This is a genomic window from Pyxidicoccus xibeiensis, assembly GCF_024198175.1.
In the GTDB taxonomy this organism is placed as follows: Bacteria; Myxococcota; Myxococcia; order Myxococcales; family Myxococcaceae; genus Myxococcus; species Myxococcus xibeiensis.
The window spans coordinates 1-113,195 of record NZ_JAJVKV010000013.1 but is presented as its reverse complement, the minus strand read 5'-3'; the positions used below and the strand labels follow the sequence as shown (position 1 = coordinate 113,195).

Sequence of the window (113,195 nt, the reverse complement as noted above, 5' to 3'; positions counted from 1 at the left end):
GGTTGAGGTAGCGCAGGACATTGCGCTGGTCCTCGAAGCCGTGGCCCCGGGCCGTCTGGATGGAGCGGCGGATGCGTGCCTTCAGGACGTCATCGCCGAGCCGTGCTGTCGAACGGGGCCAGCACCGGCGCAGCCGCGTCGCCGCATCCTCGACGAACCGCTCGAGGAGGGGCTGCTGCAACAGGGCCAGTTGCTCATGTCGGATTGTCAGCACGGGGGCCGTCATCGAACCAGGAATGTCCGGCGCACCGCAATGCCCGTCTCGGCGTGTGCGTGGCGCCACCGTCAGGGCTGCCCCAGCGCCTCCTCGATGCCCCTCAGGGCCTCCAGCGCCTTGAGGGGGAGGCTGATGCCGCCCCTGGGCACCTGGGGCTCGCGGACGTTGATGCGGATGAGCGGTCCGCCGGAATCCGCGGCGGCGAACTCGCAGAAGTGGCGCACGGAGGGGATGGCCGTGCCGGCGCCGCACTCGACGACGGCCACCTTGCCAGGGCGCACGGCCTCCAACCAGCGGTTGAGCCGCTGGTACTGGGCCTCGGAGCGTGCGCCATCCCAGCCGCCGTCTCCGAACATGAGGATGTTGGGGCGCAGCAGCGAGCCGCACGTGGGGCAGGCAGGCAGGGGCGGCCGGGCGCGGAAGGTCTCCGGGTCCACCTCCACGGAGTACGGCGTGGCGGGGGTGATGTCCGGGCAGGAGCCCAGACACTGGACGAAGTGGATGGAGCCATGCACCTCGAACATGCGCTCCTCGCGGAAGCCGGCCTTCTGGAACTGGCCGTCCACGTTGGAGGTGAAGACGAAGGCCCCGTGGCGCATGCGTGAGGCCCAGGTGCGCAGCAGGTCGAACCCGGGATGCGGCGCCGTGTCCCGGTACAGGCCGAGCCGGTGCCCGTAGAAGCCCCAGGCGAACTCGGGGTCTCTCGCGAACCACACGGGGTTTGCCATCGAGGCGAAGTCGAGACCGAGCTTCGCGTACGGGGGGTAGGCCTTCCAGAAGCCCTCACTGCCACGGAAGTCGGGCAGGCCCGAATCCACCCCCATGCCCGCCCCTGCACCGATGACGAGCGCATCCGCGGAGCGGATGACCTCCGCGGCACGGCGAAGCTCCGACTGAGACATGTGAACCGACCTTCTGCCCGGAGGGCGTCTGTGAGCGCCGGGCCGAGCATAGGAAAAAATCGTGGCGCGCTCAGGTCCAGGCGGCCGGCTGCCGTTGGCCCGCGTCTTGCGAAGGAGCCTCCGCCGGACGGAGGGATGGATGGGCATACGCGCAGGTGCAGTGGTGGCGGGACTCGCGGTCATCTCATTGTTGTCAGTGGGTTGCGGTGGCAAGAGCCCGACAGTCGACCCGCGGGAGGAGCCGCTGCCCGAGGCGCCCGAGGGAAATGAAGTTCCCTCGGAGCCCCCACCCGGTTCCTCCGAGGATGCCGGCACGCTCCCACAGGGGGAAGATGCGGGGACCCTGCCCGATGCTGGCGAGCCGGCCGATGCGGGGACGCAACCCGACGCCGGCACGCCGTCCGACGCCGGCACGCCTCCCAATGCAGGGCCGTGGCCGGTGGACCCGGTGCTCGACTACACGCGGGCGTTCGGCGCCGGCACCCCGCAGAGCGTGGGCATCGATGAGGGGCTGAACCTCTGGCTCCTGGACGGCCGCCGCATCGGCGTGCTGCGTCCTGGCGACAAGGCTCCGACGTGGACCACGGGCGTCGGTCAGGCGCGCCAGCCGTTCGGCGGGGACTCGCTCGCGACCGGCTCCACGGTCATCTGCGGTGGCGAGGCCGGGCGCGCGTACGTGGGCTACAGCGCCAATGAGATGAAGCGCGCGCCGGGAATCGAGCAGCGCACGTACATCCCCGGGCCGGGCGAGCCGTACTACACGCCCGAGCGCTACGCCGAGTACCAGAAGGGAGACCTCGATGCGGTCCGCGTCCAGCCGGATGGGAGCGTCGTGCTCGAGGAGCACCTGTGGCGCACCGTCAAGTCGTCGAACAAGGACAAGCAGATTGGCATCCACAACACGAACGACTTCCACTACGAGGAGGACCGCTCCGTCCTGAACTGCGCGCGCGTGACGCGCGGCCCGTATCGCGGCGACCTCTACATCACCACGAACCACGGCGTGACGCGCATCCAGGGGCTCGTCTACAACAGCCACCGTCACCCGGGCTGGTACCTCTACGAGAACGGCTCGGAGTGGGGCTCGCTGCAATGTCCCTACATGCATGGGCTGGGCATCGCACCGAACGGCAACGTCCTCGTCGCCAACGAGCAGATGGTCGGCGTGCTCGTGCCGAGCGGGAAGCTCGAGGAGTGGGACCGTGAGAACACCTGGGACGGGCCCACGCCCTGGATCTTCAAGAGCTTCAACGAGGTGCTCAACGGGCAGGCCTCGGATGACTACTGGCGCGCCTTCGAGCAGGTCGCCTCGGGTCGCTACTACCTGGGGAGCAAGGAGTACGGCGTCTGGGCCGTGACGCCCAAGTCCCGCTCGGCGGGAAACTGGTCGAAGCTCGCCGGGCTGCCGACGAATGGCGTCCTCGCGCTCAAGGCCACGGACGACGGTGCGCTCTACATCGGCACGGCAGACGCGGGCCTCTGGCGGCTGGAGGCGGACGGCACGACGCTGAATCAGGTGCGTGAGGTGGCCGGACGACGCGTCGTGCAGCTCGTCTACGAGCCCACCGTGACGCCGAGCATGCTGGTGGTCGTCACCGACCAGGGAGTGACGGTCCTCCGCGGGCCGTAGGTGGCCCGGTCCCCGCCGCCCAGGCGCAGCGGCCTGGGCGCGGGAGGCTGCTCGCTCGCGTGAGGACTACATCGCGATACAGCCGTAGACCTTCTGGTAGTAGCTCGTCTGGGTCCCGGTCAGGACCCGCTCCGGCGTGCTGCAGCCGCACTGAAGCTCGCCCACCTTGGTCTGCTTCGACGCATCCGAGTAGTACGTGATGACGTAGTCCCGGCCGGTGATGTCGCGACAGGGAATCGCTTCACTCCGCGTCTCGAGCTCGGAGGGCCCCTCCTCGTCGACGTTGGCCCCACCACAGCCCGCCATCAGCCCGGCCACCAGCAGTCCGCCCCACATTGCCGCTCGCATGTGCACTCCTTGATTTCAGTGGATGTACGGCAGCGCGAGGATAGCGGGTCTTGAGAGTCAATCGTATTCCCACTCCAGCAGCGCGTTCTCATCAGGACACGGAGTGAGGGAAGCGCGGGCTACGTCCCTCACGTTGCGCTGATGGTCTCAGGAACGCGGCGCGACCCAGATGGCGCTGTGGGCCTCCGGCGCGTCCGGGGACGCCTCCGCCGTATAGAAGTAGGCGGCAACCGCGGCGCGTCCCCGGCCCTCGGGACACGCCAGCGCGGCGGGATGGCCATGCCAGTGGTCGTCGCCGTGCGCCATCACCACCAGCCGGTCGAGGAGCGGAGCGATTCGGGCCTCGCACCGGGAGAGGTCGGCATTCCACAGCTCGAGGTCCCCGCCCCACGCGGGCTCCCAGCCGGGGTTCAGGTAGTAGAGGACGGTGAGCCTTCGCGAGAGCGCACGGAAGCGGTCGCGATTGAAGTCCGCGTGGAGCGCCAGGTGGCCCCCGCGGAGCGTGAGGTGCAGCCCGGCGCCCCGGAAGTGCGGGTCCGGAATGAGCCCCTGGACGCCGGTGAGCGTCTCCAGGAAGTCGAGGAACGACATGCCCGAGAGTTCCGCGAGCAGGTGCCGGAGCGCGCCGTGCACGCCTTCGAACGCCTTGCGCTGAAGCTGTCCCAGGCGCGCTGCCTGCTCCTGGTGGTCTCTGCGCTTCCAGTGCGCGTCGGAGGGGCCCGGGAAGACCTCGGCGAGGCCGGACGCCAGCCGCTCACCCAGGAACCCGTCGATGACGATGTGGGGATGGGGCCGTGCGGCGCCGTAGGCGTCACGCTGGGCCACCGCGAGGGAGCGGAGCGCCGTACGCGAGAGGAAGAAGCTCGGCCCCAGCAGCGGGCCATCTTCGAGGGTTGCGACGCTCACCGGACCTCTTCCGCCTGGGGTTGCCGAGCGCCGATGATGCCACAAGCAGAACAGCCGGTGCGCCTCGGAGGCGTGGGAGCTGGCACCCCGGGTACTGCCCCCACGCGCCCCCCCGTGCTCAGCGCGGGCCGCCGAGGGCATGCACGACGCTGTTGAACCCTTCCTGCTCGTGCCCACCGTCGATGCGCTGTCGGAGGGCCTCCGCGATGCGCCGCAGGTTCCCGACCTCCAGGCTCGCCCCCTGGCGGACCCGGCTTGGCGGCCTTCTCCAGCCTGCCCCACGCCCACTCGTTACCGAATTGCTCATCAATGATGAGCGAGCGGCCCGCGCCCGCAGCGACGGCCCTGGCACGCGGCAGCCCCGCCACCTGCTCGGCTGCGGGCGTCGCCAACGCCACCTGGAAGTACTGGTACTGGTGGAACGGCTGCGCGACGCGCTTCACCGTGCGTTGACCTCGAAGCCGGGCGGCTCCGGGACCTGTCCTGGAGCCGCCGCAGGGGCGAACTCACTACCCGCAGGCCCGCTCCGCGGCGGCCACGCAGTCGTTGGTGTTCTGGCAGCTCGAGCAGCGCAGCTTCGTGTTGTTGTGCTTGTAGTAGCAGCTGATGGGCTCGGAGCGGGCGTCACGCACCTCACAGAACACAATGGTTCCGGTGGAGCAGAGCGGCTCGCCCACTGGCTCGCCGCAGCAGCCTTCACCGTCGAAGTTCGGCCGCAGCTCCGTGGTGCACTTCGCCCCGGGCCCGTCGGGCCCTTCGCCGTCTTCGGACTCCGTCCCGGTGCACGCAACGAGGGAGAGCGCCAGGAGCCAGCACCACGGTCTGAAGGTCACGCGTTGTTCCTGTCTTGGGCGCTGGGGCTGCGGCAACGGTGCCGAGCTCGGCGCAGGGAAAGACCGCTAATGCTATTCGGGCCTGCTCGTCGGGCAAGAGGGTTCGGAGCAACTCGTCAAGGTCGAGTGAGCACCAGGCAGGGTCGGCCAGGTGAAGCGCCAGTCCGTACCACCCGTCCGCGCGCTACCGGCTACACTCGGGGCCCCTCGCCTTCCGGACGGCCCCATGTTCCTCCTGCGCTCCGCCCTGTCCCTCTCCCTGTGCACCGCGCTCGGACTCGCCCCGGTGCTGGCCCACGCCCAGCCTGCCCGCGAGGACGCCGCTCGCCTGGAGCGCGCCCGCAAGCTGCTGCGCGAGGTGCCCCTCATCGATGGCCACAACGACCTGCCCTGGCAGTTCCGCGAGCGCGTGGGCAACCGGCTCGGCGCGCTCGACCTCGCCCGGGACGGCCGCAAGCTCGACCCGCCGCTGCACACCGACCTGCCCCGCCTGCGCGAGGGCGGCGTGGGCGGCGTCTTCTGGAGCGTCTACGTCCCGGCGGACCTCGACAGCGGCGCCGCACTCCAGGCCACCCTCGAGCAGATCGACGTGGTGCACCGGCTCGTGGAGCGCTACCCCAAGCAGCTCGAGCTCGCACTGACGGCGGACGACGTGGAGCGCGCCCACCGCGCGGGCCGGGTCGCCTCGCTCATCGGCATGGAGGGCGGCCACTCCATCGCCGGCTCGCTCGGGGTGCTCCGCCAGCTCCACCGCGCCGGCGCCCGCTACCTCACCCTCACCCACTCCAAGAACGTGCCCTGGGCCGAGTCCGCCACCGACGCGCCCATGCCCACGCCCCTCACCGAGCAGGGCCGCGCCGTGGTGCGCGAGATGAACCGCCTGGGCATGCTGGTGGACCTCTCCCACGTCTCCGCCCGCGCGATGAACGCGGTGCTGGACGTCACCCAGGCGCCCGTCATCTTCTCCCACTCCTCGGCCTTCGCCCTGGACCCGCACCCGCGCAATGTCCCCGACGACGTGCTGCGGCGGCTGCCGAAGAATGGCGGCCTCGTCATGGTGACCTTCGTCCCCGGCTTCATCTCCGATGAGGTCCGCAAGCACTACGCCGAGGAGAGCGCCGCCGCCGAGCGCTTCAAGGCACTGAACCCGGGCAACCCCGAGGCGGGCAAGGCCGCCTTCGAGGCGTGGAAGAAGGCGAACCCCGCCCCCCGCGCGACGCTGGCCCAGGTGGCGGACCACATCGACCACGTGCGCAAGGTCGCCGGCATCGACGCAGTGGGACTCGGCTCGGACTTCGACGGCATCGGCACCACCATCCAGGGCCTCGAGGGCGTGGAGACCTACCCTGCCCTGCTCGCGGAGCTGCTGCGCCGCGGCTACTCGGACGAGGACGTGCGCAAGGTGGCCGGGAAGAACCTGCTGCGCGCCATGCGCCAGGCGGAGGCCACGTCGAAGCGCCTGCAGAAGGAGCGCCTCGCGGAGGACCCTCCCGCCGAGCCGGAGAAGCCCGTGGCCGGCGCCATCAAGTAGCGCCGGCTCAGAAGGCGACGCCGACGGCGACGCGGTAGTTCGCGGAGAGCCCCAGCTTCGGCCGGGGCATGAAGGACGGAATCTCGAGCCCGCGCGCATCCAAGAACCGCTGCATGTCCCGGGACGTCGCGGCGGTGTACTCCGCGCCCACCCCCAGCGACACGGCGAGCCGCTGCCAGAAGAGCAGCGTGTAGCCCGCCTCCAGTCCTGGATGCAGCGTGAGGAACGTCTCCGCCACGTCACTGGAGCGGGTGTCGCCCGCCTCGATGTCCAGCACACTGAAGCCCAGCTTCGCTCCGACGAAGAGTCCCTCGGGGGCATTCCGCATGAGGTGGTAGCGGGCCCCCACATCGAGCCCCGTCACCAGGATGCTCAGCACGCCGCGCTCGCTCCACACCACGGGCTCCAGCGAGAGCGCCCAGGAAGGCGAGAGCGCCTGCGTGTACTCCACCTGGAGCAGCACCTCGAGCGCGAGCGACAGCGGCCTCACCGTCACCAGCCGGTGCGGCGTCTCCAGCGCCCAGGCCGGGGAGACACCAGCCCCCTTGGACGCGATGGACGCGAAGCTCGCCGGCACCAGGTGCGCCTCGTCGAGGAGGAGCGACTGCTCGGCCTGGACGTTGAACTCGCGCACGGCCGGGCTGTCCGGGTCCTTGCGGACCAGCAGGTAGCGCCCCGGGCGCAGGGCCACCTTCACCTGCCGCTCCCCCTCGGGCACCTCCAGGACGCTCCGGCCCGTGGAGGTGAGCACGACCTGCAGCGGGCCCCGCCGCTGGCGCAGCATGACGATGCTGCCGCCCGTCTCCACGCGGGTGAGGGCCAGGTCGTCCCGCCCCCTCAGGTTCATGTCGAAGCTGGGGTGCTGCAGCCGGTCCGCGAACACCGCCGTGTCGCGGATGGTGAGCTGCTTCGCATAGGTGAAGGCCTCGACGAGCGACACCTCACCGTCTCCGGCGATGTCGGCCGCGCCCCGCAGCCCCGCCACGAGGTGGTGGGTGAAGAACGAGCCCTCCAGGGCCTCCGTCTCGTGCGCATTCTCCAGCCCGGAGCTGGAGGCGATGAGCACCGAGCCCGTGCTCTGCACGTTGAGGGGCACCTCGAGCGCGAACGGCGCCTCCGCATGGAGTCCCTTCGCTTGAGTCCACCCACCGCCCCGGCACGCGTCGATGATGCCCAGCCGCACCGTGGCATCGGGGCTCTCGATGCGCTGCTTCAGCGCGGCGAGCTCGAGCGGTGCCCCCTGGGGATACAGGGCCTGCTGGTCCGCATGGCCCGAGTAGAAGAACAGCAGCAGCGTCTGCCCGGGCGTCGCGCGCAGGCGCTCCAGCTGCTGGTCGAGCGCCGCCAGGACCTTCCCGGGCGAGGGGTCCAGCAGCAGCTCGACATCGCCGGGCTGGAACTCGCCCACCTGGACGAGGACCTCCGCCACGCGCCGGGCATCGTCGTGCGCATAGCGCAGGGCGGCCCGGCCCAGCACCGCCGAGTTGGAGCCCACCACGACCGCCACCCGCTTCGAGGCAGGCGGGACGGCACGCACCTCCCCTGCCCGGGCCGTGGCGACACCCAGCCACGAGAGCAGGACGAGCAGGCAGGTGCGTGCGAGGCCAGTCATGGAGCGGGAGTCTTGGGGAGGCGGACCTCGGTGGTCCAGAGCTTCTCAGTCCTGGGCGCCTCGGAGAAGAGCTCGACGGCCCGGGCCCCGGGCAGCGGCTCCACGCTGAAGATGATGCGCAGGCGCTCCTCCCCGGGAGCGGCATCCACCCGCCAGCTCTCCGGCAACACCGTCTCCGGCTCGTCGGAGGAGAGCGGGCCCGCGAAGAGCAGACTCCACTCCTCGCCCCCGTCGGACGACCGCGCGGCGACGGTGACGTAGCGGTGCTCCCCGGAGGCCACGCTCAGCCGGAGGCGGTCTTCCGGCGCGATGGGGGCCCGGCCATCCCAGAGGAAGACCTGCTCCCCGCGCTTGATGTGGACCGCCACGGCGGGGGCGTCCTTGGAGGCGACGTAGCCCGGCGCCTCCCCCGTGGGTGGGCCCGGGACGAGCACGAACACGAGCACCCCGCAGGCCAGCGCGGCGGTGGCCAGCACGGGCCAGGTCCAGCGCCTCCAGCCCGACGGCTCACGCACAGGGGTGTCCGTTCCGAGCGCCCGTGCCCAGGTGGGAAGGGGCTCGGCCTGGGTCACCCGGCCCAGGTAGACGCCGCACTCCACACACGTCTTCAGGTGTTGTTCGAGCGACGCGCTCCGGACACCGAGCGCCGCGCGGTCCAGCTCGAGGAAGGAAGGGTGTTGCGAGGGAGCGGTCATGTTCCGAGCGTCCTCCTCAGGTGTTCCACCTGGGCATCGAGCTTCTGGAGGAGCCGGCGGACGGTGCGCTCGGAGACCTGGAGCACCTCGGCGACCTCCTGCTGCGTCAGGCCATCCAGCCGGCTCATCAAGGCCGCCTCCAGGGCATCCGCGGGAAGGTGCCGGGCATACGCCGCCAGCTCCTGCTGCCGCTGCAGCGTGGCCTCCGCGCTGCTCCCGGCTGGGAGCGCCTCCGCCAGCCCCGCTCCGGCCCGTGGGGGCGCGCTCCGACGCTGGCGGAGCCTGTCCACGGCGAGGTTGGTGCTGGTCCGGTAGATCCACGCGGTTGCCTGGCGCGGGTCACTCGTCTGGAGCCCCGACCTCCACAAGCGGATGAAGGTCTCCTGCGCGACGTCCTGCGCCTCGTCGGAGTCTCCCAGCATCCGGCGACACTTCTCCCGGATGAGCGGGAAGTAGCGCTGGTAGGCGCTCTGGAGGTCGGTGGCCAATGCGGGGGGAAGCTCCGGAGGGATTCTCGGGGGTAAACGAACGGGGGGCAGAAAACCGGACAGGAAATCGCGAGGCGTTTTTTCGGGAGGCCCGCTGGCCGGTTGGGCGGACCGGAACCGTTCTTCCTGCCGACCTGACCGGAGCGTTTCATGTCTCGACTGCCGTTTCACCTCGCCGGGTGGAGCCTCGCGCTGTGCTGTCTGTTCGCGTCCCACCCCGTCCTGGCACAGGAGGACGGAGGCGTGTCCGAGCTCGTTCCCCCCACCCTCGTCGCGGACTCCCCGGCGCTCCACCCCGCCGGGCTCGAGGACACGACGGGCACCGTCACCCTCGAGCTGCTCGTGGACGAGCAGGGCGCGGTGGCCGAGGTGGCGGTGACCGCGAGCGAGCATCCTCGCTTCACGGAGGCAGCCGTCGAAGCCGCGCGGGGACTGCGCTTCGCCCCCGCCACACTGGAGGGCCGCCCCCAGCCGGTGCGCATGCCGTTCGTCTACCTCTTCCAGGGCCGGGCCGGAGCGCCCCGCGTGGCCAAGGTGTACGGCAGCGTGCGAGCCAGGGGCACGCGCCGGCCCCTGGCGGACGCCGCCATCCTCGTCTCGGGACAAGCGGCTCCCGTGCATCCCGATGAGGAGGGCCACTTCCTGCTCCAGCTGCCCGAAGGCACCCACACCCTGGAGGTGCGCGCCCCCGGCTACAGACCCGCCACGTTCGAGGAGACCCTCACCGCGGGACAGCAGCTCGAGGTCATCTACCGCCTGGAGCCCCTCCAGCTGAAGCCCTACGAGACGGTGGTGAGGGACGAGCGACCTCGCACCGAGGTCACCCGCATCAGCCTGCATGAGCAGGAGCTCCGGGAGGTGCCCGGGACGCAGGGCGACCCCTTCCGCGTCGTCATGCTGATGCCGGGCGTGGGCAGCCTGGCTTCCGGCCTCGGCTACCCCGTCGTGCGGGGAGGTCAGCCGGCGGCCACGGGCTTCTTCATCGACGGGGTCCGCGTCCCGATGCTCTACCACCTGCTGCTCGGCCCGGCCGTCGTGCAGCCGGAGTTCATCGACACCCTCGACTTCTTTCCCGGCACGCCGCCCGTCCAGTACGGGCGCCTGCTCGGTGGCGCCGTCGAGGGCCGCGTCTCGCGCCCGCGCGAGGACCGGCTCCACGCCACGGCCTCCCTGGACTTCATCAACAGCGGCGTCTTCCTGGAGGCGCCCATCCACGCCACGGGCACCCACGTCAGCGTGGCCGGCCGGATGAGCTACACGGGGCTGCTGGCGTCCCTGGTGACTGACGCCCTCTCCTCCGCGGGCTCCAGCAGCATCGAGGCGGAGTTCTGGGACTACCAGGCCCGCGTCGAGCAGCCGGTGGGCCGGGGGCGCCTGCGCCTGCTGGCGCTCGGCAGCTCCGATGTCCTGGCGGAGCGCGCACCCGAGGAGCCGGGCCAGCTCCCGGATGGCACACCCCTGGGTGCCTCGAACGGCGCGGGCATCGTCACCCGCTTCCACCGGGTGGACCTGCGCGGCACGCACCCGCTCGCGGGCGGTGAGCTGGAGCTGGGCGTCACGGCGGGCGTCGACACGCTGAGCCTCACCTCCGAGCGGGGCCCTCCGCGCGTCGTGCTCGGGGAGTACACGCTGCGGGAGCAGAGCCTCGCGGGACGCTTCCGCTGGACACGGGCCCTGGGCCAGACGCTCCAGCTCACCGCGGGCGGAGACGTGGAGCACCGACGGGCCACGGTGGTGGCCACCGGCACGGGAGCCCCCGCCGGCTCCCGGTACTTCTCCGATGACGACCCCCTCACCCGCCCCACGTCGAACGCGCGCCTGAGCGGCGCCTACGCCGAGCTGCGGTGGCAACCCACTCCTCGCTGGATGGTCGTCCCCGGGCTGCGCGCGGATGCCTACCAGCTGCTCCAGGAGGTGACGCACACGACGCTGGAGCCCCGGCTGACGGTGCGCCACGCCCTCACGCAGTCGCTCGTGCTGAAGGGCGGCGCGGGCCTCTTCCACCAGGCGCCCACCGTGCTCCTGCACCTTCCCGTGATGGACGCGTCAGGCCTTCGCTACGGCCTGCAGGAGGGAATGCAGCTCGACGTGGGCGCCGAGTGGAAGCCCCATGAGCAGTGGGAGCTGAGCGCGGACGTCTTCTACAATCCCCTGCACCGCACGGTGGAGCTCGACCTCCGGCAGGTCCTGGAGAACCGGCGCCGGGGAGGCCTCGGCGCAGACGACCCGGCCGCCAGCGGCGAGGCGTATGGCTTCGAGCTGATGGCCCGTCACCCGCTCGGGAACGACTGGTTCGGCTGGGCGTCCTACAGCTTCCTCCAGAGCCGCCGGCGGCTGCCCGTCCACCGCTACGACGACCGGAATCAGCACGTGGGCATCGAGGTGACCCGCGTGCCCTTCGCCTTCGAGCAGGAGCATGTCTTCAACGCGGCCATCAGCCGCAAGCTCGGCCGGGGCTACACCGTGGGGGCCGTGCTGCACTTCAACACGGGCCGCCCGGAGACCGGCGAGCTGACTCCCCAGCCCATGCGCCCCGGGGAGGACAGCGCGGGCAATCCCCGCTGGGTGCGTCAGGACCGGGACGCCGCCTCACGCATGCCCGCGTTCTGGCGCGTGGACCTGCGCGCCTCCAAGGCCTGGGCCCTGGATGACCTCATGCTCGAGCTCTCCCTCGACCTGCTGAACGCCTCCCTCCAGCAGGAAGTCCTCTTCTACGAATACACCTCCGAGCGGAGCGCCGCGGACACCTCCGCCACCCTTCGCCGCAAGGAGCAGGGCTTCCCCGTCGTCCTCCCCATGCTGGGGCTGAAAGGAACCTACTGACATGCGCCCTGCCCTCCGCTCCACGCTCCTCGTGGCGAGCCTCCTCACCGCGAGCTGCGAGCCCTTTCCCGACTCCTCCCTCTTCATCTACGGCCTGGCCCTCCGGGGGGACGGCTCGCCCTTCGCGCAGACGGAGCTGCCGCTGGAAGGCGGCCGTCCCCGCCCGCCGCCGGCCCGCTTCGATGAGCTCGACTTCACGCGCTATGGAACGACGACGACCCACGACAACGGAGCCTTCGCGCTGGAGATCCTCGCGGGGGACATCCTGTCGCCAATGGAGGGAGAGGACACCCGGCTGCGGCCCACGTTCCGTGAGCGCTTCCGGGTCGCGACTCCCATGGAGAACAACCGGGCCGCGTTCATTTCGTTCACCCTCGTGAACGGCGGAGGAGATTCCGAGCTCCCGGTGATGCGCAGCTGGGAGGCGAGCCTGGCCTGGAGCGAGGCGCCCACCGGGCCGGTGCTGACCTTCGCCCCTCCGCCGCCCCCGCCGGAACTCCCCCCCGGCACGGTGGCCGAGACGGACGACGCGGAGGACCTCCTCATTCCCCTGCCGAGGCTCCAGGTCCATGGACGGGAAGGCCTGGTCTGGCAGGAGGACGCAGTCTCCTCCCCGAAGACGCTGTCGCCATGGCTCGTCGAGGACTACGGCCCCACGGAGGCCCAGGTGCGGGTGGTGAGCGCGGGCAGCTGGAACCGCGCCCCGCTGACGAGCCCCGAGGCATGGCTCCGCTTCCGCCTCGAGTGGCGCAGCGAGCGGCTCGCCCTCCCCGCGGGCACGCTGCGTCCCCTGAGCCGGGGGGCCGGGTGTCATCCGGCGCTCGACGCGCCGTGCCCCTTCACGGATGGCGTGCTCCGTGGCAGCAGGCCTTCCGAGCTGTGGCCCCGGGAGGTGTCCTCCGAGCCGCTGCGCATCGGCGTCCGCCTCGACGCCCCCGCGCGCATCTCGCGTGTGGTCCTCCGGGGCCTGGAGACGCCCGGGCATGAGCTGGTCGTCGAGGGCAGCGAGGACGGGGAGCAGTGGACCGAGCTCGCTCGTCGGACCCTCACCACGGAGGCCGGGCAGACGGGGAGCAACCGTGCCTTCCGGAGTCTCAGCGATGCGGACAGCCCCTGGGACCCACCCTTCCCGAGGGAGCCTCACTACTTCCTCGACCTCCCCCTGAGCGCCCCCGGTCCGGTGCGGTACGTCCGGCTGGTGCCCCGCTGGCAGGGCACGTCGGTGGTGGCCGTGAGCTCGCTCGCGGAGCTGTCCCTCTTCGAATGAAGGCCGGGAGGTACAGGGGGGCTACCGGCGGCCCTATGCAGCCCGGCCCTCGATGAAGGTCAGCAGGTCCTTGTTGATGACGTCCTTGTTGATGGAGCACAGGCCGTGGCTGAAGCCCGGATAGAGCTTCAGCTTCGCGCCCTTCACCAGATTGATGGTGAGCTTCGCCGCGGCGTCGACCGGGACGATCTGGTCGTCTTCGCCATGCATCACCAGGGTCGGCACGTCGAACCGGGCGAGGTCGTCACGGAAGTCCGTCTCCGAGAAGGCCTTGATGCAGTCGTACTCGGCCTTCAGCCCGCCCATCATGCCCTGCATCCAGAAGCTCTCGCGCAGGCCCTCCGAGACCTTCACGCCCGGACGGTTGAAGCCGTAGAACGCCACGCTCAGCTCCCTGAAGAAGGTGGAGCGGTCGTTGAGCACCCCGGCGCGGATGCCGTCGAAGACGTTCATGGGCAGCCCGTTCGGGTGCCAGTCCGTCTTCACCATGATGGGCGGCACGGCGCCGATGAGCACCGCCTTGGCGACGCGCGCGGTGCCGTGCCGACCGATGTAGCGGGCGACTTCGCCGCCACCCGTCGAATGCCCGACATGGACGGCCTTCTTCAGGTCGAGGGCGGCGGTCAGCTGGGCCAGGTCATCAGCGTAGGTGTTCATCTCGTGACCGTCCCACGGCTGCGACGAGCGCCCATGACCGCGGCGATCATGCGCGATGGTGCGATAGCCCCGCTCCGACAGGAACAGCATCTGGTCTTCCCAGGCGTCAGCACTCAGGGGCCAGCCATGTGAGAAGACGATGGGCTGGCCGTCCTTCGGGCCCCAGTCCTTGAAGTAGAGCTGCGTGCCATCCCGGGTGGTGAGGTAGCTGCCATTGAGCTTCCCGGCCTGCGCGGGAGGAGGACGGCTCTGGGTGTCCATGGGCGATGCCTTTCGGTGCACGGGGGATGAAGCGCCGCGACATTGCCCGCCACGATACCGACCCGCCATCGTACCGGGGATGGGCAGCTCTATCCCCTGGAGGTTGACTTCCCCCCCGCCGTGCCTGAGGACTGGCGCATGATCTCCCTCCCCGAAGGCGCGTCCATGAAGGACTACCAACGCTACATCCACGAGCTCGAGGCCCTCCACGGCTGGCTCAAGCTGGACCTCGTCCACAACTGCTTCCTCATGGGAGAGGAGGTGGGAGAGGTCTTCAAAGCCGTACGTCGCCACGAGAAAATTTATGACGAAGGGCGTGGCACTCCCACGGAGCAGGCCCGCGCCCAGGTCGGCGAGGAGCTGGTGGACGTCTTCAACTACCTGCTGGCCATTGCCAACCGCGTCGGCGTGGACCTGGAGCAGGCCTTCCGGGAGAAGAACGCGCGCAACCAGCAGCGCACCTGGACCTGAAACCTGCTCATCGCGCTCGAATTCCTGTCGCTGGCATGGGACGCTTTCCCAGGGGCCGGAACACAGACACGGAGGAAGGCGCATGAAAGCAATCGAATCGCGGGAGGCCGGCTTCGACCCGGCCCGCCTGCAGCGGGTAGTGGAAGCGCTTCGCAAGGACATCCACGCGGAGCGCTACGACGGCGCGGCGCTCCATGTAGGCCGGCGCGGGCGGACGGTGCTGCAGGCGGTGGAGGGCTTCGCGAACCGCGCGGCCCAGAAGCCCCTGACGGAGGACACCGTCTTCATCTCCATGTCCATCGGCAAGCAGTTCATGAACGCGCTCGTCCTCAGCTTCGTCGAGCGCGGCCTGCTGGGCCTGCACACGCCCGTGCAGGACGTGCTGCCGGGCTTCGGCGTGCGCGGCAAGGGCGGCATCACCCTGTGGCACCTGCTCACCCACACCAGCGGCATCATGTCCGCGGTGCCCGCGCTCCCCGTCGAGGTCCTCACGAGCGTGGAGAAGATGGCCGCCTTCGCCGCGGGCTCGCTGCCCGAATCCCTGCCGGGAGAGCGCGTCAACTACTCCATCATCCTGGGCCACTCCATCATGGCGGCCATGCTGCTCAAGGTGGACGGGGGCAAGCGGAGCCTCACGCAGCTGCTCGACGCGGAGGTCTTCCAGCCGCTGGGGATGCGCGACACCAGCCTGGGCGTCCGTCCCGACCTGCGCGCCCGCCTGGCGCCCATCGCCGTGCGCTACAAGGAGCCCGGCCTCTTCACCCCCGAGGAGATGGAGGGCCTCGGCGCGCTCGTGCAGGTGGAAGGCGCGGAGATTCCCGCGGGCGGCTACACGACGACGATTGCCGACCTGGCGCGCTTCACGGCGATGCTGCAGGGCCGTGGCGAGCTCGACGGCTACCGGCTCCTGTCCCCCGCCACGCTGAAGCTGGCCGCGCGCAACTGGACGGGCCAGCTGCCCAACAACATCATGTCGTACTCGATGGGCATGCGCGGCTGGGCGCCGTGGCCCGCGTCCATCGGCCTGGGCTTCTTCGTGCGGGGTGAGGGCCTCACGCCCGGCCCCATCGGAAACCTCGCCAGCCCGAATACGTTCGGTGGCTGGGGCGCGGGCTCCACCTGCTTCTGGGTGGACCCCGAGCGCGAGCTGACGTTCTCGTTCCTGTCCACCGGGCTCATGGAGGACAGCCACCACATCGAGCGCCTCAGCCGCCTGTCGGACCTGGTGCTCTCGGCGATGACGCACTGACGTGCCCGGTGAGGCCGCGGAAGCTCGCCGCGGCCTCACCCCTGCGTGCTACTGCCGGACGAGGGTGATCGAGTCGACAGCGACGTTGTAACCGCTGCTGGCGGCGTTGCGGCCCACGACGGTGAAGGTGAACGTCTTCGGCTCGAGGTCCGAGAAGGTCACCGTCCCCAGGTTCGCCTCCGAGAACACCGCCGAGCTGGAGTACTCGTCCTGCACGGGGCCCTGGTTCACCCCGTTGATGTCCAGCTGGTACTGCCCCCGGGTGTTGAGCTTCTTCGTGCGCACCCGCACGCTGAACGTCCCCAGCGTCCGCGGGTAGAGGGCGTAGGAGACGGCGTCTCCCACGGCGCTCCCGTTGTGGTACCGGATGCTCCCGTTGTCGGCGGACGCCTCGGTATTCGTCGAGGAGCGCTGCCCCGCGTTCGTCGGCTTGAGGTTCTCCGCCTGGTACACCAGCACGTGGCCGTCATGCTCCACGGTGCTCCCCAGCCGCCGCTTGAGCTGGTCGACGTAGAGCGACTGGGGCACCAGCTGCTCGCCCGGGGAGGCCGTCTCCGCGAAGTCCGTCGGCGCCGTCTTCGCCGTGTTGCCCAGCTCCACCCCCGTGGCACTCCCGCGCACTCCAATCACATAGCCCTCGCCGTACTGCTGGGAGCGGATGATGGCGCTGGAGCCCGAGCGGTACTTCGCCCCGTGCGTGTTCCAGAACACGCTCTGCGTGGTGGTGACGCCGTGGCTGACCGTCCCGTAGGGAGAGCGGTCCGCCGCCTCGAGCTTCTCCTGGTACAGGGTGAGGTTGTCCAGCAGGTTGGCCGCGCTCAGGTGCATGTGGAAGTCAGACACCAGCGTGCCGTCCGAGGCGCGGTTGCTGAACAGCACGTTGCCCGTCGCATACATGGAGCGGAAGTTGAAGTTGTGCCGCCCCTGGTAGGCCGCGCTGTCCTTGATGAGGCTGTCGCTTCCCCGGATGGAGAACAGGTAGCCATTGCCGCCACCGCCCTTGTACTGGGGCCTGCCCAGCTCGCAGGCGTCCACGGTGACGTTGCGCGAGTAGAGCAGGTCGATGCCGTTGGACAGCAGGTGGACGTCACGCGTGTTGGAGGGCGGGCGGTAGGAGCTGACATTGACAAGCCAGCCATCCACGACGTGGTTCATGGAGATGGCGAAGGAGTCGTGCATCTCGTACGCCCCCGTGCCGGCGACGGTGTAGTCCTCGTCGCCGGTGCCCGGCGTCGCGTTCTCCCGCATGCCGATGGCGAGGTTCTCCACGCCGACCTCGGACACGTGGGCGGGAATCTTGTGCACCCGCGCGTTGTCCCGCGTCTTCAGGCCCAGCCGGAGCGGGATGTCGACGGTGAGCGTCTTCGCGACGGAGTCCACCTCGGTGACCCGCCGGTAGAAGGTCGGGCCGGTCACCCCGGTCCACACGGTGCCCATGTTGAGCTCCTCGCTCAGCGCCGCCGTCACGTCCGAGCGCACCACCACCCAGTTGCCCACCGCGTAGCCCGTCACGCTGGACACGGGGATGCGCGTCGCCAGCACGGGCACGTCCGCGGTGACGGAGACGGTGGCGGTGGCGCCCGACGTCCAGCTCACCGTCGTGCCCTGCGGGGAGACGCGGATGACGCTCTTGCCGCGCATGTTCGTCGCCGAGTTGTAGAGGAACGTGCTGGTGGGGCCCTGCCCCCGGAGCACGACGTTGCTCTTGTTCAGGAGCAGCGCGTACGCCTTGCCCGAGGGCGGCGACACCCGGTACGTGCCCGACGGCAGCAGCACCACCCCGCCCCCGGCCACGGCCCCCGCGTCATCGATGGCCTGCTGGAGGATGGCCGTGACGTCCGATGCCCCCGTGTTGTCCGCGAAGTACGGAGCCGCCGTCACGGTGAGGACGCGGTCCGTCCGGACGGGTGGCTCCACCTGCCGTTGGCGATAGCCCGCGTACGAGAAGTCATGCAGGAACTGGGCGGAGTTGCCCGGGTTCCGGTAGCCCGGCGTCCAGGTGGAGGGATACAGCACGCTCCTCCAGGCCGCATGCGCGCTCCCCGCGCTTCCACTCCCCAGCAGCACTCCCAGCCAAGCACACAACGAACGCACGCTCCTGCTCACAGCCACGGTGGACACCTCCGGGGAAATCGGAACAACCAACTTAACCCGAGAGTCACTCCACCGTGGAACCGTGACGTGGGGCCCCACTTGCGTCGTCCGAAAGGACAATGCCGCCCGGAGGGCGTCAGGCCGGGCTGTGCGCGGCCCCGGCGTCGCGGCCGAGCATCGCGTCCAGGTCCCCCCGCGCGTCCAGTGCGTCCAGGTCATCCGCGCCGCCCACGTGGCGGCCACCGATGAAGACCTGGGGAACGGTCGTTCCCCCACCCGACCGCTCTACCATCTCCGAGAAGCGCTGCTCGTCCTCCGTCACGTCGATGTCGTCGAAGTCCATGCCCTTGGAGCGCATCAGCTCGCGGGCATGCTTCGAGTGGGGGCAGTACGTCTTCGTGTACATCGTGACCTGGGCCATGGGGTCCTTCCCGGAAGGCGGTGGCGTGTCCCTCCAAGCTAGGCACGTCCCGCCCGATGCCAGCCCCGCATGGCTGCCTGCTCACCCCGCACGTGAGCCTCAGCCTCCGCTGAGCTCGAGCCTGTCGGTCCTTCCATCCGGGAACAGCGCCGTCAGCCCCTTCACCCTGCCCGCCGCATCCTTCTCGACGCGGAAGCGGAAGACGTCCATGCCGTCATCCAGCATGAAGAGGTCCGCGGACAGCGGGATGACCTGGGAGCGGGGCAGCTCCTGCCGCCACTGGCACCAGAGCGAGCCGTCCTCGTAGCTCAGCCGGAAGTCTCCATACGTCCCGGCGAGCCCCTTCAGCACCTCCGGTGACAGCGTCACCGGAGCAGCCAGTGCCTCCACCCGCTGGAGGGCCCAGGTGAGCCGGGCCTTCCGCGCATCGTCGCTGGCCCGCGCTCGCAGCGTCTTCAGCGCCTCCACGTGCGCAGCGTCGAGCGCCCTGTCCGCGGCGACCTGGAGGTCCGGCGTCACGCCGGTGCCCTCCCAGTTCGTCCCGGTGATGGGGTTCACCGCGCGGCCGAAGGGAATGAACGCGAGCACGCGCACGTCCGCGAGGAACCGGGTCTCGATGGGGTGCGCTCCACCCCCGGTCGTCTCTCCGACGAGGGTGGCCCGCTTCAGGTGCTTCAGGTTGTAGGCGAACTCCTCCGCGGCGGAGAAGGTGCGCGGGCTGGTGAGGACGTAGAGGGGAACGTCGGTCATCCGCTTGCCGGGCACATGGGCGGAGGTCCAGAACTGCTGCGTGGTGTTCGCCTTGCGAAGGTAGAAGCTGTTGAGGTGCGTGGGGCGGTCGAAGAAGTAGCTGCTGAGGAGCTGAATCATCGAAGGCTCGCCGCCGACATTCCAGCGCAGGTCGATGATGAGGGCGTCGGAGTGGGCCAGGAAGCCCATGGCGGCAATGGCGGTGTCCCCCGCGAGCTCCGCGGCCCGGAACGCCCGCAGGTCCAGGTAGCCCACGTTCCCCGTCAGCCGCTCCAGCTTCTGGAAGCCGAAGTTCGTCCGGGCCTGCGCGCGGCGGAGCTGCTCACGTCCTCCTGGCCCGGGGGAGTCCTGCTCGGGGTGCGGCGCGGTCGCGTAGCGCAGGACGAGGTGCTTGTCGCGGCTCACGTCCTGGAGGTCCCGGGTCAGCGCCGCCGCGAGCGCGCCCGAGCGGGCAAACCCGTCATAGGCCCCCGCCTTCAGCCGCTGACGCAGGCGCGCCTCCATCTTCTTCGCCACGTCCGGGAAGACATACGTCTCGTTCAGTGTCTCCGAGACGCGGGTGACCATCCTCACGCGCAGGGCCGCGTCCACCGGCTCGCCTTCGTCGCTCGGCCCCTGGGCCCTTGCGGCGCCGGGCAGCAGCAGCGCCGCGGACAGCAACGCACCCAGCCAGGCCCGGCACGCCCCTCTGCCGCCAGCCGCCGTCATCGCATGCCCGTGGTTCACGACGGTGAGCCTAGTCCGCCGTCGCCCCGGGGGACACCGGCCCTCAGGACAGCCGCCTCATCGCGACGGGGCCCCCTTGACAGGAACGGGTCCAAGACAATACTTAATAATATGCTTAACAATAGCGCCGCGCTCGATTCGGTGTTCCACGCGCTGGCCGACCCGACGCGGCGGGTCATGGTGGAGCGGCTCAGTCGCGGCCCGGCATCGGTCAGCGAGCTTGCCCGGCCGCTCGACATGTCGCTGCCGGCCGTCGTGCAGCACCTCCAGGTGCTGGAGGAGAGCGGCCTCATCCGCTCCGAGAAGGTCGGCCGCGTGCGCACCTGCCGCATCGAGCCCAAGGTGCTCCGCCTGGCCGAGCAGTGGATCAACGAGCGTCGCACGCTCTGGGAGCACCGCCTGGACCGCCTGGGCGAGTTCCTCGCGGAAGAAGACGCGGCAGCAGACCCGAAGAGCAGGAGGAACAAGCCATGAAGCAGCGCAGCGTCACCCACGCCACCTTCACCGTCGAGCGCACCTACCCCGTCCCGGCGTCCCGTGTGTTCGCCGCCTTCGCCAAGGCGCGTTCCTCGACGGCCACGACCGCCCCGCCCTGCGCGAGGCGGGCACGCGCCAGCTGATGGACCAGCTCGGCGCGTCGCTCCAGCAGGCGTCGTGAGCCTCCGTCACTGAATCGTGCGGAGCTGCGACTCCAGCTGCTTCCTCACGTCGGGCGGCAGCGACTCCAGGCCCTGGAGCTGCCCTGCCCCGGCCAGCCCGGGCGGCGGCGTGCGACGCTTGAAGAGGTCCACGCCCTGCGCCAGCCGGGCACGCACGCCGTCCCCCACGGCGTAGGTGAGCCCGTCGAGCGTGGTGCGGGCGTAGAGGTCCTTCGTGCCGCTGGCCGCGCCCGGCACCTCCCGGCCCAGCTTCAGCGTCTGGACGGGCTCGCCCTGCACCGTCACCTCCACGAGCGCGGCCGGTGAGGCGAGCCCCGCCTGCCCCTCCGTCACCGCGCCCTCCACCACGCGCGTGGCGCGCAGCCCGCGCAGCCACGCGAGCTGCAGGTCCACCTGCGAGGCGTCGAACTCGAAGCCCGCCGGGAGCTTCGCGGGCTCGGTCAGCTTCCACGTCTCGCCCTCCTTCGTCACCACCACGGGCTTGCCACCGGCCTGGAGCTTCAGCTTCGTGACCTTCTGGGGCTCGAAGCGGAACAGGCCCAGGTCCCGGAAGTCCACGAGGCGCTTGCGCAGCTGCGACGCGACGTACGGCGAGAGCTGGTACACCTGCGGGTCCCCGTCCACGCGGGCCGCCACGGGCGACGCGCCGTCCTTCGAGTCGGGCTGGCGGCCCAGGTGCAGCACCACCTTCTTGCCGTCCTCCAGCTGCGCCTCCAGGGTGTCGTGCGCCTCCCCCAGGCCCGTCGCGGCGTCCGCCGCGGCCTCGCCTTCGAGGAAGTCCTGCGCATACAGGCCCGTCAGCTGCTGGGCGAGCTGCTGGGCCACCGACGCGCTGAACCGGAAGCCCTCCGGCGTCGGAGTCCCCTCCGCGAGGCTCCACTCGTCGGAGTTCGCCCCCGCCTTCAGCGTCACGCTCTCGCCCTCCTTCGAGCGGAGGATGAGCTGAGAGACCTTGTCCAGCTCGAGCGTCACCAGCCGGCGCTTGCGCCAGCCCTTCACGTCCTTGCGCACGGCCCCGTCCAGCCAGCCCGGCTGCGCGAAGACCTCGTTGCTGCCCGCCTTGCGGACGTACACCCCGCCGTTCCGCGCGGCCTTCCCGAGCACCAGCTCCACGGCCGGCGCGCTGCCCTGGAGCACCTTGAGCTTCAGCCCCTTCGCATCATCCAGCTCGTACTCCGCCAGCTTCTCGGCCCGCTCGGTGACGAAGTCCGGGTTCTTCACCTGCGACAGCGCGTCGAGCACGGCGCTCACCTGGCTGTCGTCCGCCGGGTACTTCACGTCCGGCTTGCCAGGGTCCGCCACCGTCCAGCCTTCACCCTCCTTGCGGAGGGTGGCGCTCCTCGCGCCCGTCAGCTCCAGCGCGGTGACCTGGGCCTTGTCCAGCTTCGGCAGCTCCAGCTTGCGCACGCCCACGCTGACCTGGGGCTCCCGGGTGGCGAGCACCAGCACGAGCAGCACGGCGAACGCGCCAAGGGCGATGAGGGTTCCTCTCTTCATGGCTCTTCCTCAGCTCCGCTTCAGACGGTGACGGTGGCCCGGCGCGCTTCCCGCCGCCGCCAGCGGACGAGGCCGAGGGCGGCGAGCGCGACGGGGATGCCAAAGGCATTGCCGAACTTGACGGTGTTGCGCGTGGTGGCGCTCAGCTCCTGCTGGAGCGGGGCCTCGGCCAGCCCCCGCGTCCGCATGGCCAGGAGCGCGGGGTCCAGCAGCAGCCAGTCCGCGACGTTCAGGAGCAGGGCCTGGTTGGGCCGGCCCATGAAGTCGTCCCACAGCGCCGCCGAGCCGCCCGCCACGATGACGCGCGGCTCGCCCTGGCTCTCCGCCAGCACGGGCGTCCCGCTGGAGGTGCTGGCCTGCGCCTCGGAGGCGAAGTGGCTCTTGAGCTTGCCGCTCACCTGCACCATCAGCGGGTGCGGGCCGTCCGGGGAGAGGGTCTCAGAGCGCCAGTCCCGCCGGGGGTCGATGTTGTACGGCTTGCCCTCCAGCCAGCTCTTGCGCGAGGACTTCGCGAGCACGGTGGCCTGCGCCCCTTCGGGCGCGGTGGCGGTGACGGTGGTGCTGAACGGCAGGGTGACGCCGGACAGGCCCTGGGTGATGGGGCTGTCGCCCTCCAGCCGCTCCAGCAGCGGGATGAACGGGTACGGCACCGGCATGGACACCACCATGAAGCCGCGGCGCTCCTGCACGTTGAGCTGCGCGGACTCGACGTCCGCCACCAGCTTGTCGCCGACCTGGATGCCCCAGGTGGCCAGCAGGGGCCCCAGGCCGTGGGTGGCGTCGCTCGCCTCGAAGGTCTTCGGGTCGACCTGGACCGAGTCGAGGAAGAACGCCACGCTCTTGCCGGCCATCACGAACTGGTCGATGGCCTTGAGCTCGCCCGGCTGGAGCTGCGTCTTGGGGCCGATGACGAGCAGCGCGTCCACGTCCGCGTCCACGCGCTCCTTGCCGGACAGGTCCACCGGGCGGACCTCGTACATCTGGCTGAGCAGCGTCTGCAGGTGGGTGAGCTTCTCGCGCAGCAGCGGCGCGTCGTGCCCCTGCAGCACGCCGAGCACCGGCGTCTTCGGGCGCGTCAGCTTGCGCACCAGCGTGGTGAGGTCGTACTCCAGCGTGCGCACATCCTGGACGACGGGGATGACCTCCTGCTTCTCCTGGTGCTTGATGACGATGCCCATGTAGGCGCGCTTCGTCTGCATCTGGTCGTCCTCGATGACGCGGAGCTCCACGGGCTGGACGCCCTTCTCGGCCAGCTCCCGCTCCACGGAGGTCGGCTCGCGGAAGACGCGGCCGAAGATATCGCGCTTCGTCTCGCGCTTCGTCTCCTGGTCCTCGGCCGTCTCCTGCGTCATGGGGTCCAGGAACTCGAAGGAGAGCTGGCCCTTGGAGGCGGCGCGGAACTCCTCCAGCAGGTCGCGCACGTAGCGCGCGTTGCTGGAGTACGGCGGCGGCAGCTCGTCCGTGAAGTAGGCGGTGACGGTGACGGGGTCCTGCAGGCCCGCCATCGTGTCCTTGCTGGCCTGGGCCAGCGTGTAGATCTTCTCGCGGGTGGCGTCGAAGCGGCCGAAGGTGCGCACCGCCAGGATGTTGAGCAGCACCAGGCAGCCCACCGTCGCCGCCAGGAAGATGTTCGCGTTGGAGGAACCGGCTTTCATCGTCAACCTCACTGACGGACGTTGCCCAGGGTGCGCGTGGTCAGCGCCAGCCCCACGCCCGTGAGCGACAGGTAGAAGAGGACGTCACGCGTATCCAGCACGCCGCGCGCGATGTTCGCGAAGTGGTAGTCCACCGAGAGGTACTGGAGCAGCGCGCCCACCGACTCCGGCAGCACCAGGGCGAACTTGTCGATGAAGTAGAAGGCGAAGCACAGCAGCAGGCCGATGATGAAGCCCACGATCTGGTTGCGGCTCAGCGCGCTCGCCCACAGCCCCAGCGCCAGGAAGCTGGACGCCATCAGCAAGAGCCCCAGGTAGCCCATCACCACCGGGCCCCAGTCGAACCGGGCGCCCTCGGCGGTGAGGCCCGCCACGGTGAGCGGATAGGGCAGCGTCCACAAGAGCCCCACCGCGACCATGCCCAGCGCCGCGAGGAACTTGCCCGCCACCACCTCCCAGTCCCGCAGGGGCATGCTGAGCAGCAGCTCCAGCGTGCCCGTCTTGCGCTCCTCGGCCACCAGCCGCATCGTCACGGCCGGTGCGAAGACGACGAACAGCACGGGGGCGATGCTGAAGAACCCCCGCAGCGACGCCTGGCCCGCGACGAAGACGGTGCTGAAGTACAGCCACCCCGCCACGACCAGGAACACGCCGATGACGATGTAGGCGACCGGCGAGTTGAAGAAACTCCTGAACTCACGCCTGGCGACGGCCAGTGTCGTTCCCATGCTCGACCTCGATTGTTTCGGATGTCCGGAGCCGCGCGCTCACGCCGCCAGGGGCGGCACCTGGGTCGGCTTGGGGCCACGCGGCCCCTCGCCCCCGGTGAGCTTGCGGAACGTCTCTTCCAGGCTGACGTGCTGCCGCTTCACCTCGAGCAGACACAGCTCGTGCTGCACGGCGGCGTCGAAGAGCGCGCGGCGGATGTCCTCGTTGCCGTAGCGCAGCCGGAAGCCCAGCGTGCCGCTCCCCTCGCCCTCCGCCAGTTCCACGCCCGTGACACCGGGCACGCGCTCCAGCATCGCGCGGACCGCGTCCGACTGGAGCATGCCGCCCGTGCGCGACGCGAGCACGACGGTGACCGTCCCGCCCTCGCCCTTCCCCAGCCGCTCCGGCGCGTCGTCCGCGACCAGGCGCCCGTCGTTGATGATGAGCACCCGGCTGCAGGTGCTCTGCACCTCGCTCAGGATGTGCGTGGAGAGGATGACGGTCTTCTCCTGGCCCAGCTCCTTGATGAGGCCGCGGATCTCCACAATCTGGTTGGGGTCCAGGCCCGTGGTCGGCTCGTCCAGGATGAGCAGGTCCGGGTCGTGCACGATGGCCTGCGCCAATCCCACACGCTGCCGGTAGCCCTTGGAGAGCTGGTGGATGTCCTTGCCCAGCACCGCGCGCAGGCCACAGCGGTCCACCGCGCTTCGAATCCGCTCCGCGCGCCTGTCCCTGGGAATCCCTCTCACCTCGGCGACGAAGTCCAGGAAGTCCCTGACCATCATCTCCTCGTAGAGAGGGTTGTTCTCGGGCAGGTAGCCAATCAGCCGCCGGGAGGCCACCGGGTCGGCGCTGACGTCGATGCCATTGACGCTCGCCCGGCCGGAAGTCGGCGTCACGAAGCCGGCGAGAATCTTCATCGTGGTGGACTTGCCGGCCCCGTTGGGGCCCAGGAATCCCACCACCTGCCCCCGAGGGACGTCGAAGCTGACCCCACGCAGTGCCTGCGTGGCCCCGTAGCTCTTGGTCAGACCTTCGATCCGGATCATTGGTTGAGACACGGCTCACCCCATGAAACGAAGAGTTCTGTTCAAACGCCGTCTGCACTTAAAACGGCAGCCGGCGCTGTCAACGGGACCTCGTGCGAATTTATTTCGACCGCCCGCGCCCCTCCGATTTCGGCGACACTGAATTTCAGTCATCCCGTCCGGCCCTGGAGATTCGATGAGACTGTCGCTGCTGCTGGCCCGCCTGTTGCTCTTCCCCTCACTCGTCCTTGGAACGGTGGGCCAGGCCCAGCCGGCCGAGCCCGCAGCCGAGCCGGTGCCGCCGCACCAGACGCTCACCGTGAAGTCGGCGGCGCTCAAGGAGAGCCGGCGCATCAACGTCTACCTGCCGCCGGGCTATGACGCGGCGAAGTCCACCCGCTACCCGGTGCTGTACATGCCGGATGGTGGCGTGAAGGAGGACTTCCCACACGTTGCCACCACGGTCGACACCGCCATCCGGGCCGGCCAGCTGCGGCCCTTCATCGTGGTGGGCATCGAGAACACCGAGCGCCGCAGGGACATGACGGGCCCGACTCAGGTCGCCACGGACCGCGAGATTGCCCCGCGCGTCGGTGGCTCGGCCGCATTCCGGCGCTTCATCGGCGAGGAGCTGATGCCCCACATCCGGCGCAAGTATCGCGTGACGAAGGAGACCGCCATCATCGGCGAGTCGCTCGCCGGGCTGTTCATCGTGGAGACGTTCTTCCTCCAGCCGAAGCTGTTCGACACCTATATCGCCCTGAGCCCGAGCCTCTGGTGGAACAGCGAGGAGCTGGTGAACAAGGCCGGTGAGCGGCTCGCGGCGGCGAAGCAGCTGAGCAACGTGCTGTACCTGTCCTCCGCCGACGAGGAGAACATCGCGCCCGTTGCCGCGCGCCTGGCGGAGACGCTCCGGGAGAAGGCCCCCGCCGGCCTGAAGTGGAAGTACGAGCCCCGGCCGGACCTGCGCCACGACAACATCTACCGCTCCGCCTCGCCCCAGGTGCTGCGCCAGCTGTTCAATCCCTGAGTAGCGGGGCCGCGACGTGCGGGCGCGCCATGACGGGCACAGGAGCTCCAGGCCCTGTCGCTCCTCGAACAGCCGCGCGTCGACGAGGCGGCGGGTAGCGCCAGGAATGGTTATCTGGGCCGCAACCCCTCGAGCACCGTGGAGCGACCCCCATGCGCACGCTTTTGAGTACCCTCGCCTTCGCCGCCCTCCTCTCCAACCCGGGGGCGGCATATGGCCAGGGCGCCCGCAAGCCCGCTGAGCAGAGCGGCAACCTGGCTCCAGGCCGGGCGGACGGCAGCCAGCAGACGCAGCCCCGGGAGGGGCCCAACCCCACCGGCGCCCCCATCGAGACGGCGCCTCCCAACGTCCCCGAGTTCAAGCCGGCCTTCCCCGGTCAGACACGAGCGCCGGCCGTGCAGTCCCGCACCGCCATCCAGGTCACCGAGGTGGCGTCGGGCTTCAACAAGCCCTGGGCCATCGCGTTCCTGCCGGACCAGCGCATGCTGGTGACGGAGAAGCCCACCGGGAACCTCTTCATCGTCACGCCGCAGGGCGCGAAGTCTCCCGCCGTCGCGGGGCTGCCGCCCGTGGATGGGCGCAACCAGGGCGGCCTGCTCGACGTGGAGGTGGGCCCCGACTACGCGAAGAGCGGCCTCATCTACTGGGCGTATTACGAGCCGCGCGAGGGCGGCAACGGCCTGGCGGTGGCGCGCGCGAAGCTGGTGGACGGCCCGAAGCCGCGCGTCGAGGGCCTCAAGGTCATCTTCCGCATGCAGCCCACGCTGGAGTCCACGCTGCACGCGGGAGGCCGCCTCGTGTTCGCCCCGGACGGCAAGCTGTTCGTCACGCTAGGCGAGCGCTCCATCCTCCCCGGCCGCGTACAGGCGAGGGACCTGAAGAGCCACTTCGGGAAGGTGGTCCGCATCAACCCCGACGGCTCGGTGCCCAGGGACAACCCGTTCGTGGGCCGCAAGGAGGCGAAGCCGGAGATCTGGTCCCTGGGCCACCGCAACATCCTGTCCGCGGCGCTGGACGCCCAGGGCCGGCTCTGGGAGGTGGAGATGGGGCCGCGCGGCGGTGACGAGCTGAACCTGGTGGAGAAGGCCAAGGACTACGGCTGGCCCACCATCGGCTACGGCGAGGAGTACTCCGGCGCGCCCATCCACAAGAGCACGCAGGGGCCGGGCATGGAGCAGCCCGTGTACTACTGGGACCCGGTCATCTCCCCTTCCGGGATGACCATCTACACCGGGGCCCTCTTCCCCGAGTGGCGTGACAACGTCTTCATCGGCGGCCTGTCCAGCCAGGCCCTGGTGCGGCTGGTCCTCGAGAACGACCGGGTGGTCGGCGAGGAGCGGCTGCTCACCGACCTCGACGCGCGCATCCGCGAGGTCGTCCAGGGGCCCGAGGGCGCGCTCTACGTGCTCACCGACGCCTCCGACGGCAAGCTGCTCAAGCTCACCCCGAAGTGAGCGGCAGGCGCGACGCGGGCCCGGGTTGCGCTAGCGTCCGGGGCACTCGAAAGGGGTGCCCCGGTTGCGTACCCGAAACGCCTGGTTGAGCTCGACGTGCGTGCTGGCGTGGTTGACGGCCTGCGCTCACGGCCCTCGCGGGAGCCCTCCCGCGACGCCCGCGTGCGCGCCCCCACAGACGCTGTGCTGGGACTTCGAGGAGGGCACGCTGCCGGCGGGCTGGACTCCGCATCGCGACGAGTTCAGCGGCCAGCTGCTCGTGGACGACACCCGCGCGCACGGCGGCCGGTACGCGCTGCACGCCCGGGAGCTGGTCGGCGGCAAGGAAGGGACGCAGGGCGGGCCGAAGAAGACGATTCGCTTCGAGCTTCCCGAGGACTTCGGCCCGGTGCTGTGGGGCCGCGTCTATGTCTACACGACGCCCGCGCGCCCCATGTCCCACGCGGGCCTCTTCAACGCGCGCTATCCCCGGCCAGGGAGCCAGGAGCGCGCGTTCGACACGCTCGACTGGTACGAGGTCGCCACCTGGCAGCAGCACTACATGGCCATCTGGCACCCGCCCGAGCCGCCCGGCTTCCCGGAGTGGGTGCAGGTCTCCGACACGCCGCTCGTGCTCGAGGACTGGGCGTGCCTGGAGTGGCTCTTCGACGGAGCCAACGGTGACGCGCCGGAGGCGGCGGAACCCCGCGTCTGGCTCGATGGTGTCGAGCTCGCATGGCCCCGGAAGTTCGTCTTCTCCGACCCGCCGACGGAAGTGCCGCCGGTGCGCGAGAAGGCCACCGGCTTCACCGTCCTGGAGACCGGCGTCTTCCTCTACCAGGGCCTCTCCGTCCCCACGAGCTGGTGGCTGGACGACCTGGCCGTCGGCAGGCAGCGCCTGGGCTGCGAGCCGGCGCGGTAGGGCCTACGCCGGCTTCGCGCGCACCGCCCGGAACAGCTTCGTCGCCGCCATCACCAGCGCCAGCACGAGCGCCCCGGCGATGACGCCCGTCACCGCGTCCACCACGGACGGCAGCAGGGCCGCGAGGACGCCGCCGATGCCGGGCACCCCCGCCACCCCGTGCGCGATGCCCTCGCTGAGGTGGTGCAGGAACGGGATGCCGTGGGTGAGGATGCCGCCGCCGACCATGAACATGGCGACCGTGCCGGCGATGGAGAGGAACTTCATCAGCTTGGGCGCGGTGGCGAGCAGCCCCCGGCCGAACGCGCGCGCCAGGGCGCTGGGCTTCTTGCTGAGGTGGAGCCCCGCGTCGTCGAGCTTCACGATGCCGCCGACCAGGCCATACACGCCGACGGTCATGATGAGGGCGATGCCCACCAGCACGGCGACCCGCTGTCCGAAGGTCGCCGTGGCCACCGTGCCCAGCGAGATGACGATGATCTCCGCCGACAGGATGAAGTCGGTGCGCACCGCGCCCTTGATCTTCTCCTTCTCGAAGGCGACGAGGTCCACCGCGGGGTCCGCTACGGCCTTGACGAGCTCCTGGTGGTGGGACGCGTCCTCTTCGTGGCTGTGCAGGAACTTGTGCGCCAGCTTCTCGAAGCCCTCGTAGCAGAGGAAGGCGCCGCCCAGCATCAGCAGCGGGGTGATGGCCCAGGGAATCAACGCGCTGATGGCCAGGGCGGCGGGGACCAGGATGGCCTTGTTGACCATCGAGCCCTTGGCGACCGCCCAGACGACGGGCAGCTCGCGGTCGGCGTTGACGCCGGACACCTGCTGGGCGTTCAGCGCAAGGTCGTCACCGAGCACGCCCGCGGTCTTCTTCGTCGCGACCTTGGTCATGGTCGCGACGTCGTCCAGGAGGCTGGCGATGTCGTCAATCAGCGTAAAGAGGCTGCTTCCGGCCACGAGGGTCTTCCTCTATTGCTAGGGGTCTTGGGACTCAGGTCCCTGCAGGGTAGCGGGTATACCTCACTCCCCTCCCCGCCGTGGAAGCCCCTGGAACCGGGCATTTGCGCGATTGCCACGCCAACGTGCTCGAAAGGTCCAAGAAACCGCGTGCCGCCCCCCCTAGGGTGACGTCTGGGTAGTCCGGGTGGGAGGAGCGCTCCACATGCGACGCATTCGTGTCATCGACAGTCACACCGGCGGTGAGCCCACTCGCGTGGTCCTGGAGGGAGGGCCGGAGCTGGGACGGGACGACCTGGTCATCCTGCGTGAGCGCTTCCGGGAGCGCTTCGACGACTTCCGGAAGGCCATCGTCTGCGAGCCCCGCGGCTCGGACGTCATGGTGGGCGCGCTGCTGTGTCCTCCCACCCTCCCCTCCTGCGTCACCGGCGTCATCTTCTTCAACAACGTCGGGTACCTCGGCATGTGCGGCCACGGCACCATCGGCGTGGTGAAGACGCTGGAGTACCTGGGCCGCATCGGCCCTGGCGTCCACTCGCTGGAGACGCCCGTGGGCGTGGTCAAGGCCACCCTGCACCCGGATGGAAAGGTGAGCATCGCCAACGTGCCCAGCCACCGGCTGGCCCACGATGTGGCCGTCTCCGTTCCCGGACATGGTGAGGTTCGCGGGGACATCGCCTGGGGTGGCAACTGGTTCTTCCTCTCCCGAGCCGAGCATCTGCCGCTGGAGCTGCCGCACGTCCCCGCGCTCACCGCGTACGCGTCCGCCATCAAGCATGCGCTGGCGGCCAAGGGCATCACCGGCACGGGGGGAGCGGAAATCGACCACGTGGAGCTGTACGCGCCCTCACCCACACCGGGTGTGGACGCGCGCAACTTCGTGCTCTGTCCGGGGCTGGCCTATGACCGCTCGCCGTGCGGCACCGGGACGAGCGCCAAGCTCGCGTGCCTCGCCGCGGAGAGTGCCCTCGCCGAGGGCGCGACGTGGGTGCAGGAGAGCATCATCGGCAGTCGCTTCGAGGCGCGCTACACGCGCTATGGCGACCGGATCCTCCCCGTCATCACCGGCACGGCGTCGGTGAACGCGGAGGCCATGCTGGTGGTGGACTCGTCGGACCCCTTCGCCTGGGGCATCGGATGAGCGCCTTCGACTGCGTCATCGTCGGCGGAGGCATCGTCGGTGCGGCGCTGGCGGACGCGCTGGTGGGCGAGGGGCTGTCCGTCGCGCTGGTGGAGGCCCGCTCCATCGGCGCGGGCACCACGGCGTGCGGCATGGGCCACCTGGTGGCCATGGACGACAACGCGGCGGAGCTGGCGCTCACGGCCTGGTCGGTGGCGCTCTGGCGCGAGCTGGCGGACGGGCTGCCACGCACCGTGGAGTACGACGCGTGCGGGACGCTCTGGCTGGCCGCCGATGACGAGGAACTGGCCGCGGTCTCCGCCAAGGTCGCGAACTACCGCGCCGCCGGTGTGCGCACGGAGGTGCTGGACGCCGCCGCGCTCTACGAGGCCGAGCCCGCGCTCGCGCCGGGGCTCGTGGGCGCGCTGAGGGTGACGGATGACGCCGTGCTGTACCCGCCGGTCGCCGCGCTCCACTTCGCGCGGCGGGCACAGGCGCGGGGCGCGCGACTGTGGTGCGGCCGCCGGGTGCAGGCGCTGCGGCCGGGCGAGGTGGTGCTGGAGGGGGGCGAGGTCCTGGCGGCGGGCCGCATCGTGCTCGCGGCGGGCGTGGCCAGCCCCGCGCTGTGCCCGGGGCTGCCCATCACCCCGCGCAAGGGGCACCTGCTCATCACCCGCCGGGGCGCGCCGGTGGTGCACCACCAGCTCGTGGAGCTGGGCTACCTCAAGAGCGCGCATGGCACCGATGGCGCGTCGGTGGCCTTCAATGCGCAGCCGCGTGTCACGGGACAGCTCCTGCTCGGGTCCTCGCGGCAGCCGGGCGTGGGGACTCGAGAGGTGGAGGCAGAGATGCTGGAGCGCATGCTGAAGCGCGCCGCCGTGTTCCTGCCCGGGCTCGATGGATTGCAGGCCCTGCGCGTCTGGACGGGGCTGCGTCCGGCGACTCCGGACGGGCTGCCGCTGCTGGGGCCTCACCCGGAGAAGCCCTGGCTGTGGCTGGCCTGTGGCCACGAGGGGCTGGGCATCACCACCGCGACGGGCAGCGCGCGGCTGGTCGCGGACCAGCTGGTGGGCCGCGCGAGCGCCATCGACGCCCGGCCGTATGCGCCCGCGCGCTTCCTGACGGCGGCGCCTCGGGAGGTGGCCCATGCGTGACGGCGCGTCCCTCACCCTGCGCATCAATGGTCGGGTCGTCACCGTCCCGGTGGGCACATCGGTGGCCGCGGCCCTCGCGCTGGCCGGAGACTTCGTCAGCCGCGGCGACCTGGGCGGACGGCCTCGCGGCCCCCTGTGCGGCATGGGCGTCTGCTTCGAGTGTCGCGCCACCATCGACGGCGTGCCCGAGGTGCTGGCATGCCTCACGCCCTGCCGCGACGGCCAGGAGGTGGTGACGGATGCGTGAGGCCTGTGACCTCGTCGTAGTCGGTGCCGGGCCGGGTGGGCTTGCCGCCGCGTGCCGTGCGGCCGAGGCAGGCCTGGACGTGCTCGTCCTGGACCAGCAGCCGGAGCCCGGTGGGCAGATCTGGCGTGGCGAGGCCCGGAAGCGTGAGCACCGGCTGGCCCGGCGGTGGCTGTCGCGCTTCGCCGCCTCGGGCGCCCGCTTCCGCCCCGGAGCCCGCGTCGTCGCAGCGCCCGAGCCGGGCCTGCTGCTCGTCGAAGAGGGCACGTCCTCGCTCGCGGTGCGCTACGGCCGGCTGGTGCTCGCCACGGGCGCGCGAGAGCGCTTCCTCCCCTTCCCCGGCTGGACGCTGCCGGGGGTGCTGGGCGTCAGTGGCCTCCAGGTGCTCGTGAAGGACGGCCTCCCCATCCAGGGCAAGCGCGTGGTGCTCGCCGGCACGGGGCCGCTGCTGCTCGCCGCCGCCGCGACGATTCAGGCCCACGGCGGCGACGTCCTCTTCATCGCCGAGCAGGCCCCCGCCGCGCGGCACTGGGGCTTCGCCCTCCAGCTCTGGCGCCACCCGGGCAAGCTGCTCCAGGGCGCCGCGCTGGCGGCGGGACTCGTGGGTGTGCCCTCCGCCACGGATGCCTGGGTGCTCGCGGCGCAGGGCGAGCGGAGGCTCGAGAGCGTCCGCCTCTCCGTGCGCGGCCGTGAGACGCAGCTTGCGTGTGACTACCTGGGCGCGGCCTGGGGCCTCGTGCCCAACCTGGAGCTGGCGCGGCTGCTGGGCTGCGAAGTCGTGCGCGGCGCGGTGGTCGTCAACGACCGGCTGGAGACCCGCGTCCCCCGCGTGCAGGCCGTGGGCGAGCTGCTCGGCATCGGCGGCGTGGACCAGGCGCTCGTCACCGGGGAGCTTGCCGGCCTCGTCGCCGCGGAGCAGCCCGTCCCCAGCGCGCTGGACACCTCCTGGCAGCGCATCCGCGCCTTCGCGACCGCGCTCGCCCTGCATGACGCGCCCCGCCCGGAGCTGCGGGCCCTGGCCACGCCGGACACGCTGGTGTGCCGCTGCGAGGACGTGCCGCTCTCCGAGCTGGAGGGCTGCGGCAACCTCCGCGAGGCCCGGCTCTATGCGCGCCTGGGCATGGGCGCCTGCCAGGGCCGCACCTGTGGCGCCGCCGCGGAGACACTCTTCGGCTGGGCCGGCGAGGACGTGCGCCCGCCCTGCCTGCCCGCACGCATCGGCAGCCTCCGCCTTCCTCCTGAACCCCCACCCACCCCAAAGAGAGAGTCATGAGCCTCTGGACCGGTGTCCTTCCCGCCATCACCACTGCCTTCAACGCGGACCTGTCCGTCGACCACGGCGCGGTGCGCGCGCACGTGCGCTGGCTCGTGTCGCGCGGCTGTACCGGCATCATCCCCTGCGGCTCGCTGGGCGAGGGCGCGACGCTGAGCCTGGAGGAGAAGGCCGCGCTGATGCGCACCGTCACGGACGCGGTGAAGGCCCCCGTCATCCCGGGCATCGCCGCGCTCTCCACCGCCGAGGCCGTGCGGCTGGCGAAGGCCGCCGAGGACGCGGGCTGCGCGGGCCTCATGGTGCTGCCGCCCTACGTCTATTCCAGCGACTGGCGAGAGATGAAGGCCCACCTGGCCGCCGTGCTCCGCGCCACGAAGCTGCCGTGCCTCATCTACAACAACCCCGTGGCCTACCGGACGGACTTCACCCCGCCCTACCTGGCCGAGCTGGCCGCGGAGTTCGACAACGCCGCCGCCGTGAAGGAGTCCTCCACCGACGCCCGGCGCATCACCGGCATCCGCGCCCTGCTGGGCGACAGGCTGACGCTGGGCGTGGGCGTGGATGACTGCCTCGTGGAGGGCGTGGAGGCCGGCGCGAAGTTCTGGGTCGCGGGCCTGGTGAATGCCTTCCCGGACGAGTCGGTGCGGCTGTTCGAGCTGGCGGCCGCCGGCAAGAAGGACGCGGCCTTCGCGCTGTACCGCTGGTTCCTGCCGCTGCTGCGGCTGGACACCGTGACGAAGTTCGTCCAGCTCATCAAGCTGGTGCAGCAGGAGCAGGGCTGGGGCCACGAGCGCGTGCGCCCGCCCCGGCTGGAGCTGGCCGGCGCAGAGCGCGAGGAGTGCCTGCGCGTGCTGCGCGAGGCGCTGGCGAGCCGCCCGGCCCTGTAGCCCCCACCCGAAGCGAGGAGCCACGGCATGGAATGGATGGGACTGTCCCTGATTGGCGCCGGACGCGGTGAGCCCGGCGGGCCGACCTTCACCGGCTGGAACCCGGCGGAGGGCGTCGCGCTGGAGCCCCGCTATCACGGCGCGCACCCTCACGAGGTGGAGCGGGCCTGCCAGCTCGCGCAGGACGCCGCACCCGGCTTCGGTGCCCTGTCCTCGCGCCAGCGCGCCAGCTTCCTGGAGCATGTCGCCGAGGCCCTGCTGGCGGCCGAGGCCGGTTTCCTGGCCGTCACGCCGCGCGAGACGGGACTGCCTCCCGCGCGCATCCAGGGCGAGCTGGGCCGCGCCGCGGGCCAGTTCCGCCAGTTCGCCCGCCTCCTCGAGGAGGGAAGCTGGGTGGACGCGCGCATCGACCATGCCCTGCCCGAGCGCCGCCCCCTGCCCCGGCCGGACCTGCGCTCCATGCTGCGCCCGGTGGGGCCGGTCGCGGTGTTCGGCGCCAGCAACTTCCCGCTCGCCTTCTCCGTGGCCGGCGGGGACACCGCTTCGGCGCTGGCCGCGGGCTGTCCCGTCGTCGCCAAGGCGCACCCCGCCCACCCGGCCACGTCCGAGCTCGCGGGCCTGGCGGTGCGCGCCGCCGTGGTCGCCTGCGGGCTGCCCGAGGGTGTGTTCTCGCTCCTGTTCGACGCCGGCATCGAGGTGGGCCGCGCCCTGGTGCGCCACCCCGCCATCCGGGCCGTGGGCTTCACCGGGTCGCGCGCCGGTGGCCGCGCGCTGATGGAGCTGGCCGCCGCCCGTCCCGTCCCCATCCCCGTCTTCGCGGAGATGGGCTCCATCAACCCCATCTTCCTCCTGCCCGAGGCCCTGGCCGCGCGTCCCGAGGCGCTCGCGGACGCGCTGGCTGCCTCCATCGTCCAGGGCACGGGCCAGTTCTGCACCTCGCCCGGGCTGCTCGTGGCGGTGGAGGGCCCGGGCTACGACGCCTTCCGGGCCCGCCTCAGCGAGCGGCTCGGCGCCGTCTCCGCCGCGCCCATGCTGACGCCCGCCATCGCCGAGCGCTTCCGCGAGGGCGTGGGCCGGCTCGCCGCGCGCCCGGATGCACGGACGTGCGTGCGCGGTGAGTCGCGCAACGCCCTGGGCGCCCCGGCCCTGTTCGAGGTGGACACGGGCGCGGTGCTGGCGGACGCGGCGCTGACGGACGAGGTGTTCGGGAGCTGCGCGGTGCTGACCCGCGCCCGGGAGCCGAAGGACCTGGTGCGCGTGGCGGCGAGCCTGGAGGGCCAGCTCACCGCGACGCTGCTCCTCGAGCCGGGAGACCATGCCCTGGCGGCGGAGCTGCTGCCCATGCTGGCGGACCGGGTGGGCCGCGTGCTGGTGAACGGCGTGCCCACGGGCGTGGAGGTCTGCCCCGCCATGGTGCACGGCGGCCCCTTCCCGGCCAGCTCGGATGGCCGCTTCACCGCCGTGGGCACCGGAGCCATCCGCCGCTTCGTCCGGCCCGTCTGCTTCCAGGACCTGCCCGAGCCCCTGCTGCCCACCGAGCTGCGCGAGTCCAACCCGCTGAACCTCTGGCGCACCGTGGACGGGGTGCTGACGCGAGGCTGAACCTCCCGGGTGGCGAGCGGGCGGCCTTTCTGGTGTCCTTCCGTCGCGAGGGCGGATGGAAACCACCAAGGCGCGCGCGGAGCTGGAGCACTGGCGGGCAGACTTCATGGGGCGGGTGGCGAACCCGCTCTTCGCGGAGGCGCTGTTCGACCGGGTGCCGGACATCGTCTTCTCGGTGAAGGACATCCGGGGCCGGTACGTGTGCATCAGCGACGCGTGCGCGGAGCGCTGCGGCCTGAAGAACAAGGCAGCGGCGGTGGGACGCACGGCGCACGAGCTGTTCCCCCGGCACATGGCGGACCGCTACGTGCGGCAGGACGAGCGCGTGTTCCGGACGGGGCGGCCCATCATCGACAACCTGGACCTGACGCTCTTCAATGACCGGAAGCCGGGCTGGTGCCTCACCAACAAGGTGCCGCTGTTCGACGCCTCCGGAGCCATCCTGGGCCTGGCGTGCCTGTCCAAGGACGTCCACGAGCCGGGCCGGGGCGGGCTGGTGGATGAGCGCTTCGCGGCGACCATCGACTACATCCAGGCCCATCATGGCGAGCGGCTGCGCATCGACACGCTGGCGCGCCGGGCCGGCATGTCCGCGGCGCAGTTCGAGCGGCGGATGCGGCGCATCTTCCAGCTGTCCGCCGGGCAGTTCATCATGAAGACGCGCATCGACGCGGCGGCGGAGCGGCTCGTGGACACGGACCAGCCCATCGCGGCCATCGCCCTCGCCGTGGGCTTCTGCGACCAGAGCGCGCTCTCACGCCAGTTCAAGCAGGTGACCGGCCTGAGCCCACGCCAGTACCGGCAGCTCCAGGGCCTCGCCAACCCCGCGAAATAAGACGGGGACTTCCAGAAAATCTCAATCACCAAGAAACTCAGGAACGGTCTGCTCCGACAACCTCGTTGCGTTTCCCCCCTCAGCAACGACACCTGGAGCCAGCCGATGCATTCGAACCGGATGACGTGGAACACCGCCCTGCTGTCCGCGGGCCTGCTGCTCGCCTCGTGCGGAGGTACCGTCGAGGACGCGACGCTCGGCGGGTCCGAGACGGACGCCGTCGCCACGGCCAGCGCGGAGCTGAACTCGCCCATCTACGACAGGGCGCGGGCCTTCGCCGCCGCCAACCCCAAGCGGGACGGCGGGACGTGGGACCAGTGGTGTGGCTCGCTCATGTTCCGCTTCGGCCAGCTTCCGGCCTCGTCCGCGCGGGACTCCGCCATCCTGGCCTACCACGCCTCGGACATCCTCTCGCTGAACGCCGCCTCGGCGCCCACTGGCGCCTTCCACTGGTGGGACATCGGTGCGTACGGCCACGTGGGCGCGGACCTCAATGGCGGTGGCTCCACGGTGTTCATGGCCACGCGCAACCTGGCCGAGTCGTGGGGTGACGCCATCGGCATCAACAGCGTCTCCGGCTACTCGGCCCGGACGGGCGCGCGGTACCTCGGCTGGTCCATGGACTACGCGGGCGGGCGCATCGCCGGCGGCGGCACGCCTCCTCCTCCCGGTGGCCTGCCGAAGACGTCCACGGAGTACGACGGCATCCCCGGCAACATCTATTACCAGCGCATCCAGACGGTGGGCCGGCGCGACTTCGGCTACACCGGCCCCATCGACGGCGTCACCGGCCCCAACACTGAGAACATTCGCGTGCGCATCACCGCGCGTGAGCTGAACAGCCGGGGCGGGCCCCGCACGTCCGCGCAGGAGGACGGCGTCCCCGGGAAGATCTACTGGACCCGGGTCCAGACGGTCGGCCGGAGCTTCGGCTACACCGGCCCCATCGACGGCATCCCCGGTCCGAACACCTACAAGGCCGAGCACAGGATCTGCGGCTATGCGGTAAACCGCGCCTTCTGAACACGCGCTCCCCAGGGGGCTCGTCGGGCGCCAGCCGCGGCTGCTAGAAAGCCAGACATGGGGCTGGCGAAGAAGGGCGCGCGGCTGCTGACCGTGGAAGGCGAGCGGTATCGCTGGGTCGTCACCAACGGTGGCGCCCCGGTGCCCGGCATCGTGGTCGAAGCCGTCGAGCCGCCGCGTCAGCGGATGGTGACGTGGCTGGAGACTGTCGACCCCGTGGCCCCATGGCTGGTGCGCGAGGCCGTCCTCCACGCCCTGTCCCAGGGGTGGCACCCGCGAGCCTCCGGTCCCGAGCGCGTGTTCCGGCTCGACGAGCCCACCGTCTTCCAGGCCCGCCGCGCCCGCTGGGCGGCCAGGCTCCACCAGCTCTGCGACGACTTCCAGGCGCGGGCGAACGACTTCGAGTTCGTGCGCCATCTGATGCGCTACGGCGAGCGCGTCATCGCGTTCGAGTCCTTCTGCGACAGCCTCCTGGACGCGGCCGCCCCACCCACGCTGAGCCTCGCGCAGTTCGAGTGCGTCGCCGAGGTCGGCGAGGAGGTCGGGTGCCGAGCCAACTGGGTCGCCCTCATCGACCTGCTCCCGCCCGCGGACCGCAAGCGCCTCGACCGCCGGCTGCGGACCCTGGCGGCGAGCCATGCCAGGGAGCAGTTCCGGCGCCATCCCGAGCAGCGCTTCTGGCTGCAGCGCCTCGGCGACCTCCTCGTGGTCGGCTGAGGTCAGCCCGGCGGAGGCCCCTGGAGCCCCAGCAGCGCCTTGCCCAGGAAGTCACGGGTGACGGCGCCGGACCAGGCCATCAGCGGGCCGCTCATCGCATCTCGGACGTAGCGCTCGAGGGGGCGGCTGCGCAGGTAGCCAGAGCCTCCCGCCAGCTCCAGCGCCGCATTGGCGATGGACACGGCGGCCTCGTTGGCGACGACCTTGGCCTGCATCTGGAGGATGGGGAAGTCCGGCGCGCGCGCGTCCGTGGCGCTGGCGGAGCGCATGGCGAGCGAGCGCGCCGCCTCCAGCCGGAGGCTCATGTCCGCCACGGAGAACTGGGCCCACTGCAGCTCGGCGAGCGGCTTGTTCTCCGGCGGCAGCCGGCGCTCCTTCGCATACTGGATGGCGAAGCCCATGGCCGCCTCGGCGATGCCGATGGAGATCCACGGCAGCCCCGCGGAGACCGCGTTGGGCTGAGAGGGGTCCAGCCTCAGCATCCGTGACTCGGGCAGCAGCGTGTCCTGGAAGTGCAGCAACTGGCTGCGGGTGGCCCGCATGCCCATGGGGTCCCAGATCTCCTCCACCCGGACGGACGCGTCCTTGTCGACGATGAAGAAGCAGGGCCGCCCGTCACAGATGGCGCTGGTGAGGAGGTACTTCGCGTGCTCGCCTCCGGAGACGAAGCGCTTGGCCCCGCTCAGGCGCCAGCCGCCCTCCACCCGCCGGGCCTGCTGGAGCGGCATCAGGAACAGGTTGCCGCTGGTGGGCTCGCCCAGGGCGTTGCCGAACCAGGCGCCCTGACGGAATCCGGTGTCGAAGGCAGCCCGCTCCGCCGCGTTCACCAGCGCCATGAAGCTCGTCCCCGCGCCCTGGTGCATCAGCCAGGCGGTGCCGAACGACGCGTCTGCCCGGCACAGCGTGGCGAGGACCCGCCCGAAGGTCTGCCAGGAGGCACCGTCCAGGAGCATCGTGTTGAGCGGGGAGCGGACGATGGCGGCGCGCCCCTCCTCCGGGAAGGTGGAGTCCCGGTCGTGCTTCGCGGCGTGCTCGGCCACCAGCGCGGCGAGCTGCTCCGCCTCGTTCAGAAGGTCCGTATCCGTCATCTGTCTCTGTGTCCTCATCCTGGCGGTATATGCTGCGCGGCCTCGGCTACGAGCCTATCAACACGCAGCACCCAACCAGGGAGTCTTCACATGTTCGGAAAACTTGCCGCGGATGCCCTTGGCCTCAGTGACATCGGAACGGTCATCGCCCCCGCCGACTATGACAAGGTGGATGCCGACGACTATGTGATGCACGAGGACCAGGAGAAGATCTACTTCCTCATCAAGTCCAAGTCCGACGAGTACTGCTTCACCAACAAGGCGCTCATCCACCTGGACGGCACCAGCGCCGCCAGCAAGAAGCGCATGCTGCGCCGCTACAGCTACAGCTCCAACCCCGTGTCGAACGTGATGCTGGAGACCGCCGGCAACATCGACATGGACGTGGAGGTCAAGTTCCGCCTCGGCTCGCGGGACTTCTCCATCGACGTGCACAAGAAGCAGCTGGAGCAGGTGAAGGACCTCTACAAGGCGCTGTTCCGCATCTCCGAGATGATGGTGGAGAACGAGATTGCGCTCGGCCACGCCAAGGCCAGCCTGGACGTCGCGTCCTCCACCCTGGGCCGCGGCCAGGCGGGCTCCACGCCCATCGTGGAGTCCTTCAAGGAGCTCAACCAGGCCGCCTTCGCCTGGCTCTCCGGCGCCCAGCAGAAGTACTGGGTGAAGGACTTCGGCTCCGTGTTCGAGCGCTACATCAAGGGCTGAGTCCCTGCCCCGGGCCGGACGCCGCTGGAGACAGCGGCCTTCCGGCCCCTGGGGCTTCCAGCCCTACCGGAGGACCGGCTCGCGCCGCCGCAGCATGAAGGCGAGGAAGGCGAGCCCCGCGAGGATGAGCGCCCACTCCTCCGGCTCGGGCACGCCTGTGGTGGCGATGACGCCCGAGGGCTGGTTGAGCAGCTCGCTCCCGGACTCGTGGTTCCGGCGGAAGCGCTCCTCCGAGCGCTCCTCTTCTTCCAGCACCGCCATGCGGTCCCGCAGCAGGACGATCATCGACGACCACGGCGTGACGACGGAGTGTGCGCGCGCCAGGGAATGGAGCTGATCCAGCTCTTCCACGCTCAGCGCCTCGCCCCGGGGGCGCGCGGTGATGAGCGCGCGCGCGGCGAGCGGTGCGAAGGCGGGCTCGGGGGTGCGGCCATCCGCCGTGGTGACGCGGCGCCACTCGTAGGCGCCTCCCACCGCGAGGATGTCCACCGGCTGGGACCAGCGGGCCACCGCGTCCTCCACCGTGCGCGTGGCGCCGTTGCCGGCGAGCTGGAGCAGGTCGAGCGTGGCGTCGTCGTACTCGCGCGGCAGGCCCCCCAGGTGCACCAGCCAGAACGGAGCCGTCGGGCGCGGGGGAGCGGGGTCCCCGCTGTCGCGGGCCTCGGCGTCGTCGTCGGTGAGCAGCAGCACCAGGTCCGCAGGCCAGGCGTCCTTCCGCGCCGCCCACTGGTGGAGCATCTGCTGCACCGTCTGCCGCCCGTAGAAGAGCACCTCGTCCGCCACCGCCGCGAGCGGCACCTCGCGCGCCGCGTCCGGGCGGTTCGCCGGCCTGGCGAGGAACACGCGCACCTTCGCCCCCCGCTCCTCCAGCGCGCGCAGCTCCTTCAGCGTCGCGTCGAAGGCCTCCCGCACCCGCGCCATGCTCCGGCTCTGGTCGACAATCACCGCCACCGTCTTCCCCTCCACGGCGTTGCCCTGCCGGGGCGTCCGGGGCCGCGCCTCGACGACGGTGCCATCCGTCAGCGCGGCGAGGTGCACGGCGGGCGCGGCGGTGCTCTCACGCGGGAGGGAGGGAATCCAGGTGTCGCCGCGCACGCCCCGGCCATTCACGCGCCGCACCAGCTTCGAGCTCCAGCGCACGTTCCGGCGCTCGAGCAGCTCCGGGGCGGGCCACTGGTCGCCGTCGGCGAGCGTGGTCCACGTCATCCACAGGTGGAGCTGGGGCGTGGGCTCGCCGCTCGACTTCGCCGGGCGGGCGGGAATGGGGAACACGCGGAGCCGGAACTGCCGGGGGCCCACCTGCTCCAGCAGCGCGGGGTCGATGCGGCGCGCCACCTCCGCCTGGTAGGCGCGCTGGGCCGCGCCCCGGGGGGCCACCCGGTACACGTCCCGCTGCTCGCGGTCCTCCGACGTGCCCAGCCACAGCCCCGTGAGCGCCGCCTGCGGGGGGAGCGAGAAGGCGAAGTAGATCTCCTGGAGGTCCGTCGTGAGGTTCTCGTACACCTCGTGCAGCTCCAGCTCGGCCAGGTCGCCGTGCTCCGTCACCTGGAGGGACTGCTGGACCACCTCCGCCCGCTCCTCGTTGATGTTGAGCAGGCCCGCGCTCACCTCGTCCCGTCTCAGGTTGGAGGTGAGGGCATGGCGGATGCGAGCGCGCTCGGCCTTCTGGATGGGCTGGTCGAAGAGCTGCTCGTAGTGCGTCGCCGCGCGGGGGTGGTCCTCCTGGAAGTCGCCCTTGTACACGAAGGGCGAGGCCACCTCGCGGAACCAGCCCTGGATGACTCGGGCCGTCTCGAGCTCCATGGCAAAGCCGTCCCGGTCCCGGTACATCTCCGCGACGTGCTCGTCGGACGAGTTGAGCGCGTACTGGTACGAGCCGAGGTAGGCGCGCACGAGGCCTTCACGCAGCTCGGAGGAGTCCTCGATGAGGGCCTGCATCGCCTCGCGCGTCGGGGGCGGCGCCTCCAGGCGCGAGAGCACCTGCCGCTGCGGCTGCTGGCTGGCGACGAAGAAGACGAGGGCCGCGAGCGCCGCGCCGCCGAGGGTGACTGCCCCCGCGGCGCGCCGGGACAGCGCCGCCTGCGCCTGCCGCCAGAGCCGGCGCACCGCGCCCAGGTGGAGCCAGGGCAGCAGCGCCGGAGTGAGGACGAACAGCGTGGCGGAGTACAGGAAGAGCAGCAGCCCGAGCGTGCCCAAGACCAGCGCCACCCCCTTCGTCTCGACAATGGCCCTCAGCAGCGGGCTGGCCCACTCGAAGCTCAGCAACTCCTTGATGAGCAGGAAGGCGACGGGCAGCACGTAGAAGGCCGCGAGGAGCGCCAGGTAGGCCGCGAAGAAGGCGGAGAAGGACGCGGCGCCCAGCGCCAGGCTCCAACGCCAGCGGTGGCTGCCCAGGACCGGCGCCGCGAACGCCTCGGCCACATACACGGCCGCGCCGAACGTGACGCCCCACATCACCACCGCCGCGCCGGGGTTGAGCTCGTGGATGGCGAACAGGCGCAGCAGGCAGAGGAGGAAGAGCGGGCCCTCGACGGCGAAGAGCAGGCCCAGCAGGGCGCGCGGGTTCTGGCGGAAGAAGCCGAAGGCCAGCACCAGCGTCGCGGGTGGGACGGCCAGCAGCAGCACCGAGAAGGCGACGAAGTCCCACGGGAGCTGGTCCTCGACGAAGCCCTCCACCACCCATGGGCCCACCAGGGGCAGGAACCCGGCCAGGAGGACCAGCACGAAGAGCAGGTTCCAGGACCAGAACAGCCCATGCCCAAAAAACTTCACCCACCGCTGCATCACGGCACCCCCTCGAAGGCGCGCCCCACGGCGGCCCGGACTTCGGTTGCTGCGTCCACCAGCGGCGCCCCCGATGCTCCCTCGAGCACCACGGTCGCCATCACCCACGGCGCGTCATCGCCGAAGGGTCCTGCCAGGATTCTCTCGGCGAGCGTCGCCACCGTCCGCTCCCCCTGCTGGAACCACGTCACCGCCGCGCCAGGCACGGGCCCCAGCTCCATGTGCTGCACGGCAAAGCCCTCGCCGAGCTTCCGCGTGTCGATGGCGTGGAGCGTGACGCCGCTCGCCGCCAGGCACTGCGCCGCCGGGTGGTGCGCGCGCCAGGAGGTCGCGGGCACCAGCAGGAGCGAGCCGCGGCGGCCCGCCCAGGTGAAGAAGACCTTCCGCGCGCCGGCCGCGCCATGGCGGCCGAAGAGGTCCATCTCCGCCGCACTGAGGGTGGCGGGCACCGCGGCGAATGCCGCTGGAAGGGTGAAGCGCAGCGGCGCGGGCACGGGGGGCGGGAGCGGCCGTCTCGAGGACACGGCGGTGAGGAGTCCCAGCACCGAGGCCAGCAGGAGCGGCGGCACGAGCGACGCGCGCACGGGCGCCTCGTCCATGGCGGGCCGCATGGTGGCCTGGGGCACCCACCGTACGGTGGCCCAGGCGGCGGCGCCCGCGACCAGGAGGAACCCGAAGAGGCCCAGGGGCGTGTGGATGAGCGAGGCCAGGTCGGGCCGGCCCGCGGCCACCGCCACCAGCGACAAGGCCGTCACACGCACCGCGTTGGCCCCGAGCATCGCGCTGGCCTGCGCCGCCAGCACGGCCGCGAGCCGCCAGCCGAGGCGGCGCCCCTGGACGGCGACGAGCGCCAGGGTGAGCAGCGCCCCTACCCACAGGCTCTTCATGCCCGCGCAGGGCAGGTCGACGGAGGCCAGCCCGTTCTCCATGACGAGGATGCTCTCGCTGCCGGAGTTCGCGACTCCCAGCGAGCCCAGGAGCCCGGAGGCAATGCGCGCGGCCACGAGCCGGGCCGGGAACCCCAGGTACGCCTCCAGGTGGTGGCCGAAGGGCAGCACCCCGACGAGCAGCGCCACCCCGGACGCGGCGCGCCGCCAGAGGTGTCCGGGCAGGTAGAACCCGGCGAGCCCGTACAGCGCCACCAGCAGCAGGGCCGTGGACATGAGGTCCACGTCCAGGAACCTCCGGACAAGCACCTGGAGCGCGCTGGCCCCCACGAGCAGCACCACCGGGAGCCGGTCCACGCGGGGTGCCCGCAGGAAGCCGCGGTGCAGCCCCCGGGGCGCCCGCGACACGAGCACGAGGGCCACGAACAGGAACAGCAGGGTGCTCGTGCGCAGCTCGTGGGTGAGCAGGCCCGCGAGCCAGCGGAACGTCGGCGCGAACAGCGCGGCGAGCCCCACGACCAGGGCGCCATTGGCCGTGAGCGCCGCCAGCGCATGCGCGCGCGGGCGGACGTCGTCAGGGGCCGTGGTGAGCTCTCCGGGAATCACGGGACAGAGGCTACGATGACAGGCCCCCTCTTGCCCTCCCCCCCTTGCCAGGCGCCCGGCGGTCCGGGCGAGCGGTCGTGACCGGGAGGCGGACGGTCGCTGCGCCGGGCGGGATGCAGCCCGCACTCCCCGGGGCGCCAGCGCGTCAGGTCGCGGCGGTTGGAAACGTCAGCTGACGCAAATCAAACGAAAAACGATAGAAGACCCATCATGGCCAAGCTGAACCAGATCATCGCCGTCGAGAAGGGCGTCAAGAACCGCTCCCAGCAGGAGCTGACGCAGGCGCACCACGACCTCCAGAAGCCGCAGCTGCTCGCCGGCCTCTCCCGCACCTATCAGCCCCGCGACGAGGAGGGTGAGCGCTTTCCCCCCGAGTCCACGCGCGTGCAGGTGCGCACCGACGACGTGCTGAAGAAGACGAAGGAGATCCTCACCCGCCTCTTCGACGTCACCGCCACCAAGGACCTCACCAACTGCCACGCCAAGGCGGACGTGCGCGTGGACGGCAAGGTCCTGCTCAAGGGTGTGCCCGCGACGTACCTGCTCTTCCTGGAGAAGCAGCTGGTGGACCTTCACACCTTCGTGAAGAAGCTCCCCACGCTGGACCCCTCGGAGAGCTGGGTGCCGGACCCGGCGCAGGGCCTGTGGGCCACCGAGCCGGTGCAGACGGCGAAGACGAAGAAGGTCCCGCGCAACCACGTGAAGTCCGAGGCCACCGAGAAGCACCCCGCCCAGGTGGAGGTGTATTACGAGGACATCGTGGTCGGTTACTGGAAGACCGTGAAGTTCTCCGGCGCCCTGCCCGCCACCCGCGTCAACGACATGCTGGAGCGCGTCGAGAAGCTGCAGCAGGCAGTCAAGTTCGCCCGTGAAGAGGCCAACGCCGTGGAGGCGGAGGAGCTGAAGGCCGGCGAGGTTCTCCTCGGCTACCTCTTCAGCTAGACTCGGGCCGCAGTCCTTTCGGAGTACAAGCTCAAACTCAGCAGCAGACTCACGCTGAGCGTTCTCGGGTCGCCGTCAGTGCAGGTTCGAAGCCTGCCCCCGCCACCACCCACCGTGCGGCGGGGTAGCCCAACTGGTAGAGGCAAGCGACAACAAGAGACCGCGAGGCACCCCAGCTTCAGATTCTCACTCCAGACTCAGCATTCGCTGTCGCAGGCCCGATCAACCGTTCCCACCCCCCTCCTCGAGATGCTGGTGCAATTCCAGCCCGCCGCTCCATCCCGCTTGCGCGGCGGTCGTTCAATCGCAGGACGCGAGGTCTAGACTGAGGCGGGAACTTCAAACGTGCGGGCCTCATCCATGGCAGCACCCCGAGCCCGGTCAGGAGGACAACCTGATCGGGCTCACTTCTTTTCAAGAGCCCGCGACCCCGTAGGGCCAGCCTGGGAAGCGCCAGGTGCCCCAGCACGGGCAGCCCCCTCGCACGTTGCTTCCGTCCCTGCGCGTCTCCATCGCTAGGGGAAGCCACGGAGGTGCGGCATGGCCAGCGTCATCGTCATCGGGGGAGGAGTCGCCGGACTCACCGTCGCCCATGAGCTGGCGGAGCGCGACTTCGAGGTCCACGTCTACGAGTCACGCGCGACGTGGGGCGGCAAGGCGCGCTCCCAGCCGGTGGCGGGCACCGGCACCGGAGGCCGCCGGGACCTGCCGGGCGAGCACGGCTTCCGCTTCTACCCTCGCTTCTACCGCCACGTCATCGACCAGATGCGCCGGACGCCGGTGCCCGGTGAGCCCGCGCGCAATGTCGAGCAGCACCTCAGGCCCACCACCGAGAGCGCGGTGGCCTTGATAGACGAGACGACCTGGCACCGCTTCTACCGCCGGCGCCTCGACAAGCCCTACGACGTGCTGGAGGCGCTCGAGCTGTTCTTCCAGGAGTTCGACTTCGACAAGGCCGACGTCAGCCTGTTCGGCCTGCGGTTCCTCCAGTTCCTGTCGTCGTGTGACGAGCGCCGGCTCGGTGAGTACGAGCGGCTCTCCTGGTGGGACTACCTCCATGGCGACCTCTACTCGCCGCAGTTGCAGCGCCAGCTCCGCGCGGTGCCGCGCACCATGGTCGCGATGGACCCGCACCACGGCTCGGCGCGGACGATTGGGACCGTTTCGGTGCAGCTCCTGCTCGACTACGCCACGACGGGGGTGAGCAACGATCGGACGATGGGCGGACCGACCAGCCAGATGTGGCTCGAGCCCTGGGTCACCCATCTGCGCGGCCTGGGCGTCCACCTGCACGGCGGCGTCCGCTGCGCCGGCTTCGACGTCGCGGGCGGGCGCATCTCCCAGGTGCGCTTCGACGACGGCCACGCGCGCAGCGCGGACCAGTACGTGCTCGCGGTGCCCATCGACGCGGCCCAGGCCCTCATCAGCCCCGAGCTTGCCGGGCTGGACCCGGCGCTGGCCCGGCTGCGCGCCGCCGACGTGGAGCAGCTGGTGTCGTGGATGGTCGGCGCCCAGTTCTTCCTCTACGAGGACGTGCCCCTCGTCCGGGGACACACCTTCTATCCGGACTCCCCCTGGGCGCTGACGTCCATCTCCCAGCCACAGTTCTGGCACGACCTCGGCCTGTTCCGGCGCCAGTTCGGTGACGGGCAGGTGGGCGGGCTGCTCTCCATCGACATCTCCGACTGGGACACCCCCGGCACCTTCGTGCCCAAGCGCGCCAAGGACTGCACGCCCGAGGAAATCAGGACCGAGGTGTGGGGCCAGCTCAAGGCGGCGCTCAACGGCACCCAGCCGGAAGAGCAGATCCTCACCGACGAGCTGCTGCACTCGTTCCACCTCGACGCCGACCTGGACTATGGCGCCGGCCTGCCGCCCGCCAACCCCTCGCGGCTGCTGGTTCACCCGCCCCGCTCCTGGGAGCTGCGTCCAGAAGCGGCGAGCGCCATTCCCAACCTGTGCCTCGCGGGCGACTACGTCCGCACGCACACCGACCTCGCATCCATGGAGGGCGCCTGCGAGGCGGGCCGCCGCGCGGTCAATGCCATCCTCGAGCGGGTCGGCTCCACGGCGGCGCGTGCCGGGGTATGGCCCCTGGAGGAGCCCGCCTGGCTGGAGCCATGGAAGCGCCTGGACGCCACCCTCCATCGGCGCGGCCGCCCGCACGTGTTCGAGGTCCTCGGCCTCGACTCCGCCTTCCAGGCGGCCGACCTGCTGCGCCGCTTCGCCGCATTCACCGGGCTGACGCGCATCGACGACTGGGTGGACCAGGGGCGGCTCACCCACATGGTCGACGGGCTGCTGGAGCGCATCGGCGTGCACTGAGCGAAGCCTCCGGCGCTGCCCCGCGCGGCGTCCGTGTGGTACGTGGTCCCGCCACGGGAGCACCCGCCCGCTCCCGCTTCCACGCGAGACCGCCATGACCCACGCCATCCTCGAAGCGCTCGGCCTGTCCGAGCGCAACCCCGGCACCTACCTCGGCAACGGCGAGTGGTCCGGGACGGGCCCGGACGCCGACCTCGAGGTCTTCAACCCGAGCAACGGCCAGCGCCTGGCCCGTGTGTCCTCGGCCAGCGCGGAGGACTACGAGACGCTGGTGCACAGGGCGGCGCAGGCCTTCGCCGCGTGGCGCGCGACGCCCGCGCCCCGGCGCGGCGAGGCCATCCGGCTGTGCGGCGAGGCCCTGCGCCGGAACAAGGACGCGCTCGGGTCGCTGGTCTCCCTGGAGATGGGGAAGATCAAGCCCGAGGGCGACGGCGAGGTGCAGGAGATGGTGGACATCGCCGACTTCGCCGTCGGCCAGTCGCGCATGCTGTACGGCCTGTCCATGCACTCCGAGCGCCCCGGCCACCGCATGTACGAGCAGTGGCACCCGCTGGGGCTGGTCGGCATCATCAGCGCCTTCAACTTCCCCGTCGCCGTGTGGGCGTGGAACGCGTTCATCGCCGCGGTGTGCGGGAACATCTCCATCTGGAAGCCCTCGCCGAAGACGCCGCTGTCGGCCATCGCCGCCACCCGCATCTGCAACGAGGCGCTGAAGGCCGGGGGCTTCCCGGAGGTGTTCTTCCTCTTCAACGACAGCGGCACCGAGCTGGCGCAGCGGCTGGTGGACGACAAGCGCGTCGCGCTGGTGAGCTTCACCGGCTCGTCCGCGGTGGGCCGTCAGGTGGGCGTGCGCGTGGCCCAGCGCATGGGCCGGAGCCTCCTGGAGCTGGGGGGCAACAACGCCATCATCGTGGACCGCACCGCCGACCTGAAGCTGGCCATTCCCGCCATCGTCTTCGGCGCGGTGGGCACCGCCGGCCAGCGCTGCACCACCACGCGCCGGCTCATCGTGCACGAGGCCATCGTGGACGACGTGGTGGCCCGGCTCACCGCCGCGTACGCGCAGGTCGAGGCCCGCATCGGAGACCCGCTGGAGGCGGGCACGCTGATGGGGCCGCTCATCGACGCGGCGGCCGTGCGACGCTTCGAGGCGGCGGTGGAGAAGGCCCGGGCGTCAGGGGGCCGCGTGGTGAGCGGAGGCAGGGCGCGGGGCGGCCCCGGCCACTTCGTGCTGCCCACGCTCATCACCGGCGTCAGCCCCGGCAGCGAGGTGGTGCAGACGGAGACCTTCGCGCCCATCCTCTACGTGCTGCCCTACCGGACGCTCGAGGAGGCCATCGCCATTCAAAACGGCGTGCCGCAGGGGCTCTCCTCGGCGGTGTTCACCCAGGACCTCAAGGTGTCCGAGCAGTTCCTGTCCGCCGCCGGCTCCGACTGCGGCATCGCCAACGTCAACATCGGCACCTCCGGCGCGGAGATTGGCGGCGCCTTCGGCGGTGAGAAGGAGACGGGCGGAGGCCGCGAGTCCGGCTCCGACGCATGGAAGGCGTACATGCGCCGGCAGACCAACACCATCAACTACTCGGACGCGCTGCCGCTGGCCCAGGGCATCCGGTTCGAGCTCTGAGTGACCTCGGGCGGAAGGTACCGGACGGAGCGCGGCCGGGCGCCCTGGTGCTTCTCCAGCCAGGACACGAAGAGAGGGAAGACGTCGCGGTGGCAGTCCTTGCCCATGAAGACGTCCTGGTGCCCGTAGCCCTGGAGCACGCGCAACGCGTGCCGCCCGGGGACCAGGGCCTCCAGTCGCTGGTGGCAGACGATGTTCGAGTCGGTGAAGACGTGGTTGTCCGCGCCCGTGAAGAACAGCACGGGCGTCTGGATGTTCTTCGCGTGCTGGAAGTAGTCGTCCGGCAGGTGGCTGACGGAGGCCTTCTTCGGGTCGTACTTCACCGCGCCACCCGCGCTCACCATCTTCCGCACGTGGCGGTAGTAGTGGAAGCCCGTGGCCCCGTAGAGGTCCCCACCCCGCTCGTGGGTGACGGGGTGCAGGTTCTCGTGGCTGTACAGCGCCGGGAAGCCCGTGCCCCACATGAGGCTGAGCATGTGGCAGGCGGGCACATCGCACTCGCGATGGACGAGGCCGGCCAGCGCCACCAGCAGCTTGTTGCGTGACAGGCCCCCCTCCTCCGCTCCGGCGGCATTGAGGTAGGACATTCCCGCCAGCTGCTCCAGGAGGAACGGCGACAGCGTCAGCTTCGCCTTGGACCAGCGGGGCACGCGCGGCGTGAGCGAGACGCTGTTGGCGATGACGCTGCTGATGCCGGTGACCGCGCCACCGAACAGGCTCATCATGAAGGACACTGCCCCCAGACAGTGGCAGATGACATGGATGCGCGCGTCCGGCCCCACCTCGGCGCGCAGCTTCTGGAGGGCCGCGGGGAAGTCGAAGGCGGCGATGTCATCCATGTCGTAGCGGTGGCGCTGGAGGTTGTAGGGATGCCGGTTGCTCATCCGGAAGTCCAACGTCCAGACGTCGGTGAAGCCGTGGTCCAGCAGGTAGCGCACCAGGTTGTAGTGCTCGGGCATGATGAACATGTCCGAGGACGTGGTGAGCCCGTGGACGATGAGGACCACGTCGTCCCCGGGCTCTCGAAGGAAGCGCAACATGCTCAGCCCCAGCTTGTCGCCGGTGGCGAAGGCATGTGTGCTGACATCGGCGTCGGGGACGCCCTCCACGGTGTGGAGCGGAATCTCCCGGCGGTACGGCTTCAACATGGTGACCTCCCGACTGCGTCTCACGCAGGACGTGGGGAGTGAGTGCGCCCGAAAAGAGTGTGAGGGCGCGGCACGGACGCGGGGGCAGGACGGCGCCAGGCTGCCTGCCCCCTTCGTCAAGGAGTCCTCCGCGTCACCTCACTGGACGTCGGAGTCCGGAGGTCCGAGCTGGAACGAGCGCTGGACCTCCACCGTCGCGCCCCGGACGGCGGTGAGCGCGGGGAGGCAGTCCGGCGCGGCCTGTCCCAGCACCACGCCGGCCTCCTCCAGCACCTGCTCGACGTCGAGGCCGGCCGCCCTCAGCCGGGCCACCACGTCTTCGAAGCGGTCCGGCGGCGACGCCTCTATCAGGACGGAGACCGGGGTTTTCGATGGCATGACCGTGCTCCCTTCCTGGAGGAGTCGCGCCCGGCTCACGGCGCCCGGACGAGCCCCAGCCCCACGTCGCTCGCGGGGTGCGGCAGGCGCCGCGCGCAGCGCGCCATGGCCTGCCACAGCGCCAGGCCCGTGCGGTTGGTCGCCTGCGCGAACAGCGCGGCGATGCCCGCGACGTGCGGCGTGGCCATGCTCGTCCCCGCCAGCCTCCGGTAGAACGGCGGCAGCGGCACCGACGAGAGGACGTCCACACCCGGGGCCGCGATGTTCACCTCGCCCCCGTTCGGGTTGATGGCCCCGCACGAGAACGCGGCGACCTGGAACGCGGCGTCAATCGCCGCCACGGCCGCGATGGACGGGCAGTTGGCCGGGTGCGCCACGGGCCGGGTGACGCCGGGCCGCCGGCTCTCGTTGCCCGCCGCGGCGATGATGAGCGTGCCTCGCAGCAGCGCGCGCCGCGCCACGCCTTCGTAGACATGGCTGAAGCCCTGCCCGGGCAGGGCCGGCGCTCCCAGCGACATGGAGATGACCTGGGCCCCCTGCGCGACGGCCCAGTTGATGCCCGCGAGGATGCTCCCGTCCGTGCCGCTGCCCTGATTGCTCAGCACCTTCCCCGCGTAGATGTCGGACTCGTAGGCAATGCCGTAGCGCGGCACCCGCGCGGCGGGCCGGAACCCGCAGGCGGTGCCGATGCAGTGCGTGCCGTGCCCGTTGCCGTCGTCGACCGTCTGGCCCTGGATGAAGGACGCGGTGACGATGTTCCGGCCGCCGAAGTCCCGGTGGGGGCCGAAGCCCGTGTCCAGCACCGCCACCTTGACGCCGCGGCCCGTGTACCGCGAGGCGATGACGCCGGTGGCCTGCAGCCCCCAGGTCGCCTCGCTCTCGTTCCAGCGCTCCGCCTGGGGAGCGATGCGCTCACGCATCCCGAGGGCGCCGCCCCCTTCGGCCAGCAGCCGGTCCACCAGCTGCACCACGGAGTCGCGGTAGCCCCGGAGGTACGCCAGCGTGGCGTCCTGGCCCACCCCCATCCCCATGCCCTCCTCGAAGGGAATCGGCACGGGGAGCCGCTCCTCCCGCGCGAACTCGCCGCCGGGCTGCTGCTGCAGGGCGGTCAGCGCGCCGGGAGGAAGGACCGTCTCGGACCAGCTCGGCATGGGCCGCTGCGGGTTCAGCCCGTCAGAGCCCAGGTCGCCGAGGCCGATGGCATGGACCACCCGCTCGGGCTCGACCGCCAGGAAGGGCAGGTCCCCCTTCTCCTCCGCCGTGCCCAGGGACCGGAGCTGGTCCGGGTCCATCTGCAGGACGGCGGCATTGATGTCGGAGAAGATGACGTTCTGCGTGGTGACGTCCTGCTGCTCCTCGGGACGGTCCCCTCTCATCACGTTCGCCTTGATGCCCGCGAGCTTCTGGAGCGAGCGCGTCCCCTGCTCCGTCGCTCCCTCCGGAAGAAGAACGATGTAGCGCCCCGTGTACTGCGTCTCGTCAGGGCCCGGCACCATTCCACCATCCCCATTCCGCTTCCCGAATATCGTCATGACTTCCCCCACCGCTCGCATCGGCTGCCGATGCGGCCGGCACATCCGGCGCGACAGCCCATACACCTGACGCGACTGCGCCCAGGTGGGACTCCGGGGCTGGATGGGGCCGGGCCGTGCGCTGGTGAATCGTTCCCGGCGGGAGCGTCACGTTGCGGCCAGCGCTCCTGCCCGGTGAGGTGGGGCAGACAGCCGCGGGCCCGGGGCCGAGCACGGTGCGCTAATGTGCTTGACGCTGTGGGTGCGGGGCGCTCGGATGCGCGGCCATGACCGAGTTGCTGACCCGCGCGGAAGCGTCGAAGTACAAGCAGACCTCGCTCCACTCCGACGTGCTCGCCTTCGTCGACGAGCTCTGCCGGCGCACGAAGCTCGCCCGGCGCGTGGACTTCGGGAAGAGCGGCGAGGGCCAGCCCCTGGTGGCGCTCATCGTGAGCGACCGGGGCTGCTTCACTCCCGAGCTGGCCCGCAAGCAGAAGAAGGTCGTGGTGATGGTGGAGGCCAACATCCACGCCGGCGAGGTCGAGGGCAAGGAGGCGCTGCTCGCGCTCGCGCGTGACTTGACGCTCACGAAGCTGGGCAAGTCGCTGCTCGACAAGCTGTGCCTGGTGCTCGTCCCCAACTTCAACCCGGACGGCAACGACCGCATCAGCCCCAACAACCGCAAGCTGAACCTCCAGGACCTCGAGGGCCAGGTGAACCCCGAGGGCGGCGTGGGCATGCGCTACACGGGTGAGGGCTGGAACCTCAACCGCGACAACATGAAGCAGGAGGCGCCCGAGACGCGCGCGCTCGCGAAGCTGCACCAGACGTGGTGGCCGCACGTCTTCATCGACTGCCACACCACCGACGGCAGCATCCACGCGTGCGACCTGACGTACGACACCTCGCACTCCAACGAGCCCCTCTTCGCCCAGCTGCGCGCGTACAACCGGACGATGCTGGAGCGCGTGGCCAAGGCGGTGAAGAAGCACGGCTTCGACAGTTTCTGGTACGGCAACTACAAGGAGGAGGGCAACCCGACCTCGGGCTGGCACACCTACCCTGCCCTGCCGCGCTTCGGCAGCCACTACCGGGGCCTGCTGGGACGCATCGACGTGCTCCTGGAGACGTACAGCTACATCGACTTCCCGCGCCGCTGCGCGGTGATGCGGGCGTGGCTGCTGGAGCTGCTGCGCGATGCCGCGAAGCACGCCAAGGCCTACCGCGCCGTCACCGAGGCGGAGGAGGAGCGCATCATCGCGCGCGGCGAGTCCCCCGACGTGCAGCAACTGGTGGGCATCAACTACGGCGTCGCCACGCGTGACGACAAGGGCGCGCTCACCTTCGAGTACCCCGCCCACGCGATGCCCGGCGACATCGCCGCGGTCCTGTCCTACGACGAGGCGAGCATCGCCGCGCGGCGCTACCCGGGGAAGCGCAAGCGCACCTACCGCATGCCGCACTACCGGACCTTCGTCCCCACGCAGTCGGTGAGCACGCCGGCCGGGTACCTGGCGCCAGCGGAGCTCGCTTCGCGCCTGGAGGGCCATGGCATCCGCTTCGAGCGCCTGCCCACGTCCCAGCGCTTCACGGTGGACAGCTACCGCGTGGCCCGGCGAGAGGAGACGTTCAGCCCCGACGTGGCCACCAACGTGCCTCCGCTCGGCGAGGCGGAGGTGCCGCAGAGCCAGAAGCCCAAGCCCACGCGCTTCGAGACGGTGCTGACGGTGTCGCCCGAGCGCTCCACGCGCGAGTTCCCGGAAGGGACGCTCTACGTCCCCACCGCGCAGCGCGCCGGCACGCTGGCCGTGTACCTGCTCGAGCCGCACTCGGATGACGGCTTCTGCCGCTGGCAGTTCCTCGACAAGCACATCACCGTGGGTGAGTTCTTCCCCGTGCACCGCGTGATGCAGCCCGCCGCCGCGCCCAGGAAGGCCGAGTAGCAAGACGGTCCGGGCTCTCCCGCCCATCCTGGCGGCGGGAGCGCGCGGCAAGGCGGCTCAGTGCTGCCGCCGCTGCCAGTACTGGCCGGAGTAGTCGCCGCAGGCCACCAACCTCAGCTGGTCATTGACCCCGTCATTGAGGATGTCGAGGCACTTACCGTCGCCAGGCCACTGCGCCTTGAGGCGGAAGAACTCGGGCCACGGGGTGGGCACGAGCTGCCAGAGCTGGCCGCCGTAGCTGCCGCAAGGCGCCAGTTGCAGCCTGTCATTGATGCCATCATTGATGACGTCGACACACAGATTGAAGCCAGCCTGCCGGTTCTTGAGGCGGAAGTACCCGGGCCAGTCCGTCGGAGTCATCCGCCACTCCTGGGTGAAGGAGGCGCTGCAGCTCCTCATGGCCAGCCCACCGATGACGCTCTCGATGCACTTTCCGGTGCCGAGCCACATCGAGGTGAGGTCGTAGCGCGGGTAGACGCAGAAGATATGGCCGTTGGTGTTCGGCTGCGCCGAGCCAGGGACGAAGCCCGCGGGGCACTGCGCGGTGGAGCGGCCGCTCACGCGCGCCCAGACATGCCGGACCGAGGCGATGTCGTCGTCGCTCAGGTCGGGCACGTCCCAGTACAGGTTCATGATGCCGGGAGGCTGATCGAAGGGAAGCTGGTACGTCGCTTCCGAGTAGGTGTCACCCAGGCCGAGCTGGTGGCCATACTCGTGCAGCTCGCGCTTGTAGATCTCACTGTCGAACTCGCCCCGGCCCGCCACGTTGAGGAAGGACCAGAACTGCGCGTAGCCGCGCTCGCGGGTCTGGTCTCCCATCACCTTGTAGACCTTCAGGTTTCCATCCGTGTCCGGACACGCGGTGCTCGAGCCCACCAGGTACAGGTGAATCGTCCAGACGCCCCAGCCCGGCTGCGACTCGAGTGCGTCGTTCCAGCGGTTGACCACCAGCTCCATCAGGGCGCGGTACGACTCGCGTTTGCTGGTTGAGATGGGAAAGGTGTAGTTGGAGAAGATGCAGACCGGGTAGAAGATCTCCCCGCTGCCTTGCAGGGTCCTGGCCTTCTCATACTCCGTCAGGATCGAGTAGCTGAGCGTGTTGAGGTAGCTCAGCTCGCTTCGAGCAGTCTCCGGCTGCTGCTGCGCGGGAGCCGCCGGCTCTTCCGGCGCTGCACAGCCCGCGACTGCGCCCAAAGCCATTCCCATCAGCGCGATGGCAGCGAGGCGAGAGCTGTGTCTGTTGATGCAGGGTTCGTTCACGAGGTTGCTCCAGTAGCAGTGTTCGGGGAAAGCAAGGACGATAGGCTCCTCCGTGAGGACTCACCGCGTGAAACTCCAGATCTTCCTCCTTGTCGCCAGCGTGACGGGCTGCGCCACCGTCCCTGCTGTACGCCCCGAGCCGAAAGCGCCAGTGCCACTGCTCCAGGATGGCGTCACCGTCGAGGCGGCGCGCGGCATCTGGCGCTCGCGAGGGTACGGGCTGGTGCTCTCCGTCACGGTGGACGGAGTGAAGCTGCACCACGAGACGAAGGCGGGCTGCTACCCGGACCCTGGCGGTGACACGAGCCCGCTCCAGAACCTCGCCTACGTCGTGCCCGGCTCGACGCCGGACACGCTGACCGTCACCAGCTGGCCCGGGGAGACCCTGTACCTCTTCCAGCGCCTCCAGGCCCTGCCCGAGTCCTGCGCGGCGAAGACGGAGTGGACCCCGCCGCGCCTGTTCGAGGTGTTCGCGGCGACCTTCGAGGAGAGCTACGCCTTCTTCCAGGAGCGCGGCGTGGACTGGCGGGCACGCGTGGCCGCGCTCCGCCCGCGCGTCACCGAGACGACGGAGCCGCGCGCCCTCTTCCAGGTCTTCAAGGAGCTGACGACGGGGCTGGAGGACGCGCACACGCAAATCGAGGCCGAGGTCGACGGCGAGACGCTCAGCTACGGAGAGGGAGACAAGCCGACGCTCCAGAGGGTGAAGGCCGAGGGGCCGAAGACCGGCGTCACGGAGCGCGAGGCCCAGCGCGCGTGGCTGGGCGCCTACCGCGACGGCATCCTCCAGACAGTGCTGAAGGGCACGGGCCACCACGTCGCAAACAAGCGCATCCTCCACGGGCGCATCGGCGACGTCGGCTACCTCAACGTGCTGACCCTGGGCGGCTACGCCGGCGACGACGAGCCGCCGCTCGACGAAGAGCTGCGTGCGCTGGGCGTGGCGCTCGACGAGGCGCTGACGTCGTTCCAGGGCGCGCGGGCCGTCATCGTCGACGTGAGCAACAACCGCGGAGGCCATGACCGCGTCGCCCGGGAGCTTGCCTCGCGCTTCACCGACGGCCGGCACCTGGCCTACGCCAAGCGGCCCTTCCAGGCGGACGTGCCGCCCCAGGCCTTCCACGTGGAGCCGGCCACCGGGCCGCGCTTCACGGGGCCCGTCTACCTGCTGACGAGCGACATCACCGTGAGCGCCGGGGAGATCTTCACCCTGTCCATGCGCGCGCTGCCCAACGTCACCCACGTGGGCACCGCCACGCGCGGCGCCCTGTCCGACGTGCTCGTCAAGCCGCTGCCGAACGGGTGGCGAGTCGAGCTGTCCAACGAGCTGTACTTCGACCCCGAGGGCAAGCAGTTCGAGGCCCGGGGCATCCCTCCCGAGCTGCCGCTCGACGTCTTCCCCGAGGCGGACCTTCGCGGCGGCCACGCGAGGGCCGTGCTGTCGCTGGTGGAGCTGGCGAGGCAGCGCGCCCGGTAGCTCAGCCGAGCAGCCGCACCGGGGCCTCGGCGTGCCAGGCCAGGATGTCCTCCAGCGCGTCGCGGTAGAAGACGGCGTAGTTCTCCTTCGTCACGTAACCCAGGTGCGGCGTCAGCACGACGCCGGGCAGCGTGAGCAGCGGGTGGTCCGCCGGCAGCGGCTCGACGGAGAAGACGTCCAGCCCCGCCCCGGCGATGCGCCGCTCGCGGAGCACGGCCAGCAGCGCCGCCTCGTCCACCAGCCCTGCGCGCGCCGTGTTGACGAACCAGGCCGTCGGCTTCATCGCGCGCAGCTCCGGCTCGCCCACAACGCCGCGCGTGCGCTCCCCCAGCACGAGGTGCAGGCTGACCACGTCGGAGGTGGAGAACAGCTCCCCCTTCTCCACCCGGCGCGCTCCGACCTCCGCCGCCCGCGCGTCGGTGAGGTTCTGGCTCCAGGCCACCACCTCCATGCCGAACGCCGCGCCCACCCGCGCCATCTGCCCGCCGAGCTTCCCCAGCCCCACGAGCCCCAGCCGCTTGCCCGCCAGCCCCTCCGTCAGGCCCGTCTGCCAGGTGCCCGCCCGCAGCGCGCGGTCCTCCGCCGGGATGCGCTTCACCAGCGCCAGGATGAGGCCCCAGGCCAGCTCCGCCGTGGGCGCGCCCACGTTCCCCGTGCCGCAGACGGTGATGCCACGCGCCCGGCAGGCCTCCAGGTCGATGGCCGCGTTGCGGCCGCCCGTGGTGACGAGCAGCCTCAGCCGGGGCAACCGCTCCAGCAGCGCGGCCGGAAACGGCGTGCGCTCGCGCATCAGGACGATGACGTCGAAGGGCTGGAGCGCCGCGACGCGCGCCTCGAGGTCGGCGAGGTGTCGCTCGAAGACGTGCAACCCACTGCCCGCGGGCAGCCGGCTCCAGTCGGCGAGGTCTCGTGCGACTCGCTGGTAGTCATCCAGGATGGCGATGTTCAGGGTCATGGCTTCCACGGGCTCCCACGCGCCGTCCGCGTCCATGGTCGGACGGGTACCGCCGGAGTATCCTGGAGCTCGGCCCCCCATGGAACGCCAACCGCGCGCATCACGGACGACGCCCATCGCTCCTCAGCTGCTCAAGGAGCACCTGCGCCAGGGCGCCGCGGCGCGCGAGGCCTCGATTGCCCTGTTCATCAGCGTGGTCTGCGCGTGCTGCGTGGTCACCACGCTCTGCTTCGGGCCGCTCATCGGCTGGCGGCATGCGGGCTCCATCGCCGGTGTGGTCGCGTGTTTCGGCCTCTATTACACGTGGGTCTACCGCCACCTGCGCGGGACGGAGCCCTCGCCCACGCTCCTGTGGCTCAACGTCGGGCTGGAGAGCTCGCTCGTCGGCATCCTGTTCCTGATGGACGCCTACCACGCCGACCCCGAGCTGGCGCTGGGCAACCCCATCCTCATCATCGGCGCGGGTGCCATCGTGCTGTCGGCGCTCCGCGCGGACCCGCGCCTGCCCCTCTTCGCGGCGACCATCACCGCCCTGGAGCTGCTGGTGCTGTACGCCTTCGTTGCGTACCCGCGCCTGGCCACCCCGGTGCCGCTGATGCTGTCGCCCCCGGTCATCCTCCTGAGGGCCTTCTACTTCCTGGTGGTCGGCTTCCTCGCGCGGCTCATCGTGCGGCAGTTCCGGGGCATGGCCGAGGAGGCGCTGCGCGCCATCCGCCAGCAGGAGCTGATGGGCCGGTACTTCCTCCACGAGCGGCTGGGCGTCGGAGGCATGGCGGAGGTGTTCCGCGCCACCTACAGCCCCGAGGGCGGCATCGAGAAGACGGTCGCCGTGAAGCGCATCCTCCCGGCCTACGCGGAGGACCCGCAGTTCATCACGCTGTTCCGCCGGGAGGCGGAGCTGGGCTCGCTCCTCCAGCACCCCAACATCGTCCAGGTGCTCGACGTGGGCCGCCTGGAGGACACGCACTTCATGGCCATGGAGTACGTGGACGGGCTGTCGCTGCGCCAGCTCCTCAAGGAGTCCGGGCCGCTGCCGGTGGCCGCCGTCACCTACCTGGGCGCGGAGCTCGCCGCGGCGCTCGACTACGTCCACCGGCGCACGTCGCGAGACGGCGTGCCGCTGAACCTCATCCACCGCGACATCAACCCTCCCAACATCCTCCTGTCCCGCATTGGCGACGTGCAGCTCAGCGACTTCGGCATCGCCCGCGCCGTCACGCATGCCTCCGTCACCCGGCTGGGCCACATCCGCGGGAAGACGGACTACATGGCGCCCGAGCAGCTCATGGCCGGGCCCCTGGACGGGCGCGTGGACCTGTTCGCGCTGGGCCTCACGCTGCACGAGGCCCTGACGGGACAGCGGGTCCTCCACGGGTTCGAGGAGGGGTCGCGGTCGGCCATCCTCACCTTCATCCAGGAGCTGCGCCCGCCCTCCGCCCTGCGCCCGGAGGTGCCTCCGGAGGTGGACGCGGTGGTGATGTCGCTGCTCCAGGTCCGTCCGGAGGACCGCCCCCAGCGGGGCAACGACCTGGAGGACCTGCTGCGCGCGCTCCCGGGACCGGTGGCGCCCTACCCCTACGGACAGTCGGCGCTGGCCCACGCCATCCGGGACGTGCTGGCACGCCGGACGGGAGGCGTCCGCCCGCCGCTGCCGCCCAACGCCGCGCCCCTGCCTTCGGAGAGCACCCCGAGCTGGGACTCCACCACCTACATCAGGCCGGGCAGAGGCAGCTGACGGCCGCTACAGGCTGCCGACCATCCAGGCGCTCCCCAGCACGACCGACAGGGCAGAGGCCACCCGGGGCACATGCGTGCTCACCGTGGCGGGCACCCGGCCCGACTGGGAGACGCTGGCGAGCACCGCCGTGAGCGCGGACATGGCCAGGGTGCTGCCAATGGAGAAGCCGCCCAGGAAGAGGACCCGGTCCGCCATGGAGCCGGAGACGACGGCCGGGAGGATGAGCAGCAGGGCCGCCGCGCCGGTGAGGCCGTGAATCAGGCCCACCACCACCACGCCCCGTGTCGCTGCCTCCGGAGACCCCGCGAGCGCACGGCGGCGCAGGCCCCACACGCCCATTCCCATCAACGCGAGCGCCGCGATGCGCTCGGCCCACCGCTCGACGCCCTCCAGGTGGACGGCCGAGACGACCAGCATCAGCACCGCGGACGCCGCCAGCGTTCCCAGCCCGTGGCCGATGCCCCACAGCAGCCCGACCCGCCACGCTCCGTGACGCCGGCCCACCGACAGTGGCGCGAGGCTGAGAAGGTGGTCCGGCCCGGAGAGCGCGTGAAGTGCACCTGAACCCAGTCCCGCCAACGCCATGACCATCGAGAAGCTCCTTCCACCAGATGGAGCCAAAGATGACGACGACGCCCATTCTCGGCAAAGACATCGTTCCGGCGGTTTCGATAGCCTGAAGCTATCAGCCGAGGGGCTGGAGCCCGTGTGCCCGGTGCGCCTCCAGCTGCATCGAGCGCTGGAAGCGCCTGCTCGTGCTCCAGCCGGGAGGCCCGCGCCGCGCCCTACCCGCCCGTGGCGGGCCGCATCGCCAGCTGCACCGGGGCCACCTCACGCCACCAGGGCGTCGGCTTCTCCACGTGGGCGGGCTCGACGGCGGCGCCCAGGCGCGGGGTGAAGAGGCGCACCTGCTGCTCCGAGGCCAGCTGCACCAGCGTCTCCGCCGGCTCGTCCCACGCGTGGAGGGCCAGGTTGAAGGTGCCCCAGTGCACCGGCATCAGCGTGCCGCCGCCGAGCATCGCGTGCGCCTTGAGCGCGTTCTCCGGCCCCAGGTGGATGCCGCCCCAGCTCGGGTGGAACGCGCCCACCTCCAGCATCACCAGGTCGAAGGGCCCGTGCCTGCGGCCAATCTCCTCGAACTCCGACGTCAGCCCGGTGTCGCCGCTGAAGAAGACGCGGCGCCGGTCCGTGGTCAGTACCCAGGACGCCCACAGCGTCTCGTTCCGGTCCCCCAGGCCACGCCCGGAGAAGTGCTGCGACGGCGCGGCGGTGAAGGCCACCGGGCCCACGCGGGCCTCCTCCCACCAGTCCAGCTCGGTGATGAGCTCCGGGGGCACGCCGAACGCCTCCAGGTGCGTGCCCACGCCCAGCGCGGTGATGAACGGCACCCGCAGCTTCGCGAGCGCGGTGATGGTGGGGCGACACAGGTGGTCGTAGTGGTCGTGCGACACGAGCACCGCGTCCAGCTTCGGCAGGGCCTCGAGCGGCACCGGCGCCGGGTGGAAGCGCTTGGGCCCGGCGAAGGACATGGGCGAGGCGCGCGCGCCCCACACGGGGTCGGTCAGGATGCGGGCCCCGTCCAGCTCCAGCAGCAGGGTGCTGTGCCCCAGCCAGGTGACGCGCAAGCCGCTCTCCGGCCGGCGCGTCCACGACTCCAGCGGGCTCAGCAGGGGCAGCGGCCCCGGCGGCGTGCGCTGCGTTCCACCGAAGAAGTACTCGCCCAGCAGGGGCAGCGGGTTGCCCTGGAGGCCCGGTCCCACGGGGGCCGTGTTGCGGAAGTGGCCGTCCGTGTACTGGCGGGAGGCCCGCATCCGCTCGAGTCGAAGTCCTGAGTGAGGCATCCCTGGCGTCTAACGCCTCTTCCCCGGCCTGGCCACCCCACCTGTGTGAAGAAACGTCTAGCGGCTGTCCTTGCGCTTCTGCTGGCGAGCCTGCTCCGCCCGGAGCGCGCCACCAATCCGGCGGCCCGCCACCAGCGTCATCTTCGACACCGGGTTGCCCTGCCTCTTCGGCCACGGCGGGCGCCACGTCGACACGCTCTTGCCGGGGAAGCTCTTGTTCTTCATGCGTTCGGTCCTCACGAGCAGAAGGAGGACAGACTGGCCTGGCGTGGAGCGCCCGTCAGCCCGTCCAGAGGCACACCGTTTCCCTGAGTAACGCCACCCGAAACATGTGCATGCCCACGCTGCGGCAACCTGCCCGCCAGGGGGCAGCCGGCCGGGCGTGCCGCGCCCGCCTCCCTGCTCTGATGCCGCGGTCAGCCCTTCCGGGGCGGTGCCTGACGGGTGGCCTTCAGGATCTTCACCGGCGGCGTGAGCTTCTGCTCGCGGGAGGGCGCCTGCTGGATGGCGCGCACCACGTCCATGCCCTTCACCACCCGGCCGAAGGCCCCGAAGCCCTGGCCGTCCGGGTTGCGCTTGCCACCATGGTCCAGCTCGGGCTGGTCCCCCACGCAGATGAAGAAGTCGGAGGTGGCGGTGTCCGGCGTGTCGCGCGCCATGGATACCGCGCCGTCCACGTGCTTGAGGCCGGTGACGTTCGTGCGCTCCAGCGCGATGGGCGCGCCGTCCTCGGCCTGGCGGGCGGGGTTGATGCCCCCCTGGATGACCTCAATCTTCACCGCGCTGTTCGGTTGGTTGTCCGGCTTCACCGTGCGGTGGAACACGCCGCCCTCGTAGAGCCCCGCGTCCAGGTACTTGAGGAAGTTGGCCACCGTCTTCGGCGCGCGGGCCTCGTCCAGCTCCAGCTCGATGGCCCCCTTCTCCGTCTGGAGCAGCACACGCACCGTCTTCGAGGGGGGTGGCGCGGCACCCTTCTTCGGCGCGGCGGCGGGCGCGGCGGCAGGAAGGGCGAGCAGCAGGGCGAGGCAGACGGAAGCGAGGGTCTTCATCGGCGGCACCTGGGGTATGGAGGACAGCGCCGTGATAGCCCAGCACGGCCAGGAAAGCGCCCTTCGTCCGTATCCCCCTCCAGCAGCCCCATCCCGACGAGATTGCACGATGACCGCCCGCTACAACCTGCTGTCACCCGAGCTGAAGCTGAATCCATACCCGGCGTACGCGGACCTGCGCCGCAACGCCCCGGTGTGCCAGGTGGACCCGGGTGGGATGTGGGCGGTGTCCCGCTACGAGGACGTGATGTACGTGCTCAAGAACCCGCAGCTCTTCTCCTCGAAGGGCTTCGGGGCGGCGACGAATCCCCCGTGGCTGGGCGGCAACCCCTTCTCCGAGTCGATGCTCGCCATGGACCCGCCCCAGCACGGGCGGCTGCGGGTGCTCGTCTCCCGGGCCTTCGGCGCCCCCGCCATGGCGCGCCTCGAGCGCCGCGTGCGCGCCTTCGCCGAGGAGGCCGTGGCCGCGCTGCCCCTGGGCCAGCCCTTCGACATCATGCCGCCCTACGCCCTGCGCATCCCCGCCAGCGTCATCGGCGACATGCTGGGCGTGGAGCCCGCGCTGCACTCGAAGCTCAAGCGGTGGGCGGACCTCATCACCGGCGGCGTCACCACCGTGCGTCCGGACGAGGAGGACCGCAAGCAGCTGGCGCGCGATGCCGTGGCGGAGCTGAAGGCGTACTTCGGTGACCTGCAGGAGCGCCGCCGCGCCGAGCCCGGCGAGGACATGGTGAGCGACCTGGTGCGCGCCCGCGTGGACGGAGAGGCCCTGTCGCGCGACGAGGTCATCGCCTTCTGCGCCCTGCTGCTGGTGGGCGGCATCGAGTCCGCGGTGAACATGCTGGGCTCCTCGCTCGTCACGCTGCTGGAGCAGCCGGAGCTGCTCACGCGGCTGCGCGCGGACCGCTCGCTCATCCCCAGCTTCGTGGAGGAGATCTTGCGCTACGAGCCGCCCGCGCAGGCCGCGCCGCGCGTCACCACCCAGGACGTGGAGCTGGGCGGCGTCCGGCTCCCCCAGGGCTCGCGCGTGCTGGTGCTGATTGGCTCGGCCTGCCGCGACGACGCGCAGTACGCCAACGGCGACCGCTTCGACCTGGACCGGCCCACGCCGCAGAACCTGCCCTTCGGCCATGGCGTCCACTTCTGCCTGGGCGCGCAGCTGGCGCGGATGGAGGGCCGGCTGGCGCTGGAGGCGCTGCTGGACCGCTGCGGCCGGCTGGAGCGCGGCCCCGAGCCCATGACGTGGCACCGCACGCTGGTGGTGCGCGGGCCCGCCACGCTGCCCATCGTGCTGCACCCCGCCTGAGGCGGGCGGTCCGGCGTCAGAGCGGTCCGCCCAGGTCCGCGGGCGGCGGCGGGGCCGGGGTGCGCTCGCCATGGCCGATGCGCGAGTGCTTGCGGCCATAGCCGAAGTAGATGAGCAGCCCCAGCCCCAGCCAGGCGATGAGGCGCAGCCACGTCTCCATCCCCAGGCCCGCCATGAGGGACACGCAGATGCCGATGCCCAGCAGCGGCACCACCGGCACGAAGGGCGTGCGGAAGGGCCGGGGCAGCTCCGGCTGGCGGTAGCGCAGCACCAGGATGCCGCCGCAGACGACGACGAACGCGAACAGCGTGCCGATGGAGACGAGCTGGCCCAGCAGCGCAATGGGGAACAGCCCCGCCACCACCATGGCCACCGCGCCCGTCAGCAGCGTGGACGCGTAGGGCGTCTTGAAGCGCTGGTGTACGCGCGAGAAGAAGGGCGGCAGCAGCCCGTCGCGCGACATGGCGTAGAAGATGCGCGGCTGCCCCATCAGCATCACCAGCACCACCGACGCCAGGCCGGCGATGGCGCCCAGGCTGACGATGGGGCGCAGCCAGTTGAGCGCCGACCCCGCGCGGGAGATGGCCACGTACACGGGCTCCGGCACGTTGAGGGTGTCGTACCGCGCCAGGCCCGTCATCACCGCCGACATGAGGACGTACAGCAGCGTGCAGACGGCCAGCGAGCCCAGGATGCCCACCGGCAAGTCCTTCTGCGGGTTGCGCGTCTCCTGCGCCGCGGTGGACACCGCGTCGAAGCCGATGAAGGCGAAGAAGATGACGCCCGCGCCCGCCAGGATGCCGCTCCAGCCGTACACACCGAACGTGCCCGTGTTCTCCGGGATGAAGGGCGTCCAGTTGGCGGGCTCCACGTAGAACGCGCCGAAGCCGATGACGAGCAGGACGACCGCCACCTTCAGGAAGACGATGAAGTTGTTGACCCGGGCGGACTCGTGGACGCCGACGGTCAGCAGCCCCGTCAGCAGCGCCACCAGCAGCGCCGCCGGCAGGTTGACGATGGCGCCGGTGAGGTGCGGCGTGTGCGAGCCGGGCCGCACGTCGAAGGGCGCGGTGATGAGCTCCGGCGGCAGGTGCAGCTGGAGGTAGTCCCGCAGGAACGAGGTGAAGTAGCCGGACCAGCCCACCGCCACCGTGGAGGAGGCGAAGAGGTACTCCAGGATGAGGTCCCAGCCGATGATCCACGCGATGAGCTCACCCAGCGTCGCGTAGCCATAGGTGTAGGCGCTGCCGGCGACGGGAATCATCGCGGCGAACTCCGCGTAGCACAGCCCGGCGAACAGACAGCCCAGGCCCGCCAGCACGAAGGACAGGACGATGGCCGGCCCCGCGTGCTGCGCCGCCGCCGTCCCCGTCACGACGAAGATGCCCGCGCCGATGATGGCGCCCACCCCCAGCAGCGTCAGGTGGAACCCGGTCAGCGTGCGGCGCAGCTCATGGCCACCGCCTTCTTCGACCTGCAGCTGGGAGATGCTCTTCTTCGACCAGATGCCCATGCGCGGCATCCAACACCGCGCCACGGCCTGGAGGAAGCCCTGTCAGCGGCCAACCCCGGGCGACTGTCACCCCCAGGGCGGAGCACCGGACCGCGAAGCCCGGCGCTAGCCGCGGCGCCAGCCGTCGCGGCGGTCCTCACGCGTCTCGCGGCGGTCCTCCCGCTGCTCGCGCCGGTCCTCGCGCAGCTCCTGGTGCCCCTCGCGCAGCTCGCGCTCGCCCACCTGGATGAGCTCCACGATGAGGTCGCGCTTGCGGTGCAGGGCTCCATCCCGGCGGCGCCCCTCCAGCTCCGCCAGCTCCCGGGCGATGGCCTGGCGGGTGCGCAGCGAGGCCGCCTCCGCCCTCACGTCGCGGCGGTCATCGCGGAGGTCGCGCCGGTCATCCCGGACATCGCGCCGGTCGTTCGAGGCCGCGCGCCGCCGGCCCCACGCCGCGTCGTCGCGGGCCTCCCACTGCTCCGCGCGCAGCTCGCGCTGGCTGCGCCGCGACTCGGACATGTCCGAGGCCAGCTCGGCGCGGCTCTCCGCCAGCTCCGCCCAGAGCAGCCGGCGCAGCGTGGACTCCACCGCGTCCATCTCCCGCGCGCTCCGGCGCGCCCAGGCGTGGTCGAAGCGGGAGAGCACGCTCTTCAGATCCTCCAGGTCGCGGCGGTCGTCCCGGATTTCCCGGCGGTCCTGCCGCACCTCGTGGCGGTCCTGCGCGCGCTCCGTGTAGTTGCGACGCTCCTGCGCCTGCGCTCCACCTGCGAAGAGAAGGGCTGCGACCAGAGCGGAAGAGATGCGGTTCATGGGGGTGTCCTCGGGAGCTCGAAGCTCGCTGTCCTGTTCGCAAGGATGGACGGAAGGGGGTCCGGTTTATTCGATAAGCCACGCTTCCACCCCGGGAGCCGGGATGTTTCGGACCCCACACAACCCGTGCACGCGATTCGCACGAGGGGGATTCCGTTCCGCTATGTCCAGGACCATCCTTCCGCATCGTCCTGGAACGCCTGTGAGCCCACCTGGCCTGACAACCGAGGAGCCCCGGCCGAAGGCCACCATCCTCAACGTCAACGACACGCCCGCCGTCCTGTACCTCCACAGCCTCGTGCTCAAGGGTGCCGGCTATCAGGTCGTGGAGGCGAGCTCGGGGATGGAGGCACTCCGGCTGGCCGCCGGGCGGCCGGACATGGTGCTCCTGGACGTCCACATGCCCGACATCGACGGGTACGAGGTGTGCCGGCGCCTGCGCGCCCAGGAGGGCACGAAGGACCTGCTCATCGCCCACCTCTCCTCGGTCTCCGTCAGCCGGGAGGACCGGGTCCGGGGCCTGGCCCAGGGCGCGGACGCCTACTGGACGTCGCCCATGGAGGACGAGGAGCTGCTGGCCAACGTGGAGGCGCTGCTGCGGCTGCAGGGGCGCGCCCAGGCGGCCGTCCGGGCCCGCGACGAGTTCCTCTCCATTGCCGCCCACGAGCTCAAGACGCCCATCACCGCGCTGCGGCTCCACCTGGAGCGGGTCGTCCACCAGAGCTCCCGCGCCCCGTCCGGAACCCTGCCCCTGGCCACCTTGGAGGCGAGCACCCTGCCCGCGCTCCGTCAGCTGGCGCGCCTGCAGCAGCTGCTCGACACCCTGCTGGACGTGTCACGCGTCGGCAGCCACCGGATGACGCTGCAGGTGGAGACCCTGGACCTGGTAGAGCTCATCCAGGACGTGACGCAGCGCCTGTCGGTCCAGGCCCGGGCCGCGGACGTGGAGCTCCAGCTGGAGCTGCCCCCCGGGCAGGTCATCCACTTCGGGGACCGCCTCCGGCTGGAGCAGGTGCTGAGCAACCTGCTCACCAATGCGTTCAAATATGGTAGCGGCCGGCCCGTGCACGTCCAGTTGCGGGAGCAGGACGACGCCCTCCTGCTGACGGTCCGCGACCATGGCATCGGCATCTCCCCCCAGGACCACGCCCGCATCTTCAACCGCTTCGTGCGCGCGGACGGCGCCAGGGAAGCGGATGGGCTGGGGCTGGGGCTGTTCATCGCGAAGGAAATCGTCACGGCCCATGGGGGCACCATCACCGTCGACAGCCAGCAGGGACAGGGCGCGACATTCCAGGTGAGGCTCCCCCGGCACCGGACGGAGCGGTACTGACGAAAGAGAGGACATCTGTGTCGGCCGGAAGTGATGTGGGCGGCAGGAGCGAGCGGAAGGGACGGCAGGAGCGGCTGGTGACCGGCGTTCCACGCCTCGACTTCATCACCAAGGGGGGCCTGCTGAAGGGTGCGTCCTACGCATTCCTGGGGCCGCCCGGTTCGGGCAAGACGGTGCTGGCCCACCAGATTGCCTTCAACCACGTCAAGCAGGGTGGACGCGTCCTCTACGTGACGCTGCTCACCGAGTCGCACGCGCGCATGCTGACGAACCTCGAGGAGATGGCGTTCTTCGACTCGAGCGTCATCCCCGACAAGCTGCACTACATCAGCGGCTACCGGGAGCTGGAGACCGAGGGGCTCAAGGGGATGCTGGAGCTGGTGCGGCGCGCCACCCGGCAGCACCAGGCCACGCTGCTCATCATCGACGGCATGGACGCGGCGAAGGAGTTCGCCCGGAGCGACCTGTCCTTCAAGCGCTTCCTCCAGGAGCTGCAGACGTTCGTCAGCATCATCGGCTGCACGACGCTGCTGCTGTCCCCCCACCACGAAGGGGAGATCCACCCGGAGACCACGGCGGTGGACGGCATCTTCGAGCTGTCGCTCTGGCTGGCCGGGCCGCGCGCGGTGCGGGAGCTGGTGGCGCTCAAGTTCCGGGGCAGCGACTCGCTGCTGGGCAAGCACGAGCTGGAAATCTCGAACAAGGGCATCATCATCCACCCCCGCACGGAGGTGCAGTTCTCCAACCCCGAGGACCGGGGCCGCGAGGACCGCATCCGGATGCCCTTCGGCATCCAACGCCTGGACGACGCGCTGCATGGCGGGGTGCTCTCCGGCTCCACCACCCTGCTGCTGGGCAGCCCGGGCACGGGCAAGACGCTGCTGGGGCTCCACTTCCTCCTCCAGGGGGCCCGGGAGGGCCAGCCCGGCGTCTACTTCGGCTTCTACGAGACGCCGGTGCGGCTGATGGAGAAGGCCGCCGGCGTGGGCATGAGTGACTTGAAGAAGTACGTGGACAAGGGGCTCATCGAAATCCAGTGGCAGCCGCCGCTGGAGCACACCATGGACGCGCTGGCGGAGCGGCTGCTGGAGCGCATCCAGGAGCGCAAGGTGAAGCGGCCGCGGCTCTTCGTGGACAGCGTGGCGGGCTTCCGCTCCGCCGCCGTCTACCCGGAGCGCATGCCGCGCTTCTTCTCCGCCCTCTCCCACCAGCTGCGCATGCTGGACGTCACCACCCTCTACTCGGACGAGACGGCGCTGTTCTCCTCGTCCGTGGAGACGCCGCAGCCCGAGGCGGCGGCGTACGTGGAGAACATCATCTACCTGCGCTACGTGGAGCTGCGCTCGCAGCTGTACCGGCTGCTCTCCATCATGAAGATGCGGGAGAGCCAGTACGACAGCGGCATCCGGGAGTTCGCCATCTCCGATGACGGCATCACCGTCGCGGACACGTTCAGCAGCGCGGAGGCGGTCCTCACCGGGCAGGCACGACTGAGGGCGGACGCCAAGGACACGGACCTCCATCCCCCCATGGGCACGCCCGGGAGCAAGAAGCCCAAGAAGCCCAAGCGGGGTCTGCTGCGCCGGAGGCGGTCATGAAGACCGTCCTGGTCGTGGACGACGAGCTCGACATCGCGGAGGCGGTGAAGTCCATCCTCGAGGACGAGGGCTACAACGTCGTCGTCTGTGCCAACGGCCGCGAGGCGCTCCAGCGCCTGGACGGCGTGCGGCCGGACCTGGCCATCGTGGACGTGATGATGCCGGTGATGAACGGCTTCGAGACCATCCGCGCCATCCGCCGCCACCCGGACTTCAGTCAGCTGCCCGTGCTCATCATGAGCGCCATCGACCCGTCGGTGCGGCCCAAGGAGTACGACTGGGCGGGGTTCCTCAAGAAGCCCTTCTCCCTGAAGGACCTGCTGGAGCACGTGCACACCCTCGCCCCCACCGAGCCCGAGGGTGTGGCGTAGCGTCGAAGAAGCAGGAGGGGCCCGGACCTCGCGGTCCGAGCCCCCCTGCTGCGTCACTTCCGCTCAGCGGCGGACTACGGCCGCAGCTCCCAGATGGCCCGGCCGAAGGTGGCGGCGCGCACCAGGCTGGAGTCCGGGAGGATCTGCACGTCCGTCACGTTGACCAGCGGCATGCCGGCGCCGAAGCGGGTCCACGAGGCGCCCGCGTCGGTGGAGCGGTACACGCCCAGGTGCGTGGCGGCGTACAGCGTGGCGCTGCTGGTGGGGTCCACGGTGACGGTGTTCACCGGCACGCCCGCGGGCAGGCCGTTCTCGATGACCGTCCAGGTGGCGCCGAAGTCGGTGGACTTCCACAGGTGGTTGAACGCCGCGTCCGCGACGACCGAGCTCACGTAGATGACGTTCGCGTTGGCCGGGTCGAACACGATGTCGCTCAGGCTGTAGCCGTTGTTCGGCAGCGCGCCGGCCTGCGTCCAGGAGGTGCCGCCGTTGCTGGTGAGGAACACGCGGCCGGTGTTGGCGACCGCGCCGATGACGCTCGCGTTCGACTTCGCCGCGCCCACGTTGCGCAGGAAGAGGCTGGTGGTGGGCAGGCCGGTGGCGCCGAGCGCCGTCCAGGAGGTGCCGAAGTTGGTGGAGCGGTACACCCGGGCGTTGGTGTGCGTGTACACGGTGTTGCCCGTGGCGTCAGCCAGGCCCAGCGCCATGCGCGTCACGAAGGGCGCGGTGCCGCTGTTGTTGCACTCGGTGATGCCGGTGCACGCGGCCACCCAGTTGAGCCCGCCGTCGGTGCTGCGCTGGATGCGCGAGTAGTACAGCGAGCCGAGCATCAGGCTGGCGTTGGTCGGGTGGATTTCGCTGTCGAAGCCGTCGCCGCCAATCTCCTGGTTGTAGATGGCGGTGTCATTCACGCGCACGCGGGTGCCGTTGTCCTGCAGGCCCGCGATGACGGCGTTGCGGTTGGCCCCGGACATGCCGAGGTCGTAGACGAGGTGCGAGGCGATGCCCAGGTTGAGCGCGTCGGAGAAGGTGGTGCCGCCGTCGGCGGAGACGAAGACGCCGCCGTCACTGCCCACGTAGAGCTTGCCGGCCGCGTCGAAGGCCGCCGCGTGGAAGTCCGCGTGCACGTACGGCAGGGCGAACTGGCCCAGCCAGTTGCTGACCTGCGAGTACGAGGCGCCACCGTCCGTGGTCTTCGCCAGGTGCAGCGCGCCGCCGAAGAACACCAGGCTCGGGTTCGTCGGGTGGACGATGAGCAGGTGGTCGTACCAGCCCTGGCCGTTGAACAGGGTGCTGACGGTGCGGCCCTCGGCGTTGCCGTTCTTGTAGCGCTTGCCGCCGGCGGCCAGCGCCGTCCAGCTGGTGCCACCGTTGGTGGACTTGTAGATGTCCGCCAGGTTGCCGGCGGGGTTGGCCGCCAGCGCGTACAGGGTGGTGCGGCTGGAGGGCGCCGCGGCCAGGGTGATGCGCTCCAGGCCACCGGTGGACGTGATTCCCGTGCTCCGCGTCCACGTGGCGCCGTTGTCGTTGGAGGCCCAGACCTGGCCCTGGGTGGCGCCGTTGGCGTTGAGCGGGTCCGCGTCGATGGCGGCGACGAAGCGCGTGCCACCGGCCCACTCAATGGACCAGCCGTACGTGGGACCGGGGAAGCCGGTGTTCAGGGGGATGGCGGACCACGTCGCGCCCGCGTCCACCGAGCGGAACAGGCCGGCGTTGGTGGCCGCCAGCACGATGTTGCTGTTGCCCGGCGCCACCATGAGGTCGGGAATCTCCGTGGCGTTGCCCAGGTACACGGGCGCGAACCAGGTGTTGCCGCCGTCGGTGGACTTCACCAGGCCGATGCCCGTGCCGTCGAACGGGTCGCCGAGGCCCAGGTACAGCGTGTTGCTGTTGTTGGGGTCCATCGACAGCGAGCCCGTGGACAGGCTGCCCAGCGTCTCCGTCTTCGGCGTCCACGTCGCCCCGGCGTCGGTGGACTTCCACACGCCGCCGCCCGAGAAGGCGATGTAGAGCGTGGAGGCGTTGGTCGGGTCGATGATGATGTCGCGCACCCGGCCCGTGTCCGTCTTGTTCAGGATGGTGCCACCGTTCTGCGCGTAGTTGGCCTTGGTCGGCCCGATGTTCACCCACGTCGTGCCGGTGGCCGCCAGCGAGGCGGACGGATCTCCCGCCGGGAGGATGGGCGAGCTCGTGCCCGGCAGCAGCGAGGAGTACGTCTCACGCTCCTTCGCCGCGGCCTGGTTCATGTGCTTGCGGAACGCCGCGGACCAGGGGCCGCCCTTCTTCTGCTTGCCGTACTGCTTGCCGTAGGACTCGTTGTACCACTCGTCCATCGCCCGCCTGCGGCCGTTCGGGTCGTCCTTCTCTCCCGCGAGGACGGGCCCGCTCAACACCACTGCCGCTGCCGCAAACCACCGCTGCCACGCTTTCCACTGAGACATCCGTACTCCTGAGGGGCCTGGGGAACGTCCGCCCGGGGGGAGTACAACGATAACGCAATTTTCTTTTTATGAGAAGATGGCAAAGAATCCGTGAATGGTTTGGATTCAAAGCAAAGAGGAGCTTTCGCACTCCCCCAGGGCCGGTGCGCATGCGGTCGGGAAGGACCCTCCGAACCCGCATGGAAATCGCGGCGCAAGGGAGAGACTCGGGCCCCCCGCGGGTGGCCACTTCCCCTCTGGCGGGTGGCTATGCTGCGCGCGCCATGACCACTTCCTTCGCCGCGCACTTCCCTGCCCTGCGCTCCGGGTTCAGCTACCTGGACAACGCCGCCGGGGCCCAGGTGCCCACGCACACCATCGACGCCATCTCCGCGTTCCTCTCCAGCGGGAGCTGCAACGTGGGGCAGCCCTACCCGGCCTCGGTGGCGGCCACGGCACTGAAGGCCCGGGCGCGCGTGGAGACGGCGGAGTTCCTCCACTGCCAGCCGGAGGAGGTCCTGCTGGGCACCAGCGCCACCTCGCTCACCTTCCAGCTGGGGCGCGCCTTCTCGCGCCTGTTCCGCGCGGGGGACGAGGTGGTCATCTCCGAGCTGGAGCACGAGTCCAACGCCACCCCCTGGCGGATGCTGGAGGCCCAGGGCGTGGGGGTGCGGACGTGGAAGGCGCGCTGGCCCGAGGGCCGGCTGGAGCTGGCGGACCTGCGCGCGCTGCTCACCCCGCGCACGCGGCTGGTGGCGGTGACGGCGGCGGCCAACTCGGTGGGCGCCACGCCGGACGTGGCCGGCACCGTGGCGCTGGCGCACGAGGCGGGCGCCTGGGCCATCGTGGACGCGGTGCACTCCAGCCCGCACCACCTGCCGGACGTGCAGGGCTGGGGCGCGGACTTCGTCACATTCTCCCAGTACAAGGTCTTCGGCCCGCACCTGGGCTGCCTGTACGTGCGCCGCGAGCTGCTGCCCGGGCTGCCCGCCGACAAGCTCTGGTTCGTCCCCGACGACAGCCCGCAGAAGTTCGAGCCCGGCACGGCCAACCACGAGGGGCTCGCCGGGTGGCTGGGCTCCCTGCGCTACCTGCGCGAGGTGCTGGGCGGAGGGCAGCCGGGGCGCGCGGGCCTGGAGGCGGCCTTCCACCGCATCGAGGCCCTGGAGCGCCCGCTGCTGGAGTCCACGCTGGAGCGGCTGCTCGCGCACCCTCGCGTGCAGCTGTACGGCCCCCGGGAGGCGCGCGGTCGGGTGGCCACCTTCTGCTTCAACGTGAAGGGCGTCCCCACGCGCGCGGTGGCGGAGCACCTGGCGGCGCGAGGCGTGGGCGTGGCCGCCGGCCACTACTACGCCACCCTGGCCGCGCAGGCGCTCGGCCTCATGCCCGACGGGGCCGTGCGCGCCTCGCTGCTGCACTACAACACCGCCACGGACGTGGACCGGCTCTTCGAGGGGCTGGACTCGCTCCGCTGACGGCCCCGGCCGAGCACCCCAGCAGGGTCCGAGAGGTTCGCCTACACTCCGGCGGACGATGAACCGCGAAGAAGCGAACCAGGCCCTCGACCTCATCCGCCGCGTCGTCGCCCAGGCGCGTGACGACTCCGCCCTGCAGAACTGGGGCGTCATCTGGATGCTCCACGCCTTCGTCAACGCGGGCGGCTTCGTGGCCACCCAGTGGCTGTGGACGCAGGGCCACCGGCTGCCGGGCCCCTACGCGCTGCTGTGGGGCGGCCTGCTGACCTTCAACATCGTCACCATCTTCATCCTCAAGCGAAGGGAGACGGCGGGGACGCGCTCCTTCATCGAGCGGCAGATCTGGGCCATCTGGACCACCTTCATCGCCGGCATGGTGCTGGTGGCGGTCATCAACTGGCTGCTCGGCCTGGACCGGCTCTTCATGCCGGCGGTGGCGTGTGTCCTCTTCGGCACGGCCTTCTCCATGATGGGCGCGCTGATGGGCCGCATCTGGTTCCTGGTGGCCGCCGCCTTCGGGCTGGCCGCGCTGGGGATGACGCAGGTGCCGGACCACGCCTTCAACCTGCTCGCCGCGGTGTGGTTCGCCACGCAGTTCGGCGGCGGCCTGGCCCTCCATCGGGCCCGCCTGCGCAGGCTGTCCGGCGGCGGGAGCGGGGCGCGGCTGGTATGAGCCCGGAGTCGCTCGCTGCGCTGGTGACGGTGGCCCTGGAGCCCCTGGGCCTGCCGGAAGCGGAGCTCCACCGCAGGCTCTCCGCGGCCGGAGTGAAGGACCCGGCCTCGGTGCTGGGCGGCATGTCCCGCGACGGGCTGATGCGCGTGGAGCGGCGCCAGTGGGTGCTGACGCCGGCGGGGCACCAGGCGCTGCGGGACGCGGAGAGCGCCCTGGCCGGGGCACATGACCCGAGCCCCACGTCCGAGGGCATGGAGGAGTGCCCGTCGGTGCCCTGGCTCACCCAGGTGCAGACGCACTGGGTGGAGGCGCTGTCCATCAACTACGCGGTGGAGCCGGAGCGCCTGGCCCGCCTGCTGCCCGCGCCGCTGGAGCCGGAGGTCTTCCGGGGCAGCGCGTGGGTGCAGGTGCTGATGTCGTCGCTGCGGGACATGCGGCCACAGGGCCTGTCGCCGCTGCTGGGCATGTGCTTCTACCAGGTGAGCTACCGCGCGGCGGTGCGCTACCGGAACGCGAGCGGAGCCTGGCGGCGCGGGGGCTACTTCGTGCGCAGCGAGACCAGCGACCCGCTGATGCGCCGCGTGGGCAACGCGCTCAAGGAGTTCAAGTTCCACGAGTTTGGAGAGGCGAGCATGGTGATGGCCCGCGAGGGCGACCTGCTCACCGCCGCCGTGGACCCGGAGCCCGCGTTTCCGGGAGGCAAGCTGGTGGGCGTCTTCGACACCCGGCCCAGTACCCGGCCCCCGGCCGGGAGCGTGTGGACGGGGCTGGAGGACCTGCACGAGCCGCTGGTGGAGTGCTACGACGCCCTGGGTGTGGCGGAGGGCTTCGTGTACGTGCTCACCATCGACCGCGAGCCGTGGAACGCGCACTTCGTCACCCCGGTCCAGCTGTACTGCGAGTACTTCGACACGGGGCCGCTCGCCCCGGGCGCCCGGCTGGACTCGGTGCTGCACCTCACCGAGTGCGCCTACCGGTGGCGGCCCCTGCGGAGGGAGCGCCATGCGCAGTAAAGGACGGGGAACGAAGCCCCGGGCAGGAGCGTCCCAGGCGCCATGAGGATTCCCCTCGCCGCCCTGCTGGTGTTCATCGCGCTCACCGCGCACGCGGAGCCGAGCCGGGTCGCCGCCGCGCGCAAGGCCCGGACGCCCGCCGTCGCCGCGCTCTTCAAGTCCGCCGGTGTGGCCTGGCCGCCGGAGCAGATGTACCTGCGGGCCTTCAAGCACGAGAAGGAGCTGGAGGTCTGGGCGGGGCCGAAGTCGGGGCCGCTGGTGAAGGTGAAGACGTACCCGTTCTGCTACGCGTCGGGCGAGCTGGGCCCGAAGCGCCGCCAGGGTGATTTGCAGGTGCCCGAGGGCTTCTACACCATCGACCTCTTCAACCCGTACAGCGACTACCACCTGTCCATGCGCGTCAGCTATCCGAACGCGGCGGACCGCTTCCACTCGGGGCGCGGGGTGGACCCGGGCGGAGCCATCATGGTCCACGGCAACTGCGTGAGCATCGGCTGCATCGCCATCCAGGACGAGCCCATTGAGGAGCTGTACCTCATGGTGCTCGACACTCACGCGAAGACGAAGCGCAACGTCCCCATCCACCTCTTCCCGCGCAGGCTGGATGCCGGGGGCCTGAAGGCGCTGGAGCAGGGCCGGCCCGCCACGGACCCGCTCGTCGCCTTCTGGCGGAGCCTCCAGCCGGCGTACGCCCACTTCGAGGAGAGCCGGCGCGTCCCGGTGACGTCCATCGAGAAGAAGACGGGCACCTACGTGGTGAAGCCGGCGCGCTGAGGCGCCTGGAGCCCGGGCAACGGTGGCCCGGGCCCATGTGCCACCGGAGCCTGGTCGACTATGGGTAGAGGGCGTGGGCCCCCTGCTGGTCGAGCGTCGACAGATTGCGCTCCCACGTCTGTATGCCGCCGCAATGCGGATAGCCCATGATGGAGTCGGGGTCGTAGGGGGTCAGCCTGCAGAAGTTGCTGTCCTCGTAGCAGCCGGGGGCAGGATTCGGCGTGGGACTCGGCTCGTGACGGAAGCCAAGCACGTGCCCGAGCTCGTGCCGCAAGACGCCTGCCAACGTATAGGGCCCGGTGCTGCCGAACAGGCTGGTGCTGATGAGGATGTTGCGCCCGCTGCGGCTGGAGTTCGGGAAGAACGCGCGCGCCAGATACGAGGTGGTGGTCGTCTGACGGACGTCGAACACGACTCCAGCCTGCGAGGCGGTGCAACTGCCATCGTACTGGCTCAGGTGGATGAAGTTGACGTTTGCCACGGTCTCCCAGGTCGCAGCCGCGGAGGCCATCGCACTCACGACGGTGGAGTAACGGCTGCCAAAGCTGGCCGTGCTGATGCAATAGGTCAGGTTCCGGGCAGCGGTGGCGCTCCACTTGATGCGCTGGCCATTGAGGCAATAGACGGCGAGCGCGTCCTCGCGGGTGCCCAGCTCGGGATTGACGAAGGTGTCGTAGTACTCGCGGAGGCCGTCGACGCCCTCGACGGGGATGTCGCCGTTGACGACGAAGACGTCCGAGTCGGGCTCGTCGTGGGCCGTCGCCTTGAACTCCTCGAAGGACAAGCCCTCACGAGCGCCCTCGGACGGAAGCTCTGCCTCGGGGCTGCCGCACGACGAACACAGCAGTGACACACCAGCCAGCAACGCGATGGAGCGGAGGTTGCGCATGGAGTTCCCTTCCTCGTTGGACAGGAAATCTGTCCAACCCGGAAGCGTAACTGGGCCAGAACGAACCGAGGGCCCATTGCGCGTCCTGGCGCCCGATGACGCATGGCGGCCCGCGTCGAAGCGGGTGTGGCTCAGGGCGTCACGGCGGCGGCGAACTTCCTGCGGCCGTCGCGGATGGTGAGGATGACGGCGGGCTTCACCGGGTTGCGGTTGGCATCCAGGGTGAGCGTGCCGGTGGCCCCGGGGAAGTCCTTCGTCGCGGCGAGCGCGTCACGGATGGCGGGGCCGGACAGGGGCTCCGCCTTCTCGATGGCCGCGAGCGCCACCTTGGCGGCGTCATAGCCCAGGGCGGAGGCGGCCTCGGGAGAGCGGCCGTAGCGCGCGCGGAACGCGGCGACGAAGCGCTGCAGCTCCGGCGCGGGGTTGTCCTCCGCGTAGTGCGACGAGTAGTACGCGCCCTCCAGCGCGCCGCCGGCCAGCTCGAAGATGCGGTCGGACTCCCAGCCGTCACCGCCCAGCAGTGGCTGCGTCATGCCCAGCTCGCGCGCCTGGCGGGCGATGACGCCCACCTCGCTGTAGAAGCCGGGCAGGTACAGCGCCTGCGGCTTCGCCCTCCTCACCGCGAGCAGCGGCCCCCGGTAGTCCGTGTCGCCCTTGGAGTAGCTCTCCGCCGCAACCACCGTCCCGCCGAGCGCCTTGAAGGCGTCGGTGAACGCCCCGCTCAGCCCCATGGAGGAGGCGTTCTTGGCGTCGTGCAGGACGGCGACACGGTCGAGCTTCAGCGTCTCGCGGGCGAAGCGCGCCATGGCGCCGCCCTGGAAGGGGTCGATGAAGCAGGTGCGGAAGATGTAGTCGCCCTTCTTCGTCACGTCCGGGTGCGTGGCGGACGGCGTCACCATGGGCACCCGCGCCGCCTGCGCGGCGTCCGCGATGGCGAGCGAGCCGGACGACGTCACGTCTCCGAGGATGACCGCCACGCGGTCCTGGCCAATCAACCGCTGGGCCGCGGCCACGGACTCCTCGATGCGGCCCTGGGTGTCATAGGAGCGCAGCTCCACCTTGCGGCCCTTCACCCCACCCTTCGCGTTGACCTCCTCTATCGCGAACTGGATGCCGTCCCTCACCACCGTGCCGAACGAGGCCTCCGAGCCGGTGAGGCTGCCCAGTGTCCCCAGGAGGATGGGCCCCGTCTGCGAGGCGGCCTGCTGTTGAGGCACGGGCGCGGCCTCCGGCGGCGCGGCGGGCGGAGCCTTCCGCTCACAGGCGAGGGTTCCCAAGGCGAGGGCTGCGAGCAGTGGAATGAGTCGGGGCATGCGCGGTTTCTCCGGGCGCGGACTCTGGCACGGGCCCGGACGTCAGAACACCTTGCCGGGATTGAGGAGGCCGGAGTCGGAGCATGCGCGGCGCCTCCGGGCGCGGACGCTGGCACGGGCCGGACGTCAGAACACCTTGCCGGGGTTGAGGAGGCCGGAGTCGGAGCATGCGCGGCGCCTCCGGGCGCGGACGCTGGCACGGGCCGGACGTCAGAACACCTTGCCGGGGTTGAGGATGCCGAGTGGGTCCAGCGCGCCCTTGATGGCGTGGTGCAGGTGCAGCCCGCCCGGACCGAGCTGCTCGCCGAGGAAGGGCCGCTTGAGGGCGCCGACGCCGTGCTCGCCGGTGATGGTCCCGCCCAGCGCGAGCGCCGCGCGGAGGATGTCATCGAACGCGGCCCGGGCCCGCGAGAGGGCCACGGGGTCATTCCGGTCGAAGACGACGGTGGGGTGCATGTTGCCGTCGCCCGCGTGGCCGAAGGTGCCGATGAGCACGTCGTGCTTCGCGGCGCTGCGCTCGACGGCGTCCAGCAACTCCGCGATGCGCGAGAGCGGGACGCCGACGTCGTCGAGCAGCGTGGCGCCCTGCTTCTCCAGCGCGGGATAGGCGAGCCGGCGGGCCTGCATCAGCAGCTCACCCTCGGCCTCGTCAGCGGACTGCGCGACGAAGGTGGCGCCGGCGGACTCGCAGGCGGCGGCCATCTGGGCGAGCTCCGCCACGCCCTGCTCGCCTCCCGCATCGGAGCGCGCGAGCAGGAGCGCGGCGGCCTCCACGTCCAGGCCCATGGGCCCGAAAGCCTCGACGGCGCGGACGGTGGCGCGGTCCATCAGCTCCAGGAGCGAGGGCCGGGTGGAGGCCATGATGTCCGTCACCGCCACCCCGGCGCCCACGAGCGTGGGGAACGAGGCCACCAGCGTCGTCGCCTTCGGAGGACGGGGCCGCAGCTTCAGCGTGGCCTCGGTGATGACACCCAGCGTGCCTTCAGAGCCGACGAACAGCCGGGTGAGCCCGTAGCCAGCGGAGTTCTTCATGGTACGCCCACCGGTGCGGACGACGGAGCCATCCGCGAGCACGGCCTCGAGCCCCAGCACGGCGTCTCCCGTGACGCCGTACTTCACGCAGCACAGGCCGCCCGCGTTGGTGGCGAGGTTGCCGCCGATGGAGGAGAACTCCCAGCTCGCCGGGTCGGGCGCGTACCAGAGCCCCTGCTCCGCCGCTGCGGCCTTGACGGCGGCATTGAGCACTCCGGGCTGGGCGACCGCGAACATGCCGCGCCGGTCGACTTCCAGTACGCGGTTCATCCGCGACAGCGACAGGACGATGCAGCCGTCCACGGCGTTCGCCCCGCCCGACAGCCCCGAGCCCGCGCCCCGGGGCACCACGGGAACACGCAGGGCAGAGGCGACCCGGAGGACGGCCTGCACCTCGGCGGTCGAGCCGGGGCGGACGAGGACGCGGGGCATGCCCGCCGGAGCCCACTCCGCCTGGTCCCGGCGGTGGGCTTCGAGCACGTCGGCGTCGGTGACGAGCGCCTCGGGCGGCAGCACGGCCGCAAGCGCATGGAGCAGGTCCGCCGTCCCCTGGGACATCGCCGTGTACCTCCCGGTCCGTACCGTGCTCCAACCCGACGGTGGGGGCGCACCTTCCCACCGTGGGTTGCGATAGGGACGTATGCCAGTTAGCTTATGGAGGTTCCTGCGTCCTCGCAGCCGGTCTCGCCAGCCGGTCCCAACTCGGCGTCTGGATTGTCCTCAGTCCCCAGTCTGGTGTGGTCCTCGCGCGAGAACATCCGCGCCCAGGTGCTGTCCCTCCTGCAAGCGGCGCCCTCGGCGGACCCGTGGCTCCGATTCCGGATTGTGGGCCTGCTCGGAATCTTCGGAGGTCCGGAGCAGCTCCCGCTCCTACGCACCCTGCTTTTCGATACGCGAGAGGACTTCTCCGTTCGCAACCGGGCCCTGTGGGTCGGCGCACGGCACGGGCTGCGCCTCTCTGGCACGGAGCTGTCGCAGCTGCTCCATCGAACGTCGGCTCGCACCTGTCCCGGGCATTACCACCTTGGGCCATGTGGCCCCTCGCTGGGCACCCTCCTGGACCCGGCACGACTCGACGACGATGGCACCGAGGTGGAGGCGGCGTTGCTCCAGGTGTCCTCAGAGGAGCGAGCACGAATCCTCGCCGACTCCGACACCGCTCCCCTGCCTGCCCGACTCGTGGAGGGGTTGTTCACGCGCTGGCATCAGTCCGACCGCCACGAGGTCTCGGAAGCGGGAAACCTGGACGTGGCGCTGGCCCACCGCGAGCGCCCGGAGGCGTGGAAGCTCCTCACGGAGTGGACCCGGGAGCTGACTGCCTACGACCAGCAGGGGCTCCTGTACGGCGGACTGTCACGCGAGGAACTGGCGCGGCTCGTGAGGGATGCGCCCGACGCGATGCAACGTGCCGCCAATGCGCTCCTGCTGCCCCTGTCCGACCTGCGCGGCTACTTCGGCGAGGAGGCACTGCTGCGCCTCCTGCTCCGCATCGTGCGAGCAGAAAGCTCCGCCTGGACCGTGCCCTACGGGCTCGTGGAGCGCCAGCCGGCCTTCGCCCGGGCCACGGTGTTGCTCTGTGAATGGCCGGAAGCCCGGCCGTTCCTGTACCGCTACCTCTGCGACTTCACCCTTGCGACAGAGGTACGGCACGAGCTGCTCGACAGTCTCTTCGACCACGACCGGGCCGTTGCCATCCGGTGGGCACTCGTCGCGGCGAGGTACGCCGACAACACGCCCCTCGTCCGCTTCGTCCTCCGGCTTGCGGCACAGAGGCCCGAGCCCGGAGACCGCCCGCTGTTCCTCACCGGCCTGCGCGGCACCGATGACGTGTCGCAGTGCTTTGCTCTCGAGGGGCTGCTGGCCCTGGGCGAGTCGGGCGCCAGTTGGTGCGACCGGCTCGGCTCCCTCATCCACGCGAACCACCCAGCGGTGCGGCTCCGAGCGGCCGCGGGCCTCGCACAGCAAGGCAGGAGCGAGTGGCTTCCCATGCTGCGACATGCGGCCCTCGAAGCGCCCGAGCCCTGGCTGCGCGCCGATGCACTCCGCTGGCTGGGACAGGTGGATGCGGAAGCCAGCCGGCCCGTGCTGCTGCGCGCACTCACCACCGAGGGCCCCTGGGGGAACAGGCAGATTGCCCCTGGAGCGGATGAGGCAGTCTGGGCCCTGTCCCGCCTGGGCTCGGTCGAGGACCTCTGCGCACTGCTCGATGCGAGCTTGAAGGGGTGCTGCTCCGCACTGCTCGATGAAGCGCTGGAGTTCCACCTGGCGCGACAGGAGGGACATCCCGTGAAGAACGTCCCTCCCCCTCTTCGCAGCTATGTGGCCGACGTCCTGGACGGGTCGCTCAGAGTCGGTGCAGGAACTTGAGCAGGTCCTGCTTCTCCGTCGCGCTGAGGGACTCGGGAGGCCCGCCCGGTGTCTCGGGTGGGTGGACGGGCGGCAGGTTCAGGGGCGTGGTGAAGGGCAGGACGAACTGGCTGTAGATGTCCACGACGACCTCCAGGTTCGCCACGCTGTTGTCGTGGTAGTAGGGCGCGGTCCTCGAGATGCCGCGAAGCGTGGGGATGTCGAAGGCCTCGAAGTCCAGCGGGTTGCCGGTGATGACCGCGCGGCCCGGATCGGTGGAGAACCACTGCGGGAAGAGGTTGGGGCCGACGATGGGCGCACCGTTCTCATCCAGCTTCGGGTTCGGGTCATAGGGATGACCGCTGGCCGTGACAGGATTGGGCGGAAGGTCTGTCACCTGCTGCGTCCGCGTGCCATCCGTGTAGAAGCGGAACCGGTAGCGCGGCAGCTCGATGTCGGTGTTGAACAGCACGGGGAACTGACCAATCTGTCCCAGGTAGGAGAAGCCAGAGAAGGCGACGTTCACGATGTTGACGTCCGCGCGCGCTCCCTGCGCGGGCACGGGCCCCACGCCCGGGACGTGGGTGAAGAGGACGTTGCCGTCGGGCTTCGTCACCGGGAACTGGGCGGCAAGCTCCAGGACGCCCGGATGGGAGATGCGGCTGAGCGTGGCTCCACCGTGGCAGGCCTCGCAGGCGACCTTGAAGACCTCCCGGCCGCGCAGCTCCTGCGGCGTGAGCCACATGAAGTCCTCGGGGACGGGAATCTGGCCGAGCGGGACGCCGAACCCGAGCAGGTCGGAGACGAACCGTGCGCGAGGCGAGGTGAACTCGCCGCGCTGGAAGTCCGCGACCTTGCGCAGCTGCGAGCGGGACACGGGGCCACCCTCACTGTGGCTGGTGATGGCGGCCTGCGCCTGGTCCTCCAGGTTGGACTCGCGGCCGTCGAGCTGGAAGTGCGGCCCGGTGATGGCGACATCCTGGATGCTCGGCACGCCGCGCCAGACGGCAATCTTCCGGTCGGGCGGAGTGATGACGTTGCCCTGGGTGTCGATGACATCCATGTTCGCGGGCAGCGGGAGGACGACGCGGACGAGGCCCTTCTTCAGATGCTCGTATGTGGGGACCGAGGCCTCCGGGTCATCCGCGTCGATGCGGTTGAACAGCGGGTCGTTCGGGTTGGAGGCGAGGCGAGCCTGGACATTCTCCGGCCGCAGCGCCGTGCTCTCATCGAGGACGTGGCAGGTCGCGCACGAGCGCCCGTTGGTGTTCGCGAAGGCCTCGCTGAAGAGCTTCTTGCCGGCGGCGGTGCTCTTGAGAGCGGACGGGGACTCGGTGGTGGCGAGGACCGTGGCCGCCGCCACCTCGCCCTCCTCCGGCTCCTGTGCCGAGTCGCTGGTGCAATTCGTCAGTCCGCCGAGTGCAAATGCACTGGCGAGACACGCGAGGACGCGTGTGGAAAGCATGGGAATGTCTCCGGGGTGGGTGGCACCCCAGAGAACACCGGCGGTGCGTGAGAGTGTCACCGGGCTGCAGCGCATGGAGACGGATAGGCTTGTGGAGGCCGGCAGCAAAGGAGCGTGCATGCACCCCGGTGTGACCATCACCACTGATGACACCCACGACTGGCACCTGCCGGTCGCTGCTTCCGGCCTGCTGCTGCACGTGCCCGCCGAGGGCCGCTGGCTCCAGCGCCCTGCCCTGCACATGGAGGCCGCACCGGACTTCCGGCTGCGGCTGGTGAGTGGTGGACAGCCGCTGCTCTGGGCTCGCATCCAGGCCTACTGGGACCAGAGCGTCTTCCTCCGGGGGACAGCCCCCGAGCCCTGGAAGCTGCCGCTCCTGACCGCGCCTGACATCCGCGCCGTGACGTCCGAGCCCGGAACGCCGTCCTGGTGGGAAGCCTGGGCGCGATACCTGGGACGTGCGCTCATAGACGCCCCCGCGACGGTGCTGCACACGGGCCGCTGGTGCCTGCGCCCCATCGACGTCATCCCCCCGGAGCAGGCCTCCCGCCACGCCGTCAGCTCCATGGAATGGGGCTTCGGTCAGGCCCCCACCTCACCGCACTCGCTGGACACCATCCTCCAGTTCCTCCCTGCGTGGACGGAGAACTGGTGGCAGGAGCGTCCGGAGCACAAGTGCGGGGTCGTGCTGCCGCTGCGCGCGCCTTCCGCACCGGACGATGGACGGGTGAAGAGCTGGCGCAAGCGCGCTCGGGACGGGACGCTGCCTCCCGCGCTGCTGCTCTATGTGGACATCTTCGCGAAGTGGCTCCTGCTGGACGGGCATGACCGCATCCACGCGGCGCTGCTCGAAGGCGTGGAGCCTCCGCTGCTCGGCCTGTGGCCCTACATCGATACCGTGCAGCCAGCGAGTGCCGTCCGCGAGCAGGGCGCGCTGATTGGCGCCGAGCTTCAGCTGCGCGCCGGGGCGACGCCCGAGGTCATCGACCGCGTGAATCGCCAGCTGGTGCGCAGCTTCCACTGGCCCGAGCGCGGCACCGTCACTCGCGCCTGGCCCATTGCGGGCGGCGCTGAAGCCTGGCGCGCGGAGGTGCTCGCCGCGCGCCGGGAGAACACGGGGCCCCTGGACGAGGACGACTGGAACTGGTTCGTCTCCGCCAGGGGCTGACGGCGTCAGGGCCGCGCGAGTCTCAGCGGGGCGCAGGAGCCTCCGGGAGAGCGGCCTTCGCGTCCTGCCCGCCCGCCGGAGCACGCGCAGGAGCATCGGCCTTCAGGATGTTCACCAGGGCCATCATCTGTGCCACCAGGGTGGCTACACCCTGCCCGTCCTGCGTCCCGCCATTCCCGCCGATGGACACCGAGCGCAGCTCCTTCGGCTGAGGAAGCTTCTCCGCGATGTCGGGCAGCAGCTCCACCAACCGGGCCTGCACGTTGGCGGGAGTGAGCTCGTTGAGGATGCGCTGCCGCGCGTCCATCAGCTCCAGCTCGGCCTTGGCCTGGCGGTTGCCCGCCGCCCGCTGCACGTCCGCGACCTCGGTGTGGGCCAGGACCTCCCGCTTGAGCCGCGCGGCCTCCGAGTCCTGCTTCAGCCGTGTCAGCTCCGCCTCCACCGCGAGCCGCGCCTTCTCCAGCTCCACCGTCTGGAGCGCGGACTGCTGCCGCTCCAGCGCGAGCTGCCGCGCGTCCTCTTCCTCGCGCTGCTGCCGCCGCAGGCGCTCGGACTGCTCGCGGTCGTACGACTGCGCGTCCTTGCTGGCGCGAAGCATGGCGAGCTCACCGTCGCTCTCCAGCCGCATGCGCTCCCGGGTCTGCTCCACCTCCAGCTCGCGCTGTGCCAGCGCCTCCTCCGTGCCGAGCGCCGCCAGCCGGGCCACGCGCTCGCGCTCCGAGCGGAACGGCGTCTGGAGGCTCTCCCAGAGGCGCGCGGAGCTCACCACCGCCTCCTTGATCTGCACCGTGACGATGCGCAGCCCCAGGCCCTTGTCACCGCCGCCACCGCCCTCCGCCACGTGTCGGAGGCGGGCCGTCAGCTCCTCGATGATGGGCTGCTTGTCGGAGAGCACCGCGTCGATGCTCATGGTGGCCACCTTGTCCTTGATGGCCGCCTCCGCCTGCTCGCGCAGCTGCACATTCACGACGCGCATCGGGTCCTCCGCGTCCGTGAAGTCCAGCTTCCGGTACGCGGTGCCGAAGTCCTCGATGATCCACTGCACGTAGCCCTGCACCAGCAGTCCCTGCAGCTCGCGGCAGATGCAGTGCGCGTTGATGATGATGGTCTGCATCGCCCCGGGGGCCACGATGAACGAGTCCCGCGTCGGGTCGAACCGGAACGACACGCCCAGGCCGATGTGCAGCGGCTGTGAATGGCCCCGGCGCGTGTGCACGACATAGGCGTTCGGCGGGACGATGACCGTCTTCCACTTCCAGAAGCCGCTGATGCGCACGTCCACCGCGTTGCCCGTCCGCTCGACCGGGACGGCGGCCGCCCTCCGCGCGGGCATCATCGCGTTCTGCTGGGGCATCCCCCCAGGGGACATGACCTTGCGTGCCTTCAGGTCCACCTCCAGGCGCTGCTGCTGCTCACGCACCTGGTCCAGGTACTCGTTGCGCACCGGCTCCTTCGACATGCTCATGGCCCCCCCTCCTCTGGAGCGGCGCCGGTCATCGGCGCACGGTCCTCCATGGGTATCGTCAGTCAGGGGAGTCTACCGGAACGCGTCGGCGACGGTGCCGTCCCCCGAGCCATCCAGGCTGGCGGTGCGTGCAGGTAGGCTACGACCATGGACGCAGTGCAGCTTCGAGAGCAGTGGAGATGCTGGTACAGCAACGGGCCACCCGTGGCCCACGTGCTGCGCCTCCAGCACCCGGAAAACTGGCTGCGCATCCACAGCCTCCCGGAAGCGCAGCGCTATCCCGACAGCCCCGAGGACTGGACGGAGCTGCTCGCCCGGCACAATGAGGTCGCCACTGGAATGCTCGGAGAGGGTGGCCGGGGGGTCCTCATCGCCGCACGAAATGCCTTCGACGGAGAGCCACTGCCCGAGCAGCTCGACAATGAGCCCGAGCCCCTGGCGACCCTGAGCCCCAGGCTGCTGGGCCCCATCGACGCGGACTGGCCGGGCGCGGTGGCACTGAAGTCGCACTACGACAGCACCGTCGGGCTGTACGCCGTCGAGCTCCGCTGGCACCGCGGCGCCTACGACACGCTGCTTCGGGCAATCGCCAACTGGGAGGTCGCCCTGGTGCTCTTCGTCTCGAGCGACAGCGGGCGCGTCTACGCGCCCTATGACGGCGGCGCCGACCTCTTCTTCCCCAACCCCGAGGAGCGTGACCTCGCCCGCGAGCGCTACCAGGCCTGGCTCTCCCAGTTCCCGGGCGGCCTGTAGCTGGCGCTACGGAGCCCGCTGGTCCGTTCGCCAGTCCCACTCGGGGACCTGGAGCTTCGCCAGGAAGCGGTCCCCGCGCCACACACGCCCGTAGTCGTCATCAATCCAGTACTGCGAGGAAGGGCCGGGCAACGCTTCGAGCAGCTCCGCGATGAACCTGCGCACGACGGTGAAGTCGTCGAAATTGACGAGGAAGAAGATGCAGCCCCGGACCTGTCGCCGGAACTCCGGGTCCACATCCTCGTTCGTCTCGTAGTCCTCCCTCGAGAAGTCCGGGTCGGTCATCACGCTCAGGTCGATGCACCAGGCGAACGCGGGCCCCTGGAGCTGCACTCCGTCCGGACGCACGAACATCACACCGGTAGTCCAGGACGCGGGAAGGTGCGCCGTCAGTCGCTCCGGCGTGAGCCACTCGGGAGGGATGAGCACGAGAGCCTGCGGCATGCGGACTCGCTGGAGCGCGCGCTACTTCGAGCGCAGCAGCACGAACTCCACGCGGCGGTTCACCTCACGGCCGGCGGGAATCAGGTTGGGTGCCTTGGGCCGCTTGTCCCCCGCGCCCGAGGTCTCGATGCGGGACGCGTCCAGCCCGGACTTCACCAGCAGCTCCGCCACCGCCTTCGCGCGGGACTCGGACAGCGCCTGCCGGCCCTGCGCGGAGCCCTCGCGGTTGTCGGTGTGCCCCTCCAGCCGCACGCGCAGCGACTCGTCGCGCACCAGCATGTCCACCAGCAGCGCCAGCCCGGCCGTGGAGCCCTTCTTCGGCGTGGCCTGCTTCTCACCGAAGCGCGGCGCCCTGGGCAGCTCCACGCGCTCGTTCTTCACGCTGACCTGCTGCGTCTTCTTCGCCGGAGCCTTCGCGAGCGTGAAGGCCACCGTGGGCTCCTGCTCGCGCGACAGCCGCACCTTGCGCGTCTGCGCCAGGTAGCCCTTCGACAGCACGTCCACCGTGTACTCGCCCGGCGGCAGCATCACCGGCGTGCCCTTGCGCGCCTTGCGGTCCAGCAGCACCTGCTTCGGCGCGCCCTTCGGATTGCGCAGGTACACCGTCGCCGCGACGGGCTTCTTCCCGGCCAGCACCTTCAGCAAGAGCCGCGCGGGCGCCGTGGGGCCCTCCTCCGGCCGCTGCGCCGTCGCCGTGACGGGCTGCGTCCCCGACACCGGCTGCACCGGCGACGTGCCCGGCTTCACGGGCGGCGTCTGGGCCACCGTCGCCGCGGGCGTCCCCGCGTCCTGCGCATCCGGAATGGCCACGTCCGCCAGCTGCGCGGTCATCTCCACCGACACGTCATGGGACAGCTTCAGCTTCAGCCGCGGGTCCGGCGCGGTGGGGTTGATGCCGGGCATCACCTTCACCCGCACCCTCAAGCCCTTCTGCACCTGGAACGTGACGGACGCGGTCAGCTTCCACAGGAAGCCGCTCTCTTCGCTGAAGAGGTTCCACGCGTCGCTGGCGTACGTGACGTGCGACACCAGCGTGAAGGAGCCCTCCTCCACCTTGAGAACCGCCAGCCGGTGCAGGCCGGGGCCATTGAGCTTGTCCGGCCCCGGGATGATGAGCGGCTGCCCGTTGAGGAGGAACTCCGCCTCTACAAGCTTGTAGCCGCGTGCAGTCCCCGCGCCGGGGAGCCCCTCGAAGGAGACGACCACCTCCGGCGGAGGCGTCTTCACCAGCTCCTGGAGCTGCCGGTCCAGGTCCTCGCGCGCCCGCTGCTCCACGGACGAAGGCTCGGCCGCGCGCGCGGAGGCGGCGAGCAGTCCCATGAGGACGAGGAGAGGTAACTGGAGTGAGGGAGAAGCCACGGGGGTCTACAGCATCTCACAACCCGGCCACACCGCGAGTTGTCCGCCGGCAGGGCTGACGACCAGCCGACCCTCCGGACTCCTCCCCGCTCCCCGGGGGCGTTATCCTCGCGACATGTCCAAGCGTTACCGCTGCACCCTCTGCACCCACGTCTATGACCCGGCGGAAGGCGACCCTGCTTCGGGCATCCCTCCCGGGACTGCCTTCGAGGACATCCCCGCCGACTGGATGTGCCCCGACTGCGGTGCCACCAAGGCCGACTTCGAGCCCATCGAAGACTGAGCCCCCACCCCCACTTGTAGCTCCCATGGGGAGAGGTTTCGGCCCCCCTGTGGGACACGTGCCTTCCGGCTACCCATCCGGGGGGCAACGGCGCTACGCCTACGCCCCCAGGACCCTCGAAGAGGCCATGCGATGAACGACTTCCAGTTCCAGGAAATGCTGCCACTGGGCAAGGACGAGACGCCCTTCCGCCTGCTCACCAAGGACCACGTCTCCACCTTCGAGGCCGCCGGCCGCACCTTCCTCCAGGTCGAGCCCGAGGCGCTCACGCTGCTCACCCGCCAGGCCATGCGCGACATCGCGCACCTGCTGCGCCCCGGCCACCTGGGCCAGCTCGCCCACATCCTCAAGGACCCGGAGGCGTCGGCGAATGACCGCTTCGTGGCGCTGGAGCTGCTGAAGAACGCCAACATCGCCGCCGGCGGCGTGCTGCCCTCCTGCCAGGACACGGGCACCGCCATCGTCATGGGCAAGAAGGGCCAGTACGTCCTCACCCGTGGCAACGACGAGGAGGCCATCTCCCGGGGCGTCTTCGACACGTACCGCACGTCCAACCTGCGCTACTCGCAGATGGCCGCGCTCGACATGTACAAGGAGGTCAACACCAACAACAACCTCCCCGCGCAAATCGAGCTCTACGCCACCGACGGAGACGCCTACAAGTTCCTCTTCATGGCCAAGGGCGGCGGCTCCGCGAACAAGAGCTACCTCTTCCAGGAGACCAAGGCGCTGCTCAACCCGCAGAGCCTGCTGGCCTTCCTCGACGCCAAGATTCGCTCGCTCGGCACCGCCGCGTGCCCGCCGTACCACCTGGCCATCGTCGTGGGCGGCACCTCCGCCGAGTTCGCGCTGAAGACGGCCAAGTACGCCTCCGCCCGCTACCTGGACACCCTGCCCCGCGAGGGCAACGCCCAGGGCCGCGGCTTCCGCGACGTGGAGCTGGAGCAGGAGGTGCTGAAGCTCACGCAGCGCATGGGCATCGGCGCGCAGTTCGGCGGCAAGTACTTCTGCCATGACGTGCGCGTCATCCGCCTGCCCCGCCACGGCGCGTCCTGCCCGGTGGCCATCGCCGTGTCGTGCTCCGCGGACCGGCAGGTGCTGGGCAAGATTACGCGCGAGGGCGTCTTCCTGGAGCAGCTGGAGGCGGACCCGGCGAAGTACCTGCCGGAGACGACCGAGGCAGACCTGAACAGCGAGGTGGTGAAGATAGACCTCAACCGCCCCATGTCCGAGATTCGCGCCGAGCTGTCGCGCTACCCCATCAAGACGCGCCTGTCGCTCACCGGCCCCATGGTGGTGGCGCGAGACATCGCCCACGCCAAGCTCAAGGAGCGCCTCGACGCCGGCCAGGGCATGCCGCAGTACATGAAGGACTACATGGTCTACTACGCCGGCCCGGCGAAGACGCCCGAGGGCTACGCCTCCGGCTCGTTCGGCCCGACGACGGCGGGCCGCATGGACGCGTACGTGGACCAGTTCCAGGCCGAGGGCGGCAGCTTCGTGATGCTCGCCAAGGGCAACCGCTCGCCCGCCGTCACCGAGGCGTGCAAGAAGCACGGCGGCTTCTACCTGGGCTCCATCGGCGGCCCGGCCGCGCGCCTGGCGCAGGACTGCATCAAGAAGGTGGAGGTGCTCGAGTACCAGGAACTCGGCATGGAGGCCGTGTGGAAGATCGACGTGGTCGACTTCCCCGCCTTCATCGTGGTGGACGACAAGGGCAACGACTTCTTCGCCAACATCAACAAGCCGTCGGCGAAGAAGGCCTGAGCGTCAGACGCCCGGCGGCAGCTCCCCGCTCGTCGTGACGACGGGCGGGGCGCGCTTCTTCGGGATGACGGAGCGGCGCGGCCCCTTGAGGGCCACCGCCAGCAGCATCGACGCGGGCAGCAGCATCCCCAGCCCCTGGGTGAGGTTGTCCGGGGGCCGCACGACGGCCCCCAGCACCAACGCGGCGAAGAGAAGGCCACAGACCAGCCGGAGGACGAGGGAGCTCACGCGGGGGACCTCTATCAGGAGTGCTCCCCAGCGTAAGCAGCCGGGCCGACGTGTCCAGCCGGCCCCCTCGCCTCACGTCCGGACGACTACCAGACCTTCACGCGCTGCTCGGGCGGCAGCCAGGCGCCGTCGCCCTGCTTCACGCCGAACGCCTCGTAGAACTCCGGCATGTTCCGCACCACGCCGTTGACGCGGTACTGCGGCGGCGAGTGCGAGTCCGTCAGCAGCATCTGACGCATGGCGTCGTCCCGGTAGAGGCCGCGCCAGATCTGCGCCCAGCCCATGAAGAAGCGCTGGTCGCCGGTGAAGCCGTCGATGAGGGGCGCGGCCTGCTTCTCCAGGGAGAGCTTGTAGGCCTTGTACGCCACGGTGAGACCGCTGAGGTCGCCGATGTTCTCCCCCAGGGTGAGCTGGCCGTTGACGTTCATCGCCTCCAGCGGGCTGAAGCCGCCGTACTGCTGCACCAGCATGTTGGTGCGCTTCTGGAAGCCGGCCTTGTCCTCGGCGGTCCACCAGTCGCGCAGGTTGCCGTCGCCGTCCGAGCGGCTGCCCTGGTCGTCGAAGCCGTGGCTGAACTCGTGGCCGATGACGCCGCCGATGGCGCCGTAGTTCGTCGCGTCGTCCGCCTCCGGGTTGAAGAACGGGGGCTGGAGGATGGCGGCGGGGAAGACAATCTCGTTCATCGTGGAGCTGTAGTAGGCGTTCACCGTCTGCGGCGACATGCCCCACTCCGTCCGGTCGATGGGCTTGCCCAGCTTGGCCACCGCGCGGTTGAACTCGAACGCGTCCCCGCGGCGGATGTTGCCCACCAGGTCGTCCGCCTTGACCTCGAGGGACGAGTAGTCACGCCACTTCTCCGGGTAGCCAATCTTCACGCCGAACTTCGCCAGCTTGGCCTGGGCCTGCGCCTTGGTGGCGGGGCTCATCCAGTCCAGCCCCTCGATGCCCTGGCGGAAGGCCTCGCGCAGGTTGTCCACCAGCTCCACCATGCGCTTCTTGGACTCGGGGCTGAAGTGGCGCTCCACGTAGAGCTGGCCCACGGCCTCGCCCAGCGTGTCGTTCACCGCGCCCACGCCGCGCTTCCAGCGCGGGCGGTTCTCCTGCATGCCCTGCAGCGTCTTGCCGCGGAACTCGAAGTTCGCCGTCTCGAAGGCGCCGTTGAGCAGCGGGGCGCGCTCGTCCAGCACCTTGAAGGTGAGGTACTGCTTCACCACGGGCAGCGGCGTCTTCTTCAGCAGGCCCGCCATGGCCGTGAAGTAGTCGGGCTGGCGGATGATGACGCCCGGGGTGGCCTCGGCGCCGGCGGCCTTGAGGAAGCGCGCCCAGGAGAAGCCCGGGGTGAGCGCGTCCAGCTCCGCCACGTTCTTGAGGTTGTAGGTGGCCTCGCGGTCGCGGTTGCGCGCGCGGTCCCACTGCTTCTCCGCCAGGGCCGTCTCCAGCGCGAGGATGGCCTGCGCCGCCTTCTTGCCGTCCTTCTCCCCGGCCAGCGTGAAGAGCTTCTCGATGTACGCCACGTACGCGGCGCGCATCTCCACGAAGCGGGGCTCCTGCTTCGAGTAGTAGTCCCGGTCCGGCAGCCCCAGGCCGCCCTGGTTGGCATAGACGATGTAGCGCGTGGCCTGCTTCTGGTCCTGGCCCACGAAGATGCCGAAGGGCACCTGGATGCCGTCGCGCTGCAGCTCCGCGAACAGCTCGGGCAGCGCCGCCGCGCTCTTCAGCGCCTTCACGCGCTGCAGCTCCGCGCGCACCGGCTCCAGGCCCAGCGCTTCAATCCGCTGGGTGTCCATGAAGCTGTTGTAGAGGTCGCCCACCTTCTGCGCGTTGGTGCCCGCCTGCCGGTCCTTCGCGGCGGCGGATTCCTCGATGATGGTGCGCATGGCCAGCTCGGCCTTGTCCGCCAGCTCGATGAAGGTGCCGTAGCGCGCGCGGTCCGCGGGGATGGGCGTGGACTTCAGCCAGTTGCCGTTGACGAACTTGTAGAAGTCGTCCTGCGGCCGGACGGAGCGGTCCAGGTGCTTCAGCTCCACGCCCAGCGAGCGCACCGTCGCGGTGGACACCGCCGACGCGGACTCCGAGGCCTGCGCGGCGGGCGGCGGGGGGGCTTCGGCGGAAGGCGCCGGCTGCGGAGAGGACGCGCAGCCGGTGAGGAGCAGCGTGCCGAGGGCGCGGGTGGCCCAGGCACTACGGGCAGAGGGCTTCTTGGGGCTCATGAGGCTCCGAGAGGAGGAAAAGGGACGGCGGATGCTGCCAGACCCGGATGGTCGTCGTCCCACCGGGCAGGCAGGAAAAACAACCGGGCTCCGTCCCTATTCCTCCCGTCGGGCCCCATCCTCACCCGGAGCGAGGAGGGGCCCCTCGGAGGGTGAGGCTACTTCGCGCCCATCACTGGCGCGGGCACCGGAGCCGGCGCGGGCGCCGGAGTCGGGGCCGGCGTGACGGCTGGCGTCACCGTGACGTCCTGCGCCAGGGACTCCAGGTCATGGAAGCCCTTGGCGCTCACGTCCCCGCCCTGGAACCGGGCCCACCCCTGGAGGTTGCGCTGGAAGCCGCGCGTCATCTGCCAGAGCTGGAGGCCGCTGTTGGCCACGTACAGGTACAGGGCCCGCTTCGGGTTCCACGGGTTGGGCAGCGCCATGGCCAGGCCGTCATCCGGGCGGCCGTAGGTCTTCCCCTGCCAGCGGAAGTAGCGCCGGCCCAGCTCCACCGGGAGCTTCTTCTCCTCCACCAGCCGCGCCAGCAGGGCGTTGTCCTCGGCGCCACCGAAGAGGACCAGGTCCCGGTCCGCCAGTTCCTTGTCCGTCACCTCGGAGTCCGGCGCCACGCGGGGCAGCACCTCGGTGAAGGCGTCCGCGAGCACGTCGCGGTAGCCCAGCGTCAGCGTCCGCATGGACTCCGTCTGCTTCGCGGTGCCGTGCACCAGCAGCAGGCGCTCGAAGGCGTCCGTCTGGTTGGACAGCGTCTGGAAGCGCTCGCGGGGCACGGGGATGTCGTTGGCCGGGTTGAACACCACGCGCACCGGCGCCTCGGCCGTGCGGAAGGTGAACGTCTCGGTGGCCGCGCCCTTCACCTCCACGCGCTCCAGCGTGGAGCCCTTCGCGGTGCGCACCTCCACCAGGGTGACGAAGTGCCAGGGCCGGGGGCCGGCCTGCTCGACCTTGAGCGTCGTCTCATAGCCGTCCTTCACCTGCGCGGCGCTGGCGCGGATGCGCGGCTGGGGCAGGCCCGTGCGCTCCAGCCACTGCGAGACGAAGGCGCCCACGTCCTTGTTGGTGGCCTCCAGCACGGTGCGCTTGAAGTCCGCCGTGGTGATGTCCTTGTTCGTGTAGCGCGCGTGCACGGCGTTCATCGCCTTGGAGAAGTCCTTGTTGCCCAGCAGCAGGCGGAGCTGGTGCAGCGCGAAGGTGCCCTTGATGCGCGGCACCAGGTAGGTGCCATACCGGCCGTACTCCGTCTTCGCGTTCACCGGCACCACGTCCGTCTCGCGCGAGGTGACGAAGAGGTAGCGCGCGTTGAGCTCCGCCAGCGCGTCGCGCTGCTGCTCGAAGGCCTTGTCCTCGGCGGCGGGCAGGTCCTTCAGCAGCTTCCAGTACGCGGAGGTGCCGCTGGCCAGCCAGTTGTCACCGTCCGAGGCGGGGAACACGGTGTTGGCCCACAGCAGGCCCTTGTCGAAGGCGACGGCGTCCTTCACCTTCGCCAGGTCCCGCTTCGGGGCGGCGGGCTCCTCGGGGGCCTTCCAGGCCTTCTTCGCCTCCTTCAGCTTGTCGGCGACGAAGATGGGGCTGAAGGTGGTGTAGCCCAGGGACAGGTGCGGCGTGGCGCCGGGCAGGTCCGGCATGAAGCGGCTGCCAATCATCTTCTCGCGCAGCGTCGTCTTGCCGTAGTGGGCCAGGAACATCAGCTTCTCGGCCATCTCGGACGTGGTGACCTTGCCGTCGCACGCGTGGGGCCGGTTGATGGGCGTGGACGCCAGCATCCGGATGGACGAGTCCAGGTCGAAGCCCTTCTTGCCCAGCTTCGCGTAGTACTCCCAGAAGGCGATGTCCCGGTTCCACGTGTTGAAGGCCAGGTCCGCCGGGGCGTTGTCCGGGTTGGACACGGACTCCTTGCGGACCTCCATGTCACGGTTGTTGTTGTTGGCCCAGATGAAGTCCTTGAGGTTGCCCGGGGTGTCCGAGGCATTGCCCTTGCTGCCGGTGCGCCACAGCTTGGTCTTCTTGGTGCCGAGCAGGAGGCAGGCGCCCTCGTCCGTCTTGGTGTCCGCCAGCGTCCAGTCGTTGGTGTACAGGCCGTTGTTGCCGTCCTTCATGATGCGGGCCACGTCGTCGATGCTGGACGCGTACTGCGCCGCCTTGCGGATGCGGTTGCTCTGGGGCGAGCCGTTGATGTCGAACGGCGTCTGGCCCACCGTCGTCTCGCCGATGACGATGCCGGCGGAGTTGACGTACCAGTCCGCGCCGCTGTGGATGCCGCCCGGGAAGGTCTGCATCACGAAGCGGTGACCCTTGGTGGGCTGCACGTCCAGAATCACGTCCCAGTGGACGCCGGTGTAGCCGTTCCACATGAAGATCTGCCCGATGATGGCGCGGCCATCCTTGGTGGCGGACTTGGTGGCGACGAAGGACGAGCAGTGGTCACCCTTGCCGGCGCGCTCGGCCTCGTCCTCGGCCTTGAGGAAGGTGCGGCCGGACAGGGACGTCGCGGTGGCGCGGTTGGCCTCCTCGAGCTGGCCGGCGTCCACGGCGGAGTTGAGGGTGACGATGTCCAGGAGGTCCAGCTCGCGGTCCTTGAACTTCGCGCCGGCCTTGTTGGCGCCGTCGGCGATGCCCTTCATCTCCTCCAGGTACTCGGCGTCGTACTTGCGCAGGAAGAGCGAGTCGGCGAGCAGCCGGTGGTGGCCCCACCCCTTCGCGGCGTCCGACTTGTCCTTCTGGATGCCGAGCTTCTCCATGTAGCGGACGATTTCCTGGGGCACGAGCTGGCCGAACTGGTGGCCGCGCTCGTACGGCTCGCCCTCGATGTGGACGTAGATCCACCCGCCGTCGTCATAGCGGAAGCCCTTGCCGGCCCAGCGCACGGACTCCATGGGGAGGTAGGCGGTGATGTCGTCCACCTTCTCCACGCGCACGTCGTCGAACCAGGCCGAGCCCGTCGCCTTGCCGTTGCGGCCCAGGTGGAGCTGCACGCGGTCCGAGGACTGGGTGGCGAAGAAGAGCACCGACGCGCGGGCGCCTGCTTCTGCGGCCGGCGCGGGCGTGCAGTTGGTGAAGGGGAAGCTCTTCATCGACAGGCAGGCGCCGTGGGCCGTGGGGTAGCGGGCCTGCGGGTCCGCCTGGACGTCGCGGGTGCGCACGAAGGCGCTGAGCCGGTAGAGCTGGCCCACCTGGAGCTTCATCGCCTCGGACTCGACGGTGGTCTCCGCGCCGTCCTTCGGGTTCTCGATGTGGAGGCTCTTGGCGCCGTCTACCTTGCTTTCGGAGGACGCGTTGGCCTTGCCGGTCCCCTTCGTGGTCCAGAAGGCGGGCAGGCCGGAGGTGCCGCCCGCGATTTCGAAGCTCCCGTTGGGAACGGGGACGGGGGTGGACGCGGGCGCCGCCGCACGAGCGGGCGCTGGAGCAGGAGTGGACGCGGGTGCCGCCGCCTGGGCAGGCACGACATGGAGCGCGCTCGCGGAGAGCAGGAGCACGCCGAGGAGCTTCGACGTCATGCGGAAGTCGGTCATGGGGGTTCCCATCCCGGGCAGGGAGCCGGGCAGTGGCCTGGGCAACAGCCGGGGCGCATGACACTTCCCTGCCCTCCAAGCGTCAACCGTCACCGAGTCCCAGGAATGGGATGACGCAGAGCGACTTTGCTTGCACGGCCGGATGCTTGGAGGGGCATCAGCGGAGCATGAGGGCGCTCGTCCGGAGCACCCCGCGCAGCACCCGCCGCACCGCATCCACCCGTCGCGCCTTCACCGATGGTGGGTCCACCGGAGCGTCCCAGTCGAAGGTGCGCAGCCGTGACAGGAAGCCCTGCCGCACGCAGCCCTCCAGGCTGAAGACATGGAGGTCGTGCGTCCACCGCACCGCCAGCCGCAAGTCCCGTGACAGCTCCGCCCAGTCCAGGGGTGGCACCGCGTGCGCGCCCGGCAGCTCCACCCCGCCTCCGGTGATGCCCACGGCGATGGAGGGCGCGCCGGGGCCGTAGCTCCACAGCAGCGCGGGCCCGTGGGGACGCACGAAGCTGGTGTAGAGCATCAGCACCTCGCGGTCCGCCGGCAGGTCCAGCACGCCCGACACCCGCTGTATCAACGTCGAGCGGGACTGACGCTCGTCCACGATGAACGGGAACTGGTACGTGTCCACCCGGTACCCGTCGGCACGGATGCGCTCCACCAGCGCGCGGTACCCGTCCCGGGCTTCGGTGATGCGCCCTCCCCGCTTCAACCTCGGGAGCAGTCCCGGAAGCCCCCGCCACCCGAGCTCCAGCACCTGCCGCAGCTCGTGGATGTCCGGCTCGATGTCCAGGCCCACGCTGTGCCACTCCAGCCCGTGCTCCGCCGTCCATGCCCGGAAGGCGTCGTAGCGAGCCGTCGCCTGCGCCAGGTTCCGCGCATTGAACCAGTAGCCCTCCGACTCCGGCAGCAGCAGCCATGCCGTCACCGGGATACCCTTGCTGTTCAGTTGCCGGACTACGTCCGCGCGCTCGGGCCCCAGGTCGAGCAGCCCCAGGCTCACTCCGGCCCCCAACGCCACCAGGTCGTCGATGACGCCCGGAGTGGCGAAAAGCTCACGCAGTGGGACGAACGGAAGCTCGCAGAAGAAGGTCAGCAGGTGGGGTTTCATGGCAGCCTCGCGCCCCCGGCGGCGCCGCGTCTGGGCGGTGCGCCATATCACCGAGGAGCCACGACATGGAATTCCACCTGGGCCGCCTGTTCGACCACGTCCACCTGCGCGTCCATGACCTGGAGGCCAGCAAGCGCTTCTACCGCGCCGTCCTCGAGGTGCTCGGCGTCCCCTTCTTCAGCGAGAACCCCCACTACTTTTCCGCCGACGAGCTCTTCGTCAGCCCCGTGGACCCAGGCACCCCGCGGGCCGAGCGCGGTGTCCACCTGGCCTTCCAGGCCAAGGACCGCGAGACGGTGCAGCGCTTCCACGCCGCCGCCGTGAAGGCGGGAGGCAAGGACAACGGCGGGCCGGGTGAGCGCAGCTACCACCCCGGCTACTACGCCGCCTTCGTATTCGACCCTGACGGGAACAATATCGAGGTGGTGCACCATGGCCCGTCGCGTCGCTCGGCCGTTGACGTGGTGGTGACGCCGACCTCCTGACGCACGGCTTCACGGGAGCATGTCCGCTGCTGGCGTGTGCTCCCGTGCAGAGGTCGACGCTTCCCGTCCGAGGCGTCAGAACCTGGACGGGACGCGCGGTGCGCTGACGCGGCGATGACCTGCCGTGCATACGACGTGGGCATGGCGGCCTCTACAGGAATCGACTCCTTGCTGGCAGACGACGAGAGCGTGAAGCCCCGGCTGCGCGGGGTGTCGCACCTGATTGCCTTCGTGGTGGCGCTCGCCGGGTGCATCCAGCTGATGCTGTCCCCCGCCCAGGGAGCCCAGCATCTGGCCAACCTCGTGTTCGGCCTCAGCCTGGTGCTGATGTTCGGCGTCAGCGGCACCTACCACTGTCCCACCTGGAGCCCCGCCGCCTACCGGCGGCTTCAGCGGTGCGACCATGCGGCCATCTACCTCCTCATCGCAGGCAGCTTCACCCCCATGGCCGCGCTGGACCTGGCGGGAACCTGGAACGTGCCGTCACTCTATGTGATGTGGGGCTGCGCACTCACCGGCGCCACGCTGACGCTCCTGGGCATCTCCGTGTCCCGGGGAATCCGCTCCGCCGTCTACGTCGCGCTGGGCCTGGTGGCGACTCCGGTGGTGATGCGCCTGCCGGACGTCATCGGCACCGGGCGGACCCGGTGGCTCATCTTCGGAGGAGTGCTCTATGCCGTGGGCGCGGTGGTCTACGCGCGCCGCTGGCCGGACCCCAAGCCCACGCTGTTCGGCTACCACGAGGTCTTCCACCTCCTGGTCATCGCCGCCGCCGCCGTGCACTACGCCGTCCTCGTCGACGTCGTGTGGGGCAGGTGATTCGTTCCGGATGCGAAAGCCAAGGCCCTGGTGCTGGTGCCCAATGGGTGGTGCCGACGCCGAGGTAGCACCAGGGACGCCGCTACTGTGGCGGCGTCCGCAGTCCCGTCATGGCTCGTCGGCCATGTCCGCGAGCTGTTCTTGCGCAATCTCCCGGTAGTAGGGAACGACCTCGACGGTAAGCACGTCGCGCATCTCCTGGCGGGCGCTGTCGAAGTCGCCAGCTTTTTGGTGGCGGTACATCTGATGGAGTGCGCGCATGAGCCGCCACGAACCATCATGGATGCGGCGTGAGCACTCGCTCAGCAACTCCAGCGCTCCGGCGTAGGTTTCCAAAGCCGCCTCCACGTCGCTGATAGCGACTTCCCGCGCCGTGCGCAACAGCAGCGCACGCACGTCGTCGGTGAGTTCGAGCGGCGCCCCGTGGCGGAGCACTCTTTGCGCCAATGAGCGGATAGGATCCCAGTCAATCTCCTCGCTCATGCGCTATTTCCTCTTCTTGCGCGGGCGGCACATGTCAAGCGGCCATGCCTGCTGCCCTTCGCATCGGCGCAGGCACTCGTAACAGGGCCCAGTGAACATGGCTTCCTTGCAGTCACCGTAGAACTGGATGCACTCCCGCTTCCACTCGGGCAGGTCCGCGTTGTGCGAATCGTCCCATTCCTCGGCGCCATCGTGCGTGCCGGTTGCGGCGACGCTGGCCGCCATGATGGTGGCGGCTTCAGAAGCCGTGAGACCACACGCCTCAGGGATGCCGGGGTGAGCTTCGATACAGCACGTCACGCTGTCCATGCTGACGCCCACGACCGTGCCCGCTTCGCGCGAGCAGGCCGGGCCATCCGTGCGCTGAATCAGTACGACCAGGGGAAGCGCTTGAAGTCGCGCTTGCGCTTCTGCACGAAGGCGTCGCGGCCCTCCTGCGCCTCATCAGTCCCGTAGGCCAGGCGCGTGGCCTCGCCCGCGAAGAGCTGCTGCCCCACCATCCCGTCATCCGGCAGGTTGAAGGCGTACTTCAGCATCTTGATGGCCGTGGGGCTCTTGGTGTTGATCTCCGCCGCCCAGTCCAGCGCGAAGTCCTCCAACTGCGCGTGCGGCACCACGGCGTTGACCATGCCCATCTGGAAGGCCTCCTCCGCCGAGTAGTTCGCACCGACGAAGAAGATTTCCCGCGCCCGCTTCTGCCCCACCTGCCGCGCCAGCAGCGCCGAACCGTAACCACCGTCGAAGCTGGCCACGTCCGCGTCCGTCTGCTTGAAGACCGCGTGCTCCTTGCTGGCGATGGTCATGTCACACACCACGTGCAGGCTGTGCCCGCCGCCCACCGCCCAGCCCGGCACCACGGCGACGACGGCCTTGGGCAGGAAGCGGATCTGCCGCTGCACCTCCAGGATGTGCAGGCGGCCCAGGCGCGCGGGGTCCGACTCACCCTCCTCGCCCTCGTACTTGTAGCCGTCCTTGCCGCGGATGCGCTGGTCGCCACCGGAGCAGAACGCCCAGCCGCCGTCCTTGGGCGACGGCCCGTTGCCGGTGATGAGCACGCAGCCCACGTCCGTCATGAAGCGCGTGGCCTCCAGCGCGCGGGACAGCTCGTCCACGGTGCGGGGGCGGAAGGCGTTGCGCACCTCGGGCCGGTTGAAGGCGATGCGGACGGTGCCCTGGTCCACCGCGCGGTGGAAGGTGATGTCCTTGAACTTGAAGCCCTCGACGGACTTCCAGCGGGCCGGATTGAAGATGGCCGAGACCATGGGGTGTCACTCGGAGGAAAGGGTTGGACGGGCGCGGACCCTAGGCCCCGGGGAACCTTCCGTCCAGGGGAGCGCGCGCTGTCGGTCCGCTGGAAAATGCCCATGCTCCGGGGTGGCGGGGTCTGTCGCCTCGCCGGAGGTGGCGGCGGATGAAGCGGACGACCGTGGGGTTGATTGCCGGGCTCATGCTGGGCGCCCCGGCACTGGCACAGGAGCAGACTCCGCCCCCCGTCTCGGGTGAGGAGCCACCGGGCGCGCCTCCGGAGGAGCCGAGCATCCCCGGCCAGGAGCTCCGGGAAATCCCCTCACCTCTGCCCCGCGGCCCCCAGGAAGCACCCACCGAGGGCACTGGAGGCTCCGGGCAGCAGCAGCCCGCGACGGAGTCGGACACCGAGGGCCAGCGCGGTGAGACGAAGCAGCTCGCCGGGCGGGTGCTCGGGTCGTCCCCGGGCATCCTCTATGTGGAGGGCGACCAGGGCGCCGCCATCCCGCTGCGGGTGACGCATGCGACACGGCTCGGCGACAGGCGCATTCCCCGGGACCAGGCCATCGGCACCTACCTCCGCAAGGAGCTGTCGCCCGGCAAGTCGGTGCGCGTGACGTTCGACGTGCGCACGCACGAGGACGGCCGGCTGGAGAACGTCGCCACCACGCTCCACGTGCAGTAGGCGCGGGCCCCGGGCACACGGCGTCCGCACGAAACCCGACACGCGGTACGAGCCCGACTGTCCGGCACGCGCGGGTGCGCTCCGGCCACGGGGCCTGTGTGCGTCGGGTGCCATCCACTGACTCGCTAAGCCGGTTTGGCGGCGCTCGCCGGAGCAGCCAAGCATGGCCGGATGACGCGCGGGGGAAGGGAGGCCGGAGCCTCCCGGAGCGCGTCGCAAGCGAGGACAGGACATGGACGTGGGACCCCGGCTCCTTTTGCACCGGCGCACCGTGCTGGCCGCGATGTTCGGCGGCGCGGCGGCCTCCCTCCTGGGCTGCGGCAGCTCATCCGCACCCCGCCCGCCTCCCGGCCCGATACCCGAGGGCGTCTACATTCCAGACGTCAAACCCGGCGAGGACGTCTTCGGCTATGTCCAGCGCCTCAAGGGCGCCTTCGACGAGACGCTCTACAAACAGGTGCTCGGCGCCGCCAACGCCTTCAAGGAGGGAGACGCCCTGGTGGGCGTGGCCGCCGCGGACGAGGCCTCGCGCGACAACGCGCGCAGGCTGCTGGAGAGCACGCGCCTGGCGGACCTCGAGAGCCACCCGGTGCGCCAGGACCAGTTGCACGCGCTGCTCCTGGAGACGGAGGACCGCGTGGCGGCGGCCGGCGTCGCGGACTGGACGCTGGGCCGGCTCAAGCAGTTCCTCCTGGAGAGCGACGAGGCCGCCATCCACGCCATCACCCCGGGCCTGGGCAGCGACGTCATCGCCTGCGTCGTGAAGCTGATGAGCGACGAGGAGCTCATCGCCGTGGGGCGCAAGGTGTTCAACCCGCTGCCGGGCTCGAAGCTTGGCGCGCGGGGCTACCTGGGCGCACGCATCCAGCCCAACTCCCCCACCGACAACGTGGACGACATCCGCTGGCAGGTGTTCGACGGGTGGGCCTACGCCGTGGGCGACGTGGTGCTCGGCTGCAACCCGGTGTCCTCGTCACCCGCGTCGGTGGCCGCCATCGAGGCCGCCCTGCTCGAGTTGCTGGTGACGTTCGGCCTGCAGGACGTGCTGCCCCACTGCGTGCTGGCCCACATCGACGTGCAGGCGGAGGTGGAGCAGCAGCATCCGGGCACCACCGGCATCTGGTTCCAGAGCATCGCCGGCAACGACACCGCCAACGCCACGTTCGGCATCTCCGTGGAGCAGATGCTCGGGTACGCGGCCGGGCGCACCGGCAAGTACGGCCTCTACTTCGAGACGGGCCAGGGCGCGGACTTCACCAACGGCCACGGCCATGGCTACGACATGGTCCTCCACGAGTCGCGCAAGTACGGCTTCGCGCGGGCGATGACGCAGAGCGTGGCCCGGGCACAGGAGCGCGCGGGGCGCACGGCGGCGCCGTGGGTCCACCTCAACGACGTGGCGGGCTTCATCGGCCCGGAGGTGTTCCGCACCCGGGAGCAGCTGGTGCGCTGCTGCCTGGAGGACATCGTCATGGGCAAGCTGCACGGGCTCACCATCGGCCTGGACGTCTGCTCCACGCTCCACATGGACGTGTCGCTGGATGACCTGGACTGGTGTCTGGACCGCATCATGCCCGCCAACCCCGCGTACCTCATGGGGCTGCCCACCAAGAACGACCCGATGCTGGGCTACCTCACCACCGGCTTCCAGGACCACGTCCGGCTGCGGGAGAAGTTCGGCTACAAGGTGGAAGACCAGATGTGGGCCTTCTTCCAGCGACTGGGCGTCATCGACGCGCAGGGCCGACCCACCGAGCACTTCGGCGACCCCGTCTGGGTGTACCTCCAGTACCTGCGCGCCAAGGGCGACACGCGCGCCGAGGCGGACATCCGCGCCGAGGCTTCCCAGCAGCTCGCGGAGATTCGCGCCCGGGGCGTGCCCATTGCCCGGAGCCATGGTGCGAACCCCTGGGATCTGGAGCCGTCGCTGGACGCGGAGCTGCGCCGCGTCTACGCGGACGCCAAGACGAGCCTGTGGACGGAGCTGTCCCAGGCCTTCATCGCCGCCGTGCCGGACGGGGTGCGGCTGGTGACGAAGTCGAAGGACCGGAAGGAATACATCCTCCATCCGGAGACGGGCGAGCAGCTCGACTCCGCGTCGCTGGACGCGCTGCGCTCCCTGCGCACGCGCCATGGAGGCCGGTACGACGTGCAGCTCCTCGTGTCCGACGGGCTCAATGCGCTGGCCATCATGGACGACGGACAGCTGCGGCCGTACCTGGACAGGCTGCGCGCGGAGCTCGTCAAGGCCGGCTACAACCCGGCCCCCGAGCACCTGCTGCTCACGTCCGGCCGCGTGCGCGCCGGCTACCGCGTGGGCGAGGCGCTCTTCGGCGGGCTGGGAGACCCCAAGAAGCACCGCGCCCTCGTCCACATCATCGGCGAGCGCCCCGGCACCGGGCACCACACCTTCTCCGCGTACATCACCGCGCCTACCGCCGGGGTCTGGTCCCAGCCGGGCACGGTGGACCACAACATCACCCGGGTGGTGTCCGGCGTCGCGCTCACCGCGTACGCCCCGGCCCTGGCGGCGCCGGAGACGGTGAGACTGCTCCAGCAGCTCACGGCGTAGCGGGCACGGGCCGCTCAGTGCCTGTCGGCCCGCCACACCCGGGGCCGACGGGCACGGCCTGCTTCGCCAGCGTCTTGAACAGGAGCCTGTGCCGCGACCGGGGGTGGGCGGGTCGACGCTCCCCGGCGATGACTTGTGTCAGACATCCCAGGTAGGTTGTCTGGCAGGTCACCATGAAACCCGCTGAGAAAACGCCCATCCTCCTCGAGCGCCTCCGTGAAGCCCACCCGGACGCACGCTACGAGCTCAACTGGTCCACCCCGTTCGAGCTGCTCGTCGCCACCATCCTCGCGGCGCAGTGCACGGACGAGCGCGTCAACCGCGTCACCGCCACCCTCTTCACGAAGTACCCGGGCCCCCGCGCGCTCGCCGACGCGGACACCGCCGAGCTGGAGGAGGACCTCAAGCCCACCGGCTTCTACAAGCAGAAGACGAAGTCCGTGCAGGCCATGAGCCGCGCGCTGCTGGAGGACTTCCAGGGAGAGGTCCCCCGCACCGTCGACGCGCTGGTGACGCTGCCCGGCGTGGCCCGCAAGACGGCGAATGTCGTCCTCAACACCGCCTTCAACCTGCCCTCGGGCATCATCGTCGACACCCACGTCGCCCGCGTCAGCCAGCGCATGGGGCTGACGAAGCACGACAAGCCCGACGTCATTGAAGAAGACCTGATGAAGCTGGTGCCCCAGGAGCAGTGGACCTTCTTCGGCCCGGCCACGGTGCTCCATGGCCGCTACACCTGCACGGCGAAGAAGCCGAAGTGCGAGGAGTGCATCGTCCGGGACATCTGCCCGCGCATCGGGGTGTAGCCACATCCGCCCACCGTCCGGGGCTGGGACGCGCGGTGGGAATGCCGTCCGGCCCTGGGACGCGCGCGACTTCGCGCAGGACCTGAGCGCTCGCGGGGAATACAGGCGGCCGGGCTCAAGTTGCCCGCCTCTTTCCCTGACATGAACCCTGCCCCATCCGAGGCCCCGGTCCCCAGCACCGAGGCCCGTCCCGTGGATTCCGGAGAGCGACTGGCGCTCCTCGACACGCTGCGCGGGTTCGCCCTGTGCGGCGTGTTCATCTCCAACGTCGTCATGTGGTTCAGCGGCAGGTCGTTCCTCCCGAGGGAGCAGATGCTGGCGGCGATAGCGAATGCGCCGCTCGTCGACACCGTCACGCTGCAGGCGTACATGTTCCTGGTGTCGGGGAAGTTCATCACCATCTTCTCCTTCCTCTTCGGCCTGGGCTTCGCGGTGCAGCTGGGACGTGCGGAGACGCGGGGGGCCTCCATCGTTCCGCTCTACACGCGGCGGCTGGGGGTGATGCTGGTGATGGGGCTCGCCCACCTGTTCCTGCTCTGGTACGGCGACATCCTCAGCACGTACGCGGTGCTGGGCTTCGGCCTGCTGCTGTTCCGGGGGCGCTCGGACCGGACGCTGCTCGTCTGCGCGCTGCTGTTCGCCTTCGTGTGGCCGGTGGCCGGCACGGCCCTCCTGAAGCTGCCGCAGCTGCTCGCCGACACGCCCGAGGCGGTCGCCGCCATCACCAAGGAGGCCAACGCGAAGACCGCGGCCATCAAGGCGCAGGCGCTGGCGGCCTTCACCTCGGGGAGCTGGCTGGACGTGGCGAAGGGGAGCGGCACCTTCTACGTGCGCGAGTTCCTGCCGATGATTCTCGCCACCATGCTGGCCACCTTCGCCCGGTTCCTCCTGGGCCTGCTGGCGGGGCGGCGCCGCATCTTCCACGACGCGCCCCAGCACCTGCGCCTCTTCCGGCGGCTGCTCGGGTGGGGCCTCGTGGCCGGAGTGCTCGGCGGCGGCGTGGGCCTGGTGTTCCAGCAGCTGATGCTCCGGAAGATTCTCACCCCGGAGACGATGCCCACCTGGGTGCCCTACGCCACGGCCCCGCTGCGGCACCTGGGCGAGCTGGGCTTCGCGGCCGTCTACGTCTCCGGCATCACCCTGCTCTTCCAGCGCGCCACGTGGCAGCGGGTGCTGGGCGTGCTTGCGCCGGTGGGGCGCATGGCGCTGACCCACTACCTGTCCCAGACGGTCATCAGCGTGCTGTTCTTCTACGGCTACGGCCTGGGCTACGTGACGAAGGTGGGCCCCGCGGCCTGTGTCGCCCTCTGCCTGGCCGTCTTCGCCGTCCAGGTGGTGTGGAGCCACCTGTGGCTGTCGCGGTTCCGCTTCGGCCCCGCGGAGTGGGTGTGGCGCTCGCTGACGTACGGGAAGGCCCAGCCGATGCGCCGCGACGACTCCGCGGGCCACCGTTCCACGGTGCCGGCGTAGCGGGCGGCGCGGCCGGGCGGCACCTTCCGCGCCCGGCCATCACCCGGCCTTCATTCCGCGGCGGGCACCTCGTCCCGGAGCTCGCCCGACTCGTCCACGAGGTCCGCGTTCTCTTCGAGCACGGTGGGCTCGTCGTATATGTGCTCTTGGCCCTCCGGCGGCGGGCTCTCGATGTAGGAGGGCTTTTCGACCTCCACCACGTTGCTCAGCGCCGCGCGGGCGCTGCCGGAGCAGCCGTAGTTGGACGCGTACACCTTCGCCACGGTGATGGAACCCCAGTGCTGCTCGTCGTCCAGCAGCAGCGAGGACGTGAGCGTGGAGGAGGCCCCCGGCGCCAGGTTGAAGTAGTCGCTGGTGGCCTGGTCCAGGTGCCCCGCGCTGGCCGCGCTGTCGTAGAGCCGCACGCACAGGTCCGCCTTGAGCCGCTGCGTGCTGGTGTTCTTCACCGTGAAGGTGAGGGAGACCTGCTCCGAGGGGTTCCCCCGGCTCAGGCTCGCGTCCTTGAGCTCGAAGGCGATGGTTCCGTCCTCGACGGAGCCCAGCTCCCTGGGCGCGGGCGTCCCGGGGGGAACGGGCGCTCCCGTCGGGTCCAGGTGGCTCACCTGGCTGACGACCTTGTCCGAGGTGGAACTGTGGCAGCTCGCCGAGACGTACAGCTGCACCGCGCCCGCCTGCGCCCAGACGTCCTGGTACATGGAGGTCTTGTCCTCGAAGACGTCCGACTCGCCGCCCCTCAGGCTGACGGGACCCAGGGTGAGGTGCGAGAGGAAGTAGCCCTCCTTGTCGAGCAGCGCGAGGCAGCTCGTTCCACGCGCCCGCCGCCCGCCCTGGTTCACCAGCGTGTACGTGAGCCTCACCTCCCCGCCCACCTTGGCGATCTTCACGTCCTTGAAGGTGAACGGCGTGCGTGTCTCCGCCACCGCCTTGACGGGCTCCTTCGCGGCCGGAGCGGCGGCGGTGGCCTGCCCCGCGTCCACGGCGGCGCCCTCCGCCACCGGCGGCGCGGCGGGCGGCTCCTTCTTGCAGCCCCCCAGTGAAACGGCACACACCAGCGCGGCGGCCCAGGCCGGAACCGCACGGAAGCTCTGTCTGCGCATGAAGACTCCCCCTCGTGAGTCCCTCGTGCATAGCGCGAGTGTCCGTCAGCCGACAATGCCCCCGCCCCCCTTCCAGGGACGCAGGCAGGCGGCCGGTGCGGAGCCCGGCGCGCCGGGTTACGTGTCCCCAGGTGACGAACCTCGACCTGTTCGCCCCGCCCCCGCCGCCCCTGGGCGCGGGGGCGCTGGAGCGGCTGCTGAAGGTCTCCCGCATCTACCTGGAGCCGTCCGTGGAGGCACACCCGCGCGGGCGGGACATCCTGGCGCGCTTCCCGGACGCCGAGCGGGTGGAGGTGCCCTCCCACCAGAACATCCCCGGGCTGTTCGGCAACGAGGGCAACGCCGAGGCGTGGAACCGCATCAAGGGCAGCACCCTGGTGCTGGGCGTGAAGAAGACGATGTCCTTCATCCCCAACGGGCGCAGCTGCGACTTCATCCCCCCGTCCGCCGCCAATGGCTGCGTGATGAGCTGCGCGTACTGCTACGTCCCCCGCCACAAGGGCTACGCCAACCCCGTCACCGTCTTCGTCAACATCGACCGCATCATGGCGGCCATCCGCCGGCACTCGCAGAAGCTGGGCCCCAAGACGGAGGCCAACAGCGTGGACCCGCGCTACTGGGCCTATGACATCGGCTGCAACAGCGACTGCGCGGCGGACGCGGCCCTGAGCGACAACGTGAAGGACCTGGTCCGCCTGTTCACCACGCTGCCCAACGCCATGGGCACCTTCGCCACCAAGCTCGTCAACCGCGAGCTGCTGGACTACGCGCCCCGGGGCAAGACGCGCATCCGCTTCAGCCTGATGCCCCACGCCAAGGCGAAGCTCTTGGACGTGCGCACCAGCCCCATCGCCGAGCGCATCGCCGCCATCAACGACTTCGTGGCCGCCGGCTACGAGGTCCACCTCAACTTCTCGCCCGTCGTCCTCTACGAGGGCTGGCAGGCGGAGTACGACGAGCTGTTCCAGCAGGTGGACGCCGCCCTCTCCCCCGCGGCCCGGGCCCAGCTGGCCGCCGAGGTCATCTTCCTCACCCACCACCCCGGCCTGCACGAGGTCAACCTGCGCTGGCACCCGAAGGCCGAGGAGCTGTTGTGGACGCCTTCGACGCAGGAGGCCAAGGTCTCCCAGGGCGGAGGCGCCAACGTGCGCTACCGCACCGGACTCAAGGGCCGCCTCGTCGCCGAGTTCAAGGACCTGCTGGCCCGCCGGCTGCCCTGCTGCCAGGTGAGATACGCCTTCTGAGCGCCGACCCACAACCCCCGTCACGGCGAGGGGCCGGGCTGTGGCAGACTCGGAAGGACGATGTGGGATTGGGTCCGCCAGCTGGCGGAGTGGTCACGTGACGATGTGCCGTTCGCCGTCGCCACGGTGACGGCCTGTCAGGGCAGTACCCCCGCCGAGCCCGGCGCGAAGCTGCTCGTGCGCGCGGATGGGACGTTCCATGGCACCGTGGGCGGCGGCCACCTGGAGCAGCTGGTGCTGGCGGATGCGCGCGCGTGCCTGGACAAGGGCGAGGCGCGCTCCTACCGGTACCCGCTGGGCGCGAAGCTGGGCCAGTGCTGCGGAGGCGTGGTGGATGTCTTCATGGAGCCCGTCAACCACGGGCCCAGGCTCTATCTCTTCGGCGCCGGCCACGTGGGCCAGGCGCTGTGCCGCACGCTGGAGGGCACCCCCTTCCAGGTCCACCTGGTGGACGAGCGGCCCGAGTGGCTCCAGGGCGAGCGGATTCCCGCGTCGGTGGTGCGCCATGACGAGCCGTGGGAGGCCTTCGCCGCCCGCGCCTCGTGGGATGCGCGCCGCACCTATGTGGCGGTGATGACGCACCGGCATGATTTGGACCAGGACATCATCGCGTACGCCGTGGAGCGGCCGGCGCGCTACCTGGGCCTCATCGGCAGCCGGACGAAGTGGGCCCGCTTCCGCCAGCGGCTGGAGGCCCGGGGCGTGCCCACGCGCAACATCGACCGGGTGCACTGCCCCATGGGCGTCGAGATTGGCGGCAAGTCGCCGCAGGAGGTCGCCGTCAGCATCGCGGCCGGCCTCCTCCAGGTCCACCACGGACTGAGCGTAGACACACGCTCCGGGACGGAAGTCTCGGAGCAGCCCCGCGTGCGCGGGGTCTCGGCTGGAGAATGAGCGTCATGTTCGAGTTCCTCCTCAACGGCACCCCCGTCCGCGTCGACGGCGTGTCCCCCAACACCACCCTGCTGGACTTCCTCCGCGCCCGCGGGTCGACGGGGACGAAGCAGGGCTGCGCCGAGGGAGACTGCGGCGCCTGCACCGTGGCCATGGTGGACCGGGATGCCCAGGGGCAGCGCGTGCTGCGCGCCTTCAACAGCTGCATCACCCTGCTGCCCATGGTCGCCGGCCGGGAGCTGGTGACGGTGGAGGGCGTGGGCAGCCGCGACAAGCCCCACCCCGTGCAGCAGGCCATGGTGAAGCACTACGGCTCGCAGTGCGGCTTCTGCACGCCGGGCTTCGTCGTCTCCATGGTGGAGGCGTACTCGCGCAAGCAGGTCTGTACCCCCGAGGCCGTGGCGGACCAGCTGTGCGGCAACCTCTGCCGCTGCACCGGCTACCGCCCCATCCGCGACGCGATGATGGAGGCGCTCGCCGCGCGCGACGGTGGCGCGCAGAAGGAGCCGGTGCCCGGCGTCGCCCTGGGCGGCCCCGCCTCGCCGCTGCCCACGCTGCGCTACGAGGCGCAGGGACAGACGTTCCTCCGGCCCACGTCGATGGAGGAGCTGCTGTCGCTGAAGGCCGCGCACCCGGAGGCCCTGCTGGTGGCCGGCGCCACCGAGCTGGGCGTGGACATCACCAAGAAGGCCCGCCGCTACCCGTTCCTCATCTCCACCGAGGGCGTGGAGTCGCTGCGCGCCATCCGCCGCGAGGCGGACGGGTGGTACGTGGGCGGCGCGGCCTCGCTCGTGGAGCTGGAAGACGCCCTGGGCGCCGAGCTGCCCGAGGTGACGAAGATGCTCAACGTCTTCGCCTCCCGGCAGATTCGCCAGCGCGCCACGCTGGCCGGAAATCTCGTGACGGCCTCGCCCATCGGCGACATGGCGCCCGTGCTGCTCGCGCTGGACGCGTCGCTCGTCCTCGCCTCGGCGCAGGGTGAGCGCGGGATGCCCCTGGCCGACTTCTTCCTCGCCTACCGGAAGACGGCGCTGCGGCCGGACGAGGTCGTGCGGCACATCGTCATCCCACACCCGTCCATTCCCGCGGACGGGCGGCGGCTGTCCGACTCCTTCAAGGTGTCCAAGCGGCGCGAGCTGGACATCAGCATCGTCGCGGCGGGCTTCCGCGTGGAGCTGGACGCGGACGGTGCGGTGCGGCGGGCGCGGCTGGCCTACGGCGGCGTGGCGGCCACCCCGATTCGCGCGCGCCGCACCGAGGAGCAGCTCACCGGTCAGCCCTGGACGCGCGAGACGGTGGAGCGCGTGCTCCCCGTGCTCGCGGGCGAGCTGTCGCCCATCAGCGACTTGCGCGGCGGCGCGGAGTACCGGCGCGGGCTCATCGTCAGCATGTTCGAGAAGTTCTTCTCCGGTGAGCGCAGCCCCTCGCTGGACGCCTTCCCCGGCTTCGCCATGGGCGAGCCCGGCGCGCTGGCGGACGCCGGACGCGAGCTGCGGCACGAGAGCGCGCTGGGCCACGTGACGGGCAGCGCGCAGTACGTGGACGACCTGGCGCAGCGCCAGCCGATGCTGGAGGTGTGGCCGGTGTGCGCGCCCCATGCGCATGCGCGAATCCTGAAGCGAGACCCCATCGCGGCGCGGAAGCTGCCCGGCGTGGTGGCGGTGCTGATGGCCGAGGACATCCCCGGCACCAACGACACCGGCCCCATCCGCCATGACGAGCCGCTGCTGGCCGACCGCGAGGTGCTCTTCCACGGGCAGGTGGTGGCACTGGTGGTGGGCGAGTCCATCGACGCCTGCCGCGCCGCCGCCCGCGCGGTGGTGGTGGAGTACGAGCCGCTGGCCGCCATCCTCACCGTCGAGGACGCCATGGCGCAGGGCAGCTACCACACCGAGCCGCACGTCATCCGCCGGGGCGACGTGGACGCCGCGCTCGCGAGCAGCCCGCACCGGCTGTCCGGCACGCTGGCCATCGGCGGCCAGGAGCACTTCTACCTGGAGACCCACGCCGCCTTCGCCGAGCGCGGCGACGACGGCGACATCACCGTGACGTCCTCCACCCAGCACCCGTCGGAGGTGCAGGCCGTGGTGTCCCACGTGCTGGACCTGCCGCGCAGCCGCGTGGTGGTGAAGGCCCCGCGCATGGGCGGCGGCTTCGGTGGCAAGGAGACGCAGGGCAACGCCCCCGCCGCCCTCGTCGCGCTGGCGGCGTGGCACACGGGCCGGCCGGTGCGGTGGATGCTCGACCGCGACGTGGACATGACGCTCACTGGCAAGCGCCACCCCTTCCACGCCTCCTTCGAGGTCGGCTTCGACGCCCAGGGCCGGCTGCTCGCGCTGCGCACGCAGCTGGTGTCCAACGGCGGCTGGTCGCTCGACTTGTCCGAGTCCATCCTCGACCGCGCCCTCTTCCACCTGGACAACGCGTACTACGTCCCCACGGTGGCCTTCACGGGCCGCGTGGCGAAGACGCACCTCGTCTCCAACACGGCGTTCCGGGGCTTCGGCGGCCCGCAGGGCATGCTGGTGTCGGAGGAGGTGCTGGGCCGCGTGGCCCGCGCCCTGGGCCTGCCTCCCGAGGAGGTGCGGGAGCGCAACCTCTACTCGGGCTCGGGCGAGACGAACACCACGCACTACGGGCAGGAGCTGGAGGACGAGCGGATGCCGCGCCTGTGGCGTGAGCTGAAGGAGTCCTCGGACTTCGCCCGGCGGCGCCAGGAGGTGGACGCCTTCAATGCCCGCTCTCCGCGCATCAAGCGGGGGCTGGCGCTCACGCCGATGAAGTTCGGCATCTCCTTCACCGCGACGTTCCTCAACCAGGCCGGCGCGCTGGTGCACCTGTACCGGGACGGCTCGGTGATGGTGTCCCACGGCGGCACCGAGATGGGCCAGGGCCTGCACACCAAGGTCCTGGGCGTGGCCATGCGCGAGCTGGGCGTGACGGCGGACGCCGTCCGGATGGCGAAGACGGCGACGGACAAGGTGCCCAACACGTCCGCCACCGCGGCCTCCAGCGGCTCGGACCTGAACGGGGCCGCCGTGCGCAATGCCTGCGTGACGCTGCGCGAGCGGCTGGCCCCCGTCGCCTCGCGGCTGCTGTCCGAGCGGCACGGGCGCAACGTGGCGCCGGAGGCGCTGGTGTTCCAGGACGGGCGCGTGGGCCCCCGGGGCGAGCACGAGGTGTCCGTGCCCTTCGCGGCCGTGGTGGAGGCGGCGTACCTGGCGCGCGTGGGCCTGTCCGTGACGGGCTACTACCAGACGCCGGGCATCGGCTACGACAAGGCGCGCGGCCGCGGCCGGCCCTTCCTCTACTTCGCCTACGGCGCGGCGGTGACCGAGGTCGAGGTGGACGGCTACACCGGCATGAAGCGCGTGCTGCGCGTGGACCTGCTGGAGGACGTGGGCGACTCGCTCAACCCGGGCGTGGACCGGGGGCAGATTGAGGGAGGCTTCGTGCAGGGCCTGGGCTGGCTCACCGGCGAGGACCTGCGCTGGGACGCCAATGGCCGGCTGCTGACGCACTCGGCCAGCACGTACGCGATTCCGGCCTTCAGCGACGCGCCCATCGACTTCCGCGTGCGGCTGATGGAGGGCGCGCGGCAGCACAACACCATCCACGGCAGCAAGGCGGTGGGTGAGCCGCCGCTGATGCTCGCCCTGTCCGCGCGCGAGGCGCTGCGCGACGCGGTGGGCGCCTTCGGGCACTCCGGCGGCGAGGTGGAGCTGGCCTCTCCCGCCACCCACGAGGCCCTGTTCCTGGCCATCCAGAAGCGGCTGACCCGGGGCGCGAAGGAGGACGGGCGCGAGGCGGCGTGAGGGGCCGCCGGAGCCGGGGCCGGACGTTGCTGTTCGGAAATGTCGGGGGTTTTGAGCGGCGAAATGTCCCGACATTTCCGAACAGGGGCCCGCCCCCCG

General features: G+C 70.5%; 97 protein-coding genes (1 of these 97 running past the window's edge). 50 read left to right on the top strand and 47 right to left on the bottom strand.

The window, feature by feature from the left end:
* Together LXT23_RS38625 and LXT23_RS38620 are read right to left on the bottom strand one after the other, a co-directional pair.
* Positions 1–214 carry the 5' portion of a hypothetical protein gene (locus tag LXT23_RS38625; protein ID WP_253985455.1) on the bottom strand. Its footprint begins 155 nt before the window's first position, so 214 of the gene's 369 nt are visible here — the first part of the coding sequence; it begins with the start codon at positions 212–214; its stop codon lies beyond the left edge, outside the window.
* A gap of 71 nt (positions 215–285) precedes the next feature.
* Positions 286–1,119, bottom strand: coding sequence for an SIR2 family NAD-dependent protein deacylase (locus LXT23_RS38620; protein ID WP_253985454.1), 834 nt, complete (start codon positions 1,117–1,119; stop codon positions 286–288).
* Positions 1,120–1,258: 139 nt separating this feature from the next.
* Here LXT23_RS38620 and LXT23_RS38615 point away from each other — a divergent pair, with 139 nt between their 5' ends.
* Positions 1,259–2,749 carry a hypothetical protein gene (locus tag LXT23_RS38615; RefSeq protein WP_253985453.1) on the top strand — a complete coding sequence of 497 codons (1,491 nt, stop codon included), beginning with the start codon at positions 1,259–1,261 and terminating at the stop codon, positions 2,747–2,749.
* A 66-nt stretch (positions 2,750–2,815) separates the two neighbouring features.
* On the opposite strand, the gene LXT23_RS38610 is transcribed toward LXT23_RS38615, so the two are convergent.
* Both LXT23_RS38610 and LXT23_RS38605 read right to left on the bottom strand, forming a co-directional pair.
* Positions 2,816–3,097 carry a hypothetical protein gene (locus tag LXT23_RS38610; RefSeq protein WP_253985452.1) on the bottom strand — a complete coding sequence of 94 codons (282 nt, stop codon included), beginning with the start codon at positions 3,095–3,097 and terminating at the stop codon, positions 2,816–2,818.
* Between the two features lie 147 nt (positions 3,098–3,244).
* Positions 3,245–4,003, bottom strand: coding sequence for a 2OG-Fe(II) oxygenase (locus LXT23_RS38605; RefSeq protein ID WP_253985451.1), 759 nt, complete (start codon positions 4,001–4,003; stop codon positions 3,245–3,247).
* Positions 4,004–4,312: 309 nt separating this feature from the next.
* On the opposite strand from LXT23_RS38605, the gene LXT23_RS38600 reads away from it, so the two are divergent.
* On the top strand, positions 4,313–4,456 hold the full coding sequence (locus LXT23_RS38600) for a hypothetical protein (RefSeq protein WP_253985450.1): 144 nt from the start codon (positions 4,313–4,315) through the stop codon (positions 4,454–4,456).
* A gap of 56 nt (positions 4,457–4,512) precedes the next feature.
* Here LXT23_RS38600 and LXT23_RS38595 read toward each other — a convergent pair whose 3' ends face one another.
* Positions 4,513–4,836 (bottom strand): hypothetical protein, encoded by a 324-nt coding sequence (locus LXT23_RS38595; RefSeq protein WP_253985449.1) that lies wholly within the window; start codon positions 4,834–4,836, stop codon positions 4,513–4,515.
* A 226-nt stretch (positions 4,837–5,062) separates the two neighbouring features.
* Here LXT23_RS38595 and LXT23_RS38590 point away from each other — a divergent pair, with 226 nt between their 5' ends.
* Positions 5,063–6,367, top strand: coding sequence for a dipeptidase (locus tag LXT23_RS38590; RefSeq protein ID WP_253985448.1), 1,305 nt, complete (start codon positions 5,063–5,065; stop codon positions 6,365–6,367).
* Positions 6,368–6,374: 7 nt separating this feature from the next.
* Here LXT23_RS38590 and LXT23_RS38585 read toward each other — a convergent pair whose 3' ends face one another.
* The 3 genes from LXT23_RS38585 to LXT23_RS38575 are packed head-to-tail and all read right to left on the bottom strand — an operon-like array spanning position 6,375 to position 9,162.
* Entirely contained in the window at positions 6,375–7,979 is a 1,605-nt protein-coding gene (locus LXT23_RS38585) for a caspase family protein (protein WP_253985447.1), read from the bottom strand.
* Positions 7,976–8,674 carry a hypothetical protein gene (locus LXT23_RS38580; RefSeq protein ID WP_253985446.1) on the bottom strand — a complete coding sequence of 233 codons (699 nt, stop codon included), beginning with the start codon at positions 8,672–8,674 and terminating at the stop codon, positions 7,976–7,978. The genes LXT23_RS38585 and LXT23_RS38580 overlap by 4 nt, the downstream gene beginning before the upstream one ends.
* Positions 8,671–9,162, bottom strand: coding sequence for an RNA polymerase sigma factor (locus tag LXT23_RS38575; protein ID WP_253985445.1), 492 nt, complete (start codon positions 9,160–9,162; stop codon positions 8,671–8,673). The genes LXT23_RS38580 and LXT23_RS38575 overlap by 4 nt, the downstream gene beginning before the upstream one ends.
* A gap of 150 nt (positions 9,163–9,312) precedes the next feature.
* Here LXT23_RS38575 and LXT23_RS38570 point away from each other — a divergent pair, with 150 nt between their 5' ends.
* Positions 9,313–11,985 (top strand): TonB-dependent receptor domain-containing protein, encoded by a 2,673-nt coding sequence (locus LXT23_RS38570; protein ID WP_253985444.1) that lies wholly within the window; start codon positions 9,313–9,315, stop codon positions 11,983–11,985.
* A 1-nt stretch (position 11,986) separates the two neighbouring features.
* On the top strand, positions 11,987–13,252 hold the full coding sequence (locus LXT23_RS38565) for a hypothetical protein (protein WP_253985443.1): 1,266 nt from the start codon (positions 11,987–11,989) through the stop codon (positions 13,250–13,252).
* Positions 13,253–13,285: 33 nt separating this feature from the next.
* Here the strand turns inward: LXT23_RS38565 and LXT23_RS38560 are convergent, their stop codons facing one another.
* On the bottom strand, positions 13,286–14,170 hold the full coding sequence (locus LXT23_RS38560) for an alpha/beta fold hydrolase (RefSeq protein WP_253985442.1): 885 nt from the start codon (positions 14,168–14,170) through the stop codon (positions 13,286–13,288).
* Between the two features lie 138 nt (positions 14,171–14,308).
* Here LXT23_RS38560 and LXT23_RS38555 point away from each other — a divergent pair, with 138 nt between their 5' ends.
* Both LXT23_RS38555 and LXT23_RS38550 read left to right on the top strand, forming a co-directional pair.
* Positions 14,309–14,641 carry a MazG nucleotide pyrophosphohydrolase domain-containing protein gene (locus LXT23_RS38555; protein WP_253985441.1) on the top strand — a complete coding sequence of 111 codons (333 nt, stop codon included), beginning with the start codon at positions 14,309–14,311 and terminating at the stop codon, positions 14,639–14,641.
* Between the two features lie 82 nt (positions 14,642–14,723).
* Positions 14,724–15,890: a serine hydrolase domain-containing protein gene (locus LXT23_RS38550; RefSeq protein WP_253985440.1), complete on the top strand. Its 1,167-nt coding sequence runs from the start codon at positions 14,724–14,726 to the stop codon at positions 15,888–15,890.
* 48 nt (positions 15,891–15,938) lie between these two features.
* On the opposite strand, the gene LXT23_RS38545 is transcribed toward LXT23_RS38550, so the two are convergent.
* The 3 genes from LXT23_RS38545 to LXT23_RS38535 all read right to left on the bottom strand — a co-directional run bounded on the left by LXT23_RS38545 (position 15,939) and on the right by LXT23_RS38535 (position 19,881).
* Positions 15,939–17,906 (bottom strand): glycoside hydrolase family 55 protein, encoded by a 1,968-nt coding sequence (locus LXT23_RS38545; protein WP_253985439.1) that lies wholly within the window; start codon positions 17,904–17,906, stop codon positions 15,939–15,941.
* Between the two features lie 214 nt (positions 17,907–18,120).
* Positions 18,121–18,405 (bottom strand): glutaredoxin 3, encoded by a 285-nt coding sequence (gene grxC, locus LXT23_RS38540; protein WP_253985438.1) that lies wholly within the window; start codon positions 18,403–18,405, stop codon positions 18,121–18,123.
* A 99-nt stretch (positions 18,406–18,504) separates the two neighbouring features.
* A complete protein-coding gene (locus LXT23_RS38535; RefSeq protein WP_253985437.1) occupies positions 18,505–19,881 on the bottom strand; it encodes a S41 family peptidase in 1,377 nt (458 codons plus the stop codon).
* A 111-nt stretch (positions 19,882–19,992) separates the two neighbouring features.
* Here LXT23_RS38535 and LXT23_RS38530 point away from each other — a divergent pair, with 111 nt between their 5' ends.
* Positions 19,993–20,355, top strand: a complete 363-nt coding sequence (locus LXT23_RS38530) for an ArsR/SmtB family transcription factor (RefSeq protein WP_253985436.1) — start codon at positions 19,993–19,995, stop codon at positions 20,353–20,355.
* Entirely contained in the window at positions 20,352–20,501 is a 150-nt protein-coding gene (locus LXT23_RS38525) for a hypothetical protein (protein ID WP_253985435.1), read from the top strand. The genes LXT23_RS38530 and LXT23_RS38525 overlap by 4 nt, the downstream gene beginning before the upstream one ends.
* A 45-nt stretch (positions 20,502–20,546) precedes the next feature.
* Here LXT23_RS38525 and LXT23_RS38520 read toward each other — a convergent pair whose 3' ends face one another.
* The 4 genes from LXT23_RS38520 to LXT23_RS38505 are packed head-to-tail and all read right to left on the bottom strand — an operon-like array spanning position 20,547 to position 25,449.
* On the bottom strand, positions 20,547–22,037 hold the full coding sequence (locus LXT23_RS38520) for a DUF4340 domain-containing protein (RefSeq protein ID WP_253985434.1): 1,491 nt from the start codon (positions 22,035–22,037) through the stop codon (positions 20,547–20,549).
* Positions 22,038–22,057: 20 nt separating this feature from the next.
* Positions 22,058–23,692 (bottom strand): GldG family protein, encoded by a 1,635-nt coding sequence (locus LXT23_RS38515; RefSeq protein ID WP_253985433.1) that lies wholly within the window; start codon positions 23,690–23,692, stop codon positions 22,058–22,060.
* Positions 23,693–23,700: 8 nt separating this feature from the next.
* Positions 23,701–24,420 carry an ABC transporter permease subunit gene (locus tag LXT23_RS38510; protein ID WP_253985432.1) on the bottom strand — a complete coding sequence of 240 codons (720 nt, stop codon included), beginning with the start codon at positions 24,418–24,420 and terminating at the stop codon, positions 23,701–23,703.
* 39 nt (positions 24,421–24,459) lie between these two features.
* Entirely contained in the window at positions 24,460–25,449 is a 990-nt protein-coding gene (locus tag LXT23_RS38505; RefSeq protein WP_253985431.1) for an ATP-binding cassette domain-containing protein, read from the bottom strand.
* A gap of 175 nt (positions 25,450–25,624) precedes the next feature.
* Here LXT23_RS38505 and LXT23_RS38500 point away from each other — a divergent pair, with 175 nt between their 5' ends.
* The 3 genes from LXT23_RS38500 to LXT23_RS38490 all read left to right on the top strand — a co-directional run bounded on the left by LXT23_RS38500 (position 25,625) and on the right by LXT23_RS38490 (position 28,813).
* Entirely contained in the window at positions 25,625–26,458 is an 834-nt protein-coding gene (locus tag LXT23_RS38500) for an alpha/beta hydrolase (protein WP_253985430.1), read from the top strand.
* Positions 26,459–26,610: 152 nt separating this feature from the next.
* Positions 26,611–27,912 (top strand): PQQ-dependent sugar dehydrogenase, encoded by a 1,302-nt coding sequence (locus tag LXT23_RS38495; protein WP_253985429.1) that lies wholly within the window; start codon positions 26,611–26,613, stop codon positions 27,910–27,912.
* Positions 27,913–27,997: 85 nt separating this feature from the next.
* The gene (locus LXT23_RS38490; protein WP_253985428.1) at positions 27,998–28,813 is read left to right on the top strand and encodes a hypothetical protein; all 816 of its coding nucleotides are present in this window, start codon (positions 27,998–28,000) and stop codon (positions 28,811–28,813) included.
* A 3-nt stretch (positions 28,814–28,816) separates the two neighbouring features.
* Here the strand turns inward: LXT23_RS38490 and LXT23_RS38485 are convergent, their stop codons facing one another.
* Complete coding sequence (locus LXT23_RS38485) at positions 28,817–29,761, bottom strand: DUF808 domain-containing protein (RefSeq protein WP_253985427.1); 945 nt, start codon at positions 29,759–29,761, stop codon at positions 28,817–28,819.
* A 205-nt stretch (positions 29,762–29,966) separates the two neighbouring features.
* On the opposite strand from LXT23_RS38485, the gene LXT23_RS38480 reads away from it, so the two are divergent.
* The 9 genes from LXT23_RS38480 (at position 29,967) to LXT23_RS38440 (ending at position 38,616) form a co-directional block, all read left to right on the top strand.
* Positions 29,967–30,902, top strand: a complete 936-nt coding sequence (locus tag LXT23_RS38480; protein ID WP_253985426.1) for a proline racemase family protein — start codon at positions 29,967–29,969, stop codon at positions 30,900–30,902.
* Positions 30,899–32,035, top strand: a complete 1,137-nt coding sequence (locus LXT23_RS38475; protein ID WP_253985425.1) for an NAD(P)/FAD-dependent oxidoreductase — start codon at positions 30,899–30,901, stop codon at positions 32,033–32,035. Before LXT23_RS38480 ends, LXT23_RS38475 begins: the two co-directional genes overlap by 4 nt.
* Positions 32,028–32,282 carry a (2Fe-2S)-binding protein gene (locus tag LXT23_RS38470; RefSeq protein ID WP_253985424.1) on the top strand — a complete coding sequence of 85 codons (255 nt, stop codon included), beginning with the start codon at positions 32,028–32,030 and terminating at the stop codon, positions 32,280–32,282. The genes LXT23_RS38475 and LXT23_RS38470 overlap by 8 nt, the downstream gene beginning before the upstream one ends.
* Positions 32,275–33,552 carry an NAD(P)/FAD-dependent oxidoreductase gene (locus LXT23_RS38465; RefSeq protein ID WP_253985423.1) on the top strand — a complete coding sequence of 426 codons (1,278 nt, stop codon included), beginning with the start codon at positions 32,275–32,277 and terminating at the stop codon, positions 33,550–33,552. The genes LXT23_RS38470 and LXT23_RS38465 overlap by 8 nt, the downstream gene beginning before the upstream one ends.
* Positions 33,549–34,439, top strand: a complete 891-nt coding sequence (locus LXT23_RS38460; RefSeq protein ID WP_253985422.1) for a dihydrodipicolinate synthase family protein — start codon at positions 33,549–33,551, stop codon at positions 34,437–34,439. Before LXT23_RS38465 ends, LXT23_RS38460 begins: the two co-directional genes overlap by 4 nt.
* Positions 34,440–34,466: 27 nt before the next feature.
* Positions 34,467–36,041 carry an aldehyde dehydrogenase (NADP(+)) gene (locus LXT23_RS38455; RefSeq protein ID WP_253985421.1) on the top strand — a complete coding sequence of 525 codons (1,575 nt, stop codon included), beginning with the start codon at positions 34,467–34,469 and terminating at the stop codon, positions 36,039–36,041.
* A 55-nt stretch (positions 36,042–36,096) separates the two neighbouring features.
* The gene (locus LXT23_RS38450) at positions 36,097–36,876 is read left to right on the top strand and encodes an AraC family transcriptional regulator (RefSeq protein ID WP_253985420.1); all 780 of its coding nucleotides are present in this window, start codon (positions 36,097–36,099) and stop codon (positions 36,874–36,876) included.
* Positions 36,877–36,981: 105 nt separating this feature from the next.
* Entirely contained in the window at positions 36,982–37,899 is a 918-nt protein-coding gene (locus LXT23_RS38445; protein ID WP_253985419.1) for a hypothetical protein, read from the top strand.
* Positions 37,900–37,956: 57 nt separating this feature from the next.
* On the top strand, positions 37,957–38,616 hold the full coding sequence (locus tag LXT23_RS38440) for a hypothetical protein (RefSeq protein ID WP_253985418.1): 660 nt from the start codon (positions 37,957–37,959) through the stop codon (positions 38,614–38,616).
* A gap of 2 nt (positions 38,617–38,618) precedes the next feature.
* On the opposite strand, the gene LXT23_RS38435 is transcribed toward LXT23_RS38440, so the two are convergent.
* Positions 38,619–39,704 carry an acyl-CoA dehydrogenase family protein gene (locus tag LXT23_RS38435; protein ID WP_253985417.1) on the bottom strand — a complete coding sequence of 362 codons (1,086 nt, stop codon included), beginning with the start codon at positions 39,702–39,704 and terminating at the stop codon, positions 38,619–38,621.
* A gap of 90 nt (positions 39,705–39,794) precedes the next feature.
* Between LXT23_RS38435 and LXT23_RS38430 the strand changes: the two genes are divergently transcribed.
* Positions 39,795–40,409: a PH domain-containing protein gene (locus LXT23_RS38430; RefSeq protein ID WP_253985416.1), complete on the top strand. Its 615-nt coding sequence runs from the start codon at positions 39,795–39,797 to the stop codon at positions 40,407–40,409.
* 63 nt (positions 40,410–40,472) lie between these two features.
* Here the strand turns inward: LXT23_RS38430 and LXT23_RS38425 are convergent, their stop codons facing one another.
* On the bottom strand, positions 40,473–43,193 hold the full coding sequence (locus tag LXT23_RS38425) for a TIGR02921 family PEP-CTERM protein (RefSeq protein ID WP_253985617.1): 2,721 nt from the start codon (positions 43,191–43,193) through the stop codon (positions 40,473–40,475).
* The gene (gene xrtO / locus LXT23_RS38420) at positions 43,193–44,686 is read right to left on the bottom strand and encodes an exosortase O (RefSeq protein WP_253985415.1); all 1,494 of its coding nucleotides are present in this window, start codon (positions 44,684–44,686) and stop codon (positions 43,193–43,195) included. Before xrtO ends, LXT23_RS38425 begins: the two co-directional genes overlap by 1 nt.
* A 210-nt stretch (positions 44,687–44,896) precedes the next feature.
* Here xrtO and LXT23_RS38415 point away from each other — a divergent pair, with 210 nt between their 5' ends.
* From LXT23_RS38415 to amaB, 3 genes are all read left to right on the top strand, one after another.
* Positions 44,897–45,628: a DUF7873 family protein gene (locus LXT23_RS38415; protein ID WP_253985414.1), complete on the top strand. Its 732-nt coding sequence runs from the start codon at positions 44,897–44,899 to the stop codon at positions 45,626–45,628.
* 540 nt (positions 45,629–46,168) lie between these two features.
* Complete coding sequence (locus LXT23_RS38410; protein ID WP_253985413.1) at positions 46,169–47,953, top strand: hydroxysqualene dehydroxylase; 1,785 nt, start codon at positions 46,169–46,171, stop codon at positions 47,951–47,953.
* A 94-nt stretch (positions 47,954–48,047) separates the two neighbouring features.
* Positions 48,048–49,580: an L-piperidine-6-carboxylate dehydrogenase gene (gene amaB, locus LXT23_RS38405; protein WP_253985412.1), complete on the top strand. Its 1,533-nt coding sequence runs from the start codon at positions 48,048–48,050 to the stop codon at positions 49,578–49,580.
* Here amaB and LXT23_RS38400 read toward each other — a convergent pair.
* From LXT23_RS38400 to LXT23_RS38390, 3 genes are all read right to left on the bottom strand, one after another.
* The gene (locus LXT23_RS38400; protein WP_253985411.1) at positions 49,532–50,728 is read right to left on the bottom strand and encodes an alpha/beta hydrolase; all 1,197 of its coding nucleotides are present in this window, start codon (positions 50,726–50,728) and stop codon (positions 49,532–49,534) included. The two genes, amaB and LXT23_RS38400, sit on opposite strands and share 49 nt — an antisense overlap.
* Before the next feature lie 138 nt (positions 50,729–50,866).
* Entirely contained in the window at positions 50,867–51,106 is a 240-nt protein-coding gene (locus LXT23_RS38395; RefSeq protein ID WP_253985410.1) for a hypothetical protein, read from the bottom strand.
* Positions 51,107–51,141: 35 nt separating this feature from the next.
* The gene (locus LXT23_RS38390; protein ID WP_253985409.1) at positions 51,142–52,602 is read right to left on the bottom strand and encodes a S8 family serine peptidase; all 1,461 of its coding nucleotides are present in this window, start codon (positions 52,600–52,602) and stop codon (positions 51,142–51,144) included.
* A gap of 302 nt (positions 52,603–52,904) precedes the next feature.
* Here LXT23_RS38390 and LXT23_RS38385 point away from each other — a divergent pair, with 302 nt between their 5' ends.
* A complete protein-coding gene (locus tag LXT23_RS38385) occupies positions 52,905–54,560 on the top strand; it encodes a M14 family metallopeptidase (RefSeq protein WP_253985408.1) in 1,656 nt (551 codons plus the stop codon).
* Between the two features lie 57 nt (positions 54,561–54,617).
* Here LXT23_RS38385 and LXT23_RS38380 read toward each other — a convergent pair whose 3' ends face one another.
* Positions 54,618–55,760 carry an RICIN domain-containing protein gene (locus tag LXT23_RS38380; RefSeq protein WP_253985407.1) on the bottom strand — a complete coding sequence of 381 codons (1,143 nt, stop codon included), beginning with the start codon at positions 55,758–55,760 and terminating at the stop codon, positions 54,618–54,620.
* 127 nt (positions 55,761–55,887) lie between these two features.
* Here LXT23_RS38380 and LXT23_RS50490 point away from each other — a divergent pair, with 127 nt between their 5' ends.
* Entirely contained in the window at positions 55,888–57,297 is a 1,410-nt protein-coding gene (locus tag LXT23_RS50490; RefSeq protein ID WP_253985406.1) for a S41 family peptidase, read from the top strand.
* 1 nt (position 57,298) lies between these two features.
* Here the strand turns inward: LXT23_RS50490 and LXT23_RS38370 are convergent, their stop codons facing one another.
* A complete protein-coding gene (locus LXT23_RS38370) occupies positions 57,299–58,252 on the bottom strand; it encodes a D-2-hydroxyacid dehydrogenase family protein (RefSeq protein WP_253985405.1) in 954 nt (317 codons plus the stop codon).
* A 79-nt stretch (positions 58,253–58,331) separates the two neighbouring features.
* Between LXT23_RS38370 and LXT23_RS38365 the strand changes: the two genes are divergently transcribed.
* Complete coding sequence (locus LXT23_RS38365; RefSeq protein WP_253985404.1) at positions 58,332–59,987, top strand: serine/threonine-protein kinase; 1,656 nt, start codon at positions 58,332–58,334, stop codon at positions 59,985–59,987.
* A gap of 6 nt (positions 59,988–59,993) precedes the next feature.
* Here the strand turns inward: LXT23_RS38365 and LXT23_RS38360 are convergent, their stop codons facing one another.
* From LXT23_RS38360 to LXT23_RS38345, 4 genes are all read right to left on the bottom strand, one after another.
* Positions 59,994–60,575, bottom strand: a complete 582-nt coding sequence (locus LXT23_RS38360; RefSeq protein ID WP_253985403.1) for a HupE/UreJ family protein — start codon at positions 60,573–60,575, stop codon at positions 59,994–59,996.
* A 200-nt stretch (positions 60,576–60,775) separates the two neighbouring features.
* Complete coding sequence (locus LXT23_RS38355) at positions 60,776–61,831, bottom strand: MBL fold metallo-hydrolase (RefSeq protein ID WP_253985402.1); 1,056 nt, start codon at positions 61,829–61,831, stop codon at positions 60,776–60,778.
* A gap of 57 nt (positions 61,832–61,888) precedes the next feature.
* Positions 61,889–62,056, bottom strand: coding sequence for a hypothetical protein (locus tag LXT23_RS38350; RefSeq protein WP_253985401.1), 168 nt, complete (start codon positions 62,054–62,056; stop codon positions 61,889–61,891).
* A 191-nt stretch (positions 62,057–62,247) separates the two neighbouring features.
* Positions 62,248–62,880, bottom strand: a complete 633-nt coding sequence (locus LXT23_RS38345; protein WP_253985400.1) for a peptidylprolyl isomerase — start codon at positions 62,878–62,880, stop codon at positions 62,248–62,250.
* A gap of 109 nt (positions 62,881–62,989) precedes the next feature.
* Between LXT23_RS38345 and LXT23_RS38340 the strand changes: the two genes are divergently transcribed.
* On the top strand, positions 62,990–64,186 hold the full coding sequence (locus LXT23_RS38340; RefSeq protein WP_253985399.1) for a cytochrome P450: 1,197 nt from the start codon (positions 62,990–62,992) through the stop codon (positions 64,184–64,186).
* A gap of 16 nt (positions 64,187–64,202) precedes the next feature.
* On the opposite strand, the gene LXT23_RS38335 is transcribed toward LXT23_RS38340, so the two are convergent.
* A complete protein-coding gene (locus LXT23_RS38335) occupies positions 64,203–65,699 on the bottom strand; it encodes an amino acid permease (protein ID WP_253985398.1) in 1,497 nt (498 codons plus the stop codon).
* Positions 65,700–65,804: 105 nt separating this feature from the next.
* Complete coding sequence (locus LXT23_RS38330; protein WP_253985397.1) at positions 65,805–66,488, bottom strand: hypothetical protein; 684 nt, start codon at positions 66,486–66,488, stop codon at positions 65,805–65,807.
* A 202-nt stretch (positions 66,489–66,690) separates the two neighbouring features.
* Here LXT23_RS38330 and LXT23_RS38325 point away from each other — a divergent pair, with 202 nt between their 5' ends.
* From LXT23_RS38325 to LXT23_RS38315, 3 genes are all read left to right on the top strand, one after another.
* Positions 66,691–67,821: a hybrid sensor histidine kinase/response regulator gene (locus LXT23_RS38325; protein WP_253985396.1), complete on the top strand. Its 1,131-nt coding sequence runs from the start codon at positions 66,691–66,693 to the stop codon at positions 67,819–67,821.
* Between the two features lie 77 nt (positions 67,822–67,898).
* Positions 67,899–69,419 (top strand): ATPase domain-containing protein, encoded by a 1,521-nt coding sequence (locus tag LXT23_RS38320; protein ID WP_253985395.1) that lies wholly within the window; start codon positions 67,899–67,901, stop codon positions 69,417–69,419.
* Complete coding sequence (locus tag LXT23_RS38315) at positions 69,416–69,790, top strand: response regulator (RefSeq protein WP_253985394.1); 375 nt, start codon at positions 69,416–69,418, stop codon at positions 69,788–69,790. The genes LXT23_RS38320 and LXT23_RS38315 overlap by 4 nt, the downstream gene beginning before the upstream one ends.
* Before the next feature lie 74 nt (positions 69,791–69,864).
* Here LXT23_RS38315 and LXT23_RS38310 read toward each other — a convergent pair whose 3' ends face one another.
* Complete coding sequence (locus LXT23_RS38310) at positions 69,865–72,231, bottom strand: WD40/YVTN/BNR-like repeat-containing protein (RefSeq protein ID WP_253985393.1); 2,367 nt, start codon at positions 72,229–72,231, stop codon at positions 69,865–69,867.
* Between the two features lie 263 nt (positions 72,232–72,494).
* Between LXT23_RS38310 and LXT23_RS38305 the strand changes: the two genes are divergently transcribed.
* The 4 genes from LXT23_RS38305 to LXT23_RS38290 are packed head-to-tail and all read left to right on the top strand — an operon-like array spanning position 72,495 to position 76,145.
* Positions 72,495–73,685, top strand: a complete 1,191-nt coding sequence (locus tag LXT23_RS38305) for a cysteine desulfurase-like protein (RefSeq protein WP_253985392.1) — start codon at positions 72,495–72,497, stop codon at positions 73,683–73,685.
* 58 nt (positions 73,686–73,743) lie between these two features.
* Entirely contained in the window at positions 73,744–74,358 is a 615-nt protein-coding gene (locus tag LXT23_RS38300; RefSeq protein WP_253985391.1) for a hypothetical protein, read from the top strand.
* Positions 74,355–75,371, top strand: coding sequence for a DUF2071 domain-containing protein (locus LXT23_RS38295; RefSeq protein WP_253985390.1), 1,017 nt, complete (start codon positions 74,355–74,357; stop codon positions 75,369–75,371). Before LXT23_RS38300 ends, LXT23_RS38295 begins: the two co-directional genes overlap by 4 nt.
* Positions 75,372–75,413: 42 nt before the next feature.
* Positions 75,414–76,145: a L,D-transpeptidase family protein gene (locus LXT23_RS38290; protein WP_253985389.1), complete on the top strand. Its 732-nt coding sequence runs from the start codon at positions 75,414–75,416 to the stop codon at positions 76,143–76,145.
* Between the two features lie 58 nt (positions 76,146–76,203).
* Here LXT23_RS38290 and LXT23_RS38285 read toward each other — a convergent pair whose 3' ends face one another.
* The 3 genes from LXT23_RS38285 to LXT23_RS38275 form a co-directional block, all read right to left on the bottom strand.
* Positions 76,204–77,034 (bottom strand): M57 family metalloprotease, encoded by an 831-nt coding sequence (locus LXT23_RS38285; RefSeq protein WP_253985388.1) that lies wholly within the window; start codon positions 77,032–77,034, stop codon positions 76,204–76,206.
* Between the two features lie 131 nt (positions 77,035–77,165).
* Entirely contained in the window at positions 77,166–78,347 is a 1,182-nt protein-coding gene (locus tag LXT23_RS38280) for an ABC transporter substrate-binding protein (RefSeq protein WP_253985387.1), read from the bottom strand.
* Positions 78,348–78,557: 210 nt separating this feature from the next.
* Positions 78,558–79,937, bottom strand: coding sequence for an FAD-binding oxidoreductase (locus tag LXT23_RS38275; RefSeq protein WP_253985386.1), 1,380 nt, complete (start codon positions 79,935–79,937; stop codon positions 78,558–78,560).
* A gap of 156 nt (positions 79,938–80,093) precedes the next feature.
* Between LXT23_RS38275 and LXT23_RS38270 the strand changes: the two genes are divergently transcribed.
* Complete coding sequence (locus tag LXT23_RS38270) at positions 80,094–81,746, top strand: HEAT repeat domain-containing protein (protein ID WP_253985385.1); 1,653 nt, start codon at positions 80,094–80,096, stop codon at positions 81,744–81,746.
* Here LXT23_RS38270 and LXT23_RS38265 read toward each other — a convergent pair.
* Positions 81,724–83,190 (bottom strand): cytochrome c peroxidase, encoded by a 1,467-nt coding sequence (locus LXT23_RS38265; protein WP_253985384.1) that lies wholly within the window; start codon positions 83,188–83,190, stop codon positions 81,724–81,726. The genes LXT23_RS38270 and LXT23_RS38265 overlap by 23 nt on opposite strands.
* 118 nt (positions 83,191–83,308) lie before the next feature.
* On the opposite strand from LXT23_RS38265, the gene LXT23_RS38260 reads away from it, so the two are divergent.
* Positions 83,309–84,358 carry a hypothetical protein gene (locus LXT23_RS38260; RefSeq protein ID WP_253985383.1) on the top strand — a complete coding sequence of 350 codons (1,050 nt, stop codon included), beginning with the start codon at positions 83,309–83,311 and terminating at the stop codon, positions 84,356–84,358.
* Positions 84,359–84,380: 22 nt separating this feature from the next.
* Here the strand turns inward: LXT23_RS38260 and LXT23_RS38255 are convergent, their stop codons facing one another.
* The gene (locus tag LXT23_RS38255; protein WP_253985382.1) at positions 84,381–85,823 is read right to left on the bottom strand and encodes an SPFH domain-containing protein; all 1,443 of its coding nucleotides are present in this window, start codon (positions 85,821–85,823) and stop codon (positions 84,381–84,383) included.
* Positions 85,824–85,970: 147 nt separating this feature from the next.
* Between LXT23_RS38255 and LXT23_RS38250 the strand changes: the two genes are divergently transcribed.
* Entirely contained in the window at positions 85,971–86,576 is a 606-nt protein-coding gene (locus LXT23_RS38250; protein ID WP_253985381.1) for a DUF3885 domain-containing protein, read from the top strand.
* A 6-nt stretch (positions 86,577–86,582) separates the two neighbouring features.
* Here the strand turns inward: LXT23_RS38250 and LXT23_RS38245 are convergent, their stop codons facing one another.
* Together LXT23_RS38245 and LXT23_RS38240 are read right to left on the bottom strand one after the other, a co-directional pair.
* On the bottom strand, positions 86,583–87,020 hold the full coding sequence (locus LXT23_RS38245; RefSeq protein WP_253985380.1) for a hypothetical protein: 438 nt from the start codon (positions 87,018–87,020) through the stop codon (positions 86,583–86,585).
* A 21-nt stretch (positions 87,021–87,041) separates the two neighbouring features.
* Positions 87,042–88,379: an OmpA family protein gene (locus LXT23_RS38240; RefSeq protein WP_253985379.1), complete on the bottom strand. Its 1,338-nt coding sequence runs from the start codon at positions 88,377–88,379 to the stop codon at positions 87,042–87,044.
* A 115-nt stretch (positions 88,380–88,494) separates the two neighbouring features.
* On the opposite strand from LXT23_RS38240, the gene rd reads away from it, so the two are divergent.
* Both rd and LXT23_RS38230 read left to right on the top strand, forming a co-directional pair.
* Complete coding sequence (rd, locus tag LXT23_RS38235; RefSeq protein ID WP_253985378.1) at positions 88,495–88,662, top strand: rubredoxin; 168 nt, start codon at positions 88,495–88,497, stop codon at positions 88,660–88,662.
* Between the two features lie 132 nt (positions 88,663–88,794).
* A complete protein-coding gene (locus LXT23_RS38230) occupies positions 88,795–90,429 on the top strand; it encodes a fumarate hydratase (protein ID WP_253985377.1) in 1,635 nt (544 codons plus the stop codon).
* Positions 90,430–90,432: 3 nt separating this feature from the next.
* On the opposite strand, the gene LXT23_RS38225 is transcribed toward LXT23_RS38230, so the two are convergent.
* The 4 genes from LXT23_RS38225 to LXT23_RS38210 form a co-directional block, all read right to left on the bottom strand.
* A complete protein-coding gene (locus LXT23_RS38225; protein WP_253985376.1) occupies positions 90,433–90,657 on the bottom strand; it encodes a hypothetical protein in 225 nt (74 codons plus the stop codon).
* A gap of 86 nt (positions 90,658–90,743) precedes the next feature.
* Complete coding sequence (locus LXT23_RS38220) at positions 90,744–92,867, bottom strand: M13 family metallopeptidase (protein ID WP_253985375.1); 2,124 nt, start codon at positions 92,865–92,867, stop codon at positions 90,744–90,746.
* A 158-nt stretch (positions 92,868–93,025) separates the two neighbouring features.
* On the bottom strand, positions 93,026–96,376 hold the full coding sequence (locus LXT23_RS38215) for a C45 family autoproteolytic acyltransferase/hydolase (protein WP_253985374.1): 3,351 nt from the start codon (positions 96,374–96,376) through the stop codon (positions 93,026–93,028).
* A 157-nt stretch (positions 96,377–96,533) separates the two neighbouring features.
* Positions 96,534–97,481 carry a hypothetical protein gene (locus tag LXT23_RS38210; RefSeq protein ID WP_253985373.1) on the bottom strand — a complete coding sequence of 316 codons (948 nt, stop codon included), beginning with the start codon at positions 97,479–97,481 and terminating at the stop codon, positions 96,534–96,536.
* A 65-nt stretch (positions 97,482–97,546) separates the two neighbouring features.
* Between LXT23_RS38210 and LXT23_RS38205 the strand changes: the two genes are divergently transcribed.
* Together LXT23_RS38205 and trhA are read left to right on the top strand one after the other, a co-directional pair.
* Positions 97,547–97,966 (top strand): VOC family protein, encoded by a 420-nt coding sequence (locus LXT23_RS38205; RefSeq protein WP_253985372.1) that lies wholly within the window; start codon positions 97,547–97,549, stop codon positions 97,964–97,966.
* 168 nt (positions 97,967–98,134) lie between these two features.
* Complete coding sequence (gene trhA / locus LXT23_RS38200) at positions 98,135–98,785, top strand: PAQR family membrane homeostasis protein TrhA (RefSeq protein ID WP_323379129.1); 651 nt, start codon at positions 98,135–98,137, stop codon at positions 98,783–98,785.
* Between the two features lie 108 nt (positions 98,786–98,893).
* On the opposite strand, the gene LXT23_RS38195 is transcribed toward trhA, so the two are convergent.
* Genes LXT23_RS38195 through LXT23_RS38185 form a run of 3 tightly spaced genes read right to left on the bottom strand, consistent with a single transcriptional unit; the run spans position 98,894 to position 100,530 of the window.
* On the bottom strand, positions 98,894–99,268 hold the full coding sequence (locus tag LXT23_RS38195) for a DUSAM domain-containing protein (RefSeq protein WP_253985370.1): 375 nt from the start codon (positions 99,266–99,268) through the stop codon (positions 98,894–98,896).
* 3 nt (positions 99,269–99,271) lie between these two features.
* The gene (locus LXT23_RS38190; protein ID WP_253985369.1) at positions 99,272–99,577 is read right to left on the bottom strand and encodes a hypothetical protein; all 306 of its coding nucleotides are present in this window, start codon (positions 99,575–99,577) and stop codon (positions 99,272–99,274) included.
* Positions 99,578–99,636: 59 nt separating this feature from the next.
* Positions 99,637–100,530, bottom strand: a complete 894-nt coding sequence (locus LXT23_RS38185; protein ID WP_253985368.1) for a 1,4-dihydroxy-2-naphthoyl-CoA synthase — start codon at positions 100,528–100,530, stop codon at positions 99,637–99,639.
* A 149-nt stretch (positions 100,531–100,679) separates the two neighbouring features.
* On the opposite strand from LXT23_RS38185, the gene LXT23_RS38180 reads away from it, so the two are divergent.
* From LXT23_RS38180 to LXT23_RS38165, 4 genes are all read left to right on the top strand, one after another.
* Positions 100,680–101,198: a hypothetical protein gene (locus LXT23_RS38180; RefSeq protein WP_253985367.1), complete on the top strand. Its 519-nt coding sequence runs from the start codon at positions 100,680–100,682 to the stop codon at positions 101,196–101,198.
* A gap of 232 nt (positions 101,199–101,430) precedes the next feature.
* Positions 101,431–103,770, top strand: a complete 2,340-nt coding sequence (eutB, locus tag LXT23_RS38175; protein WP_253985366.1) for an ethanolamine ammonia-lyase subunit EutB — start codon at positions 101,431–101,433, stop codon at positions 103,768–103,770.
* Positions 103,771–103,943: 173 nt separating this feature from the next.
* Positions 103,944–104,576: an endonuclease III gene (nth, locus tag LXT23_RS38170; protein WP_253985365.1), complete on the top strand. Its 633-nt coding sequence runs from the start codon at positions 103,944–103,946 to the stop codon at positions 104,574–104,576.
* A 141-nt stretch (positions 104,577–104,717) separates the two neighbouring features.
* The gene (locus LXT23_RS38165) at positions 104,718–106,046 is read left to right on the top strand and encodes a DUF418 domain-containing protein (RefSeq protein ID WP_253985364.1); all 1,329 of its coding nucleotides are present in this window, start codon (positions 104,718–104,720) and stop codon (positions 106,044–106,046) included.
* A 50-nt stretch (positions 106,047–106,096) separates the two neighbouring features.
* Here the strand turns inward: LXT23_RS38165 and LXT23_RS38160 are convergent, their stop codons facing one another.
* Complete coding sequence (locus LXT23_RS38160) at positions 106,097–107,143, bottom strand: hypothetical protein (RefSeq protein WP_253985363.1); 1,047 nt, start codon at positions 107,141–107,143, stop codon at positions 106,097–106,099.
* A 131-nt stretch (positions 107,144–107,274) separates the two neighbouring features.
* Here LXT23_RS38160 and LXT23_RS38155 point away from each other — a divergent pair, with 131 nt between their 5' ends.
* Genes LXT23_RS38155 through xdhB form a run of 3 tightly spaced genes read left to right on the top strand, consistent with a single transcriptional unit; the run spans position 107,275 to position 113,096 of the window.
* A complete protein-coding gene (locus LXT23_RS38155) occupies positions 107,275–108,387 on the top strand; it encodes a spore photoproduct lyase family protein (RefSeq protein ID WP_323379128.1) in 1,113 nt (370 codons plus the stop codon).
* A gap of 60 nt (positions 108,388–108,447) precedes the next feature.
* Positions 108,448–109,281 (top strand): xanthine dehydrogenase accessory protein XdhC, encoded by an 834-nt coding sequence (gene xdhC / locus LXT23_RS38150; protein WP_256561578.1) that lies wholly within the window; start codon positions 108,448–108,450, stop codon positions 109,279–109,281.
* 5 nt (positions 109,282–109,286) lie between these two features.
* Positions 109,287–113,096: a xanthine dehydrogenase molybdopterin binding subunit gene (gene xdhB, locus LXT23_RS38145; protein ID WP_253985361.1), complete on the top strand. Its 3,810-nt coding sequence runs from the start codon at positions 109,287–109,289 to the stop codon at positions 113,094–113,096.
* Positions 113,097–113,195 lie beyond the last annotated feature (99 nt).

Coding starts and splice junctions, on each gene's coding strand:
- LXT23_RS38620 (WP_253985454.1), bottom strand. CDS start 1,119: ATGTCTCAGTCGGAGCTTCGCCGTGCCGCGGAGGTCATCCGCTCCGCG.
- LXT23_RS38615 (WP_253985453.1), top strand. CDS start 1,259: ATGGGCATACGCGCAGGTGCAGTGGTGGCGGGACTCGCGGTCATCTCA.
- LXT23_RS38610 (WP_253985452.1), bottom strand. CDS start 3,097: ATGCGAGCGGCAATGTGGGGCGGACTGCTGGTGGCCGGGCTGATGGCG.
- LXT23_RS38600 (WP_253985450.1), top strand. CDS start 4,313: ATGATGAGCGAGCGGCCCGCGCCCGCAGCGACGGCCCTGGCACGCGGC.
- LXT23_RS38590 (WP_253985448.1), top strand. CDS start 5,063: ATGTTCCTCCTGCGCTCCGCCCTGTCCCTCTCCCTGTGCACCGCGCTC.
- LXT23_RS38585 (WP_253985447.1), bottom strand. CDS start 7,979: ATGACTGGCCTCGCACGCACCTGCCTGCTCGTCCTGCTCTCGTGGCTG.
- LXT23_RS38580 (WP_253985446.1), bottom strand. CDS start 8,674: ATGACCGCTCCCTCGCAACACCCTTCCTTCCTCGAGCTGGACCGCGCG.
- LXT23_RS38570 (WP_253985444.1), top strand. CDS start 9,313: ATGTCTCGACTGCCGTTTCACCTCGCCGGGTGGAGCCTCGCGCTGTGC.
- LXT23_RS38565 (WP_253985443.1), top strand. CDS start 11,987: ATGCGCCCTGCCCTCCGCTCCACGCTCCTCGTGGCGAGCCTCCTCACC.
- LXT23_RS38560 (WP_253985442.1), bottom strand. CDS start 14,170: ATGGACACCCAGAGCCGTCCTCCTCCCGCGCAGGCCGGGAAGCTCAAT.
- LXT23_RS38555 (WP_253985441.1), top strand. CDS start 14,309: ATGATCTCCCTCCCCGAAGGCGCGTCCATGAAGGACTACCAACGCTAC.
- LXT23_RS38550 (WP_253985440.1), top strand. CDS start 14,724: ATGAAAGCAATCGAATCGCGGGAGGCCGGCTTCGACCCGGCCCGCCTG.
- grxC (WP_253985438.1), bottom strand. CDS start 18,405: ATGGCCCAGGTCACGATGTACACGAAGACGTACTGCCCCCACTCGAAG.
- LXT23_RS38530 (WP_253985436.1), top strand. CDS start 19,993: ATGCTTAACAATAGCGCCGCGCTCGATTCGGTGTTCCACGCGCTGGCC.
- LXT23_RS38525 (WP_253985435.1), top strand. CDS start 20,352: ATGAAGCAGCGCAGCGTCACCCACGCCACCTTCACCGTCGAGCGCACC.
- LXT23_RS38520 (WP_253985434.1), bottom strand. CDS start 22,037: ATGAAGAGAGGAACCCTCATCGCCCTTGGCGCGTTCGCCGTGCTGCTC.
- LXT23_RS38515 (WP_253985433.1), bottom strand. CDS start 23,692: ATGAAAGCCGGTTCCTCCAACGCGAACATCTTCCTGGCGGCGACGGTG.
- LXT23_RS38510 (WP_253985432.1), bottom strand. CDS start 24,420: ATGGGAACGACACTGGCCGTCGCCAGGCGTGAGTTCAGGAGTTTCTTC.
- LXT23_RS38505 (WP_253985431.1), bottom strand. CDS start 25,449: ATGATCCGGATCGAAGGTCTGACCAAGAGCTACGGGGCCACGCAGGCA.
- LXT23_RS38500 (WP_253985430.1), top strand. CDS start 25,625: ATGAGACTGTCGCTGCTGCTGGCCCGCCTGTTGCTCTTCCCCTCACTC.
- LXT23_RS38495 (WP_253985429.1), top strand. CDS start 26,611: ATGCGCACGCTTTTGAGTACCCTCGCCTTCGCCGCCCTCCTCTCCAAC.
- LXT23_RS38480 (WP_253985426.1), top strand. CDS start 29,967: ATGCGACGCATTCGTGTCATCGACAGTCACACCGGCGGTGAGCCCACT.
- LXT23_RS38475 (WP_253985425.1), top strand. CDS start 30,899: ATGAGCGCCTTCGACTGCGTCATCGTCGGCGGAGGCATCGTCGGTGCG.
- LXT23_RS38470 (WP_253985424.1), top strand. CDS start 32,028: ATGCGTGACGGCGCGTCCCTCACCCTGCGCATCAATGGTCGGGTCGTC.
- LXT23_RS38465 (WP_253985423.1), top strand. CDS start 32,275: ATGCGTGAGGCCTGTGACCTCGTCGTAGTCGGTGCCGGGCCGGGTGGG.
- LXT23_RS38460 (WP_253985422.1), top strand. CDS start 33,549: ATGAGCCTCTGGACCGGTGTCCTTCCCGCCATCACCACTGCCTTCAAC.
- LXT23_RS38455 (WP_253985421.1), top strand. CDS start 34,467: ATGGAATGGATGGGACTGTCCCTGATTGGCGCCGGACGCGGTGAGCCC.
- LXT23_RS38450 (WP_253985420.1), top strand. CDS start 36,097: ATGGAAACCACCAAGGCGCGCGCGGAGCTGGAGCACTGGCGGGCAGAC.
- LXT23_RS38445 (WP_253985419.1), top strand. CDS start 36,982: ATGCATTCGAACCGGATGACGTGGAACACCGCCCTGCTGTCCGCGGGC.
- LXT23_RS38440 (WP_253985418.1), top strand. CDS start 37,957: ATGGGGCTGGCGAAGAAGGGCGCGCGGCTGCTGACCGTGGAAGGCGAG.
- LXT23_RS38435 (WP_253985417.1), bottom strand. CDS start 39,704: ATGACGGATACGGACCTTCTGAACGAGGCGGAGCAGCTCGCCGCGCTG.
- LXT23_RS38430 (WP_253985416.1), top strand. CDS start 39,795: ATGTTCGGAAAACTTGCCGCGGATGCCCTTGGCCTCAGTGACATCGGA.
- LXT23_RS38425 (WP_253985617.1), bottom strand. CDS start 43,193: ATGCAGCGGTGGGTGAAGTTTTTTGGGCATGGGCTGTTCTGGTCCTGG.
- LXT23_RS38415 (WP_253985414.1), top strand. CDS start 44,897: ATGGCCAAGCTGAACCAGATCATCGCCGTCGAGAAGGGCGTCAAGAAC.
- LXT23_RS38410 (WP_253985413.1), top strand. CDS start 46,169: ATGGCCAGCGTCATCGTCATCGGGGGAGGAGTCGCCGGACTCACCGTC.
- amaB (WP_253985412.1), top strand. CDS start 48,048: ATGACCCACGCCATCCTCGAAGCGCTCGGCCTGTCCGAGCGCAACCCC.
- LXT23_RS38400 (WP_253985411.1), bottom strand. CDS start 50,728: ATGTTGAAGCCGTACCGCCGGGAGATTCCGCTCCACACCGTGGAGGGC.
- LXT23_RS38395 (WP_253985410.1), bottom strand. CDS start 51,106: ATGCCATCGAAAACCCCGGTCTCCGTCCTGATAGAGGCGTCGCCGCCG.
- LXT23_RS38390 (WP_253985409.1), bottom strand. CDS start 52,602: ATGGTGCCGGGCCCTGACGAGACGCAGTACACGGGGCGCTACATCGTT.
- LXT23_RS38385 (WP_253985408.1), top strand. CDS start 52,905: ATGACCGAGTTGCTGACCCGCGCGGAAGCGTCGAAGTACAAGCAGACC.
- LXT23_RS38380 (WP_253985407.1), bottom strand. CDS start 55,760: ATGGCTTTGGGCGCAGTCGCGGGCTGTGCAGCGCCGGAAGAGCCGGCG.
- LXT23_RS38370 (WP_253985405.1), bottom strand. CDS start 58,252: ATGACCCTGAACATCGCCATCCTGGATGACTACCAGCGAGTCGCACGA.
- LXT23_RS38365 (WP_253985404.1), top strand. CDS start 58,332: ATGGAACGCCAACCGCGCGCATCACGGACGACGCCCATCGCTCCTCAG.
- LXT23_RS38360 (WP_253985403.1), bottom strand. CDS start 60,575: ATGGCGTTGGCGGGACTGGGTTCAGGTGCACTTCACGCGCTCTCCGGG.
- LXT23_RS38355 (WP_253985402.1), bottom strand. CDS start 61,831: ATGCCTCACTCAGGACTTCGACTCGAGCGGATGCGGGCCTCCCGCCAG.
- LXT23_RS38350 (WP_253985401.1), bottom strand. CDS start 62,056: ATGAAGAACAAGAGCTTCCCCGGCAAGAGCGTGTCGACGTGGCGCCCG.
- LXT23_RS38345 (WP_253985400.1), bottom strand. CDS start 62,880: ATGAAGACCCTCGCTTCCGTCTGCCTCGCCCTGCTGCTCGCCCTTCCT.
- LXT23_RS38340 (WP_253985399.1), top strand. CDS start 62,990: ATGACCGCCCGCTACAACCTGCTGTCACCCGAGCTGAAGCTGAATCCA.
- LXT23_RS38335 (WP_253985398.1), bottom strand. CDS start 65,699: ATGGGCATCTGGTCGAAGAAGAGCATCTCCCAGCTGCAGGTCGAAGAA.
- LXT23_RS38330 (WP_253985397.1), bottom strand. CDS start 66,488: ATGAACCGCATCTCTTCCGCTCTGGTCGCAGCCCTTCTCTTCGCAGGT.
- LXT23_RS38315 (WP_253985394.1), top strand. CDS start 69,416: ATGAAGACCGTCCTGGTCGTGGACGACGAGCTCGACATCGCGGAGGCG.
- LXT23_RS38310 (WP_253985393.1), bottom strand. CDS start 72,231: ATGTCTCAGTGGAAAGCGTGGCAGCGGTGGTTTGCGGCAGCGGCAGTG.
- LXT23_RS38305 (WP_253985392.1), top strand. CDS start 72,495: ATGACCACTTCCTTCGCCGCGCACTTCCCTGCCCTGCGCTCCGGGTTC.
- LXT23_RS38300 (WP_253985391.1), top strand. CDS start 73,744: ATGAACCGCGAAGAAGCGAACCAGGCCCTCGACCTCATCCGCCGCGTC.
- LXT23_RS38295 (WP_253985390.1), top strand. CDS start 74,355: ATGAGCCCGGAGTCGCTCGCTGCGCTGGTGACGGTGGCCCTGGAGCCC.
- LXT23_RS38290 (WP_253985389.1), top strand. CDS start 75,414: ATGAGGATTCCCCTCGCCGCCCTGCTGGTGTTCATCGCGCTCACCGCG.
- LXT23_RS38285 (WP_253985388.1), bottom strand. CDS start 77,034: ATGCGCAACCTCCGCTCCATCGCGTTGCTGGCTGGTGTGTCACTGCTG.
- LXT23_RS38280 (WP_253985387.1), bottom strand. CDS start 78,347: ATGCCCCGACTCATTCCACTGCTCGCAGCCCTCGCCTTGGGAACCCTC.
- LXT23_RS38275 (WP_253985386.1), bottom strand. CDS start 79,937: ATGTCCCAGGGGACGGCGGACCTGCTCCATGCGCTTGCGGCCGTGCTG.
- LXT23_RS38265 (WP_253985384.1), bottom strand. CDS start 83,190: ATGCTTTCCACACGCGTCCTCGCGTGTCTCGCCAGTGCATTTGCACTC.
- LXT23_RS38260 (WP_253985383.1), top strand. CDS start 83,309: ATGCACCCCGGTGTGACCATCACCACTGATGACACCCACGACTGGCAC.
- LXT23_RS38255 (WP_253985382.1), bottom strand. CDS start 85,823: ATGAGCATGTCGAAGGAGCCGGTGCGCAACGAGTACCTGGACCAGGTG.
- LXT23_RS38250 (WP_253985381.1), top strand. CDS start 85,971: ATGGACGCAGTGCAGCTTCGAGAGCAGTGGAGATGCTGGTACAGCAAC.
- LXT23_RS38245 (WP_253985380.1), bottom strand. CDS start 87,020: ATGCCGCAGGCTCTCGTGCTCATCCCTCCCGAGTGGCTCACGCCGGAG.
- rd (WP_253985378.1), top strand. CDS start 88,495: ATGTCCAAGCGTTACCGCTGCACCCTCTGCACCCACGTCTATGACCCG.
- LXT23_RS38230 (WP_253985377.1), top strand. CDS start 88,795: ATGAACGACTTCCAGTTCCAGGAAATGCTGCCACTGGGCAAGGACGAG.
- LXT23_RS38220 (WP_253985375.1), bottom strand. CDS start 92,867: ATGAGCCCCAAGAAGCCCTCTGCCCGTAGTGCCTGGGCCACCCGCGCC.
- LXT23_RS38215 (WP_253985374.1), bottom strand. CDS start 96,376: ATGACCGACTTCCGCATGACGTCGAAGCTCCTCGGCGTGCTCCTGCTC.
- LXT23_RS38210 (WP_253985373.1), bottom strand. CDS start 97,481: ATGAAACCCCACCTGCTGACCTTCTTCTGCGAGCTTCCGTTCGTCCCA.
- LXT23_RS38205 (WP_253985372.1), top strand. CDS start 97,547: ATGGAATTCCACCTGGGCCGCCTGTTCGACCACGTCCACCTGCGCGTC.
- LXT23_RS38195 (WP_253985370.1), bottom strand. CDS start 99,268: ATGAGCGAGGAGATTGACTGGGATCCTATCCGCTCATTGGCGCAAAGA.
- LXT23_RS38190 (WP_253985369.1), bottom strand. CDS start 99,577: ATGGACAGCGTGACGTGCTGTATCGAAGCTCACCCCGGCATCCCTGAG.
- LXT23_RS38185 (WP_253985368.1), bottom strand. CDS start 100,530: ATGGTCTCGGCCATCTTCAATCCGGCCCGCTGGAAGTCCGTCGAGGGC.
- LXT23_RS38180 (WP_253985367.1), top strand. CDS start 100,680: ATGAAGCGGACGACCGTGGGGTTGATTGCCGGGCTCATGCTGGGCGCC.
- eutB (WP_253985366.1), top strand. CDS start 101,431: ATGGACGTGGGACCCCGGCTCCTTTTGCACCGGCGCACCGTGCTGGCC.
- nth (WP_253985365.1), top strand. CDS start 103,944: ATGAAACCCGCTGAGAAAACGCCCATCCTCCTCGAGCGCCTCCGTGAA.
- LXT23_RS38165 (WP_253985364.1), top strand. CDS start 104,718: ATGAACCCTGCCCCATCCGAGGCCCCGGTCCCCAGCACCGAGGCCCGT.
- LXT23_RS38160 (WP_253985363.1), bottom strand. CDS start 107,143: ATGCGCAGACAGAGCTTCCGTGCGGTTCCGGCCTGGGCCGCCGCGCTG.
- xdhC (WP_256561578.1), top strand. CDS start 108,448: ATGTGGGATTGGGTCCGCCAGCTGGCGGAGTGGTCACGTGACGATGTG.
- xdhB (WP_253985361.1), top strand. CDS start 109,287: ATGTTCGAGTTCCTCCTCAACGGCACCCCCGTCCGCGTCGACGGCGTG.